This window comes from Variovorax sp. MPBD4-3, assembly GCF_058809745.1.
Genome location: NZ_JBXASW010000007.1, coordinates 55,734 through 167,521 on the forward strand (window position 1 = coordinate 55,734; position 111,788 = coordinate 167,521).

Sequence of the window (111,788 nt, forward strand, 5' to 3'; positions counted from 1 at the left end):
TGGTGGAGACGGTGTTCAACTGGCCAGGCCTCGGCCGGCTGGCCTTCGAGTCGGTGCTGCGGCGCGACTACCCGACCATCCTGGGCGTGCTGCTGTTCTCTTCCGTCGTGGTGGTGGTGATGAACCAGCTCACCGACCTGTGCTACCGCTTCATCGACCCACGGATCAAGACCTCATGAGCAAGGTCATCGCGATGCCTCCTGTTGCTTCCGCTTCCCAACCCGCCGCCAGGCCGCCAGTGCGCGTGGAACACCCCGGCATGGAGTCAATGCGCATGTTCCTGCGCAACCCCGCCGCCATTGCCGGCATGGCCATGTTGCTGATCGTGCTGGTGGTGGCCGTCGCCGGGCCGTGGCTCTACCCGGCCGACCCGTTCGAGATCAGGACCGCGCCGCTCACACCGCCGTTCAGCGAGGACGCCTGGCTCGGCAGCGACTACCTGGGCCGCGACGTGCTCATCGCGCTGATCTACGGCGGGCGCGCCACGCTGCTGGTGGGCGCGGTGGCCGCGCTGCTGTCGGTGCTGATCGGCATCACGCTCGGCGCCTTCGCCGGCTACTACGGCGGCAAGATCGATGCCGCGCTGATGAAGCTCACCGAGTTCTTCCAGGTGCTGCCCGCGCTGCTGTTCGCGATGGTGGTGGTCACGCTGTTCTCGCCCACGCTGGTGACGGTGACGCTGGCCATCGGCATCGTGAGCTGGACCGGCACGGCGCGGCTCACACGCGCCGAGTTCATGAAGTACCGCGGACTGGAGTTCGTGCGGGCCGAAAGGGCCATCGGCGCCGGCGACGCACGCATCATCTGGAAGGTGATTCTTCCCAACGCGCTGCCGCCGCTGGTGGTGTCGGCCACGCTGGCGATCGGCGCCGCCATCCTGTTCGAGGCGGGTCTTTCCTTCCTCGGATTGGGCGACCCCAACCAGATGAGCTGGGGGCTGATGATCGGCTCCAGCCGGCAGTATGTGCTGTCGTGCTGGTGGGCCGTGGCCTTTCCCGGCGCGGCGATCTTCATCACCGTGCTGGCCGTGAGCCTGATCGGCGACGGCCTGAACGACGCCCTCAACCCCAAGCTGAGGGAACGCTGATGGCCACGCAAGACGACGCACTGCTGCGCGTGCAGGACCTGCACGTCGAGTTCAAGACGCGGCGCGGCCAGGCGCTGGTGCTCAACGGGGTCGACTTCGAGATCCGCGCCGGCGAAACGCTGTGCGTGGTCGGCGAGTCGGGCTGCGGCAAGAGCATGACGGCGCTGGCACTGCTGCGGCTCATTCCTTCGCCGCCCGGACGCATCCGCAGCGGGCAGGTGCTGTTCCAGGGCGAAGACCTGGTGCAGGCCAGCGATGCCCGCATGCGCGAAGTGCGGGGCAACCGCATCTCGATGATCTTCCAGGAGCCCATGACCTCGCTGAACCCGGTGCTCAGCGTGGGCGACCAGATCGGCGAATCGCTGCGGCTGCACGCGGGCCTGAACGCGCACGCGGCGCGCGAGCGTGCCATCGAGATGCTGCGGCAGGTGGGCATTCCGGCGCCGGAGCGGCGCGTGGACGAGTACCCGCACCAGCTCTCCGGCGGCATGCGCCAGCGCGTGATGATCGCGATGGCGCTGGCCTGCCGGCCCGACATCCTCATTGCCGACGAGCCGACGACAGCGCTCGACGTGACGGTGCAGGCGCAGATCTTCGACCTGCTGCGCGAGCTGCAGCGCGACAAGGGCACGGCCATCATGCTCATCACCCACGACATGGGCGCGGTGGCCGAGATGGCCGACCGCGTGATGGTGATGTACGCCGGCCGCGTCATCGAACAGGGCACGACCGAACAGGTGCTGTCGGAGCCCGGCCACCCTTACACACGCGGGCTGATCGACTGCCTGCCGGAGCTGGGCAGCAGCGCGGCATACGGCGACGGCGCACGCGAGGACCTGGCCGAAATCGCGGGCGTGGTGCCGTCGATCTGGGAGCTGGGCACGGGCTGCGCCTTCCGCGAACGCTGCCCGCGCGCGCTGGCGCGCTGCGCGACGGAAGTGCCGCCCATGTTCGCGGTGCACGGCGACATCGCGCCCGGCATCCCGCACGGCGCGGCCTGCTGGCTGCATGCGCAGACCCTCGACCAGCGCCAACGGGAGGCCGCATGACATTCATCGGCAAGACCGACACGCTGCTTTCGGTCGATGACCTGAAGGTGCACTTTCCGCGCGGCAAGGCCGGCTGGGGCCGCGCGCCCGAAGTGGTGAAGGCGGTGGACGGCGTGTCCTTCGAGATCCGGCGCGGCACCACGCTCGCGGTGGTGGGCGAATCGGGTTCGGGCAAGACCACGACCGCGCTCGCGGTGATGCGGCTGTCGCCCGTCACTTCGGGGCGCATGCAGCTCGGCGACACCGACCTGGCCGCCCTGCGCGGCGAGGCGCTGCGGCAGGCGCGCACGCGCATGCAGATCATCTTCCAGGACCCGTTTTCATCGCTGAACCCGCGCGAGCGCGCGGGCGCCGCGGTGCGCGCGCCGCTGGACCTGATGCGGGTCGGCACGCCTGAAGAGCGCACGCGCCGCGTGGCGGAGCTGTTCGAGGCGGTCGGCCTGCGGCCCGAGCAGCAGCACCTGTTTCCGCACCAGTTCTCGGGCGGGCAGCGCCAGCGCATCAACATCGCGCGGGCGCTGGCCACCAACCCGGAACTGGTGGTGTGCGACGAGCCGGTGTCGGCGCTGGACATCGCGATCCGCGCGCAGATACTGAACCTGCTGTCGCGGCTGCAGCGCGAGCTGGGGCTGACCTACCTCTTCATCTCGCACGACATGGCGGTGGTGGAGCACATCTGCGACGACATCGCCGTGATGTACCTCGGCCAGATCGTCGAGCGCGCGCCGCGGCGCAGCTTCTTCGCGCGGCCGTTGCATCCGTACAGCGTGGCGCTGATGTCGGCGGTGCCCACGGTGAGCGGCGGGCGCCGGCGCGCGGCCCACCGCATCAAACTGAGCGGCGATCCGCCGAGCCCCATCAACCCGCCCGCCGGCTGCCGCTTCGCCGGGCGCTGCCCGGTGGCGGAGCCGGCCTGCGCGGCCGAGCTGCCGCCCTTGCGCGAAGTCGCGCCCGATCACTGGGTACGCTGCCGGCGTGTCGACGTCGTCGACGGCCTGCCGCACCCTCCTCTTTCGATTCCAGAGTCGCCATGAGCCAAGCAACGACAACCACCGTCTACCCCGCCCGCAAGATCATCACCATGAACCCGATGCAACCGCATGCCACCCACGTGGCGGTGCGCGACGGCCGCGTGCTGGCCGTCGGCTCGCTGGCGGACATGCAGGCATGGGGCACCTTCACGCTGGACGAGCGCTTCGCGGCCAAGGTGCTGATGCCCGGCCTCATCGAGGGCCACTGCCACCTCAAGGAAGGCAGCATGTGGGACTGGACGTACCTGGGCTGGTTCGACCGCCGGGACCCCAAAGGCAAGGTCTGGAGCGGCCTGCGCTCGATGGACGAGGTGGTCTCGCGCCTGGCGGAAGTCGCCGCGAAGATGACGGTGGACGGCGTGCCCGACACCGAACCGCTGGTTGCCTGGGGCTTCGACCCCATCTACTTCGGCGGAGAACGCATGACGGTGCATCACGTCGACCGCGCGAGCGCCACGCGGCCCATCGTCATCGGCCATGCCAACGGGCACCTGATGAACGTCAACAGTGCCATGCTGCGCATCGCCGAGATCACGCGCGACAACGAGGTCGAGGGCGTGGTCAAGTTCGCCGAGGGCGCGGACGAAGGCGAACCCACGGGCGAGCTGCAGGAGCCGGCCGCCATGTTCCTGGTGTTGCGCAAGATCGGCAACGCCGGCCTGCTCGCGCCGATGACCGAGGCCGGCGTGCGCTCGTTCGCCAGGCTGGCCTGCCTGCAGGGCGTGACCACCGCGACCGACCTGGTCAACAAGCTCACCGCGGACGACTGCGGCGTGCTCGAGAAAGTGACGCGCGACGAGGACTTTGCGGTGCGCATCCTGCCCGCATTCCAGGCCTTCCATGGCACGCACGGCGCCGCACAGGGCGCGGAACATGTGAAGTCGCTGGTGCCGCGCAACACCGACCGCCTGCGCTACGGCCTGGTGAAGATGATGCTGGACGGCTCGATCCAGGGCTTCTCCGCACGGCTGCGCTGGCCGGGGCATTTCAACGGCGCGCCCAACGGCATCTGGGTGACAGCGCCCGCGCAGTACGAGGCCGACTTCGAGACCTACCACCGCGCCGGACTCACCATCCACACGCACACCAACGGCGACGAGGCCAGCGAAGTGGCCATCGACGCCATCGGCCGCGTGCTCACGCGCGCGCCCCGCCCCGACCACCGCCACACGCTGCAGCACGGCCAGATGATCGACGCGCCGCTGTTCCGCCGCATGGCCTCGCTGGGCCTGTGTGCCAACCTGTTCGCCAACCACATCTGGTACTGGGGCGACCAGCACTATGAAATGACCATGGGCCCCGACCGCGCCAACCGCCTCGATGCCTGCGGCAGCGCGCTCGCCGCGGGTGTGCCGCTGGCCATCCACTCCGACGCGCCGGTCACGCCGCTGGGCCCGCTGTTCACCGCATGGTGCGCCGTGAACCGCATCACGCCCAAAGGCCGCCTGCTGGGCGAGGGCGAGCGCATCACCGTGCCGCAGGCGCTGCGCGCCATCACGCTCGGCGCGGCCTGGACGCTCAAGCTCGACGGCGAGATCGGCAGCATCGAATGCGGCAAGCGCGCCGACTTCTGCGTGCTGGAAGACGACCCGCTGGAGATGGACCCGATGGCGCTGAAGGACGCCCGCGTCTGGGGCACCGTGCTGTCGGGCCGCGTGTTCCAGGCGCAGCGGGGCTGAAGACCGCGTGACCGCATCGACAGACCCGAGACGGAAGCGCCTGCCGCTCACGGTCATTGGCGGCTTCCTGGGCGCGGGCAAGACCACGCTGCTCAACCGCTGGCTGCGCGAGGCGAATGGGCTGCGCCTGGCGGTGCTGGTGAACGACTTCGGCGCGCTCAACATCGACGCCGATCTCATCGCCGCCACGCACGGCGACACCACCGCGCTGACCAACGGCTGCGTGTGCTGCCAGATCGGCGACGACCTGGGGCGGGCGTTGGTGGAAGTGATCGAGGCCCGGACGCCGTTCGACGCGGTGGTGATCGAGGCCAGCGGCGTGTCGGACCCGTGGCGCATCGCGCAGATCGGCATGGCGGCGCCGGAGCTGAGCCTGGAGAGCGTCATCGTGCTGGTCGATGCGAGCGCGGCGGCACAGCAGTCTCGCGACCCGCTGCTGGCGGACACGCTGGCACGGCAGGTGAAGTCGGCCGACCTGGTGGTGGTGAACAAGGCGGACATCGCATCCGCCGATGCGCTGGCAGGCGCCCATGCCTGGGTCGCGGCGACCGCGCCAGGCACGCCGTGCATCCAGACCGTGGAGTCGGCCGTGCCGCTGGTGCTGCTGTCGGGGTTGCCGCATGCAACGCACACGCTGCCCCATGCCTGCGGGCCTGGCTGCCACGACCATCATCACGCGCACGGCGCGCCCGATCACGGCGGGCTGTTCCAGACGTGGAATGCACAGCCCGAAGCAGTGATTCCCGTCGCCAGGCTGCGTGCCTGGCTGCGCGACGTGCCGCCCGGCGTGCTGCGCCTGAAGGGCGTGCTGCGCACCGGCCAAGGGGACGCGGGCGATGAATGGTCGGAGGTGCAGTTCGCCGGACGCCACGGTACGCTGCGCAAGACCGCGCCACCGGCCGGCGAAGCGCGCGCGGGAGTCGTCGCCATCGGCCTGCGCGGCCAGTTGCCTGAAGAATTGCTCAAGGCTTTTTTCCTGCCCTGAGCCCAGTCATGTTTCAATCGCGGGCTTGTCCGTTTTCCACCAAGGCAAGGCAGCCGCAGCCTCATGACAAGCTCTTCTTCTCTCCTGATCCGTCCTCCCGTGGCGGAAGATCATTCGGCGTGGAAGCCACTGTGGGACGGCTACAACGCCTTCTACGGACGCGAGGGCCCCACGGCCCTGGCCGACGAGATCACGCAGGTGACGTGGCGGCGCTTCTTCGACGCCTACGAGCCGGTGCACGCGCTGGTCGCGGAGCGTGACGGCCAGCTCGTCGGCCTCACGCACTACCTGTTTCACCGCAGCACCACCCGCATCGAGCCGACCTGCTACCTGCAGGACCTGTTCACGCTGCCATCGGAGCGCGGCCGCGGCGTCGGGCGCCAGCTGATTCAAGGCGTGTATGAACGTGTGAAGCAGGCAGGCGGCCACCGGGTGTACTGGCAGACCCATGTGACGAACGCCGCAGGCCGCTCGCTGTACGACAAGGTCGCGTCGCACGACGGGTTCATCGTCTACGGCACGCTTGTCTGAGGCTGCTGCCGGTCAGTACTTGATGGTCACGCCGGCCTTCACGCCGTTGTTGGCCTTGCCGTCCGACGACACACCGCCGGTGAGCGACACATTGCCGCCGGTGCTCGCGCCGAGCGAATAGGTCGGCCGGGGGGTGGAGGTGTCGGTGCCGATGTAGGCGCCGCTGCCGTCGCGCCGCTCGACGCCCACGGTCGCACCGGTGGTGTAGGCCGAGGTTTCGGTGGGGTTGACGTTGGGCGCCACATACACGGTGCCCTTGTCGTCGTTGTCCACGGGCAGCTTCACGGGTTCGGCGGCAGCCAGGCCAGCCGCAAAGCAAACGGCCACGGCGAGGCCTGCAAGGATCGGTTTGCTCTTCATGCGCGCATGCTGGCCCATGCCTCGCGGCCAGTCTGTAGGACGAGAGGAAAGGCGCCGGCCGGAAAGGCCGGGGCTGCAGTCTCTCCTGGCGAATCCAGCAGGCGAACATACGCCGAAGCGCGTCCCTCCTGCAGGGCCAGCGGCAGCGATGCCCCCGAAATCCATAGCGCGAATGCAAACACTGCAATACTTGGCCCGCACACACTGTCGACGACCTGAACCTGTCCGCTTCTTCGTGACGTCAATGCCTTGAGCTAAAGAAAGCCCCATGACGACCACCCCCGCCCACAACCTCGACGCTCCCGCGCTCGCGCTCATCGACACCTGCGCACGGGCGTCCCTCGAACTGCTGCAGGACAACCTCACGCCGCACGGCATCCTGGCCGCCAGCCGCACCGAGGCCGCCGTGGCGCGGCGCTACACGCGCATCTTTGGCCGCGACGCCGCCATCTGCGTCATGGCCATGTGCGGCACCGGCGTACCGGCGCTGGAACAGGGCGCCGTGGCCAGCCTCGACGCGCTCGCTTCGCAACAGGCCCCGAACGGGCAGATTCCCAAGTACGTCGACCCCGAGGGCCAGGACGCCGACTTCTGGTACCTGGGCTGCATCGACGCCACCCTGTGGTGGCTCATTGCAGTGGACCACGTGCGCAGGCATGGCAACGTGGAAGCCACGCATTGGCAGGCCGAGGTGGAACGCGCGATCCACTGGCTGCTCGCGCAGGAGCACCAGCACTTCCGCCTGCTGCAGCAGAACGAGGCCAGCGACTGGGCCGACATCATGCCGCGCTCCGGCTATGTGCTCTACACCAACGCGCTGTGGTTCGACGTCAAGCGCCGTTTCGCGCTGCAGCATGCGGAAGAAACCCGGCACCACTTCAACCACCTGTTCAATCCGTTCCAGCGAGACCTGCCCGAGTACCACCGCGCGCGGTTGCTGCGCCACTACGCGCGGCGTGGCCGGCGCGATCCGGGCCTGTACCTGAGCTTCGTCAATCTGGCGGTCGTCGGGGATGAAGGCGACGTGTTCGGCAACGTGCTGGCCATTCAGAGCGGCCTGGCCGACGCCGCGATGGCGCAGCGCATCGTGCAGACCATCGAGGCGGCGAACGCATCGCAGCCTTACCCGGTGCGCGTGGTGCTGCATCCGCTGTCTCAGCAGCATGAGCTGTGGCGGGCATACATGGGCCGGCACCAGCAGAACATCGTGCACCAGTACCACAACGGAGGCATCTGGCCGTTCGTCGGCGGCTTCTGGGTGATGGCGCTGGCACGGCTGGGGCTGCATGAGCAGGCATGGACCGAACTCGCGCGGCTGGCACAGGCCAACGCGCAGGACGACTGGCGATTCACCGAGTGGTTTCACGGGCGCACGCTGGCGCCGATGGGAATGGCGGGACAGAGCTGGAATGCGGCCGCGTTCCTGCTGGCGCGGCGGGAGTTGCTGGGGGATGGGGTGGCCTGGTGAGGGGGCGCCGCTGACCTTCGAAAGGCTCCGATTCTTCAGCGAGGAAGTCTCCCGGCCAGACCGTCATGCGATCAGCGACGCAGCTTTCCACCACTTATCTATAGGGCAGGTCCGGCGCTGCAAGGACTTCGAGCAATGTCCCGACATCATCTATCGCAGGCGGGCGTTTGTTCACGCACCAGCCGTCGTAGTCATTGCCCGTTGCCACAAGACATTTGACGCGCACCACGGCATAAGGCGTCAGTTGATTCATGGGCTGTCACAGCTCAACGCAGGGCAGGCGGCAAAAAAATGCAGGTTGATTGCCGCGGCTCGCGGCAACCGCGGATAGCGGCAATCAGCGCTTGCCCGCCATTTGCATTCTGTTCATGCAGCGCAGCTTTGCGAAGTTGGCGCAACCCCAGAACGGGACTCCCCCGTCTTTGGGCTGGCGTTCCACCATCTTCACTCCGCACTTGACGCAGGTTGGTCGCCAGAACTCGCCATCGTAGGCAACCTTCAGAAGTGAAGCTTGTTGATCGGCTGTGCGTCGCGAAATCAGTTGCAGCAACCCCGCGCGGTCTTGTGCATTTATGCCATTGCTCCTAGCGAATTCCAGTGCGTCGGAGGTAAATGTCGAGCTGGTCGCAAATGTGCCGTATTGCAGATCGTTTGCCTTGAGAACTCCGAAAAATTCACGCATCTGTTGCACACCCACGGGCTTGCTTCTCCAGTGCTTGCATTGCACGATCATCGGTTTCGGGCTATTGGCCGAATAAAGCCAGATGTCGATTCCGCCGTCGGCCCCGTGTGACTGGCTTTCGGTACGAACGCCTGCTTGCGCGAATAGAGCTTCACATAAAGCCTCGAAGCGACGCCACTCGATGTCGTCGAATACTCCGGGCGACCACTTTGCCTGGGGCTCTGGCTTTGCTCCGCCTCTGCCAAGTACTTCAGTTATCGCCCGCTTCTCCTCTTCCGAATCAGCCTTGCTCCTACGCCAGAATCCAGTCATGTCGTGCCTCCTGGGAGACAAATGTAACTCTATGCCTCAGATCTTCAGAGGCTCGGCTCAAGCCGGCTCCAACAGCGCCTTGTGCGCCGAGATGCCCGCATCCACCTCGTTCTTGAAGAAGGCATAGCAGTACCAGCGGTAGGAGTCGGTGTTGTAGATGGTGGCGTTCTTGTGCGCGTCCGCCAGACGTTTCACCTGCTTCGAGCCGATGAAGTGGCCCTTCCCCGAGGCGGCCATCGCGCCGTGAGGGGTGTTGCCGGTGCACTGCGGGATGTTGGCGTCCGACCGCGGCGCATAGTGGGTGGCGTCGAGCAGTTGGCGATGCTGCTGGCATTCGCCGCAGACATCGGCGAGCCCGAGGTTGTGGCCCACCTCGTGGATCAGCACGCCGGCATGGAAGTGCCCGACCGCTCCGCGCGGAAATGCCGGGCCGATCGCCATGAGATAGCCGCCCCGGCCGCCCTTCAGGGCCGCGGCATCGCCCGCTTCGTTGCTCTTGTACAGAATCCAGCGCGGATCGCGCAGGTCGTCCATCATCTGGTCGATCTTGGCGCGCACATAGCTCGCGCGCGACGCGAACCCGGATTCGGCGTTGGCGTTGCCGGCGGCCGCCCCCGCCTTGCGGGTGGCGCTGCTGCCATGCCATGCACGCGAGCCGAAGATGCTTTCGTAGTGCGTCTTGCCTGGCCATGTGTGAAGGCCGACGTTGCGCTTCGCTTCCTCGAGCATCCGCAGCGCGATGTCGAGCCCGGCGCCCAGTTCGTTGACGCGCTCCTGGTCGAATCCGATGAAGCGCACATGGCGGTGATTGCCGGCGGCGGGGGTCAGCACCACTTTGTCGACCATCGCCTGGCATTCCTGGGCCGTCATGTCCAGGCCCAGGGCCTTGATGCCGCCGCCCTCGGCAAACTGGATCGCATGGCGGACCTTGCCCAGGACGAGGTCGACGGGAAACTTCTCACGGATGTATTCGGACAACTTCGGCATGTGCGCCACGTTGAAACTGGAGGCGGCGAGTTTGCGTCGAATGAATACTTTTCGCCTCCCATGAATTGGTCACGCGGCGGCAGCTTCTGCCCGTGCCGATTTCTCGCTCCCCCATGCCACCACCCGATTGCGGCCTTGCCGCTTGGCCTAGTAGAGCGCCTGATCTGCACGCATTCCATCGGTGTCTGGTAGCAGCACCGCGAATTCCTCGCCGCCCAATCGGGCGAACACGTCCGCCGATCGCAGCCTCGCCTGCACTCGCTTTGCAAAAGCCTGCAGCACCAGGTCGCCGCCATGATGGCCATGCAAATCATCGACCCGCTTGAATGATCCATGTCCGGCAGCAGCAGTGCCGCGATGGCGCTCAGACCGGCACCGACGACAAGTGGAATGTTCCACTCGCTCACGAAGGCTCTGATCAAGGAAGATGCTTGCGGTCGCGCACGGTCTCGCGCGTCGGGCCGAAAGCGCCGAAGCGCACGGGCAAGCCGCTCAGCGCCTCGGCATGCGCGACCCATGCGTGCGCCGTGGCGATGGGGTGCGCTTCGTAGATGGGTTCGGCGCCCTGCAGCAACCGCGTCAGGGCGTGCTGGTGGGCAAGGTCCCGCACACCGCCGGCCGGCAGCGCGGTGAGGCGGCCTGCGTCCTCCGTGCGGTAGCCGGCGCACCAGCGCAGTCCGGCACCATCGACGGCGTCGAGGTGGCTCACCACCAGTCCGTCGAGCGCGCCGACCGCGTCGAGCGCGTAGCGCAGCAGCACCGCATCGGGATGGCCCCTGCGGAACACGCCCTGCCAGCCTTCATCCGCGTTGTGCGGCTCGCGCAGGCGCGCGTCGAGCGCGCGGTCGTGCGTCGGCAGCGGGCCCGGGCCGTGCCGCGTGAGATAGCTGCGCAGCACGCCCAGGTGCTGCACCGGTGCGTCGATGCCCGCGTCGCGCAGCACGGCCTCGACCGCCGCCGCAGAGATCGTGCTCCACGTGGTGTGCGGATGGAAACCGCGCCACTCGTCGAGCAGCACGCCCTGCGCGCCTTCGAAGATCACGGTTCCGGCCCGCGCGAGGCGCTCGGCGATGCGGTCCGCGCTGGCGGGGGGCGATTGCGCCAGGCATGGCGCAACGGCATCGAGCCAGCGCCGTGCCAGCGATTCATCCTGCAGCACAGACAGTTCCTGCGCGGCGCCGGCATGCGAGAAGGCCGTGTGCGTGAATTCGCGAAGCAGCGTGGTGCGCGAGGCCTGCAGCTTTTCGAGCGCGCGGGCCGGGAACGGCAGGTCGCCGTAGCGCAAGGCCTCGTCCGGCGCGGCCAGCGCATGCCGAACGGTTTCACCGACCCCCACGCCGCAACTGCCGTGCGCATCCGACCCGCGCGCCCATTCACGCAGCCGCCCGGCCGCCTGGTGGAACGGCGTCGTCACGCGGCAACGCGCATCGACCAGCAGGCGCGAGAAGGCGTCGTTCACGCCCGCGCGCCGCAGCGCCTCTTCCTCGACACGCAGCGCCGTCGGGTGTACGACCACCGGGCTCGCCAGCAACGTGCCGACTCCCGCATGAAAGCTGCCGGCGCCGAACTGGGAGAAGGTGTGGTGGCGTCCGTCGGCCAGCACCACGTTGTGGCCCGCCTGCGCGCCGCCGTTGAACCGCACGACCGTGTGCGCCCCCAGCGCGCCGCTCAGATGATCGGTGAACAGCCCCTTGCCGCAGTCTCCGAAGCCGAGGCCGAGCAGCGAGACGTAGCGCGTGGCCGTGACTGCTGCGGCGCTCACCCTGCGGTCAGCCGAAGAGCCGCTTCCACCACGACGAGCGCGGGCCGGCCGCGGCGGTGGCCACGGCCGGTGGCGCGCGGCGCGATGCCGCCGGATCGAGCAGCGCGGCGTAGCCGTCGAGTGCGTGCAGCACGCCGCCCACGCGTTCCTTGGCCATGCCAGTGCCGCTCATGACGCCGGCCAGTGCCTCGAGGCTGGGCACGGCCTTTTCGGTGAGCGCGACAATGCCGGCGGCCACGGCGCAGGCGTCGTCGGGCGAATCCATGCAGATGACGTGATCGCCCAGCAGCTCGCGCCAGCGGCCTTCGCAGCGGCGGCGGCGCTGCGCATCGGGAATGAGGAAGAACAGGTTCGTGGTCTCGGCCGCTGCGGCAATGACCTCCTCGATGGGGATGTCCTCGTCGAGCTTCTCGCCGATCAGCCCTTCCACCTGATGGCGCGACACGGCGGGGTACGGCAGCTCGTCGCCGGTGACGAACAGATAGCCGCGCTTCTTGCGCTTGACCCAGCAGTCCATGTCGGTGTGCTGGGCCATGACATAGAAGGCCAGCTCGTAGCTCTCCTCGCCGGAGCCGCCCCCGCCGCCTTCGAGGTAGCTCCAGGTGAGCCACTGGTCCATGAGGTTGGCGGTCGATTCGAACTGCCCCACCTGCAGCGGCGCATGGTCCGAGGTGGCGTCGCCGATGGCCATGAACATGAGCTGGGGGTCGGCCACGCCGCAGTCGGTGAGCAGCTTCATGAAGGTGGGCAGCTCCTTGCGCGCCAGGGTCTGCGGGATGTCGCCCATGGAACCGGTGACGTCGAGCGCGAAGACGATGCCCAGCGAGTTGGGGTGGTCGGCGTTGTCGCGCGACTCGCGTACCTTGAGCCCCTGCGGGTTCATCAGCGGATGGGTGGAGCGCTGGGTGAAGACCTCGGCGCCGGGCTTGGCGGCGCGGTCGGCGATGAGTGCCGTGTGGGCGGCATGCGAGTAGTTTCCGTAGCCCATGTAGTGACTCCTTGATGCGAAAGGAAATTGAGGGGGTCAGGCGCCGCGGTGCGGCGCGGGATCGAAATGGACGAACTGCGGCGCACCGAAAGCTTCGCGCGAGGCCGCGGAGAGGGCTTGCTCGATGCCTTGCGCGCCGAGCCGTTCGCAGGCGTTGGCGTCTTCGCTGCACTGGCGCAGCAGCGCGGCGAGCGGCGCGGGAGTGTGCGCGCCGAAGCCCGGGGCGTCGGCCTCGTCACCCTCGCCGCCATGCAGCAGGGCACGCACGGCCCACGCGGCCTGCATGAGGTCTCGCGCGGCGGCGGCGGCATGGGCCGCGCCGGCGGCATGCTGTGCGCGCGACCAGCCGATGAGCAGCACGCCGTGGTCGCGCGGATGCACGAGCGCATGCGCAGGCGACAGGCCGCGATGCGTCCAGCCGGCGCCGTGCACGAAGGACAGCACCTCCAGCACGCGACGCCAGATCCACACGGCATGGCGCGGGTCGATGCCTTGCGGGTTGGCACGCGCCACGTCCTGCAGGCTGCCCCAGAAGCCGGTCGGATGGCGCAGCACCAGCGCCTGGCGGGCGCCGTCACCCAGCCCTTCGGCGACGCCCGTGCCCACCGGTTGCGGCAGCCGGCGCGTGAAGTAGGCGGCGCCCGGAACCGACAGGTCCTGCAAGGCCTGGAGCACCGAGGCTTCGCGCAGCAGCACGCCGTTGGCTGCGCTGTCGCGGGCCAATTTCATGGTCACGCGTTCGGGCAGCGCGCCCAGGCGCTCCGCCAGCAGCACCTCGCTGTGCTCCCCGGTGGCCAGCGGGGCCAGCACGCGGAAGCGCGTGCCGCGCCATGCGAGAACGCGCCCGCCGGGCACATCGGCGTTCGCCCTGCGCCATGCGGCGCGGAAACTCTCGCGCTCGACGATTTCCTCGCCGCGCACGATGGTGGCGCCGCAATAGCTGCAGTCGACGGTGCGCCAGCGGGCAGCCCGCGGCAGCGGCGCAGAGCATTGCGGACAGCTGAGAGCAAGCAGCGACAGCATGAGCCGCGCCCTACTCGGCCTCGGGCGCCACCGCCGGATCGGGCGATGCCAGCACGCGGTCGATACGGCGGCCTTCGAGCGCGACGATCTGGAAGCACCAGCCGGCGCAATCGATGTGCTCGCCGACCTCCGGCAGGTGGCCGGACACGGACATGAGCAGGCCGGCCACGGTGTTGTAGCGGCCCCGCTCTTCATCGGGCAGCTCGCGGATGCCAAGGCGCGCGCGCAATTCGGACACCGGCATGAGGCCGTCGAGCTCCCACACGCCGTCGGGCCGCTCGCGCGCCCATGCGTCGGTCTGCATGCCGGGCTGCAGTTCGCCGGTGATGGCTTCGAGCAGATCGCGCGGGGTCATGAGGCCCTGCACCACGCCGTATTCGTCGACCACGAACACCAGGCGCCCGGCGCGCTCGCGGAACTGCTCGAGCAGTTCCATGCCGGTGAGGGTCTCGGGCACGAACACCGCGGGCGTCGCTTCCTGGCCCAGCACGCCGGTGTGCGCGGCGCCCAGCCGCAGCAGGTGGGCCACGCTGATCACACCGACCACGTCGTCGAGCGAATTGCGGCACACCGGATACCAGGAATGCACGAGGTTGAGCGCAGCCGCGTCCGCCACCTTCTGCAGCGCCTGCCGCACGGTGAACGAGGCATCGAGCCATTCGATGTCGGCGCGCGGAATCATGAGCGACGACAGGCGCCTGTCATCGAGGTGAAACACATTGCGCACCATCTGGTGCTCATGCTGCTCGATGACGCCGGCGTCCACGCCCTCTTCGAGGCTGGCCGAGATTTCTTCCTCGGTCACCGAGCGGGCCGCATTGGCGTCGATGCGCAGCAGCCTCAGCGTGGCGGCCGTAGCGCCCGCCAGCAGCCACACGAATGGCTTGGCCGCCTTGGCCAGTCCGCGCATGGGGCGCGCCACGAAGCGCGCCACCGGCTCGGGGTAGAGCTGGCCGATGCGCTTGGGCACCAGCTCGCCGAAGATGATGGTGAAGAAGGTGATGCAGGTGACGACCACCGCGGTGGACACCACGCTGGCGGTGCCGGCGCCCATGCCGACCGATTCCATCCACACCGCGAGCGGCGCCGCGAAGGCCGCCTCGCCGACGATACCGCTCAGCATGCCGATGGAGGTGATGCCGATCTGCACCGTGGACAGGAACTGCGTCGGCGACTCCATCAGCTTGAGCGCCGCCTCGGCGCCGGCGTCTCCCGTTTCGGCCAAGGCCGCGAGGCGTGCGCGGCGGCTGGTGGAAAGGGCCATTTCGGACATTGCGAACGCCGCATTGAGCGTCGTCAGCAAGGCCAGCAGGAAGACATCCATGAACTGAGGGGGAGAATGAGGGAATGTCACTTTACTTGATTGGCGACCTGCAAGGCTGCGACGCCCCCCTCGGGCGGCTGCTGCAGAAGATCGATTTCTCCCCGAGCCGCGACACCATCGTGCTGCTCGGCGACCTGGTGAACCGGGGGCCCGACTCGCTCGCCGTGCTGCGCCGCGTGCAGGGCTACGGTGCCTCGGCGCTGAGCCTGCTGGGCAACCACGACCTGCACTTGCTGGGCGTGTCGCACGGTGCGCGCAAGGCCGGCCGCAAGGACACCCTGGCCGAACTGCTGGCCGCACCCGACAGCGAAGCGCTGCTCGACTGGGTGCGCCGCCAGCATATGGCGCTGCACATGCGCATCGGCGGCGGCGACCTGCTGATGGTGCATGCGGGCGTACTGCCGCAATGGACAGTGGGCGAAACGCTGGCGCTGGCCGCGGAGGTGGAATCGGTGCTGCGCGGCCCGGCGCTGGGCGAATTCCTGCTGTCGATGTACGGCAACGAGCCGGCGCAATGGCAAGACACGCTCACCGGCAGCGCCCGCCTGCGCGCCATCGTCAATGCGCTGACGCGGCTGCGCTTCTGCACGGCCGACGGCGTGATGGAGTTCGAGGCCAAGGACAGTGCCGCCACCGCGCCCGAAGGCTACATGCCGTGGTTCGACGTGCCCGGCCGCAAGACCGCCAGGGCAACGATCGCCTTCGGCCACTGGTCGACGCTGGGCTGGCTCTCGCGTCCCGATCTGCTCTCGACCGACACCGGCTGCGTGTGGGGCGGCTGCCTGAGCGCGGTGCGCATCGGCGCGACGCTGGACGAGCGCGAGTTGATCCAGGTCGATTGCGAGCAGTCGCAGAAGCCGGGCAAGTAGCGCCAGGCCTGCGCGTCCTGAACCTCAGGAAGGCAGCCGGAACCTGTCGAGCGACATGCGCTGGCGTCCCTGCGCGTCGAAGTTCCCGGGCGCAAGCCAGCGCTCGAACGCGGTGCGCAGCGCCGGCCATTCGCTGTCGATGATCGAGAACCAGGCCGTGTCGCGGCCGCGGCCCTTGTAGACCACCGCCTGGCGGAAACGGCCTTCGTACTGGAAGCCCAGCCGCAAGGCCGCGCGCTTCGAGGGTTCGTTGAAGTCGTCGCACTTCCATTCGTGGCGCCGATAGCCGAGTTCATCGAAGACGAGCTTCATCAGCAGGTACTGGGCCTCGGTGGCCATCGGCGTCTTCTTGAGCAACGGCGAGAAGTTGACCGTGCCGACCTCGATGGCGCCATTGGCGGGGTCGATGCGCATCAGCGCCAGCGAACCGACGGCACGGCCGCTTTGCCTGTCGATCACGGCGAAATGCATCGGGTCGGTGCTGCTGGCAATGCGCTCGACGTAGGCCCGGGTGGTGCCGACGTCGGCGGGGCGCTCGATGCCCAGGTAGGTCCAGTCGCGGCCGTCGGGCGCCAGCGCGTAGGCCGCGTGCAGGTCGTCGGCATGCCTGGCGGCATCGAGCGGCTCGAGCGTGCAGAAGCGGCCCTCGAGGGCGCGGCGCGGCGGCAGGGGACGTGGCGTCCAGCCGGGCAGTTCGGGGCCGATGGACTGGCCGAAGTCGTTGTGGCGGGCAAGCATGAGGCGTCTTTCGGAAAAAAACAGGAACGACCACCGGGTCGGGGTATGTAAAGTACCCGCATGCTGGCTCCAGCAAAAGCTCCACGTTCTTATCATTTCATGGTGCCACGGCCTTCTCTCTCACCTGCTGCCCTGCTGGACACCCCGCTCGCCAAGGGCCGCGAGGCGGGTTCGATGCAGCGCCAGCTGTACGACCGGCTCAAGCGCGCCATCCTCGACGGCAGCCTCGCACCCGGCAGCCGGCTGCCCGGCTCGCGCGCCCTGGCCGAGTCCCTCGCGATTTCGCGCAACACCGTTACCGCGACCTACGAGCACCTTGCCGCCGAAGGCTATGTGCAGCCCGACCGCCAGGGCACGCGCGTGATCGAGCTCTCCTCGCCGGCCCTGCCGCCCAGGCGCGCCGGCAAGGCAGGCGCCGTGCCGGGAACCGCCTTGCGCCTCTCGAAGATCAAGCCTGCCGTCTCGCGCGCCGACGCCGACATGGCGCTGCGGCCGGGCGTGCCCGCGCTGTCGCACTTTCCGGCGGCTGCATGGCGGCGCGCGCTCGACCGCGCGATCCGCGCCGCCGGCCCCGCGGCCCTGGGCTATGGGGACCCGCTGGGCGAGCCGCCGCTGCGCGCGGCCATCGCGCGGCACCTGTCGATCGCGCGCGGCGTGCGCTGCGAGCCGCACCAGGTGGTCATCTGCGAAGGCGCGCAGGAGGCCATCTCGCTGTGCGTGCGGCTGCTGTCGAACCCCGGCGAGACCGGCTGGGTCGAAGACCCCGGCTACCGCGGCGTGAAAGCCGCCATGCACGCGGGCGACATGCGCATCGTGCCGCTGCGGGTCGATTCCGAGGGCCTGTGCGTGAGCGAGCGCGACTGGGTGAGACACCCGCCCCGGCTGATCTACACCACGCCTTCGCACCAGTATCCCGGCGGCGCGGTGCTCGGCATCTCGCGCCGGCTCGCGCTGATTGCGCAGGCACGCGCGCACGGCGCCTGGATCATCGAGGACGACTACGACAGCGAGTTCCGCCATACCGGCGAACCCATCGGCGCGATGCAGGGGCTGGTGGAAGAGGCGCCCGTGCTCTACGTCGGCACCTTTAGCAAGACCATGTTCCCGTCGCTGCGGCTCGGCTTCCTGGTCGTGCCGACTCGACTGATGCCGGCCGTGCAGGCGTCCATGGAAGAAATGCTGCGCGGCGGCCATCGCCACGAGCAGCTGGCCATGGCCGACTTCATCGAGAGCGGACAGTTCAGCCGGCACCTCGGCCGCATGCGCCGGCTGTACCGCGACAGGCAACAGGCGCTGCGACTCGCGCTGCAAAGGCACCTGCAGGTGCCCCACGAGATCGAGGGCGGCTACTGCGGCCTGCATCTCACGGTGCGGCTGCCGGCACGCTTCGAAGACCGCAGGATCGCCGCCGAGGCGCTGCGGCACCGCATCGCGCCCTCCCCGCTGTCGGCCTTTGCCATGCAGCCGCAGCCTTCGGACAACGGGCTGGTGCTGGGGTATGGCAATACGCCGGCGGAATTGTTCGAACCGCTGGTCAAGCGGTTGTCGATGCTGGCGCGGGCGGCGGATGTCGCCGGCCAGACAGCCAGCTAGCGCGCGTTCACCACATGCGCACGCCGGAAACTGCGCGGCGTGACGCCCACCCACTGCCGGAAGCGCCGGTTGAAGTACGCCTCGTCCGCGAAGCCGCACTGGTGCGCGATCTCCCGCACCAGCAGCGAGGTGGACGACAGCAGTTCCTTCGCGCGCTCGATGCGCCGCTCGGTCACCAGGTCGGTGAAGGTGCGGTCGGTCTCCTTGCGCAGCAGGTTGGCCAGGTAGTTGGGCGACAGGAATGCCGCAGCGGCCGCATCGGTGAGCGAGAGAGGCTTGTCGAGGTTGTCGCGCACGTAGCGCACCACGCGCTGCAATGCGTCGTGCTGCGAGGTCTTGCCGTCATGTTGCAGCGAGAGCCGCATCAGCGCCTGCTCCTGCCGCATGCAGGCCAGCGCGATGATCTGCTGCACGATGCCGCGCATGGCGATCTTGGCGCCGAAGCTGCGGCCCGCGTTCAGCGCATGCAGCTCGTCGAGCCAGCCGCGGATGCGTGCGAAGTCGGCCTCATCGAAGGCGAAGTCGACGTACTCCTGGAACAAGAAGGGCGCGAGGTCGGGGTAGCGCGAGAGCGGCACGTCGTCGAGGTCGAGCGCATCGACGTCGAGCTCGGGCCACAGGAAGCGCTGGTCGAAGTTGACGATGCAGTACAGCGCCTCGGGCGGATGCGGAATCACGTGCACGCGGTACGGCAGCACGAAGCTCAGGTGGCGCGGTCCGAAGGGGCGCACCTCGCCGCCGATGGCCTGCCGCGAATGCCCTTCGATGCCGATCTGGATCTGGAAGTACGCATGCCGGTGCGGCAGCGTGAGTTCGTTGCGCGCGCCCTGGAAGCGGATGTCGAAGTCGAGGTGGTCGGCACGCTCGTGCATGCCGTAGGTGCGTACGGACGTGGGATGAGAGGGGCGCATCGGGGCTGGCGTGGCGGCAGGCTTCTGGCCGCGAGGGTACGCCAACTTCCAGCCCGGCGCGCGGGCCGCCTTCAGGCTCAGACGACCACGACCTCCAGCGCGCCGACGCCCGCCACGGTGCCGCGCATGCGGTCGCCGCGCTGCACGGCCGCCACGCCGGCGGGCGTGCCGGTGAAGATCAGGTCGCCGGGCTGCAGGGTGAACAGGGTCGACAGGTAGGCGATGGTGTCGGGCACGTTCCAGATCATGTCGCCCAGGTCGCCGACCTGGCGCTGGGCGCCGTTCACTTCGAGGCGGATCTCGCCCGCCGCGGGATGGCCGGCCCGGGCCACGGGCACCAGTTCGCCGCAGGGCGCGGAGCCGTCGAAGGCCTTGCCGGTGTCCCACGGGCGGCCCATTTTCTTGGCCTCGGACTGCAGGTCGCGGCGGGTCATGTCGAGGCCGACGGCATAGCCGTACACGTGGGCGAGCGCGTCCGAAGTGGCGATGTCCGATCCTCCGGTCTTGAGCGCGACCACCAGTTCGATCTCGTGGTGCACGTCCTTCGACAGCGTGGGGTAGGCGAACTCGCCGCCGTCCGCGACGATGGCGCTGGCCGGCTTCATGAAGAAGAACGGCGGCTCGCGGTCGGGGTTGTGGCCCATCTCGCGGGCATGTTCGGAGTAGTTGCGGCCCACGCAGAAGATGCGGTTGACCGGGAAGCGCGCGCGCTCGCCCTGGATGGGCAGCGAGTGGACGGGCGCGGGGGCGATGGCGTAGAGGGTGTCGGTGGCGGAAGTCATGCAACGACTCTATCCAGCGGCACCGCGCCTCCGGGGGACGCATCTACGCGAGTCTTGGACTTGGCTACGTTTCGTCGCTCGACGCAAAGCCTCTACAACAAAATTAATTCTTAAGCATTCAAATATCTCGCCGGTGCACGGCCCGGCTTGCGCCGAGACAAATAGCGTGACGCTCTTGCGCCAGCCAGATACATTGCGCCAACGATGCACGCTGCTGCACGCAGAGCTGAGCGGCCTGTGTCAACGACAGGATCAAGTCCGATGTCATTGTCCGTGTGGGTCAGGATCCGTTTGCCGGTATCGATCTTCGTGGTCGGCACGGCGCTCTCGATCGCCCTCGGCGTGTCCGCCCGCCAGGAAATCGCGCGCAGCGCGCAGGCGCACTTCGATGCCGCCGCCCTCGATCTGGCACGCAAGGTCGAAGCCCGCTTCGATGACTACATCGCCGTCCTGATCGGCCTGCGCGCGCGGTTCAACACCTCCGATCCCGTGACCCGGAGCGACTTCAGGGACTACGTCGCGGGATTGAACTTGGCGCGCGCCTACCCCGGCTTCCAGGCTGTCAACTACGCGCCGCTGGTCGCGGCCAGCGAAAGGCAGTCCTTCGAGGAACAGGTCCGCGGCGATGCGAGCCTGGACACCGGCGTGGCCGCCGGCTTCGCCATCAAGCCGCCCGGAGAGCGCGCCACCTACTACCCGCTGATCTACATCGAGCCGCAGGCCGGCAACGAGAAGCTGCTCGGCAACGACCTGGGTGCGATGCCCGACAGGGGAGACGCGCTCGAGCAGGGGCGCGACACCGGCGGGCTCGTCATGTCGGGCCGCAAGGTGCGCATCCCGGGCCGCGAGTCCGACATCGGACTGGCGATGCGGCTGCCGGTCTATCGCGCAGGACGACCGCTCGACACGCTCGAGCAGCGGCGCAGTGCCTATGCCGGTTCGGTCGGCGCGGGTTTCAGCGTCGCAGGAATGCTGGGCGACGTGGCCAGGGCCGACCCCGCCAGGGCGCCCCGCCTGCGCCTGATCGATGCCGGGCCGGGCCGGGGTGCGATCGGAACGCGCGTGGAGACCCGGTTCGTCACGCCGACCTCGTTCGGCGAGCGGCAACTGCTGTTCGACAGCGCGGCCTCGGCGAAGCCCGCCGCCGCTGCGGAGCGCGGCCTCGAGCGGATGCTCGGCTTCGAGCTGGGCGGCCGCTCCTGGCTGGTGGAAGTCGAGCAGGACGAGACCCAGGTCTTCGGCCCGCTCGACAAGGCCATCCCGTGGCTCATCGTCCTCGGCGGCCTGGCCACCAGCATGCTGCTTGCCGGCATCGTCCTCTCGCTGACCGCCTCGCGCAGCCGGGCCCAGGTCCTGGCGAACGAGATGACCCACCACCTTCGCAGGAGCGAGCGGCAGCTGGAGGAAGCCCAGCACCTGGCAAGCCTGGGAAGCTGGATCCTCGATCCCGAGACCGGCGCCCTGCAGTGCTCCGAAGAAGCCCGGCGCATCCTGGGCTTCGAGACCGAAGCCTCGCAGCCGGATCTTCAAGCGCTGCTCTCGCGCGTTCCAGCCACGGAACGCCCCGAGGTGGAACAGCGGATCGCCTGGGCCTCCCAGTCCACGGAACGCAGCGAATTCGAGCACCGCCTGTGCCTGCCCGACGGCACCGAACGCTGGCTCCATGTCATCGCTCAGTCGGCCGAAGATGAAGGCAGGCGATGGGTGCGCGGCACCGTGCGCGACGCCACGCGGCTGCGCAAGGACGCATTGCGCCAGAAGCTCGAATACAGGATCGCCAGGCTGCTCGCCGGCGACGGCAGGACCGAGACGGTGATCGCGCTGGCGCTGGAGGCGGTATGCACCGACTTGCGCTGGGACTGCGGCGCGTTGTGGAGCGTCGGCGAAGACGGCCAGGCTCGCTGTGCCGCAGCCTGGCATGCCGGCGACGACCCGGCGCTGCGGCAATTCGTCGACGCCAGCCGCACGCTCACCTACCGGCCGAGCGAAGGTTCGCTGGGCCGCGCATGGGGAATCGGCGGCGTCGTGCGCATCGACACGCTGGCGGCTCCGGGCCATTTCGTGCGCGATGCAATGGCCCGCCAGGCCGGACTGGCCGCCGGGCTCATCGTGCCGATCACCACCGCCGACACGACCACGGCGCTGGAGCTGTTCGGCTCCAATCCGCAGGTAGCCGACGCCGAGACGCTGGAATCCCTGCGCGTGATCACCTTGCAGATCGCCCAGTACAAGCAGCGCAAGCTGGCCGAGCGGAGCCTTCGCTTCATCGCCAGCCACGACGAGCTGACCGGGCTGCTCAATCGCGCCGCGCTGCAGCACGAGCTCGCCCACGCCATCAGGCGCAGCAACCGCCAGCAGAAGCCGTTCGCGGTGATGTTCGTCGATCTGGATCGCTTCAAGCACATCAACGACACGCTGTGCCACGGCGTGGGCGACCAGATGATCAGGATCTGCGGCGAGCGCCTGACGGCGCTGCTGCGCGACACCGACGTCGTGGCGCGTTTTGGCGGCGACGAATTCGTGCTGCTGCTGGAGAACCTGTCCGCCACGAAGGATGCCGAGGTGCTTGCCGAGAAAGTACTGGCCTGCTGCGCAGCGCCGTTCGTCATCGAGGGACGCGAACTGCACGTCAGTGCCAGCGTCGGTGTGAGTCTCTATCCGGAGAACGGCAACGACGCCGAGGCGCTGCTGAAAAACGCCGACACCGCGATGTACCGCGCCAAGGAAAAGGGCCGCAACACCTACCGGTTCTACGCGGCGAAGATGAATGCACGGAGCACCGAACAGCTGATGCTCGAAAGCGCGCTGCGCCATGCCCAGGAGCGTGGCGAGCTGGAGATGTACTACCAGCCGAAGATGAACCTGCAGAGCCAGCACATCTCCGGTGTCGAGGCCCTGATGCGCTGGCACCACCCGCTTCTGGGCACGATTTCGCCGACACAGTTCATCCCGATCGCCGAAGAGACCGGCCTGATCGTGTCCATGGGCAAGTGGGCGCTGGAGCAGGCATGCGCCGATTCGCGTTCGTGGCAGAAATCCGGCTTGCCTGCGGTGCTCGTGAGCGTCAATCTGTCGCCGCGCCAGTTCGAAAGCCGCACGCTCATCGCCGACATACGGGCCGCGCTGGAAGCCTCGGGCCTGGAGCCAGCGCTGCTGGAGCTGGAGATCACCGAAGGCGCGGTGATGGCGAACCCCGAGCATGCGACGAAGCTGCTGCGCACCATCCGGGACATGGGCATCGGCCTGGCCATCGACGATTTCGGAACGGGCTACTCCTCGCTTTCCTACCTGAAGCATTTCCCGCTGTCGACGGTGAAGATCGATCGCTCCTTCATCAACGACCTGACGCGCGACGCCGACGCGCGAGCGCTCATCGACGGCATCATCACCCTGGCCCACGGCTTGCGGATGAAGGTGGTGGCCGAGGGCATCGAGACCATGGCCCAGCTCGACTACCTGCGCAGCCACGAATGCGACGAGGCCCAGGGCTACTGGCTGTGCAAGCCCGTGACCTGCGACGAGGTGCGCGATTTCATGGCGCGTCACCTGCGCAACCAGTTTGTTCCGTCGGTGGCGGCCTGACGGCCGGATCTTCGGAGCAATCGTCCCCGGGCACGTTCGCCCGGACCTTCCAGTCACTCAACAGGAGCATTCATGCCTCATTCCACCCAAGCCAGGACCCTGGCGCAGACGATCGCCGCGATTGAGGCGCTCGACCTCACGCTGATCAAGTTCAAGGCCTGCCGCAAGGAAGACGGCTACGGCTGGCCGGCGGCTTACGCGGACCGGATGGAGGTGGCCTACAAGCGCTACCTGATGCTGCACGCCAGGCACCCCGAACTGACGCTCGCGCCGGAGCAGGACGTGGACCGGTTCTGGCACATGCACATTCTCGACACGAGAAAGTACGCGGCCGACTGCGAGGCCACCTTCGGCTACTTCCTGCACCACTTCCCGTACCTTGGCCTGCGCGGAGAGGAAGACGCCAAGGCCCTGCAGGCGGCCTACCAGGAGATGCAGCGCCTGTGCGTCGAGGAATTCGGCGAGCCGGCGGCCACGAACGCGGCCGCGTGGTGCTCCCTGGAGGCGGGCAAGCCAGCGGCGGCATGGTGTTCGCTCGAAGCGGACAAGACGGGGCCCGCTTGGTGCTCGCTCGACGCGGGGCAGCAAGCTAGCCAGCCACCCCGAAGCCTGTATCGAACGTCCCCTTCACATCAAGCGGCTGCTTGATGAGGCCGACCCGCCGGTAGAAGTCCGCCGTCCCCTGCTGGTCCGCAATGACCTGCGCGTCGATGGCCACCCACTTCTGCTGGCGGCGTTCGAACTGCAGCTTCGCCGCCTCGGGCGGAATGCCGATGATCCGCGCCAGCGCGGCCGAGTAGGCGTCGACGTTGCGGTACGACCAGAGCTGTGCCTTCACCACGCGCTGCAGGAAGTCCTGCAGCACCGGGCGCTTGGCGGCGATGGCGCCGTCGGTGGCCGCAAGGTAGCTCAGGCCCGGCAGCAGCCCGCGCCCGCTGACGAGCACCCGCGCATGGTTGCTGACCTCGGCCAGCGCCGTGTACGGCTCCCAGGTGGCCCAGGCATCGACCGAGCCCGGCGTCAGCGCAAGCTTCGCGTCGGCGGGCGCGAGGAAACGGATGTTCACGTCCTCGGGCTTCAGCCCGGCCGAAGTGATGGCCTTGAGCGTGACGTAGTGGCCGATGGAGCCGCGGTTGGTCGCGACGCTCCTGCCCTTGAGGTCGGCGGCGGTCTTCAGCGGCGAATCGGGGCGCACCAGCACCGCCGTGCCGTAGGAGTCGGAGCGGTTCGCACCGATGGCCTTCACGCGCGTGCCGGCTGCCAGCGCGAAGATCAGCGGTGCGTCGCCGATGGGGCCCGAATCGACCGCGGCCGCATTGAGCGCCTCGGCCAGCGGCGCGGCCGCCGGGAACTCCGACCACTGGATGTCGTAGCCCAGCCCTTCCAGCCCGCCCGCCGCTTCGAGCAACGCGCGCAGGCCGCCCTTCTGGTCGCCGGCCTTGAGCACCGGCCGGCCCTGTGCGTGAACCAGGGCGGGCACAGCGGCGACGGCGGCGGCCACCGATGCGCCCTGGACGAGAAACCGGCGGCGTGAACTATGGAGAGTCATGAACGTGCTGTGGTTGCTCATGCGAGCGGATCGAAGGAAACATGGTCGGCAAAGCGCACCGGGTCCGTGCTCTTCTTGAGCACACCCACGCCGCGGAAATCGCGCGCGTAGAACTCGACCTCGTCGCGCAGCTTGCGGCCCAGCGGATGGTGCTGGTGCGTGAGCGTGCCCAGCAGCGCACGCAGGTCTTCCACCGCCACGTTGGGCGAGTACTTGGCGAAGAGCCTGGCCGACTCGTTCGGGTTCTCGGCCACGTAGTCGGAAGCCTGGGCGATGGCGCGCACCAGCGAGGCGACGGTCGCCTTGTCCTTGCGCACGAGCTCGCCGCGCGCGCCGACGATGCAGCACACCTTGTCCTTGTACTCGCCCGAAAGATTGCTCGCCACCTCGACGTAGGCGCCCTGGTTGCGCTTCTCGATCAGGTAGATGTTGGGGTCGCCGTCGGCAATGGCCTGGATCTCGCCCTTCTTCACCGCCACATCGAGCAGGTCGGCCGGGTACTGGCGCCAGGTGACGTCCTTGTCGGCATCGATGCCGTTCTTGGTGAGCAGGATCGAGAAGAAGTTCTTGCCCGGGCTCGCGATGTCGGACACGCCGATGACCTTGCCCTTGAGGCTCGCAAGGTTGGTGACGCCCGCGCTCTTCGCGCCCACCAGCCGCACGCAGCCGCCGTGGGAGCTGCCGACGATCTTCACGTCGAAGCCCGCCTCGAGCGGCTTGAGCCAGCGGTGGATCATGCCCACGGCCGCGTCGGCCTTGGCGGTGGCCAGCGACTCCAGCAACTGGTCGGTGGAGCCCGTGTAGTTGATGAGCTCGACCTGCAGGCCGTTGCGCTCGAAGTAGCCGCGCTCCTGCGCCACGACCACGGGCGACAGGCAGAAAGCGGCAGCGTTCCATGCGAAGGTCAGCTTGCGCGACGACTGCGAGAAGGCCTGCGAGGCGATCAGGCCGCCCGATGCGACCACCGCGGCCGCACCGCCGGCGCGCAGCATGCCGCGGCGGGAAAGGGTGGCGTTCGTCTTCACAGCAGCAGCTCCGGCTCGGCCTCGACCAGGCCTTCGTAGAGGCTGTCGAAGGAGTGGATCGCGCCTTCGGGGCCGCCGATCTGGCTGTGCGTGTGGCGCGCGGTCGCCTCGTCGATGGGCTGCGGCTTGCCGGCGGCCTCGGCCAGCAGTTGCGTGTGGCAGGCGTTGTCGAGCGCGATGTACCACCACGCGGCGGCCTCCACCGTGGGGCCGGCCGTCAGGATGCCGTGGTTCTTGAGGATCGCGCCCTTCCGGTCGCCCAGCGCATGCGCGATGCGCTCGCCCTCGCTGGTGTCGACCACCATGCCGGTGAAGTCGTCGAACAGCGCCACGTCGTCGTGGAACACGCAGCTGTCCTGCGTGAGGGTGTCGAGCTTGCGGCCCAGCGTGGACCAGGCCTTGCCGTAGGTCGAGTGGGTGTGGGCCGCGGCGATGATCTTCGGGTTGTGCTCGTGAATGGCCGCATGGATGGCGAAGGCAGCCTTGTTGAGCGGGCGATCGCCGATGACGGTCTCGCCCTTCGAATTGACGAGCAGCAGGTCGGACACCCGGATGCGCGAGAAATGGATGCCCAGCGGGTTGACCCAGAAGTGGTCGGTCAACTCGGGGTCGCGCGCGGTGATGTGGCCGGCCAGCCCCTGCGCGAAGCCGAAGCGCGCGAACAGGCGGAAGGCACCGGCCAGGCGCTCCTGCCGATGGCGGCGCTCGGCCTGCACGGTGGGGCGCGGGGGCACGGGGTCGAACCAGTACTTCTGCTGCGGGTTCGGGTTGAGCTTCAGCGGCTGGGGGGCGTTGCGGTCGATGGAGAGAACGGCGCTCATGGGGTTTCCTACGTGTTCGGTTTTGGCTCCTTCCCCCTCTGGGGGAAGGTTGGGATGGGGGCTCGACAGCTTCAACGCCATGACGGCGTTCGACGCCGCCTGCCCCCACCCCTGCCCTCCCCCAGAGGGGGAGGGAGAAAGTCAGATCAGGCGGCTTTGCGGATGGACGCGGCGCGCTGCGCCGCCAGTTCCCGCGTGCGCGGAATTAGCTCGTGCCCGTAGTCCAGCGCATCCTCCAGCGGATCGAAGCCGCGGATCAGGAAGGTCGTCACGCCCAGGTCGTAGTAGTCGAGCAGCGCATCGGCCACCTGCTCGGGCGTGCCGACCAGCGCGGTGCTGTTCGAGCGCCCGCCGATCTCCTGCGCCACGGCCGTCCACAGGCGCTTGTCGACCCGGGAACCCTTCTCGGCCGCGGCCAGCAGGCGCCTGGCGCCTTCGCTTTGCTGCGGGCCGCCGCGGTTGTAGCCCTGCACCACGCGCAGGCGCTTGGTCTCGGCCAGGATGTTCTCCGCGCGGGCCCATGCAGCCTCTTCGGTCTGCGCCAGGATCGGGCGGAACGACACCGAGAAACGCACGCTGCGACCGTGCTTCGCCGCTTCGGCGCGCACGCGCGTGGTCAGCTCGCGCGCCTGGTCGAGCGACTCGCCCCACAGCGCATACACGTCGGCGTACTTGCCCGCCACCGGAATCGCGGCCTCCGAGGCCCCGCCGAAATACACCGGCACGTGCGGCTTGCCGTTGCGCGTCTGCAGCGGCTTGACTTCGGAGAACGAGTTCTGGAAGCGGTAGTGCGCGCCTTCGTGGTCGAAGGGCCTCTCGGCCGTCCACACCTTGTGCAGCACTTCGAGGTATTCGTCGGTGCGGGCATAGCGCTGGTCGTGGTCGAGCCAGTCGCCGTCGCGGCGCTGTTCCTCGTCGGAGCCGCCGGAGATGTAGTGCACGCCGAGCCGGCCGCCACTGAACTGGTCGAGCGAGGCGAACTGCCGCGCCGCCAGCGTGGGCGCGACGAAGCCGGGGCGATGCGCGAGCATGAAGTGGATGCGCTCGGTCACCGATGCGGCATGCGCCACCGTGAGCGTGGCGTCGGGGCTGGTCGAGTGATGCGGCACCAGCACGCGATCGAAGCCGGCGGTCTCGTGCGCCTGCGCGAAGGCGCGCACGTAGTCGCGGTCGAGCGCCGGGCCCTTTGCCGCGTGGATTTCAGAGACCTTCTGGCCCTGGATCATGCCGATGAATTCGACGGCACCGTCTTGCTGTGGCTGGCTCATGTCGTTGTCCTTGTCTGGGTTGGGAGGGGGAAATCAGGCGGCGGGCGGGCGCAGCAGGTTCTCGAAGCTGCGGTCCCACAGGGGCTTCACGTCGGCCGGGCCGTCGAGCACGCCGATCTTCAGGAAGGTGTCGGCCACGTCCTGGTGGCTGCGCACCACGGCGTCGCTGACGGGGCCAAGGCTGTAGTCGCCGCTGCGGCCGTTGAAGAGCTCGACGATGTCGCCCACCGGCACGCGCGTCTCGGCCGACTGCGCGCGGGCATACGCCAGGAAGTTGCCGTTGCTCCACGCGAAGGCGCGCTGCAGGCGCTGCAGCAGGTCGGCCAGCGCGGCACGGCGCGGTGCGTCGTCCAGCGCGCGCGGGTTGGCGTAGATGGGAAAGTTGCCCGACAGGTAGCCCACGCCGGTCTTGATGGTGCGCGCGCCGTACTGCGTGCGCGCAAGCTGGCCGTTGTAGCCGTAGATGGCCCAGGCATCCAGATCGCCCCGCGCGAAGGCCGAGAGGCCGTCCGACGGCGTGAGGCTCACGGCCTGGATGTCGCTGAACGACAGGCCCGCCTCGGCCAGCTGCTTGGCCAGGTAGTAGTGCGAGGTGGTGGCGCGCACATAACCCACGCGCTTGCCCTTGAAATCTGCGATGGTGCGGATCGGCGCGTCCTTGCGCGCCAGCGTGGCCTGGTTGTTCAGGTCTTCGTGCGTCACGGCCACCAGCCGCACGCTGGACTTCTGCCGCGCCGCGAACACCGGCGGGATCTCGCTGCCCGAGCCCAGGTCGAGCGCGTCGCCGTTGATGGCCTCGATGTGCAGCACGCCGTTGTTGAGCTCGCGCCAGTCGATCCTGTAGGGCGTGTTGGCCTGGCCGGATGCCGCCAGCAGCGGCCGCCAGAGCCCCTTGTACGTGCCCACGCGCAGCGTGACGCCCGACAGGTCGGCCGATGGCGCGGCGGCCCGGGCCCAGCCGGCCGAAGCCGCCGCGCCCCATGCGGCGGCTGCCTGCAGCAGCCGGCGCCGTTCCAACGAGAGATCTGGTTTCATGCACCGGACCGTACCCAGAGGCGGCACGGATGCAAACACAGAAAAACGAGTTTGCATATGCGGGATGCATCGTTTTACGGCGCCGGCCGGCCGGCTACCGTCCGCAACCATGAGTGCACTCCCTTTGCGACGCCCCTCGGCCACGGCCGGGGAACATCCATCCACGCCCCCGGGCGGCCTGGCCGCGCCCGCGCTGCTGGCGCAGCTGTCGGCCCGATTCGCCGCCACCGCGGCCGATCACGACCACAGCGGCGCTTTCCCGCGCGAGAACTTCGACGCGCTGCAGGCGCACGGCCTGATCGGCCTGGTGGCGCCCGCCGCCTACGGTGGCGGCGGCGCCACGCTGGCCACGGCGCAGCGCGTGATCGCGGCCGTGTCGCGCGGCGAGCCGGCCACCGCGCTGATCCTCACCATGACCTATCTGCAGCACCACGCGCTGACGCGCGGCGACAGCCGCTGGCCGCCGCACCTGCGCGAACGCGTCGCGCGCGACGCGGTGGATCACGGCGCGCTGATCAACGCGCTGCGCGTGGAGCCCGCGCTGGGCTCCCCCGCGCGCGGCGGCCTGCCGGCCACCGTGGCGCGGCGCGATGCCGACGGCTGGAAGATCGACGGCCACAAGCTCTACACCACCGGCATCGAGGGCCTCTCTTGGCTCGCGGTGTGGGCCCGCACCGACGAGCCCGCCCCGCGCACCGGCGTGTTCCTGGTGCCGCGCCAGGCGACCGGCGTGCGCGTGATCGCCAGCTGGGACCACCTGGGCCTGCGGGCCTCGGGCAGCCACGAGGTGGTGTTCGAGAACGTCGCCGTCGGCGCGGACCACGCGGTCGACCTGCGCGCGCCGGCCGACTGGGCGCCCGACGCCGGCAGCCAGACCGACATCGACGCCCACGCCACGCAGCAGGCCTGGATGACCGTGCTGCTCGGCACCCTCTACGACGGCGTGGCCACGGCCGCGCGCGACTGGCTGGTCGGCTTCCTGAACGAGCGCGCGCCCGGCAGTCTCGGCGCGCCGCTCGCGAGCCTGCCGCGCGTGCAGGAGCACGTGGGCGAGATCGAAGCGCTGCTGCGAACCAACCGCGTGCTGCTCGACGACGCCACCGCCGCCGTCGACGACGGCCAGGCGCAACCCGCGGCCGACAGCGGCCTGCTGAAATACACGGTGACGGGCAATGCGGTGCGTGCGGTCGAACTCGCGCTGCAGCTCAGCGGCAACCATGGCCTGACAAGGCACAACCCGCTGGAGCGGCACTACCGCGACGTGCTGTGCAGCCGCATCCATACGCCGCAGAACGACGCGATCCTGGTTGCAGCGGGCAAGCGCGCGCTGCTGCCTTCGGGAGGCGCCGCATGACGTCCCTGCTCTTCTCCAGGGCCTCGCGCCGCGGCTGGCTCAAGCAGGGCGCCGCGCTGTCGCTGGCCGCCACCGGTTCGCTGCGTGCATTTGCGCAAACGCCGCCGCAGGCCACGTTGGTCCTCGGCGACCAGGCCGGCGGCCTGCGCTCGCTGTTCGAGGCCTCGCGCGCGCTCGAAGGCGCGCCATTCGCCTATCGCTGGGCCAACTTCCAGGGCGCCGCGCCGCTGTTCGAGGCGCAGCGCGGCGCGGCGGTCGACACGGCCATGGCCGGCGACCTGCCGGTGCTGGCCGCCGCCGTCGGCAAGACGCCGCTGAAGATCGTCGCCACCCGCGTCGGCAAGGCCGATTCGCTGGGCATCGTGGTGCAGGCCGATTCGCCGCTGCGCAGCGTGGCAGACCTGCGCGGCAAGACGGTGATCGTGTCGTCGGCGCGCGGCAGCATCTCGCAATACCAGCTGTACGGCGCGCTCGAGGAGGCTGGCGTGAAGCGCGACGAGGTGACGGTGAAGTTCGTGCTGCCGACCGATGCCGCCGCCGCCTTCGCATCGAGGCAGATCGACGCCTGGGCCATCTTCGATCCGTACTACGCCATCGCGGTGCAGCAGGGCGGGCGCATCCTGCGCGACGGGCGCGGCATCAACACCGCGCTGGGCTTCATCACCGCGAGCGAACATTCGCTGGCCGACCCGGCCCGGCGCGCGGCCATCGTGCAGTTCCTCGACCGGCTGGGCCGCGCGGGCGACTGGGCGCTGGCCAACCCCGAGGCCTATGCACAGGCATACAGCCAGCTCACGCGGTTGCCGATCGAGGCTTCCCGCATCATCACCGCGCGGGCGTCGGTGGCGGGGCGGCCGGTGAGCGAGGCGGACATCGCCGCGCTGCAGGTCGTGGCCGACCGCTCGGCGCGCGACGGCATCCTGCCGGTGCGGGTGGACGTGCGCGCGATCACCGACACGCAGCTCTGGAAGCGCGCCGCATGATCGCGCCGCTTCGCGAATTCGTCGGCGCCTTCGGCCGGCTGCTCGACGGCGCACCCGACGAGCCCCGCATTCTTTCGGAGGGCGGCGCGCTGCTGCGCACGCTGGTGGCGCGCGACGACTGGCTGCCCGAGGCATTCGCGCAACCCGACCCGACGCGCTACCAGCAGTTCCTGCTGCATGCGGACAGCACCGAGCGCTTCTCGGTCGTGAGCTTCGTGTGGGGGCCGGGGCAGGCCACGCCGGTGCACGACCACACGGTGTGGGGACTGATCGGCATGCTGCGCGGTGCCGAGTACAGCCAGGGCCATGCGCTCGATGCGCAAGGCCGTGCACAGCCGAAGGGCGAGGCGGTGCGGCTCGATGCCGGCGACGTGGAAGCGGTGTCGCCCACCGTCGGCGACCTGCACCGCGTGCACAACGCGCATGCGGACCGGGTGTCGATCAGCATCCACGTCTACGGCGCGAACATCGGCGCCGTGCGGCGTCATACTTACCCGCCGGAGGGCGGACGCAAGCCCTTCGTCTCCGGATACTCCAACACGCTGCTGCCCAACCTGTGGGACCGCAGCGCCGAACTCAGATCCTCGCCGACCGCCGCATGACGACTGCTTCCTTTCCCCTCCTGTCCTTCGCCGCCGTGCGCGAGCGCCTGCTGTCCCGCGAAGAAACCGCGCTGCTCGACGTGCGCGAGGAAGACCCGTTCGCGCAGGAACACCCGCTGTGGGCCGCGAACCTGCCGCTCTCGCGCATCGAGATCGAAGCATGGCGACGCATTCCGCGGCGCGACACGCTGATCGTGCTGTACGGCGAACACGGCGGCACCGACCTCGCGCCGCTGGCCGCCAAGGCATTCGCCGCGCTGGGCTACACCCACGTCCATCTGCTCGACGGCGGCCTCGAGGGCTGGCGCAAGGCGGGCGGCGAACTGTTCCGCGACGTGAACGTGCCGAGCAAGTCCTTCGGCGAACTGGTCGAGCACGAGCGGCAGACGCCGTCCCTGTCGGCACCCGAGGTGAAGGCGCTGATCGATGCCCGGGCCGACGTGGTGGTGCTCGACGCGCGCCGCTTCGACGAATACCAGACGATGAGCATTCCGTCGGCCACCAGCGTGCCCGGGGCGGAACTGGTGCTGCGGGTGCGCGAGCTGGCGCCCGACCCGGCCACTCGGGTGATCGTGAATTGCGCGGGCCGCACGCGCAGCATCATCGGCACGCAGTCGCTGGTGAACGCCGGCATTCCGAACCCGGTGGCGGCGCTGCGCAACGGCACGATCGGCTGGAAGCTGGCGGGCCAGGTGCTGGACCACGGCGCCGGCCGGCAGGCGCCCGCCGCGGTGTCCGACGCGCATCGCGCACAGGCGCAGGCCGATGCGCGCCGCGTGGCCGACGCGGCCGGCGTGCGGCGCATCGACCTGGCCGCGCTGCAGACACTGGAGGCGCCAGGACGCACCGTGTACCGCTTCGACGTGCGCACGCCCGAGGAATACGCCGCGGGCCATCTGCCGGGCTTTGCGAACGCGCCCGGCGGCCAGCTGGTGCAGGAGACCGATCACCAGGTGCCGGTACGCGGCGCACGCATCGTGCTGGTGGACGACGACGGAGTGCGCGCATCGATGAGCGCCTCCTGGCTCGCACAGATGGGATGGGAGGCCTATGTGCCGCACGCCGTGCCCGAGGCCGCGGCATTCAGCGAGAAGGAGCCCCCCGCGCCCGCCTACCCGCCCGTCGCGGCCGTGGTGGCGGAGATCACGCCTGGCGAACTCTCCGCGCTGCTTGGGCAGCCGTCGTCCGGCACCGCGGTGATCGACGTGACCACGAGCGCCAACTATGTCCGGCGCCACATCCCGGGCGCGTGGTATGCGATTCGTGCGCAGCTGGCGCATGCGCTGGACGCGGTCATTCCCGCGTCGCGCCGCTACGTGCTGACCTGCGGCAGCAGCCTGCTCGCGCGCTATGCGGCGGCCGATGTCCGCGCCCTGCTCGATGCACGGGGCAAGGCCGATGTCGAAGTGCTGGTGCTGGCGGGCGGCAACGCCGCCTGGTTTGCCGCAGGCCTCGAAGCCGAGAGCGGCGAAACACGCCTTGCGACACCGCGCACCGACCGCTACCGCCGGCCCTACGAAGGCACCGATGCGCCCGCGGAGGCGATGCAGGCCTATCTCGATTGGGAGTACGGCCTGGTGGCGCAGCTGGAACGCGATGGAACCCATCATTTCAGCGTGCTCGAAGTGCAAGCGTTTTGAAAGGATCACAACACGGCGGTGACACTGTGTAGGCCGGGTAAAGGCGGCCAGGGCCGTCATCCGGCAAAAGGCCGAAGCGTTGGTTGTGCATAGCGCACAACAACTCATCAAAGGAGCTTCGCCATGAGAGTCCCGATCCTTGCCCTGTCCGCCGCCACGCTGGCCGCAGCAGTCCTGACCGGCTGCGTGGTCGCCCCGGCCGCCCCCGTCTACTCGGCGCCTCCGGGCGTGGCCTACGTGGCGCCGACGTATGTCTCGCCGGGTGTCGGCTTTGTCTGGGCCTATCACCCGCGCTACGGCTGGGGCTGGCACCACCCGCAGTACGGCTGGCACCGCGGCTGGCGTTGAGCCGAAATGCAAAGCGGCGCTCGAGAGCGCCGCTTTTTTTACGTGGAAGCCGCCCGGTCAGCTCGGCTCGGCGCTCTTGAACAGCGCGGCAACCTTGCGCTTGCTCTTGATGTTGCTCGAGATGCCGCGTGCGGGAGTGGCCTTGGCGGCGGCTTCCCAGGCCGGCGTCGCGTCGGGTTCGCCCGGCTCGTAGGGCTTGTCGAAGAACGGGTCACGCGGCGCCGCGGGCGCGCGGTGCGGGCGTCCGCCGCCGCGGCGAGCATCGCCGCCCAGGCTGGCGCGTTCGCGCGGCTGGTCGAGCACGTCGCGTGCGTCGCCCGCTTCGCCTTCCTCGCGCCAGTGGCGGCGTCCGTCGTTGATGCGGCCGCGCGGGCGGTCTTCCTCGAACTCGACGGGCTCGAGATCGATCTTCTTCTTGATCAGCTTCTCGATGTCGGCCACCAGGCGCACGTCGTTGCCGCCGCTGGCAAAGCTCACGGCCAGCCCCGAAGCGCCGGCGCGGCCCGTGCGGCCGATGCGGTGCACGTAGTCTTCGGCATTGAACGGGATGTCGAAGTTGAAGACGGCGGGCACGTCCTTGATGTCGAGGCCGCGTGCCGCGACGTCGGTGCACACCAGCAGGTCGACCTCGCCGGCCTTGAACGAGGCCAGCGCCTTCAAGCGTTCGTCCTGGCTCTTGTCGCCGTGCAGCGCGGTGGTACGCAGACCGTCGCGCTCCAGCGAGCGTGCGAGGCGCGCGCAACCGAGCTTGCTGTTGACGAACACGAACGCCTGCGTGATGCCGCGCTGGCGCACGATCTGCTTGAGCGCGCGGCGCTTGTCGTCGTCGCTCACGCTGTAGAAGTGCTGCTCGACGGTGGAAGCTGTCTCGTTGGGGCGCGCCACCTCGATGGTGACCGGGTTCTGCAGGTAGCTGCCGGCCAGCCGCTTGATTTCGGGGGAGAACGTGGCCGAGAACAGCAGCGTGGTGCGCTGCTTGGGCAGGTAGCTCAGGATGCGCTGCAGGTCGGGCAGGAAGCCGATGTCGAGCATGCGGTCAGCTTCGTCGAGGACCACGTATTCGACCTGGTTGAGTACCGCGTTCTTGGCCTCGATGTGATCGAGCAGCCGGCCCGGCGTGGCCACCAGGACTTCGACGCCCTTCTTCAGCTCCAGCGTCTGCGGCTTCATGTCGATGCCGCCGAACACGACGGTGCTGCGCAGGTTGGTGTACTTGGCGTACAGCTTGACCTGTTGCGCGACCTGGTCGGCCAGTTCGCGCGTGGGCAGCAGCACCAGGGCCCGGACCGGATGCCGCGCGGGCGAGGTCGAGGCGTTTTCGTGCTTGAGCATGCGCTGCAGCAACGGCAGCGAGAACGCCGCGGTCTTGCCGGTGCCGGTCTGGGCGGCGCCCATCACATCCTGCCCGGAAAGCACGACCGGAATGGCCTGCTCCTGGATCGGTGTCATGGTCTCGTAGCCCATTTCGGCCACGGCGCGCGCCAGCGGTTCCGCCAGCGATAGATTGGAGAAGGAACTTGTCATTGAGCCCTCTATTGTCGCACTGCCGCAAAAAACAGCAGTGACCGCGCCGTGACAACGTCCGTGCCGGCGGAATTGCTATTTATTTCATAGCATGCAAGACAGCGGACACGGGCCCTGCGGGCCCGTCGATCTCAAAGGCTGCGCGCGTTGAAGGTGTCGCAGGCCTTGATGTCGCCGCTCTGGTAGCCCGCGCCGAACCATCTTTGGCGCTGTGCGCTGGTGCCGTGGGTGAAGCTGTCGGGCACCACCGCACGGCCCGCGGAGCGCTGCAAGGCGTCGTCGCCGATCTTCTGCGCGGCGTTCATGGCGGACTCGATGTCGCCCGGGTCGAGCCACTTCTTCGACTCCTGCGAATGGTGGGCCCACACGCCCGCGAAGCAGTCGGCCTGCAGCTCCACGCGCACGCTCATGGCGTTGTTCTGGGTCTGGCTCAGGCGATTGCGCATGCCGTCGACCTTGGCGGTAATGCCGAGTTCGTCCTGCACATGGTGGCCGACCTCGTGCGCGATGACGTAGGCCTGCGCGAACTCGCCCGGTGCGCCGAGCTGGTTCTTCAGGGTGTCGTAGAAACCGAGGTCGATGTAGACCTTCTGGTCGCCGGGGCAGTAGAACGGCCCCATGGCCGATTGGCCCGTGCCGCAGGCCGTGGGCGTGGCATTGCGGAACAGCACGAGGCGCGGCGCGTGGTACGTGCCGCCGTTCTGCTTGAAGATGTCGGTCCAGACCACCTCGGTGTTGCGCAGCACGGTCGAGACGAAGGCCGCTTCGCGGTCGTTCGCCGGCGGCTTGGGTGCCGGCCCCTGCTGGGGCTGCTGCTGCACCTGCGCAGGCCCTCCACCGCCGCTGAGCAGGCTCAGCACGGTGAGCGGGTTGATGCCGAAGACCCAGCCGGCGATCAGCGCGACCGCGACGGTGCCGATGCCGATGCTGCGCCCGCCGATGAAGCCGCCGCCACCACCGCCGCCTTCACCGCGGCGGTCCTCGACGTTGTCCGATTGTTCGTTGCCTTCCCATCTCATCGCACGCTCCTTACCGGCCTTTTGCAGGAGTTGTCGCCGGTGACCGGAGGATGGTACTTGGCCCGGCGGCCACCGGGGTAACCGGCCGTCAGCGAAAGACGCGGCGGCGGGTCAGGTTTTCGGCAAAGTCACGCCGCGCTGGCCCTGGTACTTGCCGCCGCGGTCCTTGTAGCTGGTCTCGCAGACCTCGTCGCTCTCGAAGAACAGCACCTGCGCGCAGCCTTCGCCTGCGTAGATCTTCGCGGGCAGCGGCGTGGTGTTGCTGAATTCGAGCGTCACGTAGCCTTCCCATTCGGGCTCGAAGGGCGTGACGTTGACGATGATGCCGCAGCGCGCATAGGTGCTCTTGCCCAGGCAGATGGTGAGCACGTTGCGCGGGATGCGGAAGTACTCGACGGTGCGCGCCAGCGCGAAGCTGTTGGGCGGGATGATGCAGTAGTCGCCATGCATGTCGACGAAGCTCTTCTCGTCGAAATTCTTGGGGTCGACCACGGTGCTGTGGATGTTGGTGAAGACCTTGAACTCGGGTGCGCACCGGATGTCGTAGCCGTAGCTCGAGGTACCGTAGCTGATGATCTTGTGGCCAGAGGACTCACGCACCTGGCCAGGTTCGAAGGGCTCGATCATTCCCTCGTTCTCGGCCATGCGCCGGATCCATTTGTCGCTCTTGATAGACATTGAAAAACACCCCAGTCTTCGCGCACTTCGTGTCGCTACGCCAACCCCTCAAGGGGCAACACCAGCGGCCCGGCAAAGCCGGTTCCGCGGTGTTCCTGGAAGAGGTTTCGCCGCGCTCGCTGGGTCGGCGATTGTGGCATGGGTGGGCTCGCCCTCTCGAGCCTCAGCCAGCCTGCGAGATCACAGTGCGCTCGACCAGCCGGTCGTCGCCGAGCACGATCATCGCGAAGAGCATTTCCTCCAGGGTGTCGGCGCGTTTCGTCTTGCGCGCCAGCAGCGGCGTGGCCGCCGGGTCGAGCACCAGGAAGTCGGCTTCGCAGCCGGGCTGCAGGTTGCCGATGACGCCGTCGAGCCCCAGCGCGCGCGCGGCGCCGCCGGTGTGGCGCCACCAGAGCTGCGATGGCGCGATGCTCAGGCCGGTCTTGGTCTGGCCCTCGCGGCCCACGTAGTAGGCGGCCATCATGGTGTGGAACGGGCTGAAGCTGGTGCCGCCGCCCACGTCGCTGGCCAGTCCGTAGGGATAGCCCACGCGGTCGGCCGCGCCGAAGTCGAAAAAGCCGCTGCCCAGGAACAGGTTGCTGGTCGGGCTCACCGCGGCGGCGGTCTTCGTGTCGCGCAGCAGGGCGCGGTCGGTGTCGTCGAGGTAGATGCAGTGCGCGTACACCGCACGCTCGCGCATCAGGCCGAAGCCGGCGTACACGTCGAGGTAAGAGCGCGCCTTCGGGTAGAGCTCGCGCACCCAGCTCACTTCGTCGCGGTTCTCCGCCACGTGCGACTGGATCCAGGTGTCGGCGTACCTGGCCGCCAGTTCGCCCGCGCCGCGCATCTGCGCATCGGTGCTCGCGGGCGCGAACCGCGGCGTGATGGCATAGCCCAGCCGGTCGGTGTTGTGCCACTTGCGGATCAGCGCCTCGCTGTCGATCAGGCTCTGCTCGGTCTGGTCGCGCACGCCGTCGGGCGAGTTGCGGTCCTGCAGCACCTTGCCCGTGATCATGCGCAGGCCGCGGCGCCGGGCGCCCTCGAAGAAAGCATCCACCGAGGCCACGTGCGAGGTCGCGAAGGTCAGCGAGGTCGTGACGCCGTTGCGCAGCAACTCGTCGAAGAACACGTCGGCCACTTCGTTCGAGTGCGCAGGGTCGGCGAACCGGCTTTCCTCGGGGAAGGTGTAGTTCTCGAGCCAGGGCAGCAGCCCCGGCGAGGGCGAGCCGATGATGTCCGTCTGCGGGAAGTGGATGTGCATGTCCACGAAGCCCGGCGCGAGGATGCGCCCGGGCAGGTGGGTCGTGTGGGCGTCCGGGTGGCGCGGCGCGACGGCGGCATGGCTGCCCGCATCGAGCACGCGCTGGCGGCCGGTGCTGTCGGGGGCGACGACCAGCAGGCCGTCTTCATCGAAAACAGGCTGGCCGTGGGCGTCGAATCGCAGGAGGGAGGCGCGGTAGGCTTTTTTCATCGTGGTTGCGGAGGGTAATCGAGCCCCGGACAACCGCAATTTCCATGCGCATATGAGTGCTATATGCCGAACGCACTCCCGGCATTGCCGAATGCGGAGCCCATCCGCCTCCATATCTTCAAATGGTTGATCCAATGACGAGTCATCGGCTATGATCCTTCGAGGCAACTCTCAGGCACAGCCACCCGCTCGATGGATCTAGACCTCACCCCCGACCAAGCCGCGTTCCGCAACGAAGTACGCCAGTTCGTGAAAGACCGGCTTCCCGCAGACATTCGCGAGCGCCTGCGCCTGGGCCATCCGCCGCGCAAGCAGGACACCGTGACCTGGCAGCGCATCCTCAACGAGAAAGGCTGGGCGGCGCCGCATTGGCCGCGCGAGTTCGGCGGCGCCGAGCTCGGCCAGGCCGAGCGGCTGATCCTGCTCGACGAGCTGTTTCGCGCACCCGCGCCATTGCCGCAGGTGTTCAATGTCGGCATGCTTGGGCCGGTGCTGCTGAAGTTCGGCACCGAGGCGCAGAAGCGCTTCTTCATGCCGAAGCTCGCGAACCTCGACATCTGGTTCTGCCAGGGCTTCTCCGAACCGGGCTCGGGCTCCGACCTGGCCTCGCTGCGCACCTCCGCCAGGCGCGAAGGCAACGAGTACGTCGTCAACGGCCAGAAGATCTGGACCACCACGGCGCACCTGGCCGACTGGGTGTTCGCGCTGGTGCGCACGGACAGCGAGGGCAGGAAGCAGCACGGCATCTCGTTCCTGCTGATCGACCTGCGCACGCCGGGAATCACCATTCGACCGATCACGTCGATTGACGGCCAGCATCACCTGAACGAGGTCTTCTTCGACGAGGTTCGCGTGCCGCTCGACAACCTGGTCGGCGAGGAAGGCCGCGGCTGGGACTGCGCCAAATACCTGCTGATGAACGAGCGCACGGGCATCGCCAACGTGGGTCTGTGCAGGGAGCGGCTGGACTATGCCCGCGAACTCGCGGGCAAGCGCACCCAGGCCGGCAAGCCGCTGCTCGACAGCCCCAGGCTGCGCAGCGAAATCGCCATGCTCGACGCCGAGATCCGCGCGCTCGAAATCACCAACTGGCGCTTTCTGCTGTCGCCCGACACCGCGCAGAAGGTACCCGGCTTCGCTTCCGTGCTGAAGCTGAAGGGCACCGAGCTGCAGCAGGACATCGCCCAGCTGCTGCAACGCATCGCGGGGCCCGCGGCCATGGAGCGCCGCCCGCACGACGGCGAGGGCGCCGGGCATTGGGCGGGCCCGCTGGCCATGCGCTATTTCTACAGCCGCGCGGCCAGCATCTACGGCGGTACGAGCGAGGTCCAGAAGGACATTCTTTCCAAGACGATCCTGGGGTAGGTCACGATGAACTTCGAACTCAACGAAGAGCAGCAAGCGCTGCAGGGCAGCTTGGCCCGCCTGCTGGGCGACGTCTACGGTTTCGAGCAGCGCCGCGCCATCGCCGCCACGCCCGCCGGCTGGAGCCAGCCCGTGTGGCGGCAACTCGGCGAGCTCGGGCTCACCGCCCTCCCGTTGCCGCAGGCACACGGCGGCTTCGGCGGCGGCGCGGTCGACCTGCTGCCGGTGATGCAGGAGCTGGGCCGCGCGCTGTCGCTGGAGCCCTTTCTCGCATCGATCGTGCTCGGCGGCACCGCACTGCGGCTGGCCGGAAACGACGCCGTGCAGGCGCAGTTGCTGCCCGATGTGGCCAGCGGCGAGGTTCGCCTGGCCTGGGCGCACGACGAAGCCGGCGGGCACCAGGCTGCACTGTGGGTGGAGACCACGGCACGGCAGGACGGCGGCCAATGGCGCCTCGACGGCGCCAAGTGCAATGTGTTGCACGCCACGGCCGCGCACCGGTTCGTGGTCAGCGCGCGCACCGCGGGCGCCCCGGGCGATGCGAACGGCCTCGCCCTCTTCCTGGTCGACGCCTCCGCCCAAGGCGTGGATTGCCGCCCCCACCGCATGGTGGACGACACGCCGGGCGGTGAACTCCATTTCAGCGCGGCAGCGGCCTTGCCGCTCGGCGATCCGCGCGACGGCGCCACTGCGCTGAAGGCCATCGAGGGCACCCTGGCGGCTGGCACCGCGGCGGTTTGCGCCGATGCCGTGGGCGCCATGGAATCGGCCTACCGGCTCGCCATCGACTACCTGAACACACGCAGGCAGTTCGGCCGCCTGATCGGCGAAAACCAGGCGCTGCGCCACCGGGCGGCGGAGATGCTGGTCAGCCTCGAGATGTGCCGCAGCATGGCGATCGCCGCGGCCATTGCAGCGGACGGCCTCGATGCGCACGATGCTCGCGCCGACCTCGCGCGCGCCAAGCTGATGATCGGCCGGCATGGCCGCAGCCTCTGCCACGCAGCCATCCAGCTTCACGGCGGCATCGGCATGACCGAGGAATACGCCGTGGGCCACTGCCTGCGCCGCTTGACGCTGATCGACCAGCTCTTCGGCGACGTCGAGGCCCAGGCGACGCGGCTGGCGGAGATGCAATGAGCGAGGCAGTGTTCGAAACCATCCGCTGGGATCTTTCCGGGCCGGTCCTCACGCTCACGCTGTACCGCCCCGAGAAGCTCAACGCCATGACGCGCCTGATGCGTCGCGAGTTATGCCGGGCGCTCGACCTGGCCGACGCCGACGACGCCGTGCGCGCCATCGTCGTCACCGGCGCGGGCCGCGCCTTCTGCGCGGGGTTCGACCTGTCGGAAGGCGCGCGGGCTTTCGATACGTCGTCGCCGGCACGCGCGCCCGAGCCGGGGGAGGAGCCCGGCCGCGACGGCGGCGGCGTGCTCGCGCTGCGCCTGTTTGCCTGCACCAAGCCGCTGATCGGTGCGATCAACGGCGCGGCCGTGGGCATCGGCGCGTCGATGCTGCTGCCGATGGACGTGCGTATCGCGTCCAGCGACGCGCGCTTCGGCTTCGTGTTCGCGCGCCGGGGCGTCGTGCCCGACGCATGCGCCAGCTGGTTCCTGCCGCGCGTGGCGGGCATTTCGAAGGCGCTCGAATGGAGTCTGGGCGGCACGGTGTTCGATGCGGCCGAGGCACTGGCCGGCGGGCTCGTGAGCCAGGTGTGCGAACCGGGCGAACTGCTTGCGCGCGCGCAGGCAAAGGCACTGGACATCGCGGAGAACGCCGCGCCGGTGTCCGTGGCCCTCACGCGGCAACTGATGTGGCGCATGCTGGGCGCCAGCCACCCCATGGAAGCGCACCGGCTGGAGAGCGCGGCGCTCGAATCGCGCGGCGGCTCCGCCGACAGCGCGGAGGGCGTGACCTCGTTCAAGGAGAGGCGGCCCGCCAGGTTCCCGGACAAGGTGAGCACCGGCATGCCCGACTTCTATCCGTGGTGGACGGACCCGGCCTTTTCCGCTTCTTCGATCGCAGACCACGGAGACACGAAGACATGAGCCAGGTGTTCCTCGACCAGCGCAGCATGGCGCGCGACGCCCTGATGCAGCGCGCCCTGCGCGCCGCGCGCGGCTTCGATACGGCGGGCGTGCGAGAAGGCGATGCCATCGCGCTGCTGCTGCGCAACGACTTCGCCTTCTTCGAAGCGCAGCAGGCGGCCGCCGCGCTCGGCGCCTACGCGGTGCCCATCAACTGGCACGGCAAACCCGAAGAGGTGCTCTACATACTGAACGATGTGGCGCCGAAGGTGCTGGTCGGGCATGCCGACCTTCTCGCGCCGGTGCGCGAACACATTCCCGCTGGCACCGTGGTCATCACCGTGCCCACGCCGCCCGAGGCAGTCCGCGCCTTCTCGCTGGCCGAAGCCGCGACGCAAGTGCCGGCCGATGCGGCGGAATGGAACGCCTGGCTCGGAGCCTTCGCGCCATGGGACGGCCCGCCGCGGCGCAGCCGCGCGACCATGATCTACACCTCGGGCACCACCGGCCGGGCCAAGGGCGTGAAACGCGACGCGGCCACGCCGGAGCAGGCTGCCGCCTACGTGCAACTGATGCGCCGCGTTTACGGCCTGCAGCCGGGCGTGCGTGCGCTCATCGGCGGCCCGCTGTACCACTCCTCGCCCAACGCCTACGCACGCCAGGCCTTGCCGATCTGCGACCTGCTGGTGATGCAGACCCGATTCGACGCCGAGGCCGTGCTCGCCGCCATCGAGCGGCACCGCATCAGCCACATGGTGGCCGTGCCCACCATGTTCGTGCGCATGCTCAAGCTGCCCGAAGACGTGCGCGAGCGCTACGACCTGAGTTCCCTGAAGTGGGTGACGCACACCGGCGCGCCCTGCTCGGCCGAGACCAAGCGCGCCCTCATGGACTGGTGGGGCCCGGTGGTCTACGAGACCTACGGCGGCACCGAGGTCGGCACCGCCACGCTCAGCACGCCCGAAGACTGGCTCGCCTTCCCCGGCAGCGTGGGCCGGCTCAACCCCGACGCGCGCATGGTGCTCTACGGGGAAGACGGCCAGCCGGTGGCGCCCGGCGAGGTCGGCGAGATCTTCGTGCGCGTGCCGGCCTACGCCGACTTCACGTACCACAACCATCCCGGAAAGCGGAAAGAGGTGGAGCGCGACGGCCTCATCAGCTGCGGCGACGTCGGCTACGTGAAGGACGACCACCTCTACCTGTGCGACCGCCGCTCCGACATGGTGATTTCGGCCGGCGTGAACATCTATCCGGCCGAGATCGAGGCCGTGTTGCTGCAGTGCCCGCTCGTGCGCGACTGCGCCGTCTTCGGCATACCCGACGAGGAAATGGGCGAATCGCTGGCCGCGGCCGTGGAGCCAATGCCCGGCATCGAGCCCGACGCCGATGCGCTGCGCGCCTTTCTGGAGGACCGCATCGCCAGGTACAAGGTGCCGCGCCGCTTCGACTTCCATGCCGCGCTGCCGCGAGAGGACAGCGGCAAGATCTTTAAGCGCCGGCTGCGCGACCCGTTCTGGCAGGCCGCGGGCCGGAAGATCTGACGTGGACGCCCCGCACATCGCGCGCCGCCTCGCCCTCGCGCTTCAGCGCCATGCGGGCCTGCATGGCAGCGTCGAGGACTTGCGCCGGCTCACCGGCGGCGCGACCAAGACGACCTGGTCGTTCGACCTGCTGACGGCCGACGGGCGCCGCCCGATGATCCTGCAGCAGATGCCCACAACGACCGCGTCGGGATCGGCGTCGGCATCCCCCGGCCTCGCCGCGCCCAAGCTCGACGCGGCCGAGGACGCGCGCGTGATGATCGCGGCGCGTGCACACGGCGTGCCGGCACCCGCGGTGCTCGCCGTGCTCGACGTGCACGACGGCCTTGAGCGCGGCTACGTCACCGAACGCGTCGAGGGCGAGACGCTGGGCCGAAAGCTCGTGTCCGACCCGGCCTATGCCGGGGCCCGTCGCGCGATGGCCGCCCAGGCCGGGACCATCCTCGCGGCGATCCACTCGATGCCGGTCGCCGAGCTTCCCTTTCTGCAGCGGCTCTCGCCCGCGCGGGAGCTCGAGGTGTACGCCGGCCTGCTGGCACGCACGGGCTTCAGCCATCCAGCGCTCGAGTACGCGGTGCAATGGGTGCGCAAGAACCTGCCGGTCGATTGGCCCGACGCACTCGTGCATTCCGACTTTCGCACGGGCAACCTGATCGTCGGCACCGAAGGCATCCGCTGCGTGCTCGACTGGGAGATTGCCCGGGTCGGCGACCCGATGCAGGACCTGGGCGTGCTGTGCATGCGCACCTGGCGCTTCGGCGGCGCGGGCGAGGCGGGCGGCTTCGGGGCGCGTGAAGACCTGTACGCGGCCTACGAGCGCGCGAGCGGCAGGCCGGTGGACCCGCTGCGCGTGCGCTTCTGGGAGGCCTTTTCCAACCTCAAGTGGGCCATCGGCTGCGTGCGGCGCGGGCTTTCGGTGCGAGCCGACGGCAGCCCCGCAAGCCTGGAACTGTGCGCGGTCGGCCGGCGCATGGAAGAGCCGCTGTGGGACTTCTTCCAACTCATCGAGGCCTGACCCCATCATGCCGAACTCCGTCCCTCCCGCCGGCACCCTGCTGCTGGCCGCCGCCCGCTACCTCGAAGACGAACTGCTGCCCACGCTGGACGGCTACCACCGCTTCCAGGCGCGCGTGACGGCGAACGTGCTGCGCATCGTAGAGCGCGAACTGCGCCTCGGCCAGCCGCACGATGAAGCCTCCAAGGCCGTGAGCCGCGAGCTGGCCGACGCCATCCGCGCAGGCGAGATACCCATCGACGCCGACCTGGCCGCGCAGCTGCGCCAAGGCCTGGGCGAGGCGCTCGCCATCAACAACCCGAAGTGGCCACATACCGAAAGACCCGCATGAACTTCACCGAAGAACAGATTTCATTCCGCGACGGCGTGCGCCGCATGGTCGAGCGCCACGTCGCGCCCATCGCCGCGGAGATCGACGAGAACGACCGTTTTCCCGAGGAGCTGATTCCGATCTACGGCGACATGGGCCTGCTGCAGCTCTGGGTGCCGGAGGAATACGGCGGCCCGGGCGCGAACCTGACGATGGTGTGCATCGCGCGGGAAGAAATCTCACGCGTGTCGGAGTCGTGCGCGCTCATGGCGGGCATGAACACCATGTTCGCGCTGCCGATCATGCACTTCGGCACCGAGGATCAGAAGCAGCGCTTTCTGCCGTTGCTGGCCGAAGGCCGCACCGTGACCGCCATCGCCATCTCGGAGCCCGACTGCGGCAGCGACGTCGGCGGCATGCGCACGCGCGCCGTGCGCGACGGCGAGAGCTACGTGCTCACCGGGCAGAAGCAGTGGTGCACCTTCGGCAGCCGCGCCGACTACATCCTGGTGTTCGCCAAGACCGGTGAGCGCGGCGGCGCCGACGATATCAGCCCCTTCATCGTGGACGTGAAGAACAGCAAGGGCCTCACCTTCGGCCGCAACGAACGCAAGATGGGAATGAAGGGCACGATCAACGTGCCGGTGTACCTGGACAACGTGCGCGTGCCGGCGGAAAACCGCCTGGGCGAGGAAGGCAAGGGCTTCCGCTCGGCCATGCGCGCGCTGGACCTCAATCGCCCCGCCATCGCCGCCGCGTCGGTCGGCCTGGCCCAGGGCGCGCTCGATGCGGCGCTGGGCTACGCCAGACAGCGCAAGCAGTTCAAGCGGGCGATCATCGAGTTCCAGGGCATCCAGTTCATGCTGGCGGACATGGCCATGCAGATCGAGGCCGCGCGCTGCCTGGTGTACGAAACCGCGCGGCTCGCCGACATCGGCGACTGGAGCCAGTTGCCCAAGTTCGCGAGCATGGCCAAGTGCTTCGCGAGCGACGTGGCGATGAAGGTGACCACCGACGCGGTGCAGGTCTTCGGCGGCTACGGCTACGTGAAGGACTACCCCGTGGAAAAGATGATGCGCGACGCCAAGCTCAACCAGATCTTCGAGGGCACGAACCAGATCCAGCGCGTGGTGATCGCACGCGAGCTGATGCGTTGACGGCTTGAGGCGCGCGCCCGGCAAAGCGCCGGGCACGGGCGGCGCCACGTTCAGGCGAGCAGATGCCTGGCGATCATGTTGCGGTGGATTTCCGAAGCGCCCTCATAGATGCGCAGCACGCGCAGGTCGCGGTATACCCGCTCCACGATGGTGCCGCGGCAATAGCCCGAGCCGCCGAAGATCTGCAGCGCCTTGTCGGCGATGCGGCATGCGGCCTCGGTGCAGATCACCTTCACCATCGACGCCTTCATGCGTGCGTCTTCGCCGCGCGCGGCGCGCCACACGGCCTCGAACAGCACCATGCGCGCCGCATGCAGGTCCATGGCCATGTCGGCGATCATGTGCTGGATGGCCTGGTGCTCACCCAGCGCCTGGCCGAAGGTGACGCGCGTCTTGGCATGCTCGATGGTTTCGTCGAGCGCAATCTGTGCCGGCCCGAGCGCCTGGCAACCCACATTCAGCCGGCCTTCGTTGAGCCCCGACATCGCATACGAAAGACCGCGCCCCTCTTCGCCCAGCAGGTTCTCCACCGGAACGCGGCAGTCGGTGAAGGAAATCTCGCACAGGCTGTCGTCCATCCAGCCCATGGTGGGCATGGTCCGCGTGACCTTGAACCCGGGCGTGGTCGTGTCCAGCAGAAAGGCCGAAATGCCCTTCTTGCCCGCCGAACGGTCGGTGGAGGCGAGCACGGTGATCGAATGCGCATGGTTGGCGTTCGAGATGAAGGTCTTCACGCCGTCGAGCACGTAGTGGTCGCCGTCGCGGCGCGCCGTGGTCGTCATCTTCGCGGCGTCGGAGCCGGCGTGCGGCTCGGTGATGGCAATGCAGTTGCGCGAACGCCCCGATGCAATCTCGGGCAGCCACTTCTTCTTGATGGCTTCCGAGCCATGGTCCACGATGATGTGCACGCCCGGCCCGAGCGCGGAGCGCACGAAGGGCCAGAACTGCGGCGGCAGCCGCGCCAGCTCGAGCTGCACCGCCACGCTGGTGAGGTGGTCGACAGGCATGCCGCCATAGGGCTCTGGAATCGACATGCCGTAGAAGCCCATCTCGCGCAGGGTGGCCTCCACCTGCTCGGGCACTTCGCCGGTTTCCTGATAGCGCGTTTCGAGCTTGAGCAACGCATCGACGGCGTCGCGCGTGGCCACGCGCATTTCTTCCGCTTCGGGGGGCAGGTCAAAATCCATGATATCTCCTTTGGTAGAACCATTGATTATGACGCAGGCGCGGCGGGAACGCACGCCTCAACGGCGCAACAGAAGAATCGCCTTTCCCGAGGTCTGCCGCCGTTCCAGCGCCGCGAGCGCCGCCGGCGCATCCTCGAAGTCGAACACCGAGGCCTCGAGCGGCCGAATCCGCCCCGACAGGTACCAGCCCTGGATCTCTTCGCCCAGTTGCCGCGCCAGCGCCGGTTCGCGCTTGCGCACCTCGCCCCACAACACACCGACGGCCGAGGCATTGGCCAGCAGCAGGCGGTTGGCGGGCAACGGCGTCAACGCGCCGCTGGCGAAGCCGATCACCAGCAGCCGCGCGCCAAAGGCCAGGCAGCGCACGCTTTGCGCGCCGATGTCGCCGCCGACCGGGTCGTAGATCACGTCCACACCCTGCGGTGCAAGCTTGCGCACCTCGTCGACCCACCTCGCGTCGGTGTAGTCGATGGTCGCGTCCGCGCCGAGTGCCAGGCAGGCGTCGCGCTTGGCGGCACTCCCCGCGGTGGCGATCACGCGCGCGCCCATCAGCTTGCCGAGTTGCAGAGCCGCGCTGCCGACACCGCCGGCGCCAGCGTGCACCAGCAAGGTTTCCCCTGCTCGCAGGCGCCCGGCATGCCGCAGGGCGTAGAGCGAGGTCGGGTAGTTGCCGCGCAGCGCCAGGGCGGCACCGGGCGCCACGTCTGACGCGATGGGCATCGCTTCGGCACGCGGCACCAGCGCATATTCAGCGAAGCCGCCGAACTTGCCCGCCGGCGTGGCGCAGGCCACGCGCGTGCCGGCACCTTCGCCGCTCACGATGGTGCCCACCACCTCCACGCCGGGGGTGAATGGCAGGGCCGGCTTGGTCTGGTACTGGCCCTTGATGGCAAGCGTGTCCAGAAAATTGAGGCCCGCTGCCTCCACTTTCACCAGGTACTGGTCGTGCGCCGGCGTGGGCACCGGCAGCTCGGCCAGCCGCATCCGGCCCGGATCGCTCAGTGCTTCGACCTGCCAGGCTCTCAACGCGACGTGCCTCGCAGTTCGGCCCGGCCGTTCGTGAGCACCAGCACGTCGCGCTCCACCACCCGCGCGCGGAAGGCGATTTCGCCGCCGTCGCGCCAGCCTTCCAGACGGATGGTCTCGCCGGGATAGACCGGTGCCGACAGCCGCGCGCGCATGGCCGACAGGCGCGTCGCATCGAAATCCGCGAACGCGGCGATCAAGCCGCGCCCGGCGATGCCCCAGGTCGCAAGCCCGTGAAGAATGGGCCGTGCAAAGCCGGCCTTGGCTGCGAAGGCAGGCTCGGCATGCAGCGGGTTGATGTCGCCCGACAGGCGGTAGAGCAAGGCCTGGTCAGCACGCGTGGGCAGGTCGAGCACGAGTTCGGGCGCCGACTCGGGCATGGCTGCCGCAGCGGGCGCGGGCTCGTCGGCCTGGCCGTCCGCACTGGAGAAGCCGCCGTCGCCGCGCAGGAAGTAGACGCTCTCGACCGTGGCCAACGGCTGTTGCGCGGCACCGACGAGTTCCTTTTCCACATGCAGGATCGCACCCTTGCCTTCGCCCTTGTCGACCACCCGAGTCACGAGCGTGCGCCCGACCACCGTGCCTGACGGCGGCAGCGGCGCATGCAGGCGCACCGACTGCTCGCCGTGCACGAGCTTCATGAAGTCGATGCCGATCTCCTTGCGCTCGCGCATCCAGAAACCTGGCGAGGCCAGCACGGCAGCCATGGTCGGCAGCGCCACCAGCTCCTTTTCGTAGACGAAGCGCAGCTGCCTCTCGTCGAGCGGGTCGGCGCCCAGGCCGAGCCCCAGCGCGTAGAGCATCGTGTCCTTGGGGGTGTACACGTGCTGCACGTCGCCTGAGTGCCAGTCACGTGCCTTGCGATAGTCGAGCATCTGCTGTTCCTTGTGTTTCAGTGTGGAGCGATGTGATGTTCACGAGCCTGCCGCCGGCCAGCGGAACTGGGCGGGCTCGCGCGAGGCAAAGCGGCGCACCGCTTCCTTGGCGTACTCGCTGTTGGAAGCCAGCGCCTGGCCCGCGGCTTCGATCTCCAGCATGGTCGGCAGGTCGCTGCCGAGCGAGCTTTGGAGCGCCCGCTTGGAGACGCTCATGGCCACGGGCGAGGCCCCGGCAAAGCTGCGCGCAATGGCAAGTGCGCGCGGCATCAGGTTCTCGGCGGGCAGCACCTCCATCGCGATGCCCAGCTGCCGCGCCTCGGCCGCGTCGATCTCCCGCGCGGAGAAAATCAGCTCCTTCGCACGCTGCAGGCCCACCACGCGCGGCAGCGTGTAGTAGGCCCCCATGTCCGGCACCAGGCCGATGCGCTGGAACACCATGCACAGCCGCGCGCGATCGCTCAGCAGCACGATGTCGCACATCAGCGCGATGCTGAAACCCGCGCCGAAGGCCACGCCGTCGACCGCCGCGATCACCGGCCGGTCGAGCGCCATCAGCTCGGTGCAGATGCGCGTATAGCGCGCCATGCCGGCACGCCGCTGCTCGGGCGTGCGCGGGCCACCCTCGCCCATCGCCTTGACGTCGCCACCGGCGCAGAAGGCGCCGCCCGCACCCGTGACGACGAGCACACGCACCGCATCGTCCGCACGAATGCGCGCCAGCAGCTCGCCCAATTCGTCGGCCATCTCGGGGCTGATCGCGTTCTTCGATTCGGGCCGGTTCAGCGTCAGCGTCGCGACGCCGTCTTCCACAGCGTAGACCAGCGTGTTCATGCGGGCTCCTCCAGCACCGAGACCGGCGTGCCATTGACCATCACGTCGCAATACTCCGACATGCTCAGCGCGGTGCGCCCCTCGCACCGGTAGGTGGTGATGCCTTCGGTGATGCGGGTGTAGGCGCCCGGCTCCCCGCTGGCGCTCTTGTGGCGCAGCGGCACCAGCGCGCCGACCTCGCCTTCGAGCGTGTAGCTGCGCTCCGCGGTGCGAACCAGCGCGGTGAAGCGCACCGGGTAGTACTTGTCGTCGTAGACGGTCGCGATGCGGCCTTCGAGCACCGGTTCGTAGCGGTCGTTGCGCAGCACGTTGCCGCTCACGTTGTTGGGCAGGCCGCCCTTGTGTCCCTTGACGGACAGCAGCACGCCGAAACCGCGATCGAATGTGACGGGGAGCCACTTGTACCAATAGAAGCTGTGCCAGTGGCGCGGCCCCCACGACTTGTCGCGGTACCCGAAGCCGTCGATCTCGTGGCGCACGCCGTCCACGGTGATGTGGCCGCGCACCGCCATGTTCTGCTCGGTATGGCCGCGGTAGACCGAGTGCTCTGGGTCGAGCTCGAACCGGCTGCCGTCGAGCGCCACGATTTCCCCACCGTGCATCGGCGAAATGCCCTCGTAGTCGAGCGAGATGGCGGCGCGCCGCTTCGGATACCGTTTGAAGGCACTGCCGGGGTCGGCCATGGCATGCGGGTCGTCCATGATCAGCAGCTCGCCCTCGTAGCTCACGCGCAGGCGCTTGAAGGGCTCCAGCACCTCGAAGCGCAGGCCTCCCGCGTCCATGGCCTCGTTGTGGGAGATGGGCGGGCGCCCGTACATGAAGCCGACGCGTCCGTCGGGCAGGTACACGCAGCAGGTCATCTCGGCATGGCCTTCGTTGGGCCGGTTGCCCAGGCGCATCCACGCGCCGATGCCTCGCGCCGTGTCGAAGGCGTTGAAGTACATGCTCTCGTTGTAGTTGCCGGCCGCTTCGGGCGCGTGGGTGTACTCGTCCTGCGGATCGAGATGCAATCTGCTGTCGGGGGGCATGAACATGGTCTGGTCCTTGGAGCGAAATGAATCCGGGCACGGCACCGCCCCTGTGAACGTCGGCCGTGCGCGCGGATAAAGCCTGCGAGCGCTTCGATGCCACGGTCTCGCATGCGAGTCGGCGGCCCTAGAAGAATGCAGCCGCGCGTGCGAGTTGCTGGCGGCACTCGGCCACCATGCGCTCCAGCAACGCTGCGCACGTCGGCACGTCGTCGATCAATCCGATCACCTGGCCAGCCCAGACGGGACCGGCGTCCACCTCGCCGGATTCGAGCGCAGCCTTGCCGCGCGCGCCGGACACCAGCGCGCGAACGTCTTCGAAGGCGCAGCCGCCGGGGCGCTGCTCGGTGGCGATGACCTCGTTCGCAACCGCGTTCGCGAACACGCGCGCGGTGTTGCCCATGCTGCGAAAAATGAGACGCGTGTCGCGCTCGCTGCCATTCACCAGCGCCTGCTTGATGGCGTCGTGCACAGGCGCCTCCTGCGTGCAGACGAAGCGCGTGCCCATGTTCACGCCCTCGGCGCCCAGCACCAGCGCGGCGGCCATGCCGCGTCCATCGGCAATGCCGCCCGAGGCGATGACGGGTATTTCGAGCGCACGCGTGGCGGCCGGGATCAGCACCAGCCCCGGCACATCGTCCTCGCCCGGATGGCCGGCGCATTCGAAGCCGTCGATGCTGATGACATCCACGCCGCGCTTCTCCGCGGCCACCGCGTGGCGCACCGAGGTGCACTTGTGCAGCACGGCGATGCCGCTGCGCTTGAGCAGGGCGACCACCTCGGCGGGCACGTTGCCTGCGGTTTCGACGACCTTCACGCCGCTCTCGACGATGGTGGCGAAGATGCGCTCGTAGGGAGGAGGATTCACGCTGCGCAGCATGGTCACGTTCACGCCGAAAGGCTTGTCCGTCATGCCGCGGCAGCGCTCTATTTCGCGCGCCAGGTCCTCGGGCGTGGGCTGCGTGAGCGCCGTGAGCATGCCCAGGCCGCCAGCGTTCGATACGGCCGAGGCCATCTCGGCGCGGCCGACCCACTGCATGCCGCCCTGCACGATCGGATAGCGGATACCGAGCAGTTCGGTGAGGCGCGTCTTCACGGTCGGGCGCCTACAGGCTGATGTGGAAGCCGCCGTTCACCCCCAGGTGCTGCCCGGTGATGTACGAGGCGGCATCGGACATCAGGAAGCACACCGTCTTCACCACTTCCTGCGGCGTCGACCAGCGACCCAGCGGGATCTGCGCCAGCATGCCGTCACGGAATTTCTCGCCGCGCACCACCTCGGTCATGGGCGTCTCGACCACGCCGAAGCAGATCGAGTTGGTGCGGATGTTGTACTTTCCCCATTCGCGCGCCGCCGTCATGGTGACGCCGAGCATGCCCGCCTTGGCGGCCGCGTAGTTGACCTGGCCGATGGAGCCCTTGCGGCCCGCATCCGAGGAAATGTTGACGATGGCGCCGCCGGTGGTGTCGCCGTTCTTGGCCCGCGACACCATGTGGCGGCCCACGGCCTGGAGCCAGAAGAAGGTGCCGGTCAGGTGCACATCGATCACGTCCTGCCACTGCTGGGCCGTCATCTTCTCGATCATGGCGGGGCGTGTGATGCCCGCGTTGTTGACCAGGCCGTGCACGCCGCCGAAGCGGGTCACCGCTTCCTCGACCGCGCTGGCCGCCAGCGCCGCGTCGGTGACGCTGCCGACCACCTGCTGCACGCGCGCCGAAGGAAGCTCGGCCATCGCGGACTTGAGCGTATCGGGATTCAGGTCGACGGCAACCACGTTGCCGCCCAGGTCGACGACCAGTTCTGCGATGGCCTTGCCAATGCCCTGCCCCGCGCCGGTGACGACGATCGTGCGGCCTTCGAGAGTGACTAGATTCTGCATGGAAATCCTGTTGCTTCGTTTTGGTTGAACCAATGATATTTTGATTGGGCGCCGGCATCAAGCCGCGGCACGCAGGGTTTTCGCGCGCTCGGCGTCCTGCAGCTGGCGCCAGGCGATCTTTCCGGTAGGCGACTTCGGCAGCTCCGCGACGAACTCGACCAGGCGCGGGTACTTGTAGGCGGCCATCTTGTTGCGGGCCCACTCGATGATGTCGGCCTCTCGCACGCCGGCCTGCGCATCGCGCAGCACGACCACCGCCTTCACCGTCTCCCCGCGGTAGGCGTCGACGGCCGCGATCACGCATGCCTCCGCGATGGCCGGGTGCTCGTGAAGCATCGCCTCCACCTCCGCCGGCCAGACCTTGTAGCCCGACGCGTTGACCATGCGCTTGAGGCGGTCGACGATGAAGAAGTAGCCCTCCTCGTCGCGCCGGCCGAGGTCGCCGCTGCGCACGAAGCGCTTGCCGTCCATCTCCAGCGTGGCGGTGCGCGTGGCCTCCTCGTTGCGCCAGTAGCCGACGAAAACCTGCGGCCCCGCCATCACGATCTCACCCACCTCGCCGGGCGGCAGCTCGGCCAGCGTGTCGGGGTCGACGATGCGCAGGTCCGTGTTGAACAGCGGCACGCCCAGGCACTGCCGCTTGAACGCGGCAGGCGGATTGCCCGACACGTGCGCGGTTTCCGAGAGGCCGTAGCCCTCCAGGAAGTCCAGCCCCGTCAGCGCCTTCAGGCGTTCGCCCACGGCCTCGGGCATGCCTGCTCCGCCGCCGCCGATGCGCCGCACGGAGCTCAGGTCGTATTCCGCCAGGCGCGGGCTCGAAAGAAAGTCGATCACCATCGTCGGCATCGCCGTCCAATGGCTCACGCGGTGGCGCGCGATGAGCTCCGCGGCTTCGTCGCGGTTCCAGCGCTTCATCAGCACCAGCGTGCCGCCGCCGTAGATGGGCGCGTTCATCAGGTTCTGCATGCCCGTGATGTGGAAGTAAGGCAGCGCCACCAGCTGGACCGAGTGCGGCACCAGCCCCATCCAGTGCGCGACGATCACGGTGCTGGCCATGAGCGTGCGGTGGGTGTGCATGCAGCCCTTGGGCGCACCGGTGGAGCCCGAGCTGTAGAGAATGAGGGCCAGCGCGTCCGGCAGATGCTCCAGCGGCTGCAACGCGCCGGAGGCCGCGGCGAGCACGCGGCGCAGGCCTGTCGTGCGCGACGGACCTTGCGCGGATTCGGGCTGCATCTCGGCCGGCCCCGGGTTGCCCACCACGATCACGCGGCGCAGTTGCTGGGCCGCGGGCGCGGCAAGCAGTTCCGCCACGTTGTCTGCGCTGCAGAAGGCAGCCACCGCGCCCGTGTCGCTGAGGTAGTGGGGCAGCTCGTCGCGCCTGTTCATCGGATTCACCGGCACCACGGCCGCATTGATGCGCAGGATGGCGAAGTAGGCCGCGATCCAGCCGCGTCCGTTCTGCAGGTAGATCAGCACCCGGTCGCCGCGCTGCACACCCAGTTCGTTCTGCAGGAAGGCTGCGATGCGCTCGACCTGATCGACCAGCTCGGCGTAGCCGAGGCTGCCGAAGTCGTCGACCAGCACGGCCCTGTCGGGGTAGCGCAAGGCCGACACCAGGAGGTTCGCACACAGGTTGGTGGGTGGGATATCGATGTCGCGCGGCAAGCTGTGCGGCCACGTGCTGAGCTCATGCGGGGTCATGTTGTCTCTTCTTTCTGGTGTTCTTTGCTGCACTTGCACCCGGGCCGGGAGCAAAGCGTTCGCGCAGCAGGTTCTTCTGCACCTTGCCCATCGTGTTGCGGGGCAGTTCCTCGACGAAATGAACGGTCTTGGGCACCTTGAACGCCGCCAGGCTGGCCTTCACCGCACCGACAACGTCCGCGGCCTGCGGGACCGCGGTGCAGTCGATCGACGTATCGCGCACCACCACGGCAACCACCGCTTCGCCGAAGTCCGGATGCGCCAGCCCGATGACGGCCGACTCTCGCACGCCCGGCAACGCGTCGATGACCTCCTCGATTTCCTTGGGGTAGACGTTGAGTCCGCCCGAAATGACGAGGTCCTTGTCGCGCCCCACGATGGTGAGATAGCCGTCTTCGCTCAACCGGCCCAGGTCGCCGGTCTTGAAGAAGCCGTCGGCCGTGTGCTCTTCGGAGGTCTTCTCCGGCAGCCGCCAGTAACCGGCGAAGACGTTGGCGCCCCTCACCTGGATCTGCCCCGTCTCTCCCGGCGCCGCCGACGCGCCCCCGGCATCGACCACGCGCAGCGATACACCGGGCAGCGCACGGCCCACCGTGCCGCAGCGGCGCTCCCCGAGGTAGGGGTTGGACGCGAACATGCCACCCTCCGTCATGCCGTAGCGCTCGAGGATGGCGTGGCCGCTGCGTCGCCGGAACGCGTTGAAGGTGTCCGCCAGCAAGGGAGCCGAGCCCGAGACGAACAGCCGCATGCCGCGGCATGCGGCGACGTCGAGCCCGGGTTCGCCGAGCATGCGGACGTAATGCGTCGGCACGCCCATGCACACGGTGCTCGACGAAAGCAGCGCGACGGCGCGTGCGGCATCGAATCGCGGCTCGAACCGCATCGCGCTGCCGTTCCACAACGCACAGTGCAACGCAACGAACAGGCCGTGAAAGTGATAGATCGGCAGGATGTGCAGCAGCACGTCGCCGGGCTCGAACGCCCAGAACCGATGCAGCGTGCTCACGCCCACGCCCAGGTTGCGGTGTGTCAGCATCGCGCCTTTGGGCCGCCCCGTCGTGCCAGACGTGTACAGGATTGCCGCCAGGTCGTCGGCGCTGCGCTGCGCGATGGTCGAGCGCGGCACCTGCCGGGCCGCCGCCTGCGCAATTTCGCCTTCCCCGTCATCGCCCAGTTCAAGTACATGGGGCACGCCGGCCGCCGCGGCCAGCACACGCCCCTGGGCCGCGGCCTGCGGGCGGACCACGAACACATGCGGCCGCGCGTCCCCCAGCAAGTGGGCCAGTTCACCGCTTTGGTAGGCGGGATTCATCGGCACGAAGACGCAACCGGCGCGCAGCGCGCCCAGGTACAGGAAGACGGCCGACGCCGACTTTTCCACCTGCACCGCGATGCGGTCGCCGGGCTGCGCGCCCAGCGACGTGAGCAGCCGCGCGTAGCGCGCGCTTTCGCCCTTCAACTGGCCGTAGCTGTAGAGCCGCCCGCCCGGCAACACCATGACGGGGGCGCCGTCGTCGTGCGGAAAGCGCTGCTCGAACTGCGCGTAGAGGTTCTGGTTCATCGCTGAACGCGTTTGCGTCTTGATTTATTTTGGTTGAACCAATGATAATGATGAGACCGAAACACCGTCAAGCCTTGCGAGACGCTGGATCCGGTCGATTTCATGGCCCCGCACGGGCAAGAACACGGAGCAATCAATGAGCATCAAACGACAGGCCTGCATCGCGGGCGCTTTCGAACACCCCACGCGCAAGGCGCCCGACAAGACAGTGGCGCAGCTGCACGCCGAATGCGCGCGCGGCGCGCTGGCCGACGCCGGCCTGTCGCTGCAGGACGTAGACGGCTACTTCTGCGCCGGCGACGCGCCCGGCCTCGGGCCGCTCAGCATGGTCGACTACCTCGGGCTGAAGGTGCGCCATGTCGACACCACCGACACGGGCGGTTCCGCCTACCTGATCCAGGTCTCCCATGCGGCGCAGGCGATTGCCGCGGGCAAGTGCAACGTAGCGCTGATCACGCTGGCCGGCCGCCCGCGCAGCGAGGCCAGCACCGTGGGCACGGGTCCGCGCAACGTGACCGCGGCCACGCCGGACGTGCCCTGGGAGATGCCCTATGCGCCCGTCACCGTCAACATGTACGCGCTGGCCGCGGCGCGTCACATGCACGAGTTCGGCACCACCAGCGAGCAGCTCGCATGGATCAAGGTCGCGGCCGCGGCGCATGCGCAGCACAACCCGAATGCGATGCTGCGCGAACCGGTCACGGTGGAAGAGGTGCTGGCTTCGCCCATGATCTCCGACCCGCTGCACAAGCTCGACTGCTGCGTGGTGAGCGACGGAGGCGGCGCGCTGCTGGTGGTGCGCCCCGAAATCGCGCGCGCGCTGAAGCGCCCCATCGTCACCGTGCTCGGCGCGGGCGAAACCGTGAAGGGCCAGGCCAACGGGCAGGTCGACCTCACCTACTCGGGCGCGGCCGTGTCGGGCCCCATCGCATTCGCGGAAGCGGGCGTGACGCCGGCGGACATTCAGTACGCGTCGATCTACGACAGCTTCACCATCACCGTGCTGATGCAGCTGGAAGACCTGGGCTTCTGCAGGAAAGGCGAAGGCGGCAAGTTCGTGATGGACGGCAACCTCATCTCCGGCATCGGCAAGCTCCCGTTCAACACCGACGGCGGCGGCCTGTGCAACAACCATCCGGCCAACCGCGGCGGCATCACCAAGGTGATCGAGGCGGTTCGCCAGCTGCGCGGCGAAGCGCACCCCAAGGTGCAGGTGCCCGACTGCCGCCTTGCGCTGGCCCAAGGCACCGGCGGCCTGCTGGGCTCACGCCACGGCAGCGCCACATTGATCATGGAGAGAAGCTGAAATGACCACGATGTACCAAGAGCGCCCGTTGGGCGCGCCGATTGTCGATGCGGCCACCGAGGCCTACTGGAGTGCCGCGAAGGAAGGCGTGCTGCGCATCAAGCGCTGCACCGCCTGTGCGAAGCTGCACTGGTATCCGCGCGCGTTGTGCCCGTACTGCCTGGGCGACACCGAATGGGTGGACGCGTCGGGCAAGGGCACGATCTACAGCTTGAGCGTGACGCGGCGGGCGGGGCCCATTCCCTATGCGCTCGCCTACGTGACGCTGGACGAGGGCCTGACCATGCTCACCAACATCGTCGACTGCGACCTCGATGCGCTGCGCATCGGTGACCGGGTCGAGGTCAGCTTCAAGCCGGCCGAAGGCGGCTTCGCGATCCCGATGTTCAAGCCTGCCTGAGCGGGCGCGGACGACGAAAGGGCCGCGATTGTCGCGGCCCTTTTGCTTGCCGTTGCAAGAAGCGAGGTGCCTATTCGGACTTGATGTCCGCCTCGCGTATCACCGTCGTCCAGGTGCCGTATTCCTCGGCGATGCGCGCGCCGAGCTGCTCGGGCGTGCTTCCGGTGGCAAAGGCGCCGGCGGTTTCGAACTTCTCCTTGACTTCAGGCAATGCCAGCGACTTGACGATGGCCTCGTTGAGCTTGGCCACCACATCGCGCGGCGTACCGGCGGGTGCGAACAGCCCAAACCACACTTCGGGATTGAAGCCGGCCAGCGTGTTCGCAATGGGCGGCGCGCCCGGCGCCAATGGCGACGGCTGCAGTGAAGAAACACCGAGCAGCCGCACCTTGCCGTCCTTGATGAACGCGTTCATCTGCGACGAGCTTGTGCTCAGCAGCACCTTCGACTCGCCGGTGAGGATCGCCTGCGTGGTCGGCGCCTGCCCCTTGTAGGGAATGTGCGTCATCCGGATGCCGGCCCGGCGGCTGAACAGTTCGGTCGCCAGGTGGCCGAACGAGGCCGGCCCGGCGGTTGCGAAGTCGAGCTTTCCGGGGTTGGCCTTGGCGTAGTCGATGAGCTCCTGCACCGACTTGGCGGGCACCGCCGGGTTCACCACCAGGATCATCGGCTGCAGCGAGACCAGCGAGATGGGCGCGAAGTCTTTCAGCGGCGCATAGTCGGCGTCCTTCGACACCTGCGGCGAGATCACGAGGCCGTTGTTGGGGAACAGCAGTGTGTAGCCATTGGGTGGCGACTTCGCCACGAACTTGGTGCCCAGCACCGCGGAGGCACCCGCCTTGTTCTCGATGATCACCGGCTGCTTGAGGAAGCGCTGCATCGGCTCCTGCAGCACCCGCGCCAGCACGTCGGTGGTGCCGCCCGGCGGGTACGGCACGATGATGGTGATCGGCTTGTTGGGAAAGCTCGACGCTTGCGCGATGCCGGCCTGCGGCAATGCCATCGCGCCCGCGGCCAGCAGCGCGGTCCACAGCAGCCTGGCCTTCGCCTTTGCGTTCACCCTTGGTCTGAAAAGACGCTTCCATTCGATCGTCGGCATGCTTGTCTCCTGTTCTTGTTCACGAAAAAAGCCCTCTGTCACCGATGCACGTGCAGCGTGCGGCTTTCCCGCAATGCGGCGACGCGCTCGTCGCTCAGGCCCAGCAGGCTGCCGAGCAACGCGGGGCCGTCGCCGCCCAGCGCCGGCACGCTGTTGCGCGCATGCGCGGCGGTCCGGGCAAAGCGAAAGGCGGGGTTCGGAACCTGGAAAGGCCCCGAGCCGTCGTCGATGGTCTGGAACGCCTGGCGCTCCTGCAGCGGCGGCAGTTGCATCGCCTCGCGCACGGTGAAGTAGCGCGAACACGGCACGCCGGCCGCGTTCATGGCCGCCTCGCATTCGGCCGCGCTTTGCGGGCCGGCCCAGTCGTCCAGCAATTGCATCAGCTCGCCCCAGTGGTGCTCGCGGTCCTGGCTGATGGCGAAGCGCGGATCGGTGATCCACTCCGGGTGCCCGGTGCCGCGCGCGAGCGCCTCGAAGTTGTTCTGGCTCACCGGCGCGATCAGCAGGAAACCGTCCCTGGCCTTCGTGGGGCGGTAGAGCGGCCGGCGCCGCTCGGCCGGAAACTGCGCCTCCTGGCATTCGTACACCAGCATGCCGAGCATCGCATCCATCAGCGACAAATCGACGTGGTCGCCCTCGCCCGTGCGCGCGGCGCGAAACAGCGCGCTCTGCACTGCCCCGAACGCCAGCGAGCCGCCCAGCACGTCGGCCACGAAGATGCCGTTCTTCAGCGGCCGCTCCACATCGCCTTCCTGGTAGTCGAGGTTGGCCATGTCGTAGCCGCTGGCCGCATGCAGCACCGGCGCGTAGGCGCTTCGGCCAGCCCAGTCGCCTTCCTGGCCAAAACCCGAGATCGAGCAGTACACCAGCTTCGGGTTCAGCGCGGAGAGCGACGCGTAGTCGAGCCCGAGCCGCTTCATGACGCCGGGACGGTAGTTCTCGACGACCACGTCGCATTTCGACACCATCTCGCGGATCAGCGTGATGGCTTCGGGCTTCTTGAGGTCGAGCGCCAGGCTCTTCTTGCCGGCGTTGAGTTGCGCGAAGTAGGTGCTTCGGCCTTCCCGGCGCGGGGCGCGCAGGCGGATGTAGTCGCCCTCGGGCGGCTCGACCTTGATGACCTCGGCACCGAGGTCGGCCATGAGCCGCGTGCAGTACGGGCCGGACATCATCGCGGTGAAGTCGAGGACGCGCACGCCGTCCAGGATGCCGGGCTTGGCGGCTGGGGTGTTGCTCATCGGGTGGCTTTCAGGCGAGGTTCGACTCGGACACGGCAAGCCCCGCGAGGCGGGACGCGCCGAGCGTATCGAGGTAGTCACCGTGGGTGCCCGCATCGCGGGCGTATCGCTTCAGGTACGCGGCGAAGGCCTCGTCGCTCACGCTGGCCTTCACGTACTCCTTCAGGTGGCGCTCGTCCGCGCGGTACAGCGAGGGCGACGACGTGGGGTGCGCGCCGTAGGGCGCCTCCACGACGGCATCGACCATCACGCTCGGCAGCTTGGTCAGGTGGTTCGAACGGCGGATGGTGTCGCTCGACACGATGCGGTCGACCGAGACGATCACGTGGCGCGAAGCCTGCGCGAGCATGGCGTCGAAGAACGGCGTCGCCAGGTACTGCACGTTGCCGTATTCGTCGGCCTGCTGGGCATGCAGCAGGCACACGTCCGGCTTGATGGCGGCGGCGGCCAGCATCCTGCGCTCGCCGGGCTTCGACGGCAGGGGCCAATAGTGCTCGGGCGTGTGGCGCGGCAGGTCGGTGCCCAGGTCCGGAATGGCGGTCCACGGCATGTCGCAGATGCCGGCGCGCAGGCCGCCGGCAATGCCAGGGCCGTCGAGTTCGTACACCTTCAGCGTGCCGGCCTCGGCCTGGCGGCGAAAGTGCGGGGCCAGGCCGAACTGCTCGAAGCTGATGAACACGCAGGCGGTGCTGCGCGCGCAACCGGCGCCAATCAGCATGTCGGGGGCGATGGAGCCGGGCGCGGGGACCAGGTCGAGGTTGCGCACGCCCTTGCGGATGAGTGCACGCACCAGCGCCATCGGCTGTGCATTGAAGATCCAGCCGCCCAGTCCCACCCGGTCCCCGTCCTTGACGACCGCCACGGCCTCGTCCAGCGAAATCAGTTTGCTCTTGTTGCTCATGAGGCGCCTTGTCAGGGAAATTTGCGGCGAAGGGTGCCGCGGGTGTCGACGTGGGTGCGCAGGAGATGGAGCTCTTCTGCGGATGGCATCGCGGTGACGGGCGGCGAGCCGTCGACCCGCATCTCGAAACCTGTGGCGGCATGGATCTGCTCGAGCGTCACGCCCGGATGCACCGAGCGCACGCGCATGGCCTTGGAAACCGGCTCGAAGTCGAACACGCCCAGCGGCGACACCACCAGCTTCGGGCCGCCTGCGGGCAGGCCGGCCTCTTCGCGGGAGTTGCCGCCTTCCATGTGACCGGGGCCGCAGAGAAAGTCCACGCGGGGCACGAAGGCGCTCCTGTCATGGCGCGTGAGCGCCACGTAGAAGCGCTTGGCCAGCCCGCACAGTGCGCTGATGCCGACCGTGCCGGGGCCGCGCACTTTCGGCTTTGCCTGGTCGCCGACCACCACCGTGTTGATGTTGCCGAAACGGTCGACCTGCAGCGCCGACAGGATCGCGAAGTCGAAGAAGTGGATCTTCCAGTCGATGAAGTCGATCATGTTCGGAAGGTCCATCCAGGCCTCGGAAGACTCGATGTTCTCCGAGTCGGCGGTAGACAGCAGGTGGTTGCGCACCGGGTTGACCATGCCGCCGGGGCCCGATATCCACCACAGCCGCGGCGCCTGCATTTTTCGCGCGAGGTTGCAGGCGGCCAGCTGGATATCGGAGTTGGTTCCGATGATGACTTTTTCGCCGTCCTCGAAATCACGCGCCAGCAACACGGCGAGCAACTCTCCCATCGAAGGCTTGTCGTTGTCTTGCGTCATAGGATCTATTTTTGGTTGAACCATTGCTAAATGCTAGAAATTCGACTGCGCGCTGTCAAGCGGGATTGGCCTCGGGTCGGACAAAAAAAAACCGCTCGCATTTCGGCGAGCGGTTGGCGACGGGCTGCTGGAACAGCTAGCGCGGCGTCTTCGCGGCTGGCTTGGCTGCGGGCTTGGATGCCGGCTTGGCGGGGGATTTGGCGGCCGGCTTGGCGCGCGTCTTCGCGGCGGCCGGAGCTGCCTCGGCCTCCTGCGCATCGCCGCCCTCGATCTTCGACAAGTAGCTGCGCTGCAGTCGCTTGAGGATGGATTCCATCTCCGCCACCGCGGCGTCCGAATCCCGTGCGGCGAGGTGCTTCAGGAAACGGCGGCGAGACGGCAGCACGTAGGCGTTCTCGTAGTGGCCGACCTGGCCGATGAACTCCGCCAGCACGTTGAGCACGCCGTTCATCACGATCACCATGATCGGGTTGCCCGTCATTCGCGCCAGGATGCGGTGGAACTCGAGGTTGGTGGCGGCGCGCGCGGGAAAGTCGTCATTGCGCGTGGCCTCCTCGGCCGCGTCGATGTTGCTGCTCAGCGCCTCGATGTCGGCCGGCGTGGCGCGCGCGCAGGCCTCGCGCACCAGGATCGACTCGAGCCAGATGCGCGCCTCGGTCAGTTGCTCGGGCTGGATGGCCCCCATGTGATACATGTCCATCAGGCCCGTGGCGATCGCGTCGCCACTGCGCCCGCTGATGAAGGCGCCGCCGGTAGCCCCCTTCTGCAGCCGGATGAGCCCGGCGTGCTCCAGCGAGCGAAGCGCTTCGCGCAGGGTGTTGCGCGACACGCCGAACTGCTCGGACAGCGCGCGCTCCGACGGCAGCCGCGTGCCGACCTTGAGCCGCCCCTGCGCCAGCTCTGTGCGTATCTGCTGGGCTATTTCCTCGAAGGCTCGCGCCGAGCGGATGACCTGGAACCTCGCGGCCGACACCGGCGCTGCGGCCTGCGGCTGCGTGGTTTGCGATTCTTTGGCGTTCATGTTGTTTCTCCCGGAGAACCCATAAAAAGTTGGACCTTTGAGCCAATGATAAATGCGCGGACTCGCACCGCCGAGCGTCTACTCCCCCGCCCTGTAAATTCACAATGGTTGTACCATTGATGACTTTCAGGAGAATCCGACGATGCAGCACGACATGCCCAGTGACGAAGAACGCGCCATGCTGCGCGATTCGGTGCGAGGCTTCCTGTCCAGGCACTGGCCCTGCGCCAACGCCGTGGAATGGGCGAGGGACCCCGGCCGCGTGAAAGAGGCGTGGCGCCAGCTCGCCGACCAGGGCCTGACCGCGCTCGGCAGCGATCGCAGCGAGGGCGGCCTGCGGGAGATCGTGATCACGATGGAGGAGATGGGCCGCGCCGCCTGCCCGGTGCCGCTGCATCACATCGCACTGCTCCATCTGGCCGCCCTGCGCACCGCGGCTGGCGACGAGCACGCGCTGCTCGAAGCGGCGCGCACCGGGCAGGCGCGCGTGGTACTGGCACTCGGCGCCTTCGACGGCGACCGCAGCGCGGGCAGCGCCACCCTGGCCGGCAGCAGCGTGACCGGCGAGCTTTCTTTCCTGGAGGCGGCGGACAGCGCCACCCATTTCGCAGTCGCTGTCTCGGGCACGGCGGCCGCCGCGGGCCTCGCGCTGGTCGACGCCGGCGCCCCTGGCGTGCGAATCGACGCCACGCCGGCCATGGGCGCCAGCGGCATGTGCCGCGTCACGCTGCGCGACGTGCCGGCCACGCTGCTCGCCGTATCGGCCCAGGCGCTGGACGACCTCCAGCTCATGAGCCGCCTGGCGCTGTGCGCGCGCGCCGAGGGCGCCGCCGCGCGTGCCTTCGAGATGGCGGTCGCGTACGCCGGCGAGCGCAAGCAGTTCGGCCGCCCGATCGGGAGCTTCCAGGCCATCCAGCACAAGCTCGCGAACAACCAGATCGCGCTGATGGGCGCGCAGCTCACGCTGGCCAATGCCGCGCGGCAGCACGATCTGGGCACCGGCAACTGGCGCGTCTTCGCGCACGCCGCCTGCGCGGTCGCCGGCGACACCCTGCGCCAAGTGGCGCTCGAGACCCAGCACACTTTCGGAGCCATCGGCTACAGCGAAGAGCACGAAGCGCCGCGGCATTTCAAGCAGGTCCATCTCGACGTGCTGCGCCACGGCGGCATGCGCCGTGCCAGGGAGGAACTTGCCGACTACTTCCTGGGCGAGGTGCCCCACGCGCTGCCCGAATACGACCTCGGGGCCCAGGGCAACGCCTTCCGCGAAGAGGTGCGCGCATGGCTGAAGGTGCACTGGTCGGGTGAACGCAAGGCAGCGCACGACCGCCTGGGATTCAAGCAGCGAGAGTACGACCGCGACTTCGCGCGCGACCTGGGGAAGACCGGCTGGATCGGACTGGGCTGGCCCGAGCGCTTCGGCGGCCAAGCGCGGGGTGCGTTCGAACAGCTCGCGTTCGTCGAGGAAATGGAGCGCGCCGAAGCGCCGCGTGCCGGCGCCCCCGTGCAGGCGGCCATGCTGCAGGTGCACGGCACGCCGGCGCAGCAGGAGCGCTACCTCCCGCAGATCCTGCGCGGCGAGGCCATCTACGGCATGGGATACAGCGAACCCGATTCAGGCTCCGACCTGGCCTCCATGCGAACCCGCGCCGTGCGCGACGGCGACCACTACGTCATCAATGGCCAGAAGATCTGGACCACCACCTACTGGGGCGAATACATGCTGCTGGCCACCCGCACCAACCCCGACGCCAGCCCCCCGCACGCCGGGCTGAGCCTGTTCATCGTGCCGATGGACACGCCCGGCATCACCGTCAAGACCTCGACGACCATGTACGGCGGCAGTTTCGCCAACGTGTTCTACGACAACGTGCGCGTCCCCGCCGATGCGATGGTCGGCGAGCTGAACGGCGGCTGGAAGGTGCTGGTAGGTGCTCTGGCCACGGAGCGCGGCTTCATCGGCGGGGGCATCGTGATGAAGGTTGCGCACGCCTTCGAGCTGCTGTGTGACTACATCCGCGGCGCGCAGCTGGATGGGCGTGCGATGCGGTTGGATCCGCTGGTACGGGAACAGATCGGCAAACTGGCGGCGCAGATCGAGGTGGGGCGCCAGATGATGATGCACTGCGCCGAGCGCGTGGACGCAGGCGAAACACCGTTGCACGACGCGGCCGCCAGCAAGGTGTACTCGGGTGAACTGATGGAGCGCTTCGGCGAGGTGGCGCTCGACATTCTCGGCATGGAAGGCACCTTGTCGGAAGGCAGTCCCGGCGCCCTGCTCCAGGGCCGCATCGAGCAGAACCTGCGCCATTCGCTGATGTGGGTGATCAGCATCGGCACCAACGAGATCCAGCGAACCTTGATCGCCCAACGCGGGCTCGGCCTGCCCCGCTGACGCGGCTCAGCGCTGCGCCTTCTTGCGCTCCATGTCTTCCAGCAGGAGGTGCAGCGCAGTCAGGTGCTTGGCTAACGCCGCGCTGGCCTTGGCCGCATCGCGATCGCGCATGAGGCGCAGCACCTTGCGGCGCACCTGCACCACGTTGCTGTGCGGCGCCTGCAACTGCGCGATGAGCCCGCGCAATATCTCCGACAGCGCGTCGATCAGCATCACGATCACCTCGTTGTGCGTCGCGCGGCCGATGAGCCGGTAGAACTCGGTGATCAGCGCGCTGTCGCGCACCGGCTTGCCTTGCCTGACCAGCTCCGCGAAGCGGTCGATGTCGGCCTCGATGGCCGCGAAGTCTTCGTCGGTGGCGCGCTCGCAGGCCAGCTTGATCGCCAGGTCGCACAGCAGGATGCGCGCCTCGGTCACGTCGGACACCGGAACCTGGTTGAGGGCCACCATGTCGCGCACCGCCTGCGTGATGCCGTCGGGATGCGATTGCTTGATGTAGAAGCCGCCGTTGATGCCGGTCAGCGCCTCCACCATGCCGGCCATCTCGAGGCTTCGCAATGCCTCGCGCACGCCGCTGCGGCTCACGCCGAACTGCTCCGACAGTTCCTTTTCGCTGGGCAACCTGTCACCCGCGGCGAGCTGGCCGTCCGCCAGCTGCTGGCGGATCTGGTCGCAGATGGCTTCGAATGCGCGGCGCATGCGCACGGGCGCAAAAACGGGGGTGGTTTCCGACATGGCTTTTTCCTCCTCTAGGTCACGAACGATGGAAGCGCTGGGCTCGGAGCCGACAGTGTGCCTGCCCGGGCAGGTGCGGATTGACCATTGTCGCAGAACTAATTATGGTTCAACCAATGCAAATCAAAGACGAACCAGGAGACATCCGATGAACCCAGCGCGCCGCCATACCCTCGCCACCGGCCTCGCCATCGCGGGGGCCGCCTCCCTGCCCTCCTTCGCCTGGGCCGACCCGGCCTATCCGAACAACGTCATCAAGTTCATCATCCCGACGGCGGCCGGCGGGGGGCACGACACCATGATGCGGGTCATCGGACAGAAGCTCACCGAGGCCTGGGGCCAGCCGAGCATCGTCGAATCGAGGGCCGGCGCGAGCGGTGCCATTGCGGCCGCCACCGTGGCGCGGGCGACACCCGACGGCTACACGCTGCTGGTCAACTACAGCGCGCTGATCAGCAACCTGGTGCTACAACCCACCCAGACCTACAAAATGTCGGAGCTCGCGCCCATCAGCATGCTGGCGCTCACGCCGATTGCCATCGGCGTACGCGAATCGCTGAACATCAAGACGCTGAAGCAACTGGTGGACCTCGCCAGGAGCAAGCCCGGCAAGATTTCCTACGGCTCGTACGGGCCCGGATCGGGCGGCAACTTCGTCGGCGAGTTGCTCAACATGACGGCGGGCATCGAGACGGTGCATGTGCCCTACAAGGGTGAAGCACCCGCGCTGCAGGACCTCATCGGCGGCCAGATCGACACGGCAGTCGTGTCGCTGGGGGGCGTTTCCCGCTACCCCGGAAAAATCCGTGCGCTGGCAGTCGCAAGCCCGAGCCGGTTTCCGCTGTATCCCGACGTGCCGACCTTCGCGGAGGCCGGATACCCCGAGGTCGTGATGCCGGGTTTCGGTGCGCTGTTTGCACCGGCCGGCACACCGAAGGCGATCATCGACAAGCTCTCGACCGAGATGGCGCGCATCGTCAAATTGCCTGACGTGGCACCCAAGCTGCTCGAACTGGGCTTCGAGCCCGCAGGGTGGGGCCCGGCCAAGCTCTCGGCCTTTCTCGCCGAGCAGCTGGAGCTGACCAAGAAGCTGGTGGCTTCCGGTCGCATCAAGCTCTGAGCGTCACTCCAGAGCCCGGGCCACCGGGCCGCCGCCTCGCTCAGTCGATCCAGCGGCTCGCTTCGCCGAGGGTGGCGCGCGAGGTGCGGAACTGGTTCGCGGGGTGCGCCGCGTCTTCGTAGCCGAAAGAAATTCCGCAGACCACCTGGCGATCTTCCGGAACGTCGAACCAGCGGTGCAGGAACTTCGCGCGCGAAGCGATGGCCGCCTGCGCAATGCTCGCGACGCCCCGCGCGCGGGCTGCCAGCATGAAGTTGCTCACGTATGCGCCGCAGTCGAGCACGCCGTAGGTGCCCAGCACCGCCTCGGTGGTGACCAGCGCCATGTGCGGCGCACCGAAGAAGCCGAAGTTCAACGCAGCCTGCCGTGCCGAGGCCTCGCGGTCGCCATGCGCGATGCCCACGCTTTCATACAGCTGGAAGCCGCATTCCCGCCGCCGGTCGCGGTACACGCCGCGGTATTCGGCGGGGGGCGCGATGTCGAAGGACGGGTCGGCCGATGCCTCCGGGGTGGCCATGGCCAGGCGCAAGCGCTCGGTGGCGGCCGCGCTGGTCACCGCGATCTGCCATGGCTGCGAGTTGCACCACGAGGCAGTGCGCTGCGCGGCCCGCAGGATGGCGTCGATCACCTCGCGCGGCACAGGCTCCGCGAGATAGCCGCGGCAGCTGTAGCGGGCGTCAAGCACGGCGTCGAGGGCGGCGGCCTGCGCGGCATTGGCGTCGTCGTGCGCATTCCTTGTCTCAGGGTCCATCGATAAAAACTCCTATGGTTGATCCATTTTAAAGGTTATTGATCTTCCAGCTTTACAGGCCCAGCTGCCGAAAGATAGCATTGGTTCTACCAATTTGGTTCTCCAAAGTGGACACACCAGAACCAGGGCCCGTGTCCGCCCCGCACCTGCTCCATAAGGAATCTGCTTCCATGCTCTCCCACGAAGACAACGAAACCCTGGTCCGCGTCGGCGCCGGCACCCCGATGGGGCAACTGATGCGCCTCTACTGGATTCCCTTCCTGCCCAGCCGCGATCTCCAGGCCGACGGGCAGCCCCAGCGTGTGCGCCTGCTGGGCGAAGAGCTGCTGGCGTTTCGCGACAGCGAAGGCCGCGTCGGCCTGATCGACCATGCCTGCCCGCACCGCGGCGCGCCGCTGGTCTTCGGGCGCAACGAAGACTGCGGCGTGCGCTGCATCTACCACGGCTGGAAGTTTGGCGTGGACGGCCATGTGCTCGACACCCCGGCCGAGCCCGCGCAGAGCCGGTTGAAGGACACGGTCCAGATCAAGAACTACCCCTGCCGCGAGCGCAACGGCATCGCCTGGACCTACATGGGACCCGACCGCGACAACCTGCCGCCGCTGCCCAACCTGGAGTGGAACCTGGTGCCTGAGGAGAACGTGTACGTGAGCTTCCGCGTGCAGGAGTGCAACTGGCTGCAGGCCGTGGAAGGCGAGATCGACTCGGCGCACGCCCCCATCCTGCACGGGCGCATCGACCAGCAGGGCGCCATCAGCGACTGGACCGCCAAGAAAGACCTGCGTCCCACCTTCGAATGCAAGCGGCAGGACTTCGGCATGAGCGTGGCTTCGAAGCGCGTGCTCGACGAGCGCACGCACTACTGGCGCGTGAACCAGTTCCTTCTGCCCTTCTACACGCTGGTACCGCCGCAGTCGCAGTATCCCGAGCTCAGCGGCCACGCCTGGGTGCCGCTGGACGATCACCACACGCTGTGCATCATGTTCTCGTACCACCCGACGCAGCCGTTCTACGAAAAGACCCGCAAGATCTTCGACAACGGCCACGCGGGCCGGGAGACCGGCCACCCGAGCGTCAACGCCTATGCGCCGCGCCCGCCCACCGAGCCCTACGCGAAGTACTGGACCAAATTCAACCTGCAGAGCGCGTTCCTCTTCAACTACGACGCCCAGACCAAGACGTGGTTCTCCGGCCTGCCCGGGTTGTGGGTGCAGGACGCGGCCTGCCAGTCGGGCGTCGCGCCGATCTACGACCGATCGAAGGAGCACCTGGGCATGAGCGACACCGGCATCGCCATGACGCGCCGGCTGCTGCTGGAAACCGTGCGCAACCTCTCGGTGCGCCAGCAGCGCCCGCCGCGCATCGAAGACCCCGACCTGCCGATGGTGCGCGCGGTGTCTCTCACACTGCCTGCCAGCGAGTCGTGGAACGATTCGGGGCGCGAGGCAATGACCGCGCGGCTGGGCGCCGACTTCGGCTACACGCCATGAACATGCCCGCTCCCATCGACCTGCGCCTGCGCCAGATCCGGCTGGAGGCGGAGGGCATCGCGTCGTACGAGTTCGTTTCGGCCAACGACTGCGCGCTGCCCGCCTTCACCGCCGGCGCGCACATCGACCTGCACCTGCCGCACGGCATGGTGCGCAGCTATTCGCTGGTCAACGCACCCTCCGACGGTGGCCGCTACGTGGTGGCGGTGCAGCGCGACGCCGAAGGCCAGGGCGGCTCTGCGTGGATGCACGCCACGCCGCGCGTGGGCGACCGCCTGCGCGCCACGCCGCCGAGCAACGACTTCGCCCTGGTGGAAGACGCGGCGCATTCCGTGTTCATCGCGGGCGGCATCGGCATCACCCCGATCATGTCGATGCTGCGCCGGCTGCGCGAGCTCGGCCGGCCGTGGCGCCTGCACTACGCGAGCCGCTCGCCGCGCGAGACCGCCTACGCCGACGCACTGCGCGCCATGGCGGGCGACGGGCGCGAGGTCGATTTCTGCTTCGGCTCTTCGCGCACCGACCGGCTCGACATCGCCGCCATCGTGCGCGAGGCGCCACAGGGCACGCACCTGTACTGCTGCGGCCCGGCGCGCATGATCGACGCCTTCCTCGCAGCGTGTGGTTCGCGGCCCGCGGCCACGGTGCACTTCGAGCGCTTCGCCGCCGCCAGCGAGGCCGCCACCGAAGGCGGCTACGACGTGGTGCTGGAGCGCAGCGGCCAGCGCCTTGCCGTGGCGCCGGGCAAGACCATTCTCGACACGCTGCTCGACCACGCCGTCGACGTTCCGTACGCCTGCACCGCCGGCGTGTGCGGCACCTGCCGCACCAAGGTGATCGCGGGCGAGCCCGACCACCGCGACGACTTCCTGAGCGCCGAGGAAAAGCAGGCCAACGACAGCATCATGATCTGCTGCTCCGGCGCGCGCTCGAAGACGCTGGTGCTCGACCTTTGAGCGGCAGGCACACCATGGCCACCAAGCTCGCCCACTCCGCCGATGCGCAGGAACCTGCCGGCAGCCACGCCGGCCAGGGCGCCATTGCCGGCATCCTGGCGTACCTGCGCGACCGCCGCCTGCAACCCGGCGACCGGCTGCCCTCGGAGCGCGACCTGGCCGAGCGCCTGGGCGTGGGCCGCAACGCCGTGCGCGAGGCGCTCGCCACGCTGGTCACGCTGCGCATCGTCGAGTCGCGGCCCAACTCGGGCATCTATCTGCGGCACGTGGAGCGCGAAGCCAGCTTCGAGGCGCTGGTGATGCTCACCGACATGGGCGGCACGCCCACGCCGGTGGAGGTGGCGGAGACGATGGAAGTGCGCGGTCACCTGGAAGTGCTGGCCGCCGGCCTCGCATGCCAGCGCCGCACCGACGCCGACCTGGAGTGCATGGAAGCCGTGCTGCGGCGTACCGAAGAAGTGCTGTTGCAACACGGAAACATCGCCGCCGCCGACACCGAATTCCATATCGCGCTGGTCGACGCCACGCACAACTCGGTGCTGGTGCGTGTGCTGCATGCCTTCTACCGGTTCACGGGCGAGCGCCGCCAGGCCATGTTCGAGGACACGGCACAAGGCAAGGCCTCGCTGCGCGACCACCGCCGGCTGTTCGAACACATCCGCGCAAGAGATTCGGCCAAGGCGCAGCTGCTCATCCTGCAGCACATGGACCGCGCCCGCAGCTACTGGTCGACCGTGCTCGGCAACTGAATCGATCTGACCCGAACCGGCCCACGCATTCACGAAAACAAGGAGACCTCACCATGAAACCCGCATTCCTCCCCCGACGCACCCTGCTGTGCACCGCGTGCATGTGGCTCGCGGCCGGCGTGTCGCCCGCGTTCGCCCAAGGCAACTACCCGAGCAAGCCGATTCGCATGATCGTGCCGTATGCCGCCGGCGGCAGCACCGACCAGCTCGCGCGCGCCATCCAGCAATCGATGAGCGAGACGCTGGGCCAGACCGTCATCGTCGAGAACAAACCCGGGGCGGGGGGCACCATCGGGGTGGACTACGTCGCGAAGGCCCCGGCCGACGGCTACACGCTGGTGTTCGGCAACACCGGCCCCAACGCCGTGGTCGGGCTGATGCGCAAGGTGCCGTACGACGAGCTGAAAGACCTGCGGCCCGTCTCCACCGTGGCCATCACGCCGATGATCCTGGCCGTGCCCGCCGACAGCCCCGCCAGGACGATGAAGGAGTTCCTTGCGTACGCGAAGAAGAACGGCACGTCCTTGAACATCGGCTCGGTCGGCAACGGTTCGCTGTCGCACCTCACGGCCGAATACTTCAACGAGGCCGCGGGCTTGAAGCTGCAGCACATTCCGTACAACGGCGGCGCGCCGATGATGACGGCCTTTGCCGGCGGCCAGCTGCAGGCCGCCTTCGTCACCGGCCTGGACGGCGCCACGCTCGTCAATTCGGGCAAGGTGCGCTACCTCGCGGTGGGCACGCTCAAGCCCACCGAAACGGTGCCGGGCCTGCCGGCCATCGCGGACGACCTGCCAGGCTTCAGGAGCTCGGCATGGTTCGGCGTGCTCGCGCCCAAGGACACCCCCCAGGACGTCATCGCCAGGCTGCAGGCCGCGGTAAGCACCGCTGTCGCGCGACCCGAAGTGCGAAAGATGTTCTCCGAGCGCAACGTCGAGGCGCGCAGCAGCACGCCGCAGGAACTCGAGAAGCTCATCCGCGACGAAATGGCGCAGTGGGGCCCGGTCGTGCGCAAAGCCAACATACAGATGTGAGAACCACCTTCATGCTTGAAAACCTCGAAACCGATTTCCCCGAACACACGCCCCGCCCCGCGGGCGCGCCGCAGGCGCTCGAAGGCATCAAGGTGGTCGACTTCACGCACTTCATCGCGGGCCCGTTCGCCACCATGATGCTGGCCGACATGGGCGCGGACGTGTTGAAGATCGAGGCCCCCGGGCGGGGCGACGACTTTCGCCAATACCCGCCGGTACACCCCGAGCTCGCCCAGGGCGCGCCCTTTCTCTGGTCGAACCGCAACAAGCGCAGCGTGGCGCTCGACCTGAAGACACCCGAAGGGCTGGAAGTGGCGCGCGCGCTGGTGGCCACGGCCGACGTGGTGGTCGAGAATTTCTCCACCGGTGTGATGGAGCGCTTCGGCCTGGACTACGAAAGCATCCGCAGGACCAACCCGGAGGTGGTCTATTGCTCGGTCTCGGCCTATGGACGCGAAGGTGCATTTGCCGACCGCCTGGGCTTCGACCCCATTGCCCAGGCCGAGAGCGGCTTCGTGTCGATGAACGGCTATGCCGACCGGCAGGGCGTGCGCGCGTTGTCACCGGTGATGGACATCAGCACCGCGATGATGGCGTCCAACGCCATACTCGGCGCACTGGTGGCGCGCGAGCGCACCGGACGCGGCCAGTCGATGGAAGTGGCGCTGTTCGACAACGCCGTGCTGATGACGGGCTACGCCACGCTGCAGCATGTGTTCAGCGGCGCCGAGCCCCAGCGCCATGGCAACACCAGCCCCGACACCTGCCCTTCGGGCGTGTTCGAAGCGCAAGACCGTTCGTTCTACATCAACTGCGGCAACAACAAGATCTTCCAGCGGCTGATGACACAAGTGATCGAGCGGCCCGACGTGGCCGACGACCCGCGCTTCGCCAACGGACGCGAGCGCTCCGCGCGGCGCGAAGAACTTTTTGCGCTCCTGGGCGAAGCCTTTGCGCTGCAGCCGTGGTCGCACTGGCAGGCGCGCATGCGCGCGGCCGGCGTGCCGTGCGGAGAGGTGCGCTCGGTGGGCGAGGCGATTCGCTCTCCGGAAGCGCGCGAGCGGCGGCTGGTCACGCGCATTCCGCACCCGGGCGTCGGCTGGGTGCCCAACATGGCGCTGCCCATTCGCTTTGGCCGCACGCCCATCGCCGACCCGGTGGCCGCTCCCACCGTCGGGCAGCACACGCATGAAGTGCTGCGCGAGGCGCTCGGCTACGACGATGTCCGGCTGGCAGGGCTGGCCCAGGCCGGCGCCTTCGGTCCACCAGCCGTGCGGCACGAGACCGCTGGCGCGCCAGCATGACGCCAAGGTCGCTGCGCGGCCGTGTCGCCATCGTCGGCATCGGCGAGACGCCCTACTACAAGCACGGGCAGTCGCCCGACGCCGAGTTCAAGCTCGCGCTGAAGGCGATCATCGCGGCCTGCGCGGACGCGGGCATCGACCCGAGGGACATTGACGGCTTCGCCTCGTACAGCGACGACCGCAGCGACGCATCGCGCCTGGCGGCAGCGCTGGGCACACACCGCCTGCGCAGCGCGACCATGCAATGGGGCGGCGGCGGCGGCGGGTGCTGCGCGGCCGTGGCCAACGGCGCGGCAGCCATTGCCGCCGGGCTGGCCGATTGCGTGGTGGTGTTCCGCGCGCTGGCACAAGGGCAGAACGGCCGCTTCGGCCAGGTGCAGGGCGTGGACACCATCTCCGGCGAGAAGGCCTACCTGATGCCCTACGGCGTGCTCTCGCCGCCGCAACGCTTCGCCATGCGCGTGCAACGCTTCATGCACGAGCACGGTGTGCGGCAGGAAGCGATGCGCGCCATCGCCATGGCCTCCTACCATCATGCGCAAGCGAACCCACGTGCCGTGATGCACGGCAAGCAGCTGGACGCAGCCACTTACGACGCCTCCCGCTGGATCTGCGAGCCCTTCCACCTGTACGACTGCTGCATGGAAAACGACGGCGCCGCGGCCATCGTGCTGGTGGCCGCCGAGCGCGCAAAAGACTTCGCGTGCAAGCCTGCCTACCTGCTCGGCGCGGCGACCGGCTCGGGCTACCGCGCAGGCGCCATTCCCCACAATGCGCCGGACTACGCGAGCGCGAGCTTCACCACGGTGGCACCCGAGCTGTACGCCATGGCCGGCATCACGCCCGCCGATGTCGGCGTGGTGCAAAGCTACGAGAACTTCACCGGCGGCGTGGCGATGGCGCTGGCGGAACACGGATTCTTCCGCCCCGACGAGGCGAACGAATTCCTCACGCTCGACAACCTGCTCGCGCCCGCGGGCCGGCTGCCGCTGAACACCAGCGGCGGCAACCTGGCGGAGTGCTACATGCACGGCTTCGAGCTGGTGCTGGAGGCCGTGCGCCAGGTGCGCGGCACCTCCACCAGCCAGGCCCGGCGCAGCGACGTGGCGCTGGTGGTCGGCGGGCCGATGGTCACGCCCGTGAGCGACCTGCTGCTGGCATCGGAGAACGTGCAGTGAACGACACGACGACCACGCACTACCTGCCGCCCGGCTTGCCGGTTCCGGTGCCGGAGCCCGACGGCCTCTCGGCGCCCTACTGGTCGGGCCTTCGCGAGGGCCGGTTGCGCGTGCAGCATTGCGCCGCATGCGGCACCTGGCAATTCGGCCCCGAGTGGCTGTGCCACCGCTGCCACGCATTCGACCCGGCCTGGGAAGAGGTGGCGCCGCGCGGGCGCATCTTCAGCTGGGAGCGTGTATGGCACCCGGCGCATGCGGCCCTGAAAGGGCGGGGTGCCTACCTGGTGGTGCTCGTCGAGCTGCCCGACGCCGGCCATGTGCGAATGGTCGGCAACCTGCTGGGCGACCCGATGCAGACAGTGGCCATGGGCGCCGAAGTCGAGGGTGTGTACGAGCATCACGCGCAAGCGCAACCGGCGTTCTCGCTGCTCCAATGGCGGCTGAGGGGTGCGTCATGAGCGGGCCTCTCGAAGGCTTGAAGGTGGTCGAGTTCGCAGGGCTCGGACCCGGTCCTTTCGCTTGCATGCTGCTGAGCGACATGGGCGCCGACGTGGTCACCATCGACCGGCCGGGCCGCAAGCTCGGCGACCGCAGCGACATCACCGGCCGGGGCCGCAGCGTGGTGCTCGCCGACCTGAAGAGCCCGGAGGCACGCGCGCAGGTGCTGCAACTCGTGGACCGCGCGGACGTGCTGGTCGAAGGCTTTCGCCCCGGGGTGATGGAGCGCCTGGGCCTGGGACCCGACGTGATCGCGGCGCGCAACCCGCGCCTGGTCTACGGCCGCATGACCGGCTGGGGCCAATACGGACCGCTGGCGCAGTCGGCCGGCCACGACATCAACTACATCGCGCTGACCGGAGCCCTGCACGCCATCGGCGCCCCGGGTGGCGCACCGGTGCCGCCGCTCAATCTGGTCGGGGACTACGGGGGCGGCAGCCTGTACCTGATCGCGGGCATCCTGGCGGCGCTGCACGAGACGAAGCGCTCGGGACGGGGGCAGGTGGTCGATGCGGCCATCACCGACGGAGTGAACTCGCTGATGAGCCTGTTCGCCAGCAGCGCACTGCGCGGAACCTTCGTCGAGCAGCGCGGCCGCAACACGCTGGACGGCGGGGCACCGTACTACGGCACCTACGCGACGGCCGACGCGCGGCATGTGTGCATAGGCCCCATCGAGCCCCAGTTCTTTGCGGACCTGTGCGAACGCCTCGGCGTGGACCCCGCCCTGCGCGATGCGCAGAACGACCGGGCGCGCTGGCCCGCTTTGCGTGCGGAGCTGGAGCGCATCTTCCTGATCCGCACGCGCGACGAATGGACTGCGTTGCTGGAAGGAAGCGACGCCTGCTTCGCGCCGGTGCTCGCACTCGGCGAGGCGCGCGCTCACCCGCATCAGGTCGCGCGCGATGCGTTCGTCGATGTGGACGGCGTGGCACACCCCGCACCAGCGCCGCGTTTTTCGCGGACACCATCGAACATTCAAGGACCGGCGCCATCGCAGGCCCAAGGCCTGAACCAGGTGCTGCGCCGTTGGGAATGATGGTGCGATCCAGCACCGGCGGCCACCGGTGGTCGCGCCACCGGGCCGACGTGTTTCAGCGCCCCACCCGCCCCTGCACGCCCTCCGCCAGCCAGTTCATCTTCAGGATCTGCTCGTCGCCCAGCTGGGCCCCCTTGGCGATCACGACGTGGCCATCGTTGTCGCGCACATCGGCCGCCACCGCACGGAACGGCTGCAGCCTGCCGGCGGCGATGTCGTTCTGGCGCGCCAGCACTTCGTCCTGCACGGCCTTGGGCACCTTGGTGCCGAAGTCGCCCACGCGGATCATTCCTTCCTTCACGCCGCCCCAGAGGCTGCCGCTTTTCCAGGTGCCGTCGAGCACGGCTTTCGCACGCTGCGTGTAGTAGCCGCCCCACTGGTGCGTGACCGCGACGATCTGCGCGTCGGGCGCGATCTTGCGCATGTCGGAGTGGTACGCGATGGCCAGCTTGCCGCGCTCCTGCGCCGCGGACATCACGGCCGTGGAGCCGGTGTGGAAGGCCACCACGTCGGCGTTCTGGTTGAACAGCGCCATCGCCGCGTCGCGCTCCTTCGGCGGATCGAACCACTCGTTGAGCCACACGACGTGCACCTTGGCACCCGGGTTCACCGAGCGCATGCCGAGCGTGAAGGCGTTGATGCCCTGCAGCACCTCGGGAATCGGAAAGCCCGCGACGTAGCCTGCCACGTTGGTCTTCGTCATGCGGCCGGCCGCGATGCCCGCGAGGTAGCGCCCCTCGTAGTAGCGCGCGTTGGCCGTCGCCACGTTGGTCGCGGCCTTGTAGCCGGTGATGGACTCGAACTTCACGTCAGGGAAGTCCTTCGCCACCTTCAGCGTCGGCTCCATGTAGCCGAAGCTCGGCGTGAAGATGAGCCGGTTGCCCTGCTGCGCGAGGTCGCGGATCACGCGCTCGGCATCGGCGCCTTCGGCCACGTTCTCGACATAAGTGGTCCTGACCTTGTCGCCGAGCGCCGCCTCGACGGCCCTGCGGCCCTCTTCATGCTGGCGCACCCAGCCGGCGTCGGTGACGGGCGTGACATAGACGAAGCCGATCTTCAGCGGGGCCTTGGGGGCCTGCTGCTGCGGCTGCGGCTGCGAAAAGGCGGGAGATAAAAAACAGGCGGCTGCCCACGCCAGAACGGCGCGGCCCGCGAGGTTTTTGTACATGGTGTTCCTCTACATGGCCCCGGAAATGCAAAACCCCGCAGCCGGCCGGGACGCCCGGCTGCGAGGGGAGCGGCATTTTAAGCCGCGGCGCCGCCCACGACGCGGCCGGGGCATTGGCCTACTTCAATGTCGGCGCTTCGCCTTAGGGCCGCGGCGCCGGGCTGCGCGAGCCTAGGGCCCAGTTTCATCACCGAGAGAAGAAAGAAAGGCCAGCCACCATGACCGCATCCACCGTCAACGACTCGCTGACCCCGCTCGATATTTCGCAAGCAGTGCTGGAGGGCGAAGAAAACCCCAACGTCGCGCGCCCGCTCTCGCCCAAGGAGCAGGCCGCAACCGGCGTAGCCCAGGAGCAGGGGCGCCGCGCACGCCTGCAACGCGCGCTTCGCAGCCCGGCCTTTGCATGGGGCGGCGCGGCTGTCACAGGGCTGGCGCTGGCGATGTTGTACGCACGCCGCACGCACCGCATCTGACCGCAACGACGATTGCGCTAGGACGAGGCGGGGTCGTGCGCGGTCTCGCCGGGCAGGCCCGCGCCAAGGCCACCACCGCCCTCCGCACCACTGCCTCTTCCTGAACCCCCGCTGCCCTTCCCTCCTCCGCCCTCGCGCGGGCCAGCACCCTTGGCCCGCACCGGGCCCTGCTTGGGAATGCCGAGATGCGGCGGGATCGGATCGAGGTCGAGCACGTCACGGATGAAAAGGCGCAGCGACACCACCAATTCCGCCGTTTCCACCGGCCGCCCCGCCACCATGTCGTTGGCGGCCCGCGCCGCGAGGCGCACCTGTTCTTCGGTGCCCAGCAGGATGACGTCCGACAGCGCAGCCTCGACCGCATCACGGATGCGCCGGCGCCGATCGGAGGCCGTGAGCGCCGATAGCTGCGCGCCTTCACGCGCGCGCAGTTCGCGCAGATGGCTGGGATCCACCGACAGGTCTCCCGTGAAAGAGCCGCCAAGCACCTTGTAGGCTGCGATCAGCGTCTTGAGCCGTTCGTTGATCTGGCGGTTCTGCCGCTCGCGCCGCTGCTGCACGCCGTGCATCACGACGAGGCGGATGCCGACCGCCACCAGGGACACCACGACGAGGCCCAGCAGCGTTGTCAGAAGGCCCTGCCAGGAACTGAAGTCGAGTGAGTTGCGCATGGTGCCGGATGATCATACGGCCGCCGCCATACAGGCCGTACCCATCATGCGGGCGGCAACCAGGTGGCGAGATCGCTGGCGGGACGAATGCGCACAATCGCGCCATGCACCCGTTCATCGAACTGCTGCGCGAACGCCGCACCGCATGCCTGTGGGCCGGCCTCGCCTTCTCCGGCTTCGGCAGCGAGCTCAACCGCATGGCCGTGCTGTGGCTCGCCATCGAAGTTGCGGGCTCCAGCGCCAGCCTCCTGCCGCTGGCACAGCACGCGGTGGTGCTGGTTGTGAGCCTGGGTGCCGGGCTCTTCGCGCACCGCCTCTCGCCAAGGGCCACGATGATCGGCACCGACCTGGTGTCGGCGCTCGTCGCGGTGCTGCCCGTGGTGCTCGCGGGCATCTACGGGCTGACGCTCTGGAGTCTCGTCGCGTCGGCAATGGCGCTGGCGGCGTTGAGCGCGCTGTTCCAGCCGGCGCTGCTGTCCAGCATTCCACATGTGGCGGGAACGAAAGAGCGGGTCCAGGGCGTCAATGCGTTGCTCGACGCCACGACGCGGCTGTCGCGGCTGACCGGCCCCTTCGCCGCCGGCCTGCTGGCCGCGGTGCTGCCGGTGCTTCACTTCCTGACCGTGAACGCCGTGAGCTTTCTCGCTTCCGCATGGGCCGTGGCCGCGATGGGCAAGCTCGGCAAGCTCGGAGAGAGGCCCGCCGCGCCCGCCCCGCCGGTGCCGGTCTCACGACGCCTGATGCAGGGTGCCACGCTCATGGTCCGGCACAAGGACATCCGCCTCCTGCTGCTGGCCAACACCGCGGTGCTTGCAGCCTGGACCATCGGCGTGAGCCTCGGCCTTCCGTTCCTGGTCGCGCAGACAGGGTTGTCGGGCCTTGGCCTGAGCGGTCTCGGCGCGGTGGCGGCCCTTGTGGCCGCATATGGCGCGGGCGACTTCCTGTCGAACTTCTGGGTGGCTGCCCACCGGCCGGCGCGGCTGGGCCGCTTCATGTTCAACGGCTACGTCGTCCTCGGCGGTGCGCTGGCGCTGGTGCCACTGCCGTTCTGGCTGCTGCCGCAGGCCGCATGGCTGCCGTCGATGATGGCCGCGGCCTTCGTGTCGGGCCTGGGCGGGCCGATGTTCTTCATTCCCATGATGACCTTCCTGCAGACACGGCTCGAAGGCGCCGAACTCGCCAGCATCATCCGCCTGCGCCTCGCGCTGACGGCCGCGGCCATGATGGCCGGCGCGGGGCTCGGCGCGCTGCTGTTCGGCGAGCTCGGGGCGGCTGTCACCGTGGTCATGGCAGGCGGGCTCATCGCGCTGGTCGGCGCATGGGGCAGCCTGTGGCACCCTGACGTCGGCAATTCGTGAACAAATTCACAGAAGCGTCCACCTCGACCCGCGCAGCCACACTGCTGTCAGTAACGATCCTCTGACATTTAGATACGTTAAGTTACGATTGTGCGGTCAGGCCCTGGTCAGTTCGGCCACCGGGCCAAGTCTTACCCCAGCACAACGAACGGAGTCCCGGTGATTGCTGTCAGCGGCGCATTGCAGCGCAAATTCGAACCCTCCCCTGTCCGGCTGGAGTCCCGCAGCGGCTCTTCCATGCGTACCCTCTGCTGCGTCGTTGCCATCTCGGTGTTCGTCAGCGGCTGCGCCACGGCCAACATCACCTACACACCGCGCCCCAGCCAGGACACCGCGCAGACAATCAAGTACACCGACGGGGTGGGTACGCTGACCGAGAAGGACGAATCGCGCGAGCTCTTCGTCTACTCGCGCTTCAAGATGCAGGGCCCGACCCAGCCGACTTTCACGCTGGGTTACGCGAACAACACGGCCGCGCCCGTGAACTTCAGCACCGACAACGTCAAGGCCTATTTCCGCGGGGCGCCGGTGCAGATCTACACCTACAGCGAGCGCATTGCCGAGATCCAGTCGGAGAAACAGGCCAAGCAGGTGGCGCTGGCCATCATCGGCGGACTGGCCGCCGGCGCGGCGGCCTATGGTGCCTCGCGCCAGACCTACCGCCAGAACTACTCAGGCTCGGTGGTCGGCCGCCACGGCATCACGAGCTTCGCCGGCACGAACACGGTGCGCGTCTACGACCCCGTGGCCGGCATGCTGGCCGGCGCGGCCGTGGGCGGCGCCACGGTGCTGGGCATCCGGCAGATCGAATACAACGCGGAGAGCCAGGAGCAGTCGGCCAACTCGATCCTGCAGCTGAACACGGTGGAGCCGCTGCAGATGGTGACGGGCGACCTGGTCTTGAAGAACTGCTGCGACCCGAACCCCCGGCCCGACGACGTGATCCGCCTCGAGGTGACGGCGAGCGAGAAGACTTCGGTGTTCGAGTTCGTGCGCTCGCAAGTCAAGACCCGCTGAAAATCCCCGGCCACAGCCGCCATGACGTCACCCCTGCGCCTCGATTTCGATTTCGCGCCGCTGCCGAACACGCCCACGCTGCCGAAATGCACGGTCGTGAGCGCGGCAGGCTATGCCTTCTTCAGAGACGAGAACGTCGCGCTGGCCTTCGGCACGACCTGCGTGGCCGTGGCAGTGGAAGGCCGGGAGCCCGTGGCGGTGCCCTACTTCGAGCTGGCCGAACTCTCGCTCGGCAATCACGCGATCACGACGACGGGGCACACCTACCCGGACTTCGGCCTGTTCGGTGGCCTGCTGTCCGGCGGCTCCACCAACAAGGAGGTCACCAGCTCGACCACGCAGCCGAGCGCCCAGACCTTCATCTCGCTGGTCACGCACGTCGGCGAGCTGCACCTGCTCTTCACGGGCCTGTCGCCGGCCGTGTTGCGCATGTTGCTGGCGGAGGCGTTCACCGTCTGGCGCCAGAACCAGCCGGACTGGCTCGAGAAGCGGCGCAAGTCCGTCGATGCCTACGTCGATCCCATCGTGCAAGGCGACGATTCCGTTCTTCTCCGAGGAATGCCCCAAGTGCCAGGCACTGTTCGGGCCTGACTCGGCATGGCAGGTCCGGCCGCTTTGACCTGAGCAGGCCGCCGCTGCGCGCCCTTCCCGCACGGCGATGGGCCCCGCCGCCAATCGGCAGGCGCGCCATCGCCCGCGCCGTCACACAATGGGCCCGCCCATGACGAATCCGACGACCCCGGACGCCGCCGCAACAGAAGCAGCGGACACCGCCACCGACACCCACTGGCAGCGCAACCTCGCCGTGTGCATGTTCGGCTCCTTCACCACCATCATCGCGATGACGCTGCTGCTGCCGTTCCTGCCGCTGTACGTCGAGCAGCTGGGCGTGAAGGACCATGCGGCCATCGTGCAATGGTCGGGCGCGGCCTACGGCGCGACCTTCTTCAGCGCCGCGCTGGTGGCGCCGCTGTGGGGCCGGCTGGCCGACCGCTATGGCCGCAAGCCGATGCTGATCCGCGCGAGCCTGGGCATGTCGGTGGCGATGGCGCTCATCGGCATCGCGGGCAACGTGTGGCAGCTCGTCGGCCTGCGGCTGCTGGCCGGTCTGCTCGGCGGCTATGCCTCGGGCTCGATGGTGCTCGTGGCCACGCAGACGCCCAAGGCGCGCACCGGCTGGGCGCTGGGCACCATGTCGTCGGCCATCATGGCGGGCAACCTCGTGGGCCCGCTGGTGGGCGGCGTGCTGCCGCCGCTGATCGGCATCCGCGCGACCTTCTTCGCGGCGGGCGCGATGATCTTCGTGGCTTTCCTGGCCACCGCCTTCCTGATCCGCGAGGAAAAGAGAACTCCCGCCGCGTCGAAGCAGCGCGGCGCGGCCGAAGCCGGCTGGGCCGCGGTGCCCGACAAGCGGCCGCTGGTCGCGATGCTCTTCACCGGCATGCTGCTGATGCTGGCGAACATGTCGATCGAGCCGATCATCACGGTGTACGTGGCCACGCTGGTCGAGGACCCGAACCGCGTGACGATGGTCGCCGGCCTCGTGATGTCCGCGGCCGCGCTGGGCAGCATCCTCTCGGCCTCGCGCCTCGGCAAGCTGGCCGACCGGGTGGGCCATTGGAACGTGATCGTCGGCTGCCTCGCGGTGTCGGCGGTGCTGCTGGTGCCGCAGGCCTTCGTCACCTCGGGCTGGCAGTTGGTGGTGCTGCGCTTCCTGATGGGGCTGTCGCTCGGCGGGCTGCTGCCGTGCATCGCGAGCGTGATCCGCCACAACGTGCCCGAGCGCGTGGCCGGCAACATGCTCGGGTACTCGACCTCGGCGCAGTACACCGGCCAGGTCGCGGGGCCGCTGCTCGGCGGCTTCGTGGGCGGGCACGTGGGCATGCGCGCCGTGTTCCTCGGCACCTGCGTGCTGATGGCCGCGGGCGCCGGGTGGAACTGGCTCGCGAAGCGCCGGCAGCCGCCGGGCTGACCGCCATGCGCTAGGGAATGCCGCGCGCCAGCAGGTGATCGACCAGGCGGCGCTGCGGAAACGTCAGCGCCTCCTGCCGCGTGCAAAGGTACATGCGGCGCGAGGCCCATGCGTCGCTGAGATTGATGAAGCGCAGCTTCATCTCCTTGCGATAGGCCACGGCGGCGCCCTCGGGCAGGATGCCCACGCCCATGCCCGCCTCGATCATCCGGCACACGGCCTCGAAGCTCTTCACCCGCACACGCAGTCGCAGCACCTTGCGCGCGCTCATGGCGGCGTCTTCCATCGTGCGGGAGATGGCCGAGTCGTCCTCCAGCCCGACGAAATCGAAGTCGAGCAGCTCCTCGAAGGACACCTCGCGCCCGCGCCACGGATGCTTCTGCCGCACGATGGCCACCAGCCGGTCGGTGCGGTAGGGAATGAAGTTGAGCGCGGGGTCGGCCGCCTCGCTGGTGATGACGCCCACGTCGGCCTGCCGGTCGCGGATGGCCTGCACGATGTAGACGCTGCGGTGCTCCTCCACGCTCACGCGGATCTCGGGGTAGCGCACGCGGAAGCTCGCCACGTCGTCGGGCAGGAACTGGCCCATGGCCGAGGCATTGGCATGCAGGCGCACGCGGCCGGTGGCGCCCTGCGCGTAGTCGGACAGGTCGGCGCGCATGCGGTCGACGTCGCGCAGGATCTGGCGCGCATGCATGGCCAGCGACTCGCCGGCGCCGGTAGGCGTCACGCCCTTCGACGTGCGGTTCAGCAGCGCCACGCCCAGGTGCCCCTCGAGGATGGCCAGGCGGCGGCTCGCGGCCGACAGCACCATGTGGCTCTCGGCGGCGGCCTTCGACAGGCTGCCGTGCTCAATGGCGCGCAGGAAAAGCGCCAGCGAATCGAGGTCGGGTCTCATCGGGTTCTCGTCGTTCTGCGGGGCCGCCATTGTGCGGCCGGCTTGTGCGGCCGGCGCGGCGCCGGAGCGCCGACGAAATCCTTTCGGCCGGATGCCGCAGAAAAAGACAGATCTTCTGCAAACCCTGCCAGCCGGCAAAAACGAAGAAGCACTTTCCGCGCGCGCGGCGGAAGAATCGTTGCTGCCTCGCCGCCTACCCCGGCGGGGCGTTTCGCAGGCCGGCACCCTACCGGGGCCATGCCCGCATTCCACGAGTCCTACCCGGAGTCTTTTTCTGTCATGGCATCCCACGAACTGGCCAGCGTTGCGCTGGACGACAAATACACGGCCACCGAAGGCCGGATCTACCTCAGCGGCATCCAGGCACTGGTGCGCCTCATGCTCGTGCAGAAATGGCGCGACCGGAAGGCGGGACTGAACACCGCGGGCTTCGTCTCGGGCTACCGCGGCTCGCCGCTCGGCGGCCTGGACGAGGCGCTCTGGAAGGCACAGCCGCAACTGGAAGCCAACGCCGTGAAGTTCCTGCCCGGCGTGAACGAGGAGCTGGCCGCCACCGCCGTCTCGGGCACGCAGCAGGTGCACCTGACCGGCGAGGCCGCGGTCGATGGCGTCTTCGCCATGTGGTACGGCAAGGCGCCCGGCGTCGACCGCTGCGGCGACGTGTTCAAGCACATGAGCCACGCGGGCACCTCGCCCAACGGCGGCGTCCTGCTGGTGGCGGGCGACGACCACGGCGCTTCTTCCTCCACGCTGCCCAACCAGAGCGACCACCTGTTCGCGGCCTCGATGATCCCGATGCTCTATCCGCAGAGCGTGGAGGAGTACATCGAACTCGGCCTGCACGGCTTTGCGATGTCGCGCTTCGCCGGCCTGCCGGTCGGCTTCAAGGCGCTGGCGGACACGGTCGAGTCGTCGGGCTCCATCGCCGCCGGTGCGCTCGACGTGCACACGCGGCTGCCCTCGGACTTCGTCTTTCCGCCAGGCGGCGTGCATGCGCGCCTGTCGACCGACACGCTCGGCGTGCAGGCGCGCAAGCAGGAAGCGCTGATGCAGGACTACAAGATCTACGCCGCCATCGCCTATGCGCGCGAGAACCGGCTGAACCGCGTGACCATCGATTCACCCAAGGCACGCCTGGGCATCGTGGCCTCCGGCAAGTCGTACCGCGACGTGCTGGAGGCGCTGGAAGAGCTGGGCATCGACGCGGACGAAGCCGCGCGCATCGGCATTCGCCTCTTCAAGGTGTCGATGCCCTGGCCGCTGGAGCCCGATTCGATCCGCGAGTTTGCCGACGGGCTCGAAGAGATCCTGGTGGTGGAGGAAAAGCGCCAGATCGTCGAATACCAGCTCAAGGAGCATCTCTACAACTGGCGCGAGGACGTGCGCCCGCGCGTGATCGGCAAGTTCGACGAACAGGGCGAATGGGGCGCGCATCCACGCGGCAAGTGGCTGCTGCCGGCCACGGCCGACTTCTCGGTGGCGCAGATCGCGCGCGTCGTTGCCGCTCGCGTGGCGCGCTTCCACACCAGCGACCGCATCCGCATGCGGCTGGCCATCCTCGACGCGAAGGACGTGGTGCTCGGCAAGGCCGTGGCCACGCCTTCGCGACCGGCCTGGTACTGCTCGGGCTGCCCGCACAACACATCGACCAAGGTGCCCGAAGGCAGCCTCGCGCTCGCGGGCATCGGCTGCCATGTGATGGCCACCGCCATCTACCCCGAGCACAACAAGACCACCACGCACATGGGCGGCGAAGGCGCGCCCTGGCTGGGGCAGGCATGGTTCTCGAAGCGCAGGCACGTGTTCGCGAACCTGGGCGACGGCACCTACTACCACTCGGGTTCGCTCGCCATCCGCGCGGCCGTGGCGGCGGGCGTGAACATCACCTACAAGATCCTCTACAACGACGCGGTGGCCATGACGGGCGGCCAGCCGGTCGACGGCCCGATCACCGTGCCGCGCATCGCGCACCAGATGGCGGCCGAGGGCGTGAAGCGCCTCGCGCTGGTGGCCGAGGACCCGACGCGCTGGGCCGATCGCAGCATGCTGCCGCCAGAGCGCGATGGCTTCGTGCTCACCGTGCACCACCGCGACCAGATGGACACGGTGCAGCGCGAGCTGCGCGAGTTCGAGGGCGTGTCGGTGCTCATCTACGACCAGGTCTGCGCGGCCGAGAAGCGCCGCCGGCGCAAGAAGGGCGAGTTCCCGCAGGCCGCGCGCCGCGTGTTCATCAACGACGCGGTATGCGAAGGCTGCGGCGACTGCGGCGAGCAGTCGAACTGCACGGCGCTGCTGCCGAAGCAGACCGACCTGGGCCTCAAGCGCAGTGTGGACCAGAGCGCCTGCAACGCCGACGAATCCTGCATCAAGGGCTTCTGCCCGAGCTTCGTGACCGTGGAAGGCGTGAAGCCGCGCAAGCAGGCGCCCGTGGCCGCGAAGGCCGCGGCCGAGGAAGCACCGCTGCCAGAGCCGAAGCAGGCCGCGCTAGACGGCATGCACAACATCCTGATCACCGGCATCGGCGGCACGGGCGTCATCACCATCGGCGCGCTGATCGGCATGGCGGCGCACCTCGAGGGCAAAGGCGTGAGCGTGCTCGACATGACGGGCATGTCGCAGAAGAACGGCTCGGTGACCTCGCACGTGCGCATCGCGCGCGACACGGCGCAACTGAAGGCGCAGCGCATCCCCACCGGCGAAGCCGACCTGATCCTGGGTTGCGACATGCTCACGGCCGGCGCGCCCGACGCCATCGCGCGCATGCGGCCGGGGCGCACCTATGCGCTGGTCAACACCTTCGAGCAGCCGACCGGGCACTTCGCGCAGCAGCCCGACTGGCAGTTTCCGGCCGCGCAGGTGCGCGCACTCATCGAGGAGTCGGTGGAAGGCCGCGCCGACTTCATCGACGCGACGCAACTGGCGACGCGGCTCATGGGCGATGCCATCACGGCCAACCTGTTCCTGCTGGGCTTCGCGTTCCAGAAGGGCTTCGTGCCGCTGTCGGCGCAGGCGCTGGACAAGGCCATCGAGATCAACGGCGTGGCCGTGAAGGCGAACCAGGCGGCATTCCGCTGGGGCCGCAAGGCGGCGCTCGACCTCGCGGCGGTGACGCGCGAGGCCTCGCCGCAAAAGGTCGTGGCGTTGCAGCGGCCGCAGAGCTTCGAGGCGCTGGTGAAGGACCGCACCGCCTTTCTCGCGTCGTACCAGAACGCCGCCTATGCGCAGCGCTATGCGGAACTGGTCGAGCGCGTGCGCGTGCTCGAACAGCGCGAGCGCGGCGGCACCGTGCTGGCGAAGGCCGTGGCCTCGGGGCTGTTCAAGCTCATGGCCTACAAGGACGAGTACGAGGTCGCGCGGCTCTACACCGATCCGCGCTTCATGGAAAAGCTCAACGAGCAGTTCGAAGGCAAGCCCGTGCTGCGCTTCAACCTTGCGCCGCCGGTGCTCGGCCGCCGCGATGCCGAAGGCCGCGCGGTGAAGAGCAGTTTCGGCCCATGGATGATGCGCGCGTTCCGCGTGCTCGCGAAGCTGCGCGGACTGCGTGGCACGGCGTTCGACGTGTTCGGCCGCACGGCCGAGCGGCGCATGGAGCGCCAGCTGATCGAGGACTACCGGGCCATGGTCGAGGACCTGCTGGAGCGCTTCGACCGCATCGACTTCGACAGCGCGCTCGCGCTGGCGCGGCTGCCGGAGCAGATCCGCGGCTTCGGGCATGTGAAGGAAGAGAGCGTGGTGGCCGCGCGGGTGCGCTGGCGGGCGCTGGCCGGGCAGCTGGAGCGCGGCACGCCGCAGCGGCAGCCGCTCAGTGCCGCCGCCTCATGACGACAGGGCGGTAACGGCGGCCGGCGGCAGGATCCTGCCTCCCGTGCCGATCAGGGCAAAATTCCGGTCGCCGCGCCGGCCGGCGCCGTTTTTCTCCATGCCGCCCACCACGCCCGAACCGCCAGAACCGTCCGCGCCCCCGCCTCGCCCGCGTCTGCGCTACCGCAGCGTGGCCGCATGGACGGCCGCCTGCGCGCTCGCGCTGCTGCTGATCGGCCTGGCCGGCCAATGGGCCGCCGTGCGCGAGGCGAACTTCCAGGCCGACTCGATCCGCCGCGCCATGGAAGTGCATGTGCTCGGCCTGCGCGACTCCGCCGGCAAATACAGCTACCTGCCCTTCACCACCGGCCTGCACCCCGAAGTGCTGGCCGCGCTCGCCCACCCGCAGGACGCCGCCGTGAAGCAGCGCGCCAATCTCTACATCGAGGAAGTGAACCGCCAGGCGGGCTCCGACGCGCTGTACCTGAGCGATCTGCAAGGCCTCACGCTGGCCGCGAGCAACTGGAACACGCCGCAGAGCTTCGTCGGCGAGTCCTATGCCAACCGGCCCTACTTCCGCGATGCGCGCGCCGGCCGCAGCGGCCTGTTCTACGGCCTCGGCCAGACGACCGGCGAACCCGGCCTGTTCATCTCGGCACCGGTGCGCCCGGACGGCGGCGCGGTGCTGGGCGTGGTGACTGTCAAGGTCAGCCTGCGCCAGCTGCAGGAGGCCTGGACCTTCGTGCGCGACCCGATCCTGCTGACCGACGCGCGCGGGATCGTGTTCCTGAGCTCGGTGCCGACGTGGATGTACCGGGCCACGCGCACCTTGTCGCCCACCGACGTGGAAGGCATTCGGCGCGACCAGCAGTACGGCGCGCGCACCGATTTCCCGCTGCTGCCGTGGCAGCTCGAGCGCGGCGGCGACCAGCCCGGCTACCTGGTGCGCACCAGCATCGGCGGCAAGACACGCCGCTTTCTCGCGGTCGACGAGCCTCTGCCCGACCTCGGCTGGACGCTGACGGTGATGGCCGACCACGCCGAAGTCGACCGCGCGCGCGAACGCACCTGGATGCTGGGCCTGCTGGTCGCGGGCGTGCTGCTGCTCGGCGGCCTGTACTGGCAGCTGCGCGAACGCCGCTTCGCAGAGCAGCGCGACGCGCGCCGCGACCTGGAGCTGCGCGTGCGCGAACGCACCCACGCACTGGACGAAGCCCACGCCTTCCGCAAGGCAATGGAAGACTCGCTGCTGGTCGGCATGCGCGCGCGCGACCTCGAAGGCCGAATCACCTACGTCAATCCGGCCTTCTGCGAGATGACGGGCTATGGTGCCGACGAGCTGCTCGGCCGGCTGCCGCCCTACCCGTACTGGCACCCCGACGACGTGCCCCGGCACTGGCACCACTACGACGCCATGATGAGCGGCCAGCCGGCGCGCTCGGGCTTCGAGTCGCGCCTGCGGCACCGCGACGGGCGCGAGGTGATCACCATGGTCTACACCGCGCCGCTGATCGACGCCGACGGCCGGCACAGCGGGTGGATGAGCTCCGTGGTCGACATCACCGAGCAGAAGCGCGCCGAGCTGCGCCAGCGCCAGAACGACGAGCAGCTGCAGCACGCCCAGCGCCTTGCCAGCCTCGGCGAAATGGCATCCACCCTGGCCCACGAGCTCAACCAGCCGCTGATGGCGCTGAGCAACTTCGCGAGCGCGGCCAAGGCCTTTGCCGAGCAGGGCAACCAGGCGCTGCTGGTGAGCAGCCTCGACGAGACCATGGCGCAGGCCCAGCGCAGCGCCGAGATCGTGCGGCGCATCCGCGGCTTCGTGCGCCAGCGCACCGTCGGCACCGAAGACTGCGCCGTGGCGGCGCTGGTGACCAACGTGCTCGCGCTGCTGCAGGGCGAGATGCGCCAACGCCAGGTGCGCGCCGAAGTGCGCGTGCCCGCCACGCTGCCCCCGGTGCGCGGCGACCGCGTGCTGCTCGAGCAGGTGCTGCTCAACCTGCTCTCCAACAGCCTGCAGGCCATGCAGGCCACGCCGCAGGACCAACGCGTGGTGGAAATCGACGCCGAGGTGCTCGACGGGCGCATGCGCATCCGCATTGCCGACCACGGCCCGGGCATCGATGCCAGCCTGGCCGAACAGGTGTTCGCGCCCTTCTTCACCACCAAGGCCGGCGGCCTGGGCCTGGGGCTCAACATCTGCCGCACCATCGTCGAAGCCCACCGGGGCCGCCTCTCCTTTGCCGACCGGCCCGGCGGTGGCACAGTCTTTACCCTTGCGCTGGAAATCTCACCGCCATGAACGCTCTTGCCAACAACCTGTGCATCGTGGACGACGACGAGGCCGTGCGCCGCTCGCTGGGCCTGCTGCTGCTGTCGCGCGGCTATGCGGTGCAGACCTTCGCCTCCGGCGAGGCTTTCCTCGAAGGCGCCGACCTTCAGCGCGCGGGCTGCGCCATCCTGGACCTGCGCATGGAAGGCATGAGCGGCCTGCAGGTGTTCGACGCGCTGCGTGCACAGGAAAGCCCGCTGGTGGTGATCTTCCTGTCCGGCCACGGCGACATCCCCATGGCGGTGGAGGCCGTGCAGAACGGCGCCTTCGGCTGGCTGGAGAAACCCTGCAGCGACGAACAACTGCTCGACAACATCGCCCGCGCGCTGCGGCAGGCCGGCGAGAACGCCGTGCGCCGGCAGGCACGGCAAGCAGCGCAGGCGCTGTGGGACAAGCTCACGCCGCGCGAGATGCAGGTGGCCCGCCTCGTGGCCGAAGGCAAGCCCAACAAGCAGATCGCGCTGGAACTCGCCCCGCTGGAGCAGCGCACGGTGGAGACGCACCGGGCGCATGTGTTCGCGAAGCTGGGGTTGTCGAACAGCCACCAGCTCGATCGGTTTCTGCGGGAGCATGCGCTTTGACATGAGCTACAACATCTACATCACGCGCCGCGAAGACTGGTTCAGCGAAGACGGGCCTGAGATCTCCCTGCAGGAGTGGATCGACCTCGTTCATGCCGACAAGGAAATGCGGCTCGAAGGATACGCCGAAGCAACAACCACCGAAGGCGACGTGCTTCGCGTCAATGACCAGAGCATGGCCGTATGGCTCCAATACTCCCAGCATGGCGTCGACGGGAACATGGCCTGGATCTGGCATCACCAAGGCAACATCGTCGCGAGGAACCCCGACGAGGAAATCCGGCGCAAGATGTGGCGACTCGCCCAGGCCGTTTCGGCCAAGGTGCAGGGAGAAGAGTCGGAGCTCTATGGCGCGGACGGCCAGATGCTGCTTGAGGAAGCACCAGTGGCGAAAGATGCCCGGAGCAAGCCGTGGTGGCGTGTCTGGTAGGAACCAGGCCAACCCGAATGGAGATCCATGATGGAAGAACAGACGGTTCGAGCGGCTATCGATCGACACTGGGCTGCATCCGCTGCGGGCGACCAGGTCGCTGAGCACGAGATCTATCACGACGACGCCGTGTGCATCTACCCGCAGTCGGGCGAGGTCATCCACGGGCGACAGAACCTGCAGGCGCTTCGAAGCCATCACCCAGGCAAGCCATCGGGGTTCGTTGTCCGGCGGATCGTCGGGGAGGGAAATCTCTGGGTAACCGAATATGCGATCGATTACGAAGGCAAGAGCGCCTTCACGGTGAGCATCATGGAATTCCGGGATGGGAAGGTCGCGCGCGAGACCCAGTACTTTGCAGATCCTTTCGAGGCTCCTGCCTGGCGCGAGCAGTGGGTTCAGACAGGAACGCCAGACAAAGCAGTAGACCGTCAATGAGCAGACAGACTTCGACTGCTGCACCGCCTCCGAGAGAAATCAATCTATCGGACGCACGAGCGCTCGCTGCCGTGCAAGCGAAGGCCATGCTCGACACCAGCGAGGCCGATATGCTGTCTCCCGACTACGTCGAGGCCGAAGGCTGCTGGATTTTCTTCAGAAGTCGCGAACTGACGTTACCGTCGCACATGGAGCTCTCCGCTTCTGCGGCTTATGCCGTCAGCAAGTGGGGCGAAGTTCGAATAGTTGCGGATTGCTCCGACAGCCCAGATCAAATGAATTCGCTGCTCGCGCTTTTATCCGGCTACTTTCTTCGGAGCGATATGCGATAGGCAGGCCACTACGCATTTTTTTCGTGTATCGAGTGAGTTTCGGGCATTGCTCTTTAGAGCCTTTTTGACATTCCTTCTCTCTAACAGCCGCAGCCATAGCTGAACTGATCTGATCCAAGCACCTTCCAGCGACCGGAGATGTTGACGAAAAACACGCGCAACCATGCGTCGTCGGTCTCTGTTCGCGGGCCTAGGTGACCGGGCCCATGCCCGATGCCTTCCCAAACGACAAGATCGGGCTCGCCGTCATGGTCCAGATCGAACTGCATGGTCTTGGCCTTGGTGAAGCCCGTGGCCTTCCGATCGAGTATCTGTTGGGTAACAGACATCTTCGCCATTGCTTCTGGTGGCGCCTTCCGAAGGTGAAACCACAGGAGACTATCTGGCGATCTTTTCGGCGAGCTCTGGAGAACCTCCTTACTCAGATCGGGATAGTTGTAGCGCCATATCTCGGTGTCCGCATCACCGAAGGCGAAGCCGTTTTCATAGCCTTCGCACATCGGCCCATCGACGGATTCGGAGTACAGCGGCACGGTCTGCGGCACAAAGCTGCGCGCGCTGCTGACGCGCCCATCACGATGGAGCGTGGTGGTAAACACCGGGTGCACCAGTGAAGCGGTTGCACTTCTGATATCCCAAACGCCTTCGTACACACCGTCTGTCCGGGCGCGTTGGCGGGTGCGCCAAGTATGAATGACATGAAAGCGACCGCTCAACGCGCTAGTGCTTTCCTTCGGAGGCGCGATATCGGTCTGGTCCCTGAACAGCGACGGGCGCCCGGGAGGCAGCTCGATCGTGTTCACAAAGTTGAGCATCACTTCGGGGCGCTCTTCCGCAAACTCGATACCCCAGATCCCACCCATGCGAGCAGCCACGGACTTTCGGTCGATTGCAAGATTTGGCGCATTCGGCCCGGTGGATCTGCGCATCGCCGCAGCCACGTCGCGCTTGAGGTTCGCCCAGTCGGTGAATGGGTCGGGTGGAGGGCCGTAGGTCCCCTTCGCCAAGTGCTCCTTCATGCGTTCCAACTGCGGCTCCTTGTAAACGCCGCTCGGAGGATGGGCTCGCTCTTCATCCGTCAACTTCGTACTGTGCAGAAAGTTGACGTGTGCCATCAGCGTTTCAAAGGCCGGTGCGATGCCGAATGCCTTTGCAGAGTCATGGTCCGGATTCGGCGAGCCATCATCCCGCCACCGCGAGGCGATTCGGGTTACGTTGATCGGATGGTGCGACAAGTACTCGCAAGCAGTGAACCCGCGCACCACCTTGCCTTCCGCCAGCGTAACGCTCACCTCGCAATAGGGCGACTGTTCGACGCGTCCGATAAGTTCGACACGCGTATTCAAGGCCATGCGGGCAATGACATCCGCGGCAACCGAGGCTTGCGCCCTAAGGTTCACGGAGGAGCCGCTGATCCAGTGCACCGCGGGTGCGGCGCTGTCATCGGCACGCGCATTTGTAGCGAGCAACCCGCTTGCCAGACACAGCAGCACCAAGATCCCGGGCTTTCGATTTGCCATGAGCTTCTTCCCTCTCCAATTGGATGTATGAAAACGGCTCGCATCATCTCTGCCGTACCAGGTGCTCTGTACGCATTCCACGTGAAGTGCGCGTGAAAGTTGACTTATCCCCCGCTACGGCGCCGACCTCGTCAACCGCATCGAAACAGAGAACCTGTCCGCCGGATGAACCGAAATGGACACCTCGAAGGCCTGCCCATCGGCATCCAGGTACTGCCGCACGATCTTCAGTGCGGCAGCGCCCTGCTCCACGAGCAGGGCCTTCGCCATTGCGGCGTCCTTCACGGTGCAGGCGCGCACGTCCTGGTGAATCTCGGCGATCTGGCGGTCATAGCGGGTGCCGATGAGTGAGCTGATCAAGGTTTCGGGCGACTCGCGCACGATCTCGCCGATTTCCGAATAGGCCGGGTCGACGTACACATCGGTCCACCCGATGGGGCCGCTCTCGCTGCCGCCGTCAAGCCGCAGGCTGGAGATTCGCAGCCAGCGCGCGCCGGGCGCGCACCCCAGGTCCTCGGCCACCGCGCCGGCAACGGCCACCTCCTCGATCGATTGCACCTGCCGCAAGTGCTCGGTGCCGAAGTGCACCAAGTCGTCCACCGACTCGAGCGTCGGGCGAAAGGTGTCGCGCGGCTTGGCGGCCTCGACGCGCGTGCCCACGTTCTTGCGGCGCGACACCAGGCCCAGGCGCTGGAGTTCGGCCAGCGCGGCGCGCACGGTGTGCCGGCTGGTCTTGTAGTGATTGCAGAGCTCGAGCTCCGTGGGAAGCAGCGACCCGAGGGCGAAGTGACCGCTCGTGATGGCGTCGGTCAGGTGGCGCGAAATGTCGCTGTGATGAGGCTTGGTTGGCGAGGTCATGTTGCCCTCAAGGATCGCATTCATGGCACCAAGGGTAAACCCCGATTCGCCGGATATGTCCGTACATATTAAAGTTCAATATGTCCGAACATATCGATGTTCGCCAGTTCCATATCCAACGACTCCAATGAACTCCACCCGCACCTCGATCCCGATGGCCAGCACCGTCGTCGACTCCATCCTGTTCCGCGACGCGTTCGGCACGCAGAAGATGCGGCACCTGTTCTCCGACGGCGCCCTGGTCCAGCGCTACATCGACGCCGAAGTCGCGCTGGCCAAGGCCGAGGCGCGCGTCGGCGTGATCCCGGCCGAGGCGGCCGAGGTGATTGCGCGCGAATCGAAGATCGAGCGCATCGACTTCGACCACATGCGCGAAGAGACGGACATCGTCGGCTACCCGATCCTGCCGCTGGTGCACCAGCTGGTCGCCATGTGCGGCGAAGCGGGCCGCTACGTGCACTGGGGCGCGACCACGCAGGACATCATGGACACCGCGGTGGCACTGCAGGTGCGCGATGCGCTCGACAGCATCGACGCGGACATCCGCGAGCTGCGCGGCATCCTGGCCGAACTTGCGAAGAAGCACCGCGACACGCCGATGGCCGGCCGCACCCACCTGCAGCAGGCGCTGCCCGTGACCTTCGGCTACAAGGTCGCGATCTGGCTCGCCATGTTCGACCGGCACCAGCAACGCGTTGCGGAGCTGCGCCCGCGCGTGGCCGTGGTCGAGTTCGCGGGCGCGGCGGGCACGCTGGCCTCGCTGGGCGACAAGGGCTTCGAAGTGCAGAAGGCCATGGCCGAGGAACTGAAGCTCGGCGTTCCCGCCACCACCTGGCACGTGGCGCGCGACGGCTTCGCGGAGGCGGTGAACCTGCTGGCGCTGATTACGGGCTCGCTGGGCAAGATCGCGCTGGACATCATGATCATGGCGTCGACGGAGTTCGCCGAGGTGTACGAGCCCTTCGTGAAGGGGCGCGGCGCGTCGAGCACGATGCCGCAGAAGCGCAATCCGATCTCCAGCGAGTTGATGCTGGCCGCCTCCAAGGCGGTGCGGCAGCACGCAGGGCTGATGGTCGACGCGATGGTGCAGGACTTCGAGCGCGCCACCGGCCCGTGGCATGCCGAGTGGATCGCGATTCCCGAAAGCTTCATCCTCACCTCCGGTGCGCTGCACCAGGCCAAGTTCGCACTGGGCGGGCTGATCGTTGACGAGGCGCGCATGAAGCACAACCTGGGCATCAGCCGCGGCCTGATCGTGGCCGAGGCCGTGATGATGGGCATGGCGCCTCACATCGGCCGCCAGCAGGCGCACGACGTGGTCTACGACGCCTGCCGCACCGTCAATGAAAAAGGCGGCACGCTGGCCGAGACGCTCGCCGCGCTGCCAGAAGTCACGAAGCACTTCGACCGCGCCGCCATCGACCGCCTGACCGACCCGGCCAACTACCTGGGCCTGGCACCGCAGATGGTGGACCGCGCGCTCGCGCTGTCCGCCGAAGTGGCGCACTGAACCTCGGCGCGGAGAAACTTCATGACCACCACGCAGGCGCCCAAGCCGCTGCCCTGGTATCGCAAGCTCGGCATGCAGGTGCTGCTGTCGCTGGTGCTGGGCATCGCCGTCGGTTTCGTTTTCCCCAAGTTCGCGTCGCAGCTCAAGCTGCTGGGCGACATGTTTTTGTCGCTCATCAAGGCCGGCGTCGCGCCGCTCGTGTTTCTCACCATCGTGCACGGCATCGCCTCGGCGGGCGACGTGAAGAGTGCCGGGCGGGTGGGCTGGCGCGCCATTCTTTATTTCGAGCTGGTGTCGACGGTTGCGCTGGTGGTGGGCCTGTTCGCGGGCAACCTGCTCGGCATCGGCAAGGGCATGGCCACCGTCGCGGGCGGCGCGGCGGCACCGGCCGCGGCCAAGGCGGCGGCGCCGCAGGGCTTCCTGGAGTTCATGGCGCACATCGTGCCGGACAACTTCGTCGGCGCCTTTGCCAAGGGCGAACTGCTGCAGGTGGTGGTACTGGCGGTGATGGTGGGCATCGGCATCCTGGCGATTCCGGATGCACGCCGCGCGCGCATCAACGAGGGCCTGGACAACATCTCCGAAGTGCTGTTCTCGTTCATCAACCTAGTGATGAAGCTCGCGCCCATCGGCACTTTCGGCGCGGTGGCCTATTCGGTGGGCAGCAACGGCACTGCCGTGCTGGTGGCGCTCGCGCAGCTGGTGCTGAGCTTCTATGCCGTGGTATTCCTCTTCATCGCGGTGGTGATGGGGCTGATCGCCAGGCTGGCCGGCTTCAGCCTGTGGCGCTTCCTGCGCTTCATCAAGGACGAGATCCTGATCGTGCTGGGCACCGCCTCTTCGGAAAGCGCCCTGCCCCGCCTGCTCATCAAGCTGGAGCGCCTGGGCTGCGCCAAGCAGACGGTGGGCCTGGTGCTGCCGACCGGCTATGCCTTCAACCTGGACGGCACTTCGCTGTTCATGGCCATGGGCGTGATGTTCATCTCGCACGCCTACGGCGTTCCGCTCACGCTCGACCACCAGATCGGCATCCTGCTGCTGATGCTGCTGACCTCGAAGGGCGCCGCAACCGTCTCTGGCGGCTCGTTCGTGGTGTTCGCGGCGACCGTCACTTCCACCGGCATGCTGCCGGTCGAAGGGCTGGCCGTGATCTTCGGCGTGTACCGCTTCCTGTCGATGGCCATCGCCACCTGCAACACCATCGGCAACAGCGTGGCCACGGTGGTGGTGGCCAAGTGGTCCGGCACCTTCGACGCGCAGACAGCCGAGCGTCACCTTTACCCCGAACGCTATCCCGATGCCGCAGCGGCCGACGCAGCCCTGGCCGACGGCAACCTGCTGCGCGACGACGCACGCGATGCCAACCCGCACCCCAGCGGCATCTCCGCGTCCAGGACCAACCCGATCTGAAAAAACCAACCGAGGAGACAAGCAAGATGATCGACATCAGGAAATTCGCCGCCCGCGCCCTTTTGGGCACGGCGCTCGCCACGGCGGCATATGGCGCCGTGGCGCAGGCCTGGCCCGCCAAGCCGGTCACGTGGATCGTGCCGTTCGCGGCCGGCGGGCCCACCGACGCGCTGGCGCGCGCCATGGCCGAACGGGTGGCGCGCGAGCTGGGCCAGCCGATCGTCATCGACAACGCACCCGGCGCCGGCGGCACGGTGGGCGCGGCCAAGGCATCGCGCGCGGTAGCCGACGGCTACACGATGCTGGTCGGGCACATGGGCTACATGGGCGCGGCGCCCGCCCTCTACAAGAAGCTCGCCTACGACCCGGTGAAGGACTTCGCACCCGTGTTCCGCTTTCCCGATACGCCGCTGGTGCTGATGGTGCGCAAGGAACACCCGGCCAAGGACATCAAGGCGCTGGTCGACTTCGGCAAGGCCAACCCCGACAAGCTCTTCATCAGCAATGCCGGCGTCGGCTCCAGCTCGCACCTCATCGCGGCGCTGTTCGCGGCCTCGGCCGGCATCAGGATCTCGCAGGTGCCGTACAAGGGCGCGGGGCCGGCGCTGATCGACGTGATCGGCGGCCAGGTCGACGGCATCTTCGACCAGACCAACACGGCGCTGCCGCAGATCAAGGAAGCGAAGGTTCGCGCGCTGGCCGTGACCTCGAAGGTGCGGCTGCCGCAGCTGAAGGACGTGCCGACGCTCGCCGAGACGGTGCTGCCCGGCTTCGAGGCCTCGACGTGGTACGGCATCTACGCGCCAAAGGGCACGCCCCAGCCGGTGCTCGACAAGGTGCAGCAGGCCTACATGAAGGTGATGGGCGACAAGGCCTTCACCGACAAGCTGGCAGAGCAGGCCATACAGATGCTGCCGCCGGAGCAATACACCGGCGCCGCGCTCGGCAGGCACACCGAGGCCGAGGTGGCGCGCTGGAAGGCCGTGGCCGCCAAGACCAACATCTCGCTGGACTGATGCGATGACCGCCATGCGCATCGAGCACGACGCCTTCGGCCCGGTGGAAATCCCGGCCGGCAAGTACTGGGGTGCGCAAACGCAACGCGCCGCAGGCGTGTTCGACGTCGGCACCGAGCGGTTTGCGCCCTGCCTGCTGCATGCCTTCGGGCTGCAGAAGATCGCGGCGGCGCGGGCCAATGTGCGCTGCGGCGCGCTCGACCCCGTGCTGGCCGAACAGATCGTGGTCGCGGCCGAGGAGCTGTCGCGCGGAATGTTCGACGGCCATTTCCCGCTCACGGTGTGGCAGACCGGTTCGGGCACGCAGACGAACATGAACGCCAACGAGGTCATCGCGAACCGTGCCAACGAATTGCTCGGCCAGCCGCTGGGCACCAAGTCGCCGGTGCATCCCAACGACCACGTAAACGCCTCGCAGTCGTCCAACGACAGCTTTCCCACGGTGATGCACATCGCCGCCGCCATGGAGCTGACCGGGCGCCTGTTGCCGTCGCTCACAGCGTTGAAGGCCGCCCTCGACGAACGCGCCCGTGCCTTCGCCGACGCCGTCAAGGTGGCGCGCACCCACCTGATGGACGCCGTGCCGATGACCATGGGTCAGGCCTTCGACGCCTTCGCATGGCAGGCGGGCAACGGCATCGCACGGCTGCAGGATGCGCTGCCACGGCTGCTGGTGCTCGCGCAGGGCGGCACCGCGGCGGGCACCGGGCTCAATGCGCCGGAACGCTTCGACCTGATGTTCTGCGAGGAGCTAGGCAAGCTCACCGGCATGCCGTTCATGCCGCATCCATGTAAGTTCGAGGGCATGTCCGCGCACGACGCGCTGGTGGAACTGTCGGGGGCGCTGAACGTGGTCGCCACCTCGCTCATAAAGATGGCCAACGACATCCGCTGGATGGGATCGGGGCCGCGCTGCGGCCTCGGCGAACTGGTGGTGCCGGACGACGGCCTGACCTCGTCGATCATGCCCGGCAAGCGCAACCCGACCATCGCGGAAGTGCTGGCCCAGGCTGCCATGCAGGTCATCGGCAACCACGTAACGGTGACGATGGCCGGCGCCTCTGGCAACTTCGAACTCAACGTGGCCAAGCCGGTGCTGATCCACAACCTGCTCCAGTCCATTCGCGTGATGGCGGACAGCACGCGGGTCTTCGCGACCAAGCTGGTGGCCGGGCTGGACGTCGACCGCGAGCGCCTGGCGTCCAACCTGGGCAATGCGCTGCTGACGGTGACCGCGCTGAATCCGGTACTGGGGTATGACAAGGTGGCCCGCATCACGCGCACGGCCGTGGAGCGCGGCATCTCGCCGCGTGAAGCGGCCGTCGAACTGGGATTCGTTAGCGCCGAAACGTACGACCGGCTGATTGCGCAATCGCTTCCCCGATGACAACAGGCGCGGTGCCTCAATCGTCCTCATGCACCCGGTACTGCCCCATCAGCATCTGCTGCGTCGCCGGTGGCACCGTCTCGTAGTGCGACAGCGCGATGGTGTAGCGCCCCTGCCCGCTGGTCATCGCATTGAGGCGCGACTGGTAGCTGGCCAGTTCGGCCATCGGCACCTGGCCGCGAACGACCGCGGTGCCCGCGCCTGCGGCCGACGTGCCGGTGACCAGGCCCCGGCGGGTTGAAAGATCGCCGGTGACGTCGCCGACCGACGGCTCCGGCACGGCGATCTCGATCTCGACGATCGGCTCGAGCACCACCGGCCGTGCCTCGCGGATGGCCGCCATGAAGGCCTTGCGGCCGGCGGTGGCGAAGGCGATGTCCTTGCTGTCGACGCTGTGGTGCTTGCCGTCGTGCACCACCACGCGCACGTCGACCACCGGATAGCCGGCGATCGCACCGCACGCCAGCACCTCGCGCACGCCTTTCTCGACCGCGGGGATGAAATGCCCCGGAATCGCACCGCCGCGAACCTCGTCTGCAAACTCGAAGCCGCCGCCGCGCGCCAGCGGCTCGATGCGCAGGAAGACTTCACCGAACTGGCCGGCGCCGCCGGTCTGCTTCTTGTGGCGGTGATGGCCCTCGGCCGGCGCGGTCACGGTCTCGCGGTAGGCGATGCGCGGCGGCCGCGTCTGCACCTCGAAGCGGTACACCTCGCGCAGGCGGTCGAGCAGGATGCGCAGGTGAAGCTCGCTCAGGCCGCAGAGCACCGTCTCGTTGGTCGCCATCACGTGCTCGATGCGCAGGCAGGGGTCCTCGGCCGCGAGCTTGCCAAGGATCTCCCAGGCGCGCTGCTCGTCGCCATGGCGATTGGGCTCCACGGCCAAGCCGTGCACCGGCACCGGAAACGCCAGCGGCGCGAGATGCACATGGCTGTCCTCGTCCGCATCGTGCAGCACGGCATCGAAGTGGATCTCGTCGACCTTGGCCACCGCCACGATGTCGCCCGGCACCGCGTGCGACACCTCGACATGGTCCTTGCCCTGCAGCATGAACAGGTGCCCCACCTTGAAGGGCTTGCGGCCATCGCCGATGTAGAGCTGGCTGTCGCGCGTGAGCGTGCCCTGGTGCACGCGAAAGATGCCCATCTTGCCGACGTAGGGGTCGATGGTGACCTTGAACACATGCGCCAGCACGTGCAGCGACGGGTCGGGCCTGGCCTGCATGGGCTTGGCCTGCGCGCCCTCGCCGACAATGAAGTCCGGCGGGTTGGCCTCGCTCGGGTCGGGCAGGAGCTTGACGATCACGTCCAGCAGTTCGGCCGCGCCGGCGCCGCTGCGCGACGAGACGAAGCACACCGGAATCAGGTGGCCTTCGCGCAGCGCCTGCTCGAGCGGCGCGTGCAGCTCGGCCGGATTCACGTCGCCCTCCTCGAGGTAGCGCTCGACGAAGGCCGCGTCGACCTCGACCACCTGCTCCACCAGCGCGCGGTGTGCCGCCTCGACGGGGCCGAAGTCGGACTGCCCGAAGCGGTTGAAGAAGCAGTCCACCACCTGCCTGCCGACCCCGTCGGGCAGGTTCAGCGGTAGGCATTCGCGGCCGAAAGTGGCCTGGATATCGGCCAGCAGGCCCGCCAGCGAGATGCCCTGCGAGTCGATCTTGTTGACGATGATCATGCGCGCGAGATGACGCGAGGCCGCGTACGCCATCATGCGCACCGTCATCGGCTCGATGCCGGTGGCGGCGTTGATGACCACCGCCACCGTTTCGACCGCCTCCAGCGCCGGCAGGCTCTGGCCGAGGAAGTCGGGGCCGCCGGGCGTGTCGATGAAGTGGATGCGCGTGCCGGCATGCGTGAGGTGCAGCACCGATGCATTGAGCGAGTGCTGCAGTCGGCGCTCCAGGGGGTCATGGTCGCTGACGGTGCTGCCGCGCTCGACGCTGCCGCAGGCCTTGATGGCACCCGCCTTGAACAACAGGGCCTCGGCGAGGGAGGTCTTGCCGGCGGCGGCGGCGCCGACGAGCGCCAGTGTTCGCACCGCTCCCATTTCGGCCGCGAGGCCGTTCGATCGGCTTGGCATGGCTGCACTCCTTCGCATCCGGAAGGCCGACCCGGCGGCCCGCAGGGGCTCGGGTGCTGCGCACGGACGCCAGGCCAGCGTACGGGATCGGCCGGGCCGGCGCAAGCCGTCGGGCGCCCGCCCTCAGAAAACGGCCGACAGCGCGAGCGTCAGCAGCAGCCCCATCACGGAGATCACCGTCTCCATCACAGACCAGGTCTTGATCGTCTGCCCCACCGTGAGGCCGAAGTATTGCTTCACCAGCCAGAAGCCCGCGTCGTTCACATGGGAGAAGAACAGCGAGCCGGCGCCGATGGCCAGCACCACGAGCGACAGGTGGTTGGTCGACAGCCCGCCGGCCAGCGGCGCGATGATGCCCGCCGCGGTGACGGTCGCCACCGTCGCGGAGCCTGTCGCCAGGCGGATCAGCACCGCCACGATCCAGCCCAGCACCAGCGTCGACAGGCCCGCCGCGAGCGCGATCTTGGCGATGGCATTGCCGGTGCCGCCGTCGACGAGCGCCTGCTTGAAGCCGCCGCCAGCGCCCACGATGAGCATGACGCCCACCACCGGCAGCAGGCTGTCGGCGATCTTCCTGGCCAGCACGGGCAGCGTGAAGCCCACGGCGGTGCCGAAGGTCACCATGGCCAGCAACACGGCCACCAGCAAGGCGAAGACGGGGTCGCCGATGAAATCGAGCACCGGCCGCAGCGGGGCCGACTTGTCCAGCCAGATGTCGGCCGCCGCCTTCAGCAGCATCAGCACCAGGGGAGACAGCAGGGTGACCAGGGTCCCGGCGAAGGTCGGGCTTGCGCTCGGCTTCTGGTCGACTGCATTGCCAGCCGACCCCGAGGCCGTGACCGCCAGCCCCGCGCCGGCCGCGCCGATCGGGACCAGCCGGGCCGCCAGCAGGCCGAAGAGCGGCCCGGCCACGGCCACCGTCGGAATGGCGATCAGCAGCCCGAGTGCCAGGGTCACGCCGACGTTCGCATGCAGGATGGCGATGGCGGCGAGCGGCCCCGGATGCGGCGGAATGAACCCGTGCAGCACCGACAGGCCGGCCAGCGCCGGAATGCCGAGCCGCATGGCGGGGCCCTTGGAGCGGTGCACCGCGAGCATGACCACGGGAATCAGCAGCACGAGCCCGATCTCGAAGAACATCGGTATGCCGATGATGCTGGCGACCAGCGCCATCTTCCAGGGCAGCGTGGCGGAGCGCCCTCGCAGCAGCGTCTCGACCAGCCTGTCGGCGCCGCCGGAATCCGCCAGCAGCTTGCCCAGCATCGCGCCCAGCGCGATGAGCACGCCCACGTATCCCAGCACGCCGCCCACGCCGTTTTCATAGGACGCCGTCACCTTGTCCAGCGGAATGCCCGAACCGACGCCGACGAAGAGCGCGCCGATGGTCAGGGCCAGGAAGGCATGCAGCTTCAGCCACACGATCAGCACGACCAGCAGCGCGATGCCGATGGCCGCGACGGCCAGCACCTGGATGTCGTGCGCGTTCAGCGCGGTGGAAGCGTCCATTTATTTCAGGCCCAGGGTTTCGATGATGGTCTGGGCCAGCGCGGAGGGCGCGGGGCCGATGTCGACGCGAATCGCCGGCTCGTCCGCCGCGGGCTCTTCCAGGTCGGCGAACTGGCTGTCGAGCAGGCTGGGCGGCATGAAGTGGCCGTGGCGGGCCATCAGGCGCGAGGCGATGGTCTCGCGCGAGCCGTGGAGGTAGACGAACACCACGCCCGCGCCGCGCCGGTTGATCACCTCGCGGTAGGAGCGCTTGAGCGCCGAGCAGGTGATGAGCCCATGCTCGCCGGCGTCGATGCGCTCGCCCACCCAGTCCGCGACCTTGCGCAGCCAGGGTGCGCGGTCTTCGTCGGTGAGCGGATGTCCCGCTTCCATCTTGGCGATGTTCGCAGGCGGATGGAGTGCATCGCCTTCCTCGAAGGGCCAGGACAGGCGGCCCGCGAGGATGGCGGCCACGGTCGTCTTGCCGCAGCCCGAGACGCCCATGAGCACCAGCACCTGCGGTTTTTGAGTGGAAAGAGGCATTGGTTTCCTTGTCAGCCCAGCGCGTCGTTCAGTTGTTCGCGGAACTCGGTCAGGCTCACGGCCGCGCCGATCTCGCGCGGCAGCGCATCGCGCACCGAGAATACGCCGACGACCTTCTTGCCCGCCACCAGCGGCAGATGGCGAAAGCCCCTCTCCAGCATGAGCACCACCGCGTCGGACACCGGCGTCTCCGGCGGCACGCAGATCGGGTTGGGCGTCATGACTTCGCGCACCGGCGTGCGATCGGGGTCGAGCCCCCGCGCCAGCACGCGGGTCATCAGGTCGCGCTCGGTCAGGATGCCCACCAGGACGTCGGGCAGCTCCATGACGAGCACGCTGCCGCAGTTGGCGCGCGTCATCACGCAGGCGGCGTCGCGCACACTGGCCTGCGGAGCGAGGCTGATCAGGTGCGTGCGGGAGATGGATTGGAAAACGGTGCGCTCAGCCATGGTGCGCCCTCCTGAAAGAGGGTCAATGGTGCCCCGGGCCGCCGATCAGCGCAAGGAGGCGTTCAGCCGCTCGAGCGCCGCGGCGCCGGGGCACAACTCGGCAGGCCCCAGCGCGTTGAGCGGCCGGCCGCTGGTGTTGAGGGCGGTGTGCAGGTCGGTGGCCAGCGGATCGACATACAGCAGGCCGGTGACCACCTCGCCCATTTCCTGGTGGCGCTGCATGTAGGCCATGGCGGCGTGGCGGTCGCCGGGCGTGTAGTCGGGGTGCAGGCTGCGCAGGCGCAGCAGCGTGCCGTCGTGCTGGCGCACGTCCATCACCTCGCCCGGCTCGATGTCGACGGAAATCTCGTCCCGCCCGCTGATGAAGTCGATGCGGCTCACGGCTTCGTTGTGCTCGCGCACGTAGTCGTAGCTCTTGGTGCTGCCGGGATGGTTGTTGAAGGCCACGCAAGGGCTGATCACGTCGATGAACGCCGAACCGCCGTGGCTGATCGCGCCCTTGATGAGCGGTACCAGCTGCGCCTTGTTGCCCGAGAAGCCGCGCCCCACGTAGCTGGCGCCCAGCTGCAGCGCCATGGCCACCAGGTCGACCGGGCTGTCGGTGTTGACCACGCCCTTCTTGCTCTTGGAGCCCTGGTCGGCCGTGGCCGAGAACTGGCCCTTGGTCAGGCCGTAGACGCCGTTGTTCTCCACGATGTAGGCCATGCGCACGCCGCGCCGCATGGCGTGGGCGAACTGGCCCAGGCCGATGGAGGCCGAGTCGCCGTCTCCGGAAACGCCCAGGTACAGCAGGTCGCGGTTGGCGAGGTTGGCGCCGGTCAGCACGCTGGGCATGCGGCCGTGCACGGTGTTGAAGCCGTGCGAGGCCCCCAGGAAGTAGTCCGGCGTCTTGGAACTGCAGCCGATGCCCGAGAGCTTGGCCACGCGGTGCGGCTCGATGTCCAGCTCCCAGCAGGCCTCGATGATGGCGGCCGAGATCGAGTCGTGGCCGCAGCCGGCGCACAGCGTCGATATCTTTCCTTCGTAGTCGCGCCGCGTGTAGCCCACCTTGTTGACGGCCAGCGTCGGATGGCGCAGCCTGGGCTTGGCGAGGTAGGTCATGCCGCCTCCTTCGTCGGATGAACATGCGTGGCGATGGCCTGCACGATGAAGCGCGCGGTGATCGGCGTGCCGTCGAAATGCAGCACCCGGATCAGCCGTGCCGGATCGGCATTTAGCTCGTTGACCAGCAGGCTGCGCATCTGCGCGTCGCGGTTCTGCTCGACCACGAAAACCTGCTCGTGCTGCGCCACGAACTGCGCCACGCTCTCGGGAAAGGGAAAGGCGCGCAGCCGCATGGCGTCGAGGTGGATGCCCTGCGCTTCGAGCGCATCCAGCGCCTCGTGCATCGACGGGCTGGTCGAGCCGAAATAGATCACGCCCAGCGCGGTCTTGCGGGCTGCGGGCCGCAGCACCGGCTGCGGCACCAGCGTGGCCGCGGTCGCGAACTTCTTCAGCAGCCGCTCCATGTTGTAGATGTAGTCCGGCCCGCGCTCCGAATACCGGGCATAGGCGTCGCGCGTGGTGCCGCGCGTGAAGTAGCTGCCCTTGGTCGGGTGCGTGCCTGGCAGCGTGCGCCAGGGAATGCCGTCGCCGTCCACGTCCTTGTAGCGGCCGAAGTCGCGGCCCGCCTCCAGCTCATCGGCGCTCATGACCTTGCCGCGGTCGTAGGCCTGGCTGTCGTCCCAGGCAAAGGGCTCGCACAGCCGCTGGTTCATGCCGATGTCCAGGTCGGTCATCAGGAACACGGGCGTCTGCAGCCGGTCGGCCAGGTCCAGCGCCGCCGCCGCGTGTGCGAAGCACTCGTGCGGGTCCTCGGGAAACAGCAGCACGTGCTTGGTGTCGCCGTGCGAGGCATAGGCGCAGGCCAGGATGTCGGCCTGCTGCGTGCGCGTGGGCATGCCGGTGGAGGGCCCGCCGCGCTGCACGTTGATCAAGGTGATCGGAATTTCCGCGAAGTAGGCCAGGCCGATGAATTCGGCCATCAGCGAAATGCCGGGCCCCGAGGTCGCGGTGAAGGCGCGCGCGCCGTTCCAGCCCGCGCCGACCACCATGCCGATCGAGGCCAGCTCGTCCTCCGCCTGCACGATGGCGAAGCGGTGCTGGCCGGTGGACGGGTCCACCCGGAACTTGCTGCAGTACTTCTGGAAGGCCTCGGCCACCGAGGAAGACGGCGTGATCGGGTACCAGGCCGCGACCGTGGCGCCGCCATACACGCAGCCCAGCGCCGCGGCGCTGTTGCCGTCCACGAAGATGCGCCCGCCCACCCGGTCGGCGCGCCGCACCTGCAGCCCCACCGGCTCGCGCAGGTTCTCCCGCGCGAAGTCGCAGCCCAGGTGCAGCGCCTGCACGTTGGAGGCCAGCAGCTTTTCCTTGCCCTTGTACTGCTCGCCGAACAGCTTCTCGACCACCTCGGGCTCGATGCCCAGCAGGACAGCCAGGGCGCCCACGTAGACGATGTTCTTGAACAGCTGGCGCTGGCGCGGGTCTTGATAGACGGCGTTGCAGATCTCGGTGAGCGGCATGCCGATGACGCGGATGTCGTCGCGAAACCTGGAAGGCGGCAGCGGCCGGGTGCTGTCGTAGAAAAGATAGCCGCCCGGCGCCAGCTCGGCCACGTCGGCGTCCCAGGTCTGCGGGTTCATCGCCACCATCATGTCGGTGCCGCCGCGCCGCCCCAGGTGCCCGTCTTCGGTCACGCGCACCTCGTACCAGGTCGGCAGGCCCTGGATGTTGCTCGGGAAGATGTTGCGCGGGCTCACCGGCACGCCCATGCGCAGGATGGCCTTGGCGAACAGCTCGTTGGCCGAAGCCGAGCCCGAGCCGTTGACGTTGGCGAACTTGATGACGAAGTCGTTGACCGCCTCGATCTGCTGTTGCGTCATGCGGCCACCCCCTGCCCCGCCGGCGTCATCTTCAGCAGGAATTTCTGCATGTCCCAGGCGCCCGTGGGGCAGCGCTCGGCGCACAGGCCGCAATGCAGGCACACGTCTTCGTCCTTGACCATGACGCGCCCCGTCTTGAGCCCGCCCGACACGTACAGGTCCTGCGCCAGGTTCAGCGCCGGCGCCTTGAGCCGGGGCCTCAGTTCGTCCTCTTCGGCGTTGTCGACGAAGTTGATGCAGTCCATCGGGCAGATGTCCACGCAGGCATCGCACTCGATGCAGGCAGCCTCGGTGAACACGGTCTGCACGTCGCAGTTCAGGCAGCGCTCGGCCTCCTTGAAGGCGGTGGCGGCGTCGAAGCCCAGTTCCACCTCCACGCGGATGCTGGCCAGCGCCGTCTCGGCCTTGGCCCACGGCACCTTGTAGCGCAGGTCGTTGGAGGTGTCGTTGTCGTAGCTCCACTCGTGGATGCCCATCTTCTGCGACACCAGGTTGGTCATGGGTGCCGGCCGCACGTAGACCGGCTCGGCGCGCAGCAGCTTGTCGATGGACACCGCCGCCTCGTGGCCGTGGGCGACGGCCGTGATGATGTTCTTCGGCCCGAAGGCCGCATCGCCGCCGAAGAACACGTTCGGCACCGAAGACTGGAAGGTGTTCTTGTCGAGCACCGGCAGGCCCCACTTGTCGAAGTCCATGCCGCAATCGCGCTCGATCCAGGGGAATGCGTTTTCCTGCCCCACCGCCACCAGCACGTCGTCGCATTCGAAGTACGCCTCCGGCTCGCCGGTGGGCACCAGCGAGCGGCGGCCCTCGGCGTCGTACTCGGCGCGCACGAGCTCGAAGCGCATGCCCACGAGCTTGCCGTCCTCGTGCACGAAGGCCTTGGGCACATGGAAGTTGATGATCGGGATGCCCTCGTGCGCGGCGTCTTCCTTCTCCCAGGGCGAGGCCTTCATCTCGTCGAAGCCGCTGCGCACGATGACCTTCACGTCGGTGCCGCCCAGGCGGCGCGCCGACCGGCAGCAGTCCATGGCCGTGTTGCCGCCGCCCAGCACGATCACGCGCCGGCCGATGCTGCTGACGTGGCCGAAGGACACGGAGTTCAGCCAGTCGATGCCGATGTGGATGCCGGCCGCGGCTTCCTGCCGCCCCGGCACGTCGAGGTCGCGCCCGCGAGGTGCGCCGCAGCCGACGAAGATCGCATCCCAGTCCTGCGCCATCAGCGCCTTCATCGACGCGATGCGCTCGCCGCCGCGGAATTCCACGCCCAGGTCCAGAACGTAGCCCGTCTCTTCGTCGATGACCGACTCGGGCAGGCGAAAGCGCGGAATCTGCGTGCGGATGAACCCGCCGGCCTTGGCCTCGCCGTCGAACACCGTCACCTCGTAGCCCAGCGGTGCCAGGTCGCGCGCGACGGTGAGCGAGGCCGGCCCGGCGCCGATGCAGGCGACACGCTTGCCGTTCTTCGGCCCGGGCTGGGGCATGCGCGCGCGCACGTCGTCCTTCATGTCGGCCGCCACGCGCTTGAGACGGCAGATCGCCACCGGCTCCGGCGCCTCGGCGTTGCTTTCTTCCACCCGGCCGCGCCGGCAAGCCGGCTCGCAGGGCCGGTCGCAGGTGCGCCCCAGGATGCCGGGAAAGACGTTGGAGGCCCAGTTGATCATGTAGGCGTCGCCGTAGCGGCGCTGCGCGATCATGCGTATGTATTCGGGGACAGGCGTGTGCGCCGGGCAGGCGTACTGGCAATCGACGACTTTGTGGAAATAGGTCGGGTCGGCAATATTCGTTCGCTGCAACGCATATCTCCTGGCTGTCGCCTGGAGCCCCGGAGGAGCCGGCGAGTGGCTTTTTCGCGAGTATGCGCCGCGCCTGCGCACGCGCGGGCTTGGTGGAATCCCGCAGGAATCTAGGTATTTACCCTTGCGTACCGATACGTAGACACCCGCCGGGCGGCTACGGACGACAGCGCCGCGGCGGCCGGACAGACTCGCCGCAACGGCCTCGCGCGGCTTCGCGGCGGGCCGCAGCCAGAGACAAGGACCCCTTTCCATGACCGCCTTCGCAAGCAGCGCGACCGCCGGCGCCTCCAGCCCCGACGCCATCGCCGACAACAACACCCCCTACACCTTCGAAGAAAAGCGCAAGCGCATCTTCGCCATCTTCGCCGCCTCGTCCGGCAACCTGGTGGAGTGGTTCGACTTCTACGTCTACGCCTTCTGCGCCATCTATTTCGCGCCGGCCTTCTTCCCCAAGTCCGACCCGACGGTGCAGCTGCTGAACACGGCCGGCGTGTTCGCCGCCGGCTTCCTGATGCGCCCGATCGGCGGCTGGCTCTTCGGCCGCCTGGCCGACCGCAAGGGCCGCAAGACCTCGATGGTGACCTCGGTGGTCATGATGTGCGTGGGCTCGCTGGTGATCGCCTGCCTGCCGACCTACGCGCAGATCGGCGCCGCGGCGCCCGCGCTGCTGCTCCTCGCGCGGCTGCTGCAAGGCCTGTCGGTCGGCGGGGAGTACGGCACCACTGCCACCTACATGAGCGAAGTGGCGATGCGCGGGCAGCGCGGCTTCTTCTCGTCCTTCCAGTACGTCACGCTGATCGGCGGCCAGTTGCTGGCCGTGGTCGTGGTCGTGGTGCTGCAGCAGGTGCTGGACGAGGCCGAACTGCGCAGCTGGGGCTGGCGCATTCCCTTCGTGCTCGGCGCCGTGGCCGCCATCGTGGCCCTGATGCTGCGCCGCACGCTGACCGAGACCGCCAGCACCAAGACCCGCGCCGCCAAGGGCGCCGGCAGCATGGCCGAACTGTTCAAGCACCACAAGCGCGCCTTCTTCGTGGTGCTGGGCTACACGGCCGGCGGCTCGCTGATCTTCTACACCTTCACCACCTACATGCAGAAGTACCTGGTGAACTCGGCCGGCATGTCGATCAAGACCGCCAGCAACATCATGACGGCCTGCCTGTTCATCTACATGTGCATGCAGCCGCTGTTCGGCGCGCTGTCGGACCGCATCGGCCGCCGCAGCAACATGCTGCTGTTCGGCGCCCTGGGCGTGCTGATGACGGTGCCGGTGCTGACCACCCTGCAGAGCGTGAGCAGCCCGCTGATGGCCGGCGTGCTCATTACCCTGGCGCTGGCGGTGGTGAGCTTCTACACCTCGATCAGCGGCATCGTGAAGGCCGAGATGTTCCCGCCCGAAGTGCGCGCGCTGGGCGTGGGCCTGTCGTACGCCGTGGGCAATGCCATCTTCGGCGGCAGCGCCGAATACGTGGCGCTCGGACTGAAGTCGATCGGCCACGAGTCGTACTTCTACTGGTACGTGACCGGCATGATGGCCCTGGCATTCCTGGTGAGCCTGCTGCTGCCGAAGCAGGCGACCTACCTGCACAACGACAAGTAGGTTGCCGGGCGCCCTCTCGAGGCCCGGCAGGCCGGTTGGAGGGGGCGAGGCCGCCTCGACCGGCGTCTGGCTGTCCTCTCACACGTTCCGGCCTGCAGGTGCTGGATTGCCGCGAAGCGGATTCAGCGAATGACGAACGCCAGGTTGGCCAGCACGTAGCCGACGGGCATGAACACCCCTCCTCCCGCGTATTGCAGCTCCAGCGCGTCCTGTTGCCCCCCGGAAACCGACCCGGCAGTGCCGAGGGTGCTCGAAGCGCGACGCGTGCCGAGCTGGATGGTCGAGCCCGACTTGGCGGCGGCCACCTTCATGCCGTCGGCGCTGCTCGCGACCGCGGTCCAGGCACCGGCGTCGCTGGTCACACGCCAGGTCCGGCCGATGTCGCTGGACTCGTAAATGCGGCCGCCGCTGGTCGCGGCCACGGCATAGCGGCCGTCGGCGGACGTGGCGATGCCTCGCCAGTCCCGGCTGACAGTCTGCGCATCCCACGTTGTCCCCGAATCGGTGGACACCCAGACGGCGCCCGTGTCCACGGTGGCGTACAGGATGCTGCCGTCGGCAGACGCCGCCGCCGACCACCAGAACTGGCCGCTCGCGCGCGCGGTCCAGCTCACGCCGTAGTCGGTCGAGACATACAGCTGGGCGCCATTGGTGGCCGCCACCAGTACCCGGCCATCGGCCGAAGAGGCCACGGCACGCCAGGCCCGGTTCGACTCACGCGCCGTCCAACTGGTGCCGCCGTCCGAGGAGGTCCAGATCTGCCCCAGGTAGGCGGTCGCGACCAGGCGCGAGCCGTCGGCGGAACTGGCCACCGCGCTCCAGGCTCGGGACGATCCGTCGTTGGACCACGAGTTGCCGCCGTCGGTCGAGCGGAAAAGCGCACCGCCGTTGGTCGAGGCGAGCAGCGCGAGGCCATCGCTGGAAGAAGCGACGCCGCTCCAGGTCTGTCCCGTGAGGCGCAGGCTCCAGGTCGCACCGGAATCGCTCGATGTGTACAGATCGCCGCTGCCGGATGCCGCCGCCAGGCGGGTGGCATCAGCGGACGAGGCCAGGCTGCTCCAGTTGCTGGTGGGCGCCACCGAGCGCCAGTCGAAGTCCGTTCCGCCGGGCAGGCCGCGCGTGTCGATGCGCTGCCCCGCGTTCTGCGCGATGGTCCACCCGCCGCTGCCCACC

General features: G+C 68.3%; 102 protein-coding genes (1 of these 102 only partly in view). 52 read left to right on the forward strand and 50 right to left on the reverse strand.

All coding sequences use genetic code 11. The features are described 5' to 3' along the window. From AC1RVW_RS06140 to AC1RVW_RS06170, 7 genes are all read left to right on the forward strand, one after another. A protein-coding gene (locus tag AC1RVW_RS06140; protein ID WP_409196881.1) for an ABC transporter permease crosses the window boundary here: on the forward strand, positions 1-179 show its end. Its footprint begins 799 nt before the window's first position; 179 of the gene's 978 nt are visible here — the last part of the coding sequence; the start codon falls outside the window, past its left edge; the stop codon is at positions 177-179. A gap of 14 nt (positions 180-193) precedes the next feature. After that, the gene (locus AC1RVW_RS06145) at positions 194-1,087 is read left to right on the forward strand and encodes an ABC transporter permease (protein WP_493198823.1); all 894 of its coding nucleotides are present in this window, start codon (positions 194-196) and stop codon (positions 1,085-1,087) included. Further along, positions 1,087-2,136: an ABC transporter ATP-binding protein gene (locus tag AC1RVW_RS06150; RefSeq protein ID WP_493198678.1), complete on the forward strand. Its 1,050-nt coding sequence runs from the start codon at positions 1,087-1,089 to the stop codon at positions 2,134-2,136. The genes AC1RVW_RS06145 and AC1RVW_RS06150 overlap by 1 nt, the downstream gene beginning before the upstream one ends. Then, positions 2,133-3,170 (forward strand): ABC transporter ATP-binding protein, encoded by a 1,038-nt coding sequence (locus AC1RVW_RS06155; protein ID WP_493198680.1) that lies wholly within the window; start codon positions 2,133-2,135, stop codon positions 3,168-3,170. Before AC1RVW_RS06150 ends, AC1RVW_RS06155 begins: the two co-directional genes overlap by 4 nt. Beyond that, entirely contained in the window at positions 3,167-4,846 is a 1,680-nt protein-coding gene (locus tag AC1RVW_RS06160; protein ID WP_493198681.1) for an amidohydrolase, read from the forward strand. The genes AC1RVW_RS06155 and AC1RVW_RS06160 overlap by 4 nt, the downstream gene beginning before the upstream one ends. 7 nt (positions 4,847-4,853) lie before the next feature. After that, positions 4,854-5,831, forward strand: a complete 978-nt coding sequence (locus AC1RVW_RS06165; RefSeq protein WP_493198683.1) for a CobW family GTP-binding protein — start codon at positions 4,854-4,856, stop codon at positions 5,829-5,831. Positions 5,832-5,894: 63 nt separating this feature from the next. Further along, complete coding sequence (locus AC1RVW_RS06170; RefSeq protein ID WP_493198685.1) at positions 5,895-6,362, forward strand: GNAT family N-acetyltransferase; 468 nt, start codon at positions 5,895-5,897, stop codon at positions 6,360-6,362. A 12-nt stretch (positions 6,363-6,374) separates the two neighbouring features. On the opposite strand, the gene AC1RVW_RS06175 is transcribed toward AC1RVW_RS06170, so the two are convergent. Beyond that, positions 6,375-6,722: a hypothetical protein gene (locus AC1RVW_RS06175; protein WP_409196651.1), complete on the reverse strand. Its 348-nt coding sequence runs from the start codon at positions 6,720-6,722 to the stop codon at positions 6,375-6,377. 268 nt (positions 6,723-6,990) lie between these two features. Here AC1RVW_RS06175 and AC1RVW_RS06180 point away from each other — a divergent pair, with 268 nt between their 5' ends. Continuing rightward, positions 6,991-8,190 carry an amylo-alpha-1,6-glucosidase gene (locus AC1RVW_RS06180; protein WP_493198687.1) on the forward strand — a complete coding sequence of 400 codons (1,200 nt, stop codon included), beginning with the start codon at positions 6,991-6,993 and terminating at the stop codon, positions 8,188-8,190. A 94-nt stretch (positions 8,191-8,284) separates the two neighbouring features. Here the strand turns inward: AC1RVW_RS06180 and AC1RVW_RS06185 are convergent, their stop codons facing one another. From AC1RVW_RS06185 to AC1RVW_RS06220, 8 genes are all read right to left on the reverse strand, one after another. Continuing rightward, positions 8,285-8,443: a hypothetical protein gene (locus tag AC1RVW_RS06185; protein ID WP_409196653.1), complete on the reverse strand. Its 159-nt coding sequence runs from the start codon at positions 8,441-8,443 to the stop codon at positions 8,285-8,287. Positions 8,444-8,527: 84 nt separating this feature from the next. Next, complete coding sequence (locus tag AC1RVW_RS06190; RefSeq protein ID WP_493198689.1) at positions 8,528-9,184, reverse strand: restriction endonuclease; 657 nt, start codon at positions 9,182-9,184, stop codon at positions 8,528-8,530. 57 nt (positions 9,185-9,241) lie between these two features. Continuing rightward, on the reverse strand, positions 9,242-10,171 hold the full coding sequence (locus AC1RVW_RS06195; protein WP_493198691.1) for a hypothetical protein: 930 nt from the start codon (positions 10,169-10,171) through the stop codon (positions 9,242-9,244). A gap of 147 nt (positions 10,172-10,318) precedes the next feature. Beyond that, the gene (locus tag AC1RVW_RS06200) at positions 10,319-10,570 is read right to left on the reverse strand and encodes a diguanylate cyclase domain-containing protein (protein WP_493198693.1); all 252 of its coding nucleotides are present in this window, start codon (positions 10,568-10,570) and stop codon (positions 10,319-10,321) included. 19 nt (positions 10,571-10,589) lie between these two features. Beyond that, on the reverse strand, positions 10,590-11,933 hold the full coding sequence (locus AC1RVW_RS06205) for an adenylosuccinate synthetase (RefSeq protein ID WP_493198695.1): 1,344 nt from the start codon (positions 11,931-11,933) through the stop codon (positions 10,590-10,592). Positions 11,934-11,940: 7 nt separating this feature from the next. Further along, positions 11,941-12,921: a hypothetical protein gene (locus tag AC1RVW_RS06210; protein ID WP_081267564.1), complete on the reverse strand. Its 981-nt coding sequence runs from the start codon at positions 12,919-12,921 to the stop codon at positions 11,941-11,943. Between the two features lie 36 nt (positions 12,922-12,957). Continuing rightward, entirely contained in the window at positions 12,958-13,944 is a 987-nt protein-coding gene (locus AC1RVW_RS06215; protein ID WP_493198697.1) for a lipopolysaccharide kinase InaA family protein, read from the reverse strand. Between the two features lie 10 nt (positions 13,945-13,954). Then, positions 13,955-15,268 (reverse strand): hemolysin family protein, encoded by a 1,314-nt coding sequence (locus AC1RVW_RS06220; protein WP_081267562.1) that lies wholly within the window; start codon positions 15,266-15,268, stop codon positions 13,955-13,957. A gap of 23 nt (positions 15,269-15,291) precedes the next feature. Here AC1RVW_RS06220 and AC1RVW_RS06225 point away from each other — a divergent pair, with 23 nt between their 5' ends. Further along, a complete protein-coding gene (locus tag AC1RVW_RS06225) occupies positions 15,292-16,137 on the forward strand; it encodes a symmetrical bis(5'-nucleosyl)-tetraphosphatase (protein ID WP_106938228.1) in 846 nt (281 codons plus the stop codon). Between the two features lie 24 nt (positions 16,138-16,161). Here the strand turns inward: AC1RVW_RS06225 and AC1RVW_RS06230 are convergent, their stop codons facing one another. Next, on the reverse strand, positions 16,162-16,875 hold the full coding sequence (locus AC1RVW_RS06230; RefSeq protein WP_493198700.1) for a GNAT family N-acetyltransferase: 714 nt from the start codon (positions 16,873-16,875) through the stop codon (positions 16,162-16,164). 99 nt (positions 16,876-16,974) lie between these two features. On the opposite strand from AC1RVW_RS06230, the gene pdxR reads away from it, so the two are divergent. Next, positions 16,975-18,468: a MocR-like pyridoxine biosynthesis transcription factor PdxR gene (gene pdxR / locus AC1RVW_RS06235; protein ID WP_493198702.1), complete on the forward strand. Its 1,494-nt coding sequence runs from the start codon at positions 16,975-16,977 to the stop codon at positions 18,466-18,468. Here the strand turns inward: pdxR and AC1RVW_RS06240 are convergent. Together AC1RVW_RS06240 and AC1RVW_RS06245 are read right to left on the reverse strand one after the other, a co-directional pair. Continuing rightward, positions 18,465-19,379, reverse strand: a complete 915-nt coding sequence (locus tag AC1RVW_RS06240; RefSeq protein ID WP_493198704.1) for a helix-turn-helix transcriptional regulator — start codon at positions 19,377-19,379, stop codon at positions 18,465-18,467. The genes pdxR and AC1RVW_RS06240 overlap by 4 nt on opposite strands. A gap of 77 nt (positions 19,380-19,456) precedes the next feature. Then, a complete protein-coding gene (locus tag AC1RVW_RS06245; protein WP_493198706.1) occupies positions 19,457-20,161 on the reverse strand; it encodes a fumarylacetoacetate hydrolase family protein in 705 nt (234 codons plus the stop codon). A gap of 261 nt (positions 20,162-20,422) precedes the next feature. Between AC1RVW_RS06245 and AC1RVW_RS06250 the strand changes: the two genes are divergently transcribed. Next, positions 20,423-23,743 carry a bifunctional diguanylate cyclase/phosphodiesterase gene (locus AC1RVW_RS06250; RefSeq protein ID WP_493198708.1) on the forward strand — a complete coding sequence of 1,107 codons (3,321 nt, stop codon included), beginning with the start codon at positions 20,423-20,425 and terminating at the stop codon, positions 23,741-23,743. 72 nt (positions 23,744-23,815) lie between these two features. After that, positions 23,816-24,391 (forward strand): glycine-rich domain-containing protein, encoded by a 576-nt coding sequence (locus AC1RVW_RS06255; RefSeq protein ID WP_234383052.1) that lies wholly within the window; start codon positions 23,816-23,818, stop codon positions 24,389-24,391. Here the strand turns inward: AC1RVW_RS06255 and AC1RVW_RS06260 are convergent. The 5 genes from AC1RVW_RS06260 to AC1RVW_RS06280 form a co-directional block, all read right to left on the reverse strand. Next, positions 24,333-25,292 carry an ABC transporter substrate-binding protein gene (locus AC1RVW_RS06260; protein WP_493198710.1) on the reverse strand — a complete coding sequence of 320 codons (960 nt, stop codon included), beginning with the start codon at positions 25,290-25,292 and terminating at the stop codon, positions 24,333-24,335. The two genes, AC1RVW_RS06255 and AC1RVW_RS06260, sit on opposite strands and share 59 nt — an antisense overlap. A gap of 17 nt (positions 25,293-25,309) precedes the next feature. After that, complete coding sequence (locus AC1RVW_RS06265; RefSeq protein WP_081267553.1) at positions 25,310-26,284, reverse strand: ABC transporter substrate-binding protein; 975 nt, start codon at positions 26,282-26,284, stop codon at positions 25,310-25,312. A gap of 29 nt (positions 26,285-26,313) precedes the next feature. Further along, positions 26,314-27,138 carry a class II aldolase/adducin family protein gene (locus AC1RVW_RS06270; protein ID WP_081267552.1) on the reverse strand — a complete coding sequence of 275 codons (825 nt, stop codon included), beginning with the start codon at positions 27,136-27,138 and terminating at the stop codon, positions 26,314-26,316. Between the two features lie 146 nt (positions 27,139-27,284). Further along, positions 27,285-28,406 carry an LLM class flavin-dependent oxidoreductase gene (locus AC1RVW_RS06275; protein WP_493198712.1) on the reverse strand — a complete coding sequence of 374 codons (1,122 nt, stop codon included), beginning with the start codon at positions 28,404-28,406 and terminating at the stop codon, positions 27,285-27,287. Between the two features lie 33 nt (positions 28,407-28,439). Continuing rightward, positions 28,440-29,441 (reverse strand): ABC transporter substrate-binding protein, encoded by a 1,002-nt coding sequence (locus AC1RVW_RS06280; protein WP_493198714.1) that lies wholly within the window; start codon positions 29,439-29,441, stop codon positions 28,440-28,442. Between the two features lie 109 nt (positions 29,442-29,550). Here AC1RVW_RS06280 and AC1RVW_RS06285 point away from each other — a divergent pair, with 109 nt between their 5' ends. The 5 genes from AC1RVW_RS06285 to AC1RVW_RS06305 all read left to right on the forward strand — a co-directional run bounded on the left by AC1RVW_RS06285 (position 29,551) and on the right by AC1RVW_RS06305 (position 34,368). Further along, complete coding sequence (locus AC1RVW_RS06285; protein ID WP_493198716.1) at positions 29,551-30,795, forward strand: acyl-CoA dehydrogenase family protein; 1,245 nt, start codon at positions 29,551-29,553, stop codon at positions 30,793-30,795. Beyond that, complete coding sequence (locus AC1RVW_RS06290) at positions 30,792-31,778, forward strand: ABC transporter substrate-binding protein (protein WP_493198718.1); 987 nt, start codon at positions 30,792-30,794, stop codon at positions 31,776-31,778. Before AC1RVW_RS06285 ends, AC1RVW_RS06290 begins: the two co-directional genes overlap by 4 nt. Further along, positions 31,775-32,380, forward strand: coding sequence for a cysteine dioxygenase family protein (locus tag AC1RVW_RS06295; RefSeq protein ID WP_106938220.1), 606 nt, complete (start codon positions 31,775-31,777; stop codon positions 32,378-32,380). The genes AC1RVW_RS06290 and AC1RVW_RS06295 overlap by 4 nt, the downstream gene beginning before the upstream one ends. Continuing rightward, a complete protein-coding gene (locus AC1RVW_RS06300; protein ID WP_493198720.1) occupies positions 32,377-34,020 on the forward strand; it encodes a rhodanese-related sulfurtransferase in 1,644 nt (547 codons plus the stop codon). The genes AC1RVW_RS06295 and AC1RVW_RS06300 overlap by 4 nt, the downstream gene beginning before the upstream one ends. 123 nt (positions 34,021-34,143) lie before the next feature. Further along, positions 34,144-34,368: a hypothetical protein gene (locus AC1RVW_RS06305; protein ID WP_081268868.1), complete on the forward strand. Its 225-nt coding sequence runs from the start codon at positions 34,144-34,146 to the stop codon at positions 34,366-34,368. A gap of 57 nt (positions 34,369-34,425) precedes the next feature. On the opposite strand, the gene AC1RVW_RS06310 is transcribed toward AC1RVW_RS06305, so the two are convergent. From AC1RVW_RS06310 to guaD, 4 genes are all read right to left on the reverse strand, one after another. Then, the gene (locus tag AC1RVW_RS06310; RefSeq protein WP_081268869.1) at positions 34,426-35,892 is read right to left on the reverse strand and encodes a DEAD/DEAH box helicase; all 1,467 of its coding nucleotides are present in this window, start codon (positions 35,890-35,892) and stop codon (positions 34,426-34,428) included. A 131-nt stretch (positions 35,893-36,023) separates the two neighbouring features. Next, positions 36,024-36,911: a KPN_02809 family neutral zinc metallopeptidase gene (ypfJ, locus tag AC1RVW_RS06315; protein WP_081268870.1), complete on the reverse strand. Its 888-nt coding sequence runs from the start codon at positions 36,909-36,911 to the stop codon at positions 36,024-36,026. Between the two features lie 111 nt (positions 36,912-37,022). After that, positions 37,023-37,589 carry a dCTP deaminase gene (gene dcd / locus AC1RVW_RS06320; RefSeq protein WP_056519644.1) on the reverse strand — a complete coding sequence of 189 codons (567 nt, stop codon included), beginning with the start codon at positions 37,587-37,589 and terminating at the stop codon, positions 37,023-37,025. A 163-nt stretch (positions 37,590-37,752) separates the two neighbouring features. Next, on the reverse strand, positions 37,753-39,039 hold the full coding sequence (gene guaD / locus AC1RVW_RS06325) for a guanine deaminase (protein WP_493198724.1): 1,287 nt from the start codon (positions 39,037-39,039) through the stop codon (positions 37,753-37,755). Positions 39,040-39,231: 192 nt separating this feature from the next. Here guaD and AC1RVW_RS06330 point away from each other — a divergent pair, with 192 nt between their 5' ends. Genes AC1RVW_RS06330 through AC1RVW_RS06360 form a run of 7 tightly spaced genes read left to right on the forward strand, consistent with a single transcriptional unit; the run spans position 39,232 to position 46,454 of the window. Next, positions 39,232-40,404: an acyl-CoA dehydrogenase family protein gene (locus tag AC1RVW_RS06330; RefSeq protein WP_493198726.1), complete on the forward strand. Its 1,173-nt coding sequence runs from the start codon at positions 39,232-39,234 to the stop codon at positions 40,402-40,404. A gap of 6 nt (positions 40,405-40,410) precedes the next feature. Continuing rightward, complete coding sequence (locus tag AC1RVW_RS06335; protein ID WP_493198728.1) at positions 40,411-41,544, forward strand: acyl-CoA dehydrogenase family protein; 1,134 nt, start codon at positions 40,411-40,413, stop codon at positions 41,542-41,544. Continuing rightward, on the forward strand, positions 41,541-42,452 hold the full coding sequence (locus AC1RVW_RS06340) for an enoyl-CoA hydratase-related protein (protein ID WP_493198730.1): 912 nt from the start codon (positions 41,541-41,543) through the stop codon (positions 42,450-42,452). The genes AC1RVW_RS06335 and AC1RVW_RS06340 overlap by 4 nt, the downstream gene beginning before the upstream one ends. Further along, positions 42,449-43,972: an acyl-CoA synthetase gene (locus AC1RVW_RS06345; protein WP_493198732.1), complete on the forward strand. Its 1,524-nt coding sequence runs from the start codon at positions 42,449-42,451 to the stop codon at positions 43,970-43,972. The genes AC1RVW_RS06340 and AC1RVW_RS06345 overlap by 4 nt, the downstream gene beginning before the upstream one ends. A gap of 1 nt (position 43,973) precedes the next feature. Then, complete coding sequence (locus tag AC1RVW_RS06350; protein ID WP_493198734.1) at positions 43,974-44,987, forward strand: phosphotransferase family protein; 1,014 nt, start codon at positions 43,974-43,976, stop codon at positions 44,985-44,987. Positions 44,988-44,994: 7 nt separating this feature from the next. Beyond that, positions 44,995-45,318: a DUF6285 domain-containing protein gene (locus AC1RVW_RS06355; protein ID WP_106938197.1), complete on the forward strand. Its 324-nt coding sequence runs from the start codon at positions 44,995-44,997 to the stop codon at positions 45,316-45,318. Continuing rightward, positions 45,315-46,454 (forward strand): acyl-CoA dehydrogenase family protein, encoded by a 1,140-nt coding sequence (locus AC1RVW_RS06360; RefSeq protein WP_493198736.1) that lies wholly within the window; start codon positions 45,315-45,317, stop codon positions 46,452-46,454. Before AC1RVW_RS06355 ends, AC1RVW_RS06360 begins: the two co-directional genes overlap by 4 nt. Before the next feature lie 50 nt (positions 46,455-46,504). Here AC1RVW_RS06360 and AC1RVW_RS06365 read toward each other — a convergent pair whose 3' ends face one another. The 9 genes from AC1RVW_RS06365 to AC1RVW_RS06405 form a co-directional block, all read right to left on the reverse strand. Continuing rightward, entirely contained in the window at positions 46,505-47,641 is a 1,137-nt protein-coding gene (locus AC1RVW_RS06365; RefSeq protein WP_493198738.1) for an acyl-CoA dehydrogenase family protein, read from the reverse strand. A 57-nt stretch (positions 47,642-47,698) separates the two neighbouring features. Beyond that, positions 47,699-48,667 carry an NADPH:quinone oxidoreductase family protein gene (locus AC1RVW_RS06370; protein ID WP_493198740.1) on the reverse strand — a complete coding sequence of 323 codons (969 nt, stop codon included), beginning with the start codon at positions 48,665-48,667 and terminating at the stop codon, positions 47,699-47,701. Further along, entirely contained in the window at positions 48,664-49,542 is an 879-nt protein-coding gene (locus AC1RVW_RS06375) for a MaoC family dehydratase (RefSeq protein ID WP_106938193.1), read from the reverse strand. The genes AC1RVW_RS06370 and AC1RVW_RS06375 overlap by 4 nt, the downstream gene beginning before the upstream one ends. Before the next feature lie 39 nt (positions 49,543-49,581). After that, complete coding sequence (locus tag AC1RVW_RS06380) at positions 49,582-50,376, reverse strand: enoyl-CoA hydratase/isomerase family protein (protein WP_106938192.1); 795 nt, start codon at positions 50,374-50,376, stop codon at positions 49,582-49,584. After that, positions 50,373-51,410, reverse strand: coding sequence for a DUF7064 domain-containing protein (locus tag AC1RVW_RS06385; protein ID WP_493198743.1), 1,038 nt, complete (start codon positions 51,408-51,410; stop codon positions 50,373-50,375). Before AC1RVW_RS06385 ends, AC1RVW_RS06380 begins: the two co-directional genes overlap by 4 nt. Before the next feature lie 121 nt (positions 51,411-51,531). Continuing rightward, complete coding sequence (locus tag AC1RVW_RS06390) at positions 51,532-52,500, reverse strand: NAD(P)H-dependent flavin oxidoreductase (RefSeq protein WP_493198745.1); 969 nt, start codon at positions 52,498-52,500, stop codon at positions 51,532-51,534. Between the two features lie 10 nt (positions 52,501-52,510). Beyond that, the gene (locus AC1RVW_RS06395) at positions 52,511-53,284 is read right to left on the reverse strand and encodes an SDR family NAD(P)-dependent oxidoreductase (RefSeq protein ID WP_081268884.1); all 774 of its coding nucleotides are present in this window, start codon (positions 53,282-53,284) and stop codon (positions 52,511-52,513) included. 57 nt (positions 53,285-53,341) lie between these two features. After that, complete coding sequence (locus AC1RVW_RS06400) at positions 53,342-54,985, reverse strand: long-chain-fatty-acid--CoA ligase (protein ID WP_493198747.1); 1,644 nt, start codon at positions 54,983-54,985, stop codon at positions 53,342-53,344. After that, positions 54,972-56,546, reverse strand: coding sequence for an AMP-binding protein (locus AC1RVW_RS06405; RefSeq protein WP_493198749.1), 1,575 nt, complete (start codon positions 56,544-56,546; stop codon positions 54,972-54,974). Before AC1RVW_RS06405 ends, AC1RVW_RS06400 begins: the two co-directional genes overlap by 14 nt. A gap of 136 nt (positions 56,547-56,682) precedes the next feature. Between AC1RVW_RS06405 and AC1RVW_RS06410 the strand changes: the two genes are divergently transcribed. Together AC1RVW_RS06410 and AC1RVW_RS06415 are read left to right on the forward strand one after the other, a co-directional pair. Next, positions 56,683-57,852: a thiolase family protein gene (locus AC1RVW_RS06410; RefSeq protein ID WP_285411176.1), complete on the forward strand. Its 1,170-nt coding sequence runs from the start codon at positions 56,683-56,685 to the stop codon at positions 57,850-57,852. Between the two features lies 1 nt (position 57,853). After that, on the forward strand, positions 57,854-58,252 hold the full coding sequence (locus tag AC1RVW_RS06415; protein WP_493198751.1) for a Zn-ribbon domain-containing OB-fold protein: 399 nt from the start codon (positions 57,854-57,856) through the stop codon (positions 58,250-58,252). 70 nt (positions 58,253-58,322) lie between these two features. Here the strand turns inward: AC1RVW_RS06415 and AC1RVW_RS06420 are convergent, their stop codons facing one another. The 5 genes from AC1RVW_RS06420 to AC1RVW_RS06440 form a co-directional block, all read right to left on the reverse strand. Then, positions 58,323-59,351, reverse strand: coding sequence for a Bug family tripartite tricarboxylate transporter substrate binding protein (locus AC1RVW_RS06420; RefSeq protein ID WP_081268889.1), 1,029 nt, complete (start codon positions 59,349-59,351; stop codon positions 58,323-58,325). A gap of 38 nt (positions 59,352-59,389) precedes the next feature. Next, positions 59,390-60,589, reverse strand: coding sequence for a CaiB/BaiF CoA transferase family protein (locus AC1RVW_RS06425; protein ID WP_493198753.1), 1,200 nt, complete (start codon positions 60,587-60,589; stop codon positions 59,390-59,392). A 10-nt stretch (positions 60,590-60,599) separates the two neighbouring features. Next, on the reverse strand, positions 60,600-61,490 hold the full coding sequence (locus tag AC1RVW_RS06430; RefSeq protein ID WP_493198755.1) for a CoA transferase subunit A: 891 nt from the start codon (positions 61,488-61,490) through the stop codon (positions 60,600-60,602). An 11-nt stretch (positions 61,491-61,501) separates the two neighbouring features. Next, positions 61,502-62,299, reverse strand: a complete 798-nt coding sequence (locus AC1RVW_RS06435) for a CoA-transferase subunit beta (RefSeq protein ID WP_493198757.1) — start codon at positions 62,297-62,299, stop codon at positions 61,502-61,504. Positions 62,300-62,435: 136 nt separating this feature from the next. Further along, complete coding sequence (locus AC1RVW_RS06440) at positions 62,436-63,320, reverse strand: FadR/GntR family transcriptional regulator (RefSeq protein WP_285411172.1); 885 nt, start codon at positions 63,318-63,320, stop codon at positions 62,436-62,438. Between the two features lie 142 nt (positions 63,321-63,462). On the opposite strand from AC1RVW_RS06440, the gene AC1RVW_RS06445 reads away from it, so the two are divergent. Next, on the forward strand, positions 63,463-65,715 hold the full coding sequence (locus AC1RVW_RS06445) for an acyl-CoA dehydrogenase family protein (RefSeq protein ID WP_493198759.1): 2,253 nt from the start codon (positions 63,463-63,465) through the stop codon (positions 65,713-65,715). Positions 65,716-65,721: 6 nt separating this feature from the next. On the opposite strand, the gene AC1RVW_RS06450 is transcribed toward AC1RVW_RS06445, so the two are convergent. Continuing rightward, positions 65,722-66,450 (reverse strand): FadR/GntR family transcriptional regulator, encoded by a 729-nt coding sequence (locus AC1RVW_RS06450; protein ID WP_106938179.1) that lies wholly within the window; start codon positions 66,448-66,450, stop codon positions 65,722-65,724. A gap of 148 nt (positions 66,451-66,598) precedes the next feature. Between AC1RVW_RS06450 and AC1RVW_RS06455 the strand changes: the two genes are divergently transcribed. After that, complete coding sequence (locus AC1RVW_RS06455) at positions 66,599-67,570, forward strand: Bug family tripartite tricarboxylate transporter substrate binding protein (protein ID WP_172839873.1); 972 nt, start codon at positions 66,599-66,601, stop codon at positions 67,568-67,570. A gap of 40 nt (positions 67,571-67,610) precedes the next feature. On the opposite strand, the gene AC1RVW_RS06460 is transcribed toward AC1RVW_RS06455, so the two are convergent. Then, entirely contained in the window at positions 67,611-68,321 is a 711-nt protein-coding gene (locus AC1RVW_RS06460) for a nitroreductase (protein ID WP_493198761.1), read from the reverse strand. A 170-nt stretch (positions 68,322-68,491) separates the two neighbouring features. Here AC1RVW_RS06460 and AC1RVW_RS06465 point away from each other — a divergent pair, with 170 nt between their 5' ends. From AC1RVW_RS06465 to AC1RVW_RS06500, 8 genes are read left to right on the forward strand one after another with little or no spacing between them, the layout of a single operon-like run. Beyond that, positions 68,492-69,811, forward strand: a complete 1,320-nt coding sequence (locus tag AC1RVW_RS06465) for a Rieske 2Fe-2S domain-containing protein (RefSeq protein ID WP_081268896.1) — start codon at positions 68,492-68,494, stop codon at positions 69,809-69,811. Next, entirely contained in the window at positions 69,808-70,767 is a 960-nt protein-coding gene (locus AC1RVW_RS06470) for a PDR/VanB family oxidoreductase (protein WP_493198764.1), read from the forward strand. The genes AC1RVW_RS06465 and AC1RVW_RS06470 overlap by 4 nt, the downstream gene beginning before the upstream one ends. A gap of 14 nt (positions 70,768-70,781) precedes the next feature. After that, positions 70,782-71,516, forward strand: coding sequence for a FadR/GntR family transcriptional regulator (locus tag AC1RVW_RS06475; protein ID WP_493198766.1), 735 nt, complete (start codon positions 70,782-70,784; stop codon positions 71,514-71,516). A 53-nt stretch (positions 71,517-71,569) separates the two neighbouring features. Beyond that, the gene (locus tag AC1RVW_RS06480) at positions 71,570-72,550 is read left to right on the forward strand and encodes a Bug family tripartite tricarboxylate transporter substrate binding protein (protein WP_081268899.1); all 981 of its coding nucleotides are present in this window, start codon (positions 71,570-71,572) and stop codon (positions 72,548-72,550) included. Between the two features lie 11 nt (positions 72,551-72,561). Further along, positions 72,562-73,854, forward strand: coding sequence for a CaiB/BaiF CoA transferase family protein (locus AC1RVW_RS06485; RefSeq protein WP_409196692.1), 1,293 nt, complete (start codon positions 72,562-72,564; stop codon positions 73,852-73,854). Continuing rightward, positions 73,851-75,032, forward strand: coding sequence for a thiolase C-terminal domain-containing protein (locus AC1RVW_RS06490; protein ID WP_493198769.1), 1,182 nt, complete (start codon positions 73,851-73,853; stop codon positions 75,030-75,032). The genes AC1RVW_RS06485 and AC1RVW_RS06490 overlap by 4 nt, the downstream gene beginning before the upstream one ends. Continuing rightward, positions 75,029-75,490 (forward strand): Zn-ribbon domain-containing OB-fold protein, encoded by a 462-nt coding sequence (locus tag AC1RVW_RS06495; protein ID WP_493198771.1) that lies wholly within the window; start codon positions 75,029-75,031, stop codon positions 75,488-75,490. The genes AC1RVW_RS06490 and AC1RVW_RS06495 overlap by 4 nt, the downstream gene beginning before the upstream one ends. Beyond that, complete coding sequence (locus AC1RVW_RS06500; RefSeq protein ID WP_493198772.1) at positions 75,487-76,569, forward strand: CaiB/BaiF CoA transferase family protein; 1,083 nt, start codon at positions 75,487-75,489, stop codon at positions 76,567-76,569. The genes AC1RVW_RS06495 and AC1RVW_RS06500 overlap by 4 nt, the downstream gene beginning before the upstream one ends. Before the next feature lie 55 nt (positions 76,570-76,624). On the opposite strand, the gene AC1RVW_RS06505 is transcribed toward AC1RVW_RS06500, so the two are convergent. Next, positions 76,625-77,737: a BMP family ABC transporter substrate-binding protein gene (locus AC1RVW_RS06505; protein WP_285411164.1), complete on the reverse strand. Its 1,113-nt coding sequence runs from the start codon at positions 77,735-77,737 to the stop codon at positions 76,625-76,627. A gap of 218 nt (positions 77,738-77,955) precedes the next feature. Between AC1RVW_RS06505 and AC1RVW_RS06510 the strand changes: the two genes are divergently transcribed. Then, complete coding sequence (locus AC1RVW_RS06510; protein ID WP_285411163.1) at positions 77,956-78,210, forward strand: hypothetical protein; 255 nt, start codon at positions 77,956-77,958, stop codon at positions 78,208-78,210. 17 nt (positions 78,211-78,227) lie between these two features. On the opposite strand, the gene AC1RVW_RS06515 is transcribed toward AC1RVW_RS06510, so the two are convergent. After that, positions 78,228-78,881: a hypothetical protein gene (locus tag AC1RVW_RS06515; protein ID WP_493198775.1), complete on the reverse strand. Its 654-nt coding sequence runs from the start codon at positions 78,879-78,881 to the stop codon at positions 78,228-78,230. Positions 78,882-78,985: 104 nt separating this feature from the next. On the opposite strand from AC1RVW_RS06515, the gene AC1RVW_RS06520 reads away from it, so the two are divergent. From AC1RVW_RS06520 to AC1RVW_RS06535, 4 genes are all read left to right on the forward strand, one after another. Continuing rightward, a complete protein-coding gene (locus AC1RVW_RS06520) occupies positions 78,986-80,239 on the forward strand; it encodes an MFS transporter (RefSeq protein WP_493198777.1) in 1,254 nt (417 codons plus the stop codon). A gap of 237 nt (positions 80,240-80,476) precedes the next feature. Then, entirely contained in the window at positions 80,477-81,256 is a 780-nt protein-coding gene (locus AC1RVW_RS06525) for a hypothetical protein (RefSeq protein WP_106938165.1), read from the forward strand. Positions 81,257-81,277: 21 nt separating this feature from the next. Next, positions 81,278-81,847, forward strand: coding sequence for a hypothetical protein (locus AC1RVW_RS06530; protein ID WP_493198779.1), 570 nt, complete (start codon positions 81,278-81,280; stop codon positions 81,845-81,847). Positions 81,848-81,977: 130 nt separating this feature from the next. Next, positions 81,978-83,228, forward strand: a complete 1,251-nt coding sequence (locus AC1RVW_RS06535) for an MFS transporter (protein ID WP_493198780.1) — start codon at positions 81,978-81,980, stop codon at positions 83,226-83,228. 10 nt (positions 83,229-83,238) lie between these two features. On the opposite strand, the gene AC1RVW_RS06540 is transcribed toward AC1RVW_RS06535, so the two are convergent. Beyond that, entirely contained in the window at positions 83,239-84,126 is an 888-nt protein-coding gene (locus tag AC1RVW_RS06540; protein WP_493198782.1) for a LysR family transcriptional regulator, read from the reverse strand. Positions 84,127-84,405: 279 nt separating this feature from the next. On the opposite strand from AC1RVW_RS06540, the gene AC1RVW_RS06545 reads away from it, so the two are divergent. From AC1RVW_RS06545 to AC1RVW_RS06570, 6 genes are all read left to right on the forward strand, one after another. Further along, on the forward strand, positions 84,406-87,948 hold the full coding sequence (locus AC1RVW_RS06545; protein ID WP_493198784.1) for an indolepyruvate ferredoxin oxidoreductase family protein: 3,543 nt from the start codon (positions 84,406-84,408) through the stop codon (positions 87,946-87,948). 97 nt (positions 87,949-88,045) lie between these two features. After that, the gene (locus AC1RVW_RS06550) at positions 88,046-90,229 is read left to right on the forward strand and encodes a sensor histidine kinase (protein ID WP_493198786.1); all 2,184 of its coding nucleotides are present in this window, start codon (positions 88,046-88,048) and stop codon (positions 90,227-90,229) included. After that, on the forward strand, positions 90,226-90,840 hold the full coding sequence (locus tag AC1RVW_RS06555) for a response regulator transcription factor (protein WP_081268913.1): 615 nt from the start codon (positions 90,226-90,228) through the stop codon (positions 90,838-90,840). Before AC1RVW_RS06550 ends, AC1RVW_RS06555 begins: the two co-directional genes overlap by 4 nt. 1 nt (position 90,841) lies before the next feature. After that, positions 90,842-91,270, forward strand: coding sequence for a hypothetical protein (locus tag AC1RVW_RS06560; protein WP_493198789.1), 429 nt, complete (start codon positions 90,842-90,844; stop codon positions 91,268-91,270). A gap of 30 nt (positions 91,271-91,300) precedes the next feature. Then, positions 91,301-91,708, forward strand: a complete 408-nt coding sequence (locus AC1RVW_RS06565) for a nuclear transport factor 2 family protein (protein ID WP_493198826.1) — start codon at positions 91,301-91,303, stop codon at positions 91,706-91,708. A gap of 86 nt (positions 91,709-91,794) precedes the next feature. Next, on the forward strand, positions 91,795-92,040 hold the full coding sequence (locus AC1RVW_RS06570; protein ID WP_493198791.1) for a hypothetical protein: 246 nt from the start codon (positions 91,795-91,797) through the stop codon (positions 92,038-92,040). 80 nt (positions 92,041-92,120) lie between these two features. On the opposite strand, the gene AC1RVW_RS06575 is transcribed toward AC1RVW_RS06570, so the two are convergent. Both AC1RVW_RS06575 and AC1RVW_RS06580 read right to left on the reverse strand, forming a co-directional pair. Continuing rightward, positions 92,121-93,560 (reverse strand): SH3 domain-containing protein, encoded by a 1,440-nt coding sequence (locus AC1RVW_RS06575; protein ID WP_493198793.1) that lies wholly within the window; start codon positions 93,558-93,560, stop codon positions 92,121-92,123. A gap of 114 nt (positions 93,561-93,674) precedes the next feature. Then, positions 93,675-94,418 (reverse strand): GntR family transcriptional regulator, encoded by a 744-nt coding sequence (locus AC1RVW_RS06580; RefSeq protein ID WP_493198794.1) that lies wholly within the window; start codon positions 94,416-94,418, stop codon positions 93,675-93,677. A 127-nt stretch (positions 94,419-94,545) separates the two neighbouring features. Between AC1RVW_RS06580 and AC1RVW_RS06585 the strand changes: the two genes are divergently transcribed. Genes AC1RVW_RS06585 through AC1RVW_RS06600 form a run of 4 tightly spaced genes read left to right on the forward strand, consistent with a single transcriptional unit; the run spans position 94,546 to position 99,741 of the window. Further along, complete coding sequence (locus tag AC1RVW_RS06585; protein WP_493198796.1) at positions 94,546-95,928, forward strand: class-II fumarase/aspartase family protein; 1,383 nt, start codon at positions 94,546-94,548, stop codon at positions 95,926-95,928. 21 nt (positions 95,929-95,949) lie between these two features. Then, positions 95,950-97,338: a cation:dicarboxylate symporter family transporter gene (locus AC1RVW_RS06590; RefSeq protein ID WP_493198798.1), complete on the forward strand. Its 1,389-nt coding sequence runs from the start codon at positions 95,950-95,952 to the stop codon at positions 97,336-97,338. A 26-nt stretch (positions 97,339-97,364) separates the two neighbouring features. Further along, complete coding sequence (locus tag AC1RVW_RS06595; protein WP_493198800.1) at positions 97,365-98,354, forward strand: tripartite tricarboxylate transporter substrate binding protein BugD; 990 nt, start codon at positions 97,365-97,367, stop codon at positions 98,352-98,354. A 4-nt stretch (positions 98,355-98,358) separates the two neighbouring features. After that, positions 98,359-99,741, forward strand: coding sequence for a class II fumarate hydratase (locus AC1RVW_RS06600; protein ID WP_493198802.1), 1,383 nt, complete (start codon positions 98,359-98,361; stop codon positions 99,739-99,741). A 16-nt stretch (positions 99,742-99,757) separates the two neighbouring features. Here AC1RVW_RS06600 and fusA read toward each other — a convergent pair whose 3' ends face one another. The 7 genes from fusA to AC1RVW_RS06635 form a co-directional block, all read right to left on the reverse strand. Next, a complete protein-coding gene (gene fusA / locus AC1RVW_RS06605; protein WP_493198803.1) occupies positions 99,758-101,818 on the reverse strand; it encodes an elongation factor G in 2,061 nt (686 codons plus the stop codon). A gap of 123 nt (positions 101,819-101,941) precedes the next feature. Further along, positions 101,942-103,324 carry a GntT/GntP/DsdX family permease gene (locus AC1RVW_RS06610; protein WP_493198805.1) on the reverse strand — a complete coding sequence of 461 codons (1,383 nt, stop codon included), beginning with the start codon at positions 103,322-103,324 and terminating at the stop codon, positions 101,942-101,944. Further along, positions 103,325-103,846 (reverse strand): gluconokinase, encoded by a 522-nt coding sequence (locus AC1RVW_RS06615; RefSeq protein ID WP_493198807.1) that lies wholly within the window; start codon positions 103,844-103,846, stop codon positions 103,325-103,327. It lies immediately after the preceding gene. Between the two features lie 11 nt (positions 103,847-103,857). Beyond that, positions 103,858-104,295: a CBS domain-containing protein gene (locus tag AC1RVW_RS06620; RefSeq protein WP_493198809.1), complete on the reverse strand. Its 438-nt coding sequence runs from the start codon at positions 104,293-104,295 to the stop codon at positions 103,858-103,860. A gap of 45 nt (positions 104,296-104,340) precedes the next feature. After that, complete coding sequence (locus AC1RVW_RS06625) at positions 104,341-105,396, reverse strand: 2-oxoacid:ferredoxin oxidoreductase subunit beta (protein WP_409196727.1); 1,056 nt, start codon at positions 105,394-105,396, stop codon at positions 104,341-104,343. Further along, complete coding sequence (locus tag AC1RVW_RS06630; RefSeq protein ID WP_493198811.1) at positions 105,393-107,219, reverse strand: 2-oxoacid:acceptor oxidoreductase subunit alpha; 1,827 nt, start codon at positions 107,217-107,219, stop codon at positions 105,393-105,395. The genes AC1RVW_RS06625 and AC1RVW_RS06630 overlap by 4 nt, the downstream gene beginning before the upstream one ends. Next, positions 107,216-109,015: an FAD-dependent oxidoreductase gene (locus AC1RVW_RS06635; protein ID WP_493198813.1), complete on the reverse strand. Its 1,800-nt coding sequence runs from the start codon at positions 109,013-109,015 to the stop codon at positions 107,216-107,218. The genes AC1RVW_RS06630 and AC1RVW_RS06635 overlap by 4 nt, the downstream gene beginning before the upstream one ends. 253 nt (positions 109,016-109,268) lie before the next feature. Between AC1RVW_RS06635 and AC1RVW_RS06640 the strand changes: the two genes are divergently transcribed. Beyond that, entirely contained in the window at positions 109,269-110,615 is a 1,347-nt protein-coding gene (locus AC1RVW_RS06640; RefSeq protein WP_234383046.1) for an MFS family transporter, read from the forward strand. A 122-nt stretch (positions 110,616-110,737) separates the two neighbouring features. Here the strand turns inward: AC1RVW_RS06640 and AC1RVW_RS06645 are convergent. Beyond that, positions 110,738-111,788 (reverse strand): WD40/YVTN/BNR-like repeat-containing protein (locus tag AC1RVW_RS06645; RefSeq protein WP_493198816.1); only part of this gene is annotated, 1,051 nt, incomplete at its 5' end.

What these genes read in the sequence shown, in the direction of transcription:
- AC1RVW_RS06145 (WP_493198823.1), top strand. Translation starts at nt 194, where the DNA reads ATGCCTCCTGTTGCTTCCGCTTCCCAACCCGCCGCCAGGCCGCCAGTG.
- AC1RVW_RS06150 (WP_493198678.1), top strand. Translation starts at nt 1,087, where the DNA reads ATGGCCACGCAAGACGACGCACTGCTGCGCGTGCAGGACCTGCACGTC.
- AC1RVW_RS06155 (WP_493198680.1), top strand. Translation starts at nt 2,133, where the DNA reads ATGACATTCATCGGCAAGACCGACACGCTGCTTTCGGTCGATGACCTG.
- AC1RVW_RS06160 (WP_493198681.1), top strand. Translation starts at nt 3,167, where the DNA reads ATGAGCCAAGCAACGACAACCACCGTCTACCCCGCCCGCAAGATCATC.
- AC1RVW_RS06170 (WP_493198685.1), top strand. Translation starts at nt 5,895, where the DNA reads ATGACAAGCTCTTCTTCTCTCCTGATCCGTCCTCCCGTGGCGGAAGAT.
- AC1RVW_RS06175 (WP_409196651.1), bottom strand. Translation starts at nt 6,722, where the DNA reads ATGAAGAGCAAACCGATCCTTGCAGGCCTCGCCGTGGCCGTTTGCTTT.
- AC1RVW_RS06180 (WP_493198687.1), top strand. Translation starts at nt 6,991, where the DNA reads ATGACGACCACCCCCGCCCACAACCTCGACGCTCCCGCGCTCGCGCTC.
- AC1RVW_RS06185 (WP_409196653.1), bottom strand. Translation starts at nt 8,443, where the DNA reads ATGAATCAACTGACGCCTTATGCCGTGGTGCGCGTCAAATGTCTTGTG.
- AC1RVW_RS06190 (WP_493198689.1), bottom strand. Translation starts at nt 9,184, where the DNA reads ATGACTGGATTCTGGCGTAGGAGCAAGGCTGATTCGGAAGAGGAGAAG.
- AC1RVW_RS06195 (WP_493198691.1), bottom strand. Translation starts at nt 10,171, where the DNA reads ATGCCGAAGTTGTCCGAATACATCCGTGAGAAGTTTCCCGTCGACCTC.
- AC1RVW_RS06210 (WP_081267564.1), bottom strand. Translation starts at nt 12,921, where the DNA reads ATGGGCTACGGAAACTACTCGCATGCCGCCCACACGGCACTCATCGCC.
- AC1RVW_RS06215 (WP_493198697.1), bottom strand. Translation starts at nt 13,944, where the DNA reads ATGCTGTCGCTGCTTGCTCTCAGCTGTCCGCAATGCTCTGCGCCGCTG.
- AC1RVW_RS06220 (WP_081267562.1), bottom strand. Translation starts at nt 15,268, where the DNA reads ATGGATGTCTTCCTGCTGGCCTTGCTGACGACGCTCAATGCGGCGTTC.
- AC1RVW_RS06225 (WP_106938228.1), top strand. Translation starts at nt 15,292, where the DNA reads ATGTCACTTTACTTGATTGGCGACCTGCAAGGCTGCGACGCCCCCCTC.
- AC1RVW_RS06230 (WP_493198700.1), bottom strand. Translation starts at nt 16,875, where the DNA reads ATGCTTGCCCGCCACAACGACTTCGGCCAGTCCATCGGCCCCGAACTG.
- pdxR (WP_493198702.1), top strand. Translation starts at nt 16,975, where the DNA reads ATGGTGCCACGGCCTTCTCTCTCACCTGCTGCCCTGCTGGACACCCCG.
- AC1RVW_RS06240 (WP_493198704.1), bottom strand. Translation starts at nt 19,379, where the DNA reads ATGCGCCCCTCTCATCCCACGTCCGTACGCACCTACGGCATGCACGAG.
- AC1RVW_RS06245 (WP_493198706.1), bottom strand. Translation starts at nt 20,161, where the DNA reads ATGACTTCCGCCACCGACACCCTCTACGCCATCGCCCCCGCGCCCGTC.
- AC1RVW_RS06250 (WP_493198708.1), top strand. Translation starts at nt 20,423, where the DNA reads ATGTCATTGTCCGTGTGGGTCAGGATCCGTTTGCCGGTATCGATCTTC.
- AC1RVW_RS06255 (WP_234383052.1), top strand. Translation starts at nt 23,816, where the DNA reads ATGCCTCATTCCACCCAAGCCAGGACCCTGGCGCAGACGATCGCCGCG.
- AC1RVW_RS06260 (WP_493198710.1), bottom strand. Translation starts at nt 25,292, where the DNA reads ATGACTCTCCATAGTTCACGCCGCCGGTTTCTCGTCCAGGGCGCATCG.
- AC1RVW_RS06265 (WP_081267553.1), bottom strand. Translation starts at nt 26,284, where the DNA reads ATGCTGCGCGCCGGCGGTGCGGCCGCGGTGGTCGCATCGGGCGGCCTG.
- AC1RVW_RS06270 (WP_081267552.1), bottom strand. Translation starts at nt 27,138, where the DNA reads ATGAGCGCCGTTCTCTCCATCGACCGCAACGCCCCCCAGCCGCTGAAG.
- AC1RVW_RS06275 (WP_493198712.1), bottom strand. Translation starts at nt 28,406, where the DNA reads ATGAGCCAGCCACAGCAAGACGGTGCCGTCGAATTCATCGGCATGATC.
- AC1RVW_RS06280 (WP_493198714.1), bottom strand. Translation starts at nt 29,441, where the DNA reads ATGAAACCAGATCTCTCGTTGGAACGGCGCCGGCTGCTGCAGGCAGCC.
- AC1RVW_RS06285 (WP_493198716.1), top strand. Translation starts at nt 29,551, where the DNA reads ATGAGTGCACTCCCTTTGCGACGCCCCTCGGCCACGGCCGGGGAACAT.
- AC1RVW_RS06290 (WP_493198718.1), top strand. Translation starts at nt 30,792, where the DNA reads ATGACGTCCCTGCTCTTCTCCAGGGCCTCGCGCCGCGGCTGGCTCAAG.
- AC1RVW_RS06295 (WP_106938220.1), top strand. Translation starts at nt 31,775, where the DNA reads ATGATCGCGCCGCTTCGCGAATTCGTCGGCGCCTTCGGCCGGCTGCTC.
- AC1RVW_RS06300 (WP_493198720.1), top strand. Translation starts at nt 32,377, where the DNA reads ATGACGACTGCTTCCTTTCCCCTCCTGTCCTTCGCCGCCGTGCGCGAG.
- AC1RVW_RS06305 (WP_081268868.1), top strand. Translation starts at nt 34,144, where the DNA reads ATGAGAGTCCCGATCCTTGCCCTGTCCGCCGCCACGCTGGCCGCAGCA.
- AC1RVW_RS06310 (WP_081268869.1), bottom strand. Translation starts at nt 35,892, where the DNA reads ATGACAAGTTCCTTCTCCAATCTATCGCTGGCGGAACCGCTGGCGCGC.
- ypfJ (WP_081268870.1), bottom strand. Translation starts at nt 36,911, where the DNA reads ATGAGATGGGAAGGCAACGAACAATCGGACAACGTCGAGGACCGCCGC.
- dcd (WP_056519644.1), bottom strand. Translation starts at nt 37,589, where the DNA reads ATGTCTATCAAGAGCGACAAATGGATCCGGCGCATGGCCGAGAACGAG.
- guaD (WP_493198724.1), bottom strand. Translation starts at nt 39,039, where the DNA reads ATGAAAAAAGCCTACCGCGCCTCCCTCCTGCGATTCGACGCCCACGGC.
- AC1RVW_RS06330 (WP_493198726.1), top strand. Translation starts at nt 39,232, where the DNA reads ATGGATCTAGACCTCACCCCCGACCAAGCCGCGTTCCGCAACGAAGTA.
- AC1RVW_RS06335 (WP_493198728.1), top strand. Translation starts at nt 40,411, where the DNA reads ATGAACTTCGAACTCAACGAAGAGCAGCAAGCGCTGCAGGGCAGCTTG.
- AC1RVW_RS06340 (WP_493198730.1), top strand. Translation starts at nt 41,541, where the DNA reads ATGAGCGAGGCAGTGTTCGAAACCATCCGCTGGGATCTTTCCGGGCCG.
- AC1RVW_RS06345 (WP_493198732.1), top strand. Translation starts at nt 42,449, where the DNA reads ATGAGCCAGGTGTTCCTCGACCAGCGCAGCATGGCGCGCGACGCCCTG.
- AC1RVW_RS06355 (WP_106938197.1), top strand. Translation starts at nt 44,995, where the DNA reads ATGCCGAACTCCGTCCCTCCCGCCGGCACCCTGCTGCTGGCCGCCGCC.
- AC1RVW_RS06360 (WP_493198736.1), top strand. Translation starts at nt 45,315, where the DNA reads ATGAACTTCACCGAAGAACAGATTTCATTCCGCGACGGCGTGCGCCGC.
- AC1RVW_RS06365 (WP_493198738.1), bottom strand. Translation starts at nt 47,641, where the DNA reads ATGGATTTTGACCTGCCCCCCGAAGCGGAAGAAATGCGCGTGGCCACG.
- AC1RVW_RS06375 (WP_106938193.1), bottom strand. Translation starts at nt 49,542, where the DNA reads ATGCTCGACTATCGCAAGGCACGTGACTGGCACTCAGGCGACGTGCAG.
- AC1RVW_RS06380 (WP_106938192.1), bottom strand. Translation starts at nt 50,376, where the DNA reads ATGAACACGCTGGTCTACGCTGTGGAAGACGGCGTCGCGACGCTGACG.
- AC1RVW_RS06385 (WP_493198743.1), bottom strand. Translation starts at nt 51,410, where the DNA reads ATGTTCATGCCCCCCGACAGCAGATTGCATCTCGATCCGCAGGACGAG.
- AC1RVW_RS06395 (WP_081268884.1), bottom strand. Translation starts at nt 53,284, where the DNA reads ATGCAGAATCTAGTCACTCTCGAAGGCCGCACGATCGTCGTCACCGGC.
- AC1RVW_RS06400 (WP_493198747.1), bottom strand. Translation starts at nt 54,985, where the DNA reads ATGACCCCGCATGAGCTCAGCACGTGGCCGCACAGCTTGCCGCGCGAC.
- AC1RVW_RS06405 (WP_493198749.1), bottom strand. Translation starts at nt 56,546, where the DNA reads ATGAACCAGAACCTCTACGCGCAGTTCGAGCAGCGCTTTCCGCACGAC.
- AC1RVW_RS06410 (WP_285411176.1), top strand. Translation starts at nt 56,683, where the DNA reads ATGAGCATCAAACGACAGGCCTGCATCGCGGGCGCTTTCGAACACCCC.
- AC1RVW_RS06415 (WP_493198751.1), top strand. Translation starts at nt 57,854, where the DNA reads ATGACCACGATGTACCAAGAGCGCCCGTTGGGCGCGCCGATTGTCGAT.
- AC1RVW_RS06420 (WP_081268889.1), bottom strand. Translation starts at nt 59,351, where the DNA reads ATGCCGACGATCGAATGGAAGCGTCTTTTCAGACCAAGGGTGAACGCA.
- AC1RVW_RS06425 (WP_493198753.1), bottom strand. Translation starts at nt 60,589, where the DNA reads ATGAGCAACACCCCAGCCGCCAAGCCCGGCATCCTGGACGGCGTGCGC.
- AC1RVW_RS06430 (WP_493198755.1), bottom strand. Translation starts at nt 61,490, where the DNA reads ATGAGCAACAAGAGCAAACTGATTTCGCTGGACGAGGCCGTGGCGGTC.
- AC1RVW_RS06435 (WP_493198757.1), bottom strand. Translation starts at nt 62,299, where the DNA reads ATGACGCAAGACAACGACAAGCCTTCGATGGGAGAGTTGCTCGCCGTG.
- AC1RVW_RS06440 (WP_285411172.1), bottom strand. Translation starts at nt 63,320, where the DNA reads ATGAACGCCAAAGAATCGCAAACCACGCAGCCGCAGGCCGCAGCGCCG.
- AC1RVW_RS06445 (WP_493198759.1), top strand. Translation starts at nt 63,463, where the DNA reads ATGCAGCACGACATGCCCAGTGACGAAGAACGCGCCATGCTGCGCGAT.
- AC1RVW_RS06450 (WP_106938179.1), bottom strand. Translation starts at nt 66,450, where the DNA reads ATGTCGGAAACCACCCCCGTTTTTGCGCCCGTGCGCATGCGCCGCGCA.
- AC1RVW_RS06455 (WP_172839873.1), top strand. Translation starts at nt 66,599, where the DNA reads ATGAACCCAGCGCGCCGCCATACCCTCGCCACCGGCCTCGCCATCGCG.
- AC1RVW_RS06460 (WP_493198761.1), bottom strand. Translation starts at nt 68,321, where the DNA reads ATGGACCCTGAGACAAGGAATGCGCACGACGACGCCAATGCCGCGCAG.
- AC1RVW_RS06465 (WP_081268896.1), top strand. Translation starts at nt 68,492, where the DNA reads ATGCTCTCCCACGAAGACAACGAAACCCTGGTCCGCGTCGGCGCCGGC.
- AC1RVW_RS06470 (WP_493198764.1), top strand. Translation starts at nt 69,808, where the DNA reads ATGAACATGCCCGCTCCCATCGACCTGCGCCTGCGCCAGATCCGGCTG.
- AC1RVW_RS06475 (WP_493198766.1), top strand. Translation starts at nt 70,782, where the DNA reads ATGGCCACCAAGCTCGCCCACTCCGCCGATGCGCAGGAACCTGCCGGC.
- AC1RVW_RS06480 (WP_081268899.1), top strand. Translation starts at nt 71,570, where the DNA reads ATGAAACCCGCATTCCTCCCCCGACGCACCCTGCTGTGCACCGCGTGC.
- AC1RVW_RS06485 (WP_409196692.1), top strand. Translation starts at nt 72,562, where the DNA reads ATGCTTGAAAACCTCGAAACCGATTTCCCCGAACACACGCCCCGCCCC.
- AC1RVW_RS06490 (WP_493198769.1), top strand. Translation starts at nt 73,851, where the DNA reads ATGACGCCAAGGTCGCTGCGCGGCCGTGTCGCCATCGTCGGCATCGGC.
- AC1RVW_RS06500 (WP_493198772.1), top strand. Translation starts at nt 75,487, where the DNA reads ATGAGCGGGCCTCTCGAAGGCTTGAAGGTGGTCGAGTTCGCAGGGCTC.
- AC1RVW_RS06505 (WP_285411164.1), bottom strand. Translation starts at nt 77,737, where the DNA reads ATGTACAAAAACCTCGCGGGCCGCGCCGTTCTGGCGTGGGCAGCCGCC.
- AC1RVW_RS06510 (WP_285411163.1), top strand. Translation starts at nt 77,956, where the DNA reads ATGACCGCATCCACCGTCAACGACTCGCTGACCCCGCTCGATATTTCG.
- AC1RVW_RS06515 (WP_493198775.1), bottom strand. Translation starts at nt 78,881, where the DNA reads ATGCGCAACTCACTCGACTTCAGTTCCTGGCAGGGCCTTCTGACAACG.
- AC1RVW_RS06520 (WP_493198777.1), top strand. Translation starts at nt 78,986, where the DNA reads ATGCACCCGTTCATCGAACTGCTGCGCGAACGCCGCACCGCATGCCTG.
- AC1RVW_RS06525 (WP_106938165.1), top strand. Translation starts at nt 80,477, where the DNA reads ATGCGTACCCTCTGCTGCGTCGTTGCCATCTCGGTGTTCGTCAGCGGC.
- AC1RVW_RS06530 (WP_493198779.1), top strand. Translation starts at nt 81,278, where the DNA reads ATGACGTCACCCCTGCGCCTCGATTTCGATTTCGCGCCGCTGCCGAAC.
- AC1RVW_RS06535 (WP_493198780.1), top strand. Translation starts at nt 81,978, where the DNA reads ATGACGAATCCGACGACCCCGGACGCCGCCGCAACAGAAGCAGCGGAC.
- AC1RVW_RS06540 (WP_493198782.1), bottom strand. Translation starts at nt 84,126, where the DNA reads ATGAGACCCGACCTCGATTCGCTGGCGCTTTTCCTGCGCGCCATTGAG.
- AC1RVW_RS06545 (WP_493198784.1), top strand. Translation starts at nt 84,406, where the DNA reads ATGGCATCCCACGAACTGGCCAGCGTTGCGCTGGACGACAAATACACG.
- AC1RVW_RS06550 (WP_493198786.1), top strand. Translation starts at nt 88,046, where the DNA reads ATGCCGCCCACCACGCCCGAACCGCCAGAACCGTCCGCGCCCCCGCCT.
- AC1RVW_RS06555 (WP_081268913.1), top strand. Translation starts at nt 90,226, where the DNA reads ATGAACGCTCTTGCCAACAACCTGTGCATCGTGGACGACGACGAGGCC.
- AC1RVW_RS06560 (WP_493198789.1), top strand. Translation starts at nt 90,842, where the DNA reads ATGAGCTACAACATCTACATCACGCGCCGCGAAGACTGGTTCAGCGAA.
- AC1RVW_RS06565 (WP_493198826.1), top strand. Translation starts at nt 91,301, where the DNA reads ATGGAAGAACAGACGGTTCGAGCGGCTATCGATCGACACTGGGCTGCA.
- AC1RVW_RS06570 (WP_493198791.1), top strand. Translation starts at nt 91,795, where the DNA reads ATGCTCGACACCAGCGAGGCCGATATGCTGTCTCCCGACTACGTCGAG.
- AC1RVW_RS06575 (WP_493198793.1), bottom strand. Translation starts at nt 93,560, where the DNA reads ATGGCAAATCGAAAGCCCGGGATCTTGGTGCTGCTGTGTCTGGCAAGC.
- AC1RVW_RS06580 (WP_493198794.1), bottom strand. Translation starts at nt 94,418, where the DNA reads ATGACCTCGCCAACCAAGCCTCATCACAGCGACATTTCGCGCCACCTG.
- AC1RVW_RS06585 (WP_493198796.1), top strand. Translation starts at nt 94,546, where the DNA reads ATGAACTCCACCCGCACCTCGATCCCGATGGCCAGCACCGTCGTCGAC.
- AC1RVW_RS06590 (WP_493198798.1), top strand. Translation starts at nt 95,950, where the DNA reads ATGACCACCACGCAGGCGCCCAAGCCGCTGCCCTGGTATCGCAAGCTC.
- AC1RVW_RS06595 (WP_493198800.1), top strand. Translation starts at nt 97,365, where the DNA reads ATGATCGACATCAGGAAATTCGCCGCCCGCGCCCTTTTGGGCACGGCG.
- AC1RVW_RS06600 (WP_493198802.1), top strand. Translation starts at nt 98,359, where the DNA reads ATGACCGCCATGCGCATCGAGCACGACGCCTTCGGCCCGGTGGAAATC.
- fusA (WP_493198803.1), bottom strand. Translation starts at nt 101,818, where the DNA reads ATGCCAAGCCGATCGAACGGCCTCGCGGCCGAAATGGGAGCGGTGCGA.
- AC1RVW_RS06610 (WP_493198805.1), bottom strand. Translation starts at nt 103,324, where the DNA reads ATGGACGCTTCCACCGCGCTGAACGCGCACGACATCCAGGTGCTGGCC.
- AC1RVW_RS06615 (WP_493198807.1), bottom strand. Translation starts at nt 103,846, where the DNA reads ATGCCTCTTTCCACTCAAAAACCGCAGGTGCTGGTGCTCATGGGCGTC.
- AC1RVW_RS06620 (WP_493198809.1), bottom strand. Translation starts at nt 104,295, where the DNA reads ATGGCTGAGCGCACCGTTTTCCAATCCATCTCCCGCACGCACCTGATC.
- AC1RVW_RS06625 (WP_409196727.1), bottom strand. Translation starts at nt 105,396, where the DNA reads ATGACCTACCTCGCCAAGCCCAGGCTGCGCCATCCGACGCTGGCCGTC.
- AC1RVW_RS06630 (WP_493198811.1), bottom strand. Translation starts at nt 107,219, where the DNA reads ATGACGCAACAGCAGATCGAGGCGGTCAACGACTTCGTCATCAAGTTC.
- AC1RVW_RS06640 (WP_234383046.1), top strand. Translation starts at nt 109,269, where the DNA reads ATGACCGCCTTCGCAAGCAGCGCGACCGCCGGCGCCTCCAGCCCCGAC.